This window comes from Foliimonas ilicis, assembly GCF_039939195.1.
In the GTDB taxonomy this organism is placed as follows: domain Bacteria; phylum Pseudomonadota; class Alphaproteobacteria; order Rhizobiales; family Rhizobiaceae; genus Foliimonas; species Foliimonas ilicis.
On record NZ_JBDUUH010000001.1, the window covers coordinates 453547 to 565633 of the forward strand.

The 112087-nt window shown below is 58.6% G+C and carries 112 protein-coding genes (2 of these 112 running past the window's edge); 65 read left to right on the forward strand and 47 right to left on the reverse strand.

What is annotated here, in order from left to right; all coding sequences use genetic code 11:
- The 6 genes from ABFT80_RS02210 to ABFT80_RS02235 form a co-directional block, all read right to left on the reverse strand.
- Positions 1-444: the 5' portion of a pyridoxamine 5'-phosphate oxidase family protein gene (locus ABFT80_RS02210; protein WP_347970218.1), read on the reverse strand. The gene continues 171 nt to the left of window position 1, outside the view; 444 of the gene's 615 nt are visible here — the first part of the coding sequence; the start codon lies at positions 442-444; its stop codon lies beyond the left edge, outside the window.
- Between the two features lie 14 nt (positions 445-458).
- Positions 459-1109, reverse strand: a complete 651-nt coding sequence (locus ABFT80_RS02215; protein WP_347970219.1) for a septation protein A — start codon at positions 1107-1109, stop codon at positions 459-461.
- A gap of 84 nt (positions 1110-1193) precedes the next feature.
- Positions 1194-2801: a signal recognition particle-docking protein FtsY gene (ftsY, locus tag ABFT80_RS02220; protein ID WP_347970220.1), complete on the reverse strand. Its 1608-nt coding sequence runs from the start codon at positions 2799-2801 to the stop codon at positions 1194-1196.
- 13 nt (positions 2802-2814) lie between these two features.
- Positions 2815-4113: a tRNA (N(6)-L-threonylcarbamoyladenosine(37)-C(2))-methylthiotransferase MtaB gene (gene mtaB, locus ABFT80_RS02225; protein ID WP_347970221.1), complete on the reverse strand. Its 1299-nt coding sequence runs from the start codon at positions 4111-4113 to the stop codon at positions 2815-2817.
- Positions 4113-4994, reverse strand: coding sequence for a diaminopimelate epimerase (gene dapF, locus ABFT80_RS02230; RefSeq protein WP_347970222.1), 882 nt, complete (start codon positions 4992-4994; stop codon positions 4113-4115). Before dapF ends, mtaB begins: the two co-directional genes overlap by 1 nt.
- Positions 4995-5046: 52 nt before the next feature.
- Positions 5047-6063 carry an MBL fold metallo-hydrolase gene (locus ABFT80_RS02235; RefSeq protein ID WP_347970223.1) on the reverse strand — a complete coding sequence of 339 codons (1017 nt, stop codon included), beginning with the start codon at positions 6061-6063 and terminating at the stop codon, positions 5047-5049.
- 195 nt (positions 6064-6258) lie between these two features.
- Between ABFT80_RS02235 and ABFT80_RS02240 the strand changes: the two genes are divergently transcribed.
- Both ABFT80_RS02240 and zapE read left to right on the forward strand, forming a co-directional pair.
- Positions 6259-6801, forward strand: coding sequence for a protease inhibitor Inh/omp19 family protein (locus tag ABFT80_RS02240; RefSeq protein WP_347970224.1), 543 nt, complete (start codon positions 6259-6261; stop codon positions 6799-6801).
- 37 nt (positions 6802-6838) lie between these two features.
- On the forward strand, positions 6839-8002 hold the full coding sequence (zapE, locus tag ABFT80_RS02245) for a cell division protein ZapE (RefSeq protein ID WP_347970225.1): 1164 nt from the start codon (positions 6839-6841) through the stop codon (positions 8000-8002).
- Here zapE and ABFT80_RS02250 read toward each other — a convergent pair.
- A complete protein-coding gene (locus tag ABFT80_RS02250) occupies positions 7997-8422 on the reverse strand; it encodes a GNAT family N-acetyltransferase (RefSeq protein ID WP_347970226.1) in 426 nt (141 codons plus the stop codon). The two genes, zapE and ABFT80_RS02250, sit on opposite strands and share 6 nt — an antisense overlap.
- A 223-nt stretch (positions 8423-8645) precedes the next feature.
- Between ABFT80_RS02250 and mdh the strand changes: the two genes are divergently transcribed.
- From mdh to lpdA, 7 genes are all read left to right on the forward strand, one after another.
- Positions 8646-9614: a malate dehydrogenase gene (gene mdh / locus ABFT80_RS02255; protein WP_347970227.1), complete on the forward strand. Its 969-nt coding sequence runs from the start codon at positions 8646-8648 to the stop codon at positions 9612-9614.
- Positions 9615-9623: 9 nt separating this feature from the next.
- On the forward strand, positions 9624-10820 hold the full coding sequence (sucC, locus tag ABFT80_RS02260; protein WP_347970228.1) for an ADP-forming succinate--CoA ligase subunit beta: 1197 nt from the start codon (positions 9624-9626) through the stop codon (positions 10818-10820).
- A gap of 3 nt (positions 10821-10823) precedes the next feature.
- Positions 10824-11726 (forward strand): succinate--CoA ligase subunit alpha, encoded by a 903-nt coding sequence (gene sucD / locus ABFT80_RS02265; protein WP_347970229.1) that lies wholly within the window; start codon positions 10824-10826, stop codon positions 11724-11726.
- Positions 11727-11854: 128 nt separating this feature from the next.
- Positions 11855-14842, forward strand: a complete 2988-nt coding sequence (locus tag ABFT80_RS02270; protein ID WP_347970230.1) for a 2-oxoglutarate dehydrogenase E1 component — start codon at positions 11855-11857, stop codon at positions 14840-14842.
- Positions 14843-14865: 23 nt separating this feature from the next.
- Positions 14866-16146, forward strand: coding sequence for a 2-oxoglutarate dehydrogenase complex dihydrolipoyllysine-residue succinyltransferase (gene odhB / locus ABFT80_RS02275; protein ID WP_347970231.1), 1281 nt, complete (start codon positions 14866-14868; stop codon positions 16144-16146).
- A gap of 159 nt (positions 16147-16305) precedes the next feature.
- Positions 16306-17049, forward strand: coding sequence for an SDR family oxidoreductase (locus ABFT80_RS02280; RefSeq protein ID WP_347970232.1), 744 nt, complete (start codon positions 16306-16308; stop codon positions 17047-17049).
- Between the two features lie 30 nt (positions 17050-17079).
- On the forward strand, positions 17080-18486 hold the full coding sequence (lpdA, locus tag ABFT80_RS02285) for a dihydrolipoyl dehydrogenase (RefSeq protein WP_347970233.1): 1407 nt from the start codon (positions 17080-17082) through the stop codon (positions 18484-18486).
- A gap of 66 nt (positions 18487-18552) precedes the next feature.
- Here the strand turns inward: lpdA and ABFT80_RS02290 are convergent, their stop codons facing one another.
- The 3 genes from ABFT80_RS02290 to ABFT80_RS02300 form a co-directional block, all read right to left on the reverse strand.
- On the reverse strand, positions 18553-19005 hold the full coding sequence (locus ABFT80_RS02290) for a hypothetical protein (RefSeq protein WP_347970234.1): 453 nt from the start codon (positions 19003-19005) through the stop codon (positions 18553-18555).
- Positions 19006-19115: 110 nt separating this feature from the next.
- Positions 19116-20165: a TraB/GumN family protein gene (locus ABFT80_RS02295; protein WP_347970235.1), complete on the reverse strand. Its 1050-nt coding sequence runs from the start codon at positions 20163-20165 to the stop codon at positions 19116-19118.
- 92 nt (positions 20166-20257) lie between these two features.
- Complete coding sequence (locus tag ABFT80_RS02300; RefSeq protein WP_347970236.1) at positions 20258-21196, reverse strand: tyrosine recombinase XerC; 939 nt, start codon at positions 21194-21196, stop codon at positions 20258-20260.
- Between the two features lie 82 nt (positions 21197-21278).
- Between ABFT80_RS02300 and rimM the strand changes: the two genes are divergently transcribed.
- From rimM to ABFT80_RS02350, 10 genes are all read left to right on the forward strand, one after another.
- Positions 21279-21824, forward strand: coding sequence for a ribosome maturation factor RimM (gene rimM / locus ABFT80_RS02305; RefSeq protein WP_347970237.1), 546 nt, complete (start codon positions 21279-21281; stop codon positions 21822-21824).
- Complete coding sequence (gene trmD / locus ABFT80_RS02310; RefSeq protein ID WP_347970238.1) at positions 21821-22546, forward strand: tRNA (guanosine(37)-N1)-methyltransferase TrmD; 726 nt, start codon at positions 21821-21823, stop codon at positions 22544-22546. The genes rimM and trmD overlap by 4 nt, the downstream gene beginning before the upstream one ends.
- 184 nt (positions 22547-22730) lie before the next feature.
- The gene (gene rplS, locus ABFT80_RS02315) at positions 22731-23285 is read left to right on the forward strand and encodes a 50S ribosomal protein L19 (RefSeq protein WP_347970239.1); all 555 of its coding nucleotides are present in this window, start codon (positions 22731-22733) and stop codon (positions 23283-23285) included.
- A gap of 80 nt (positions 23286-23365) precedes the next feature.
- A complete protein-coding gene (locus ABFT80_RS02320; protein ID WP_347970240.1) occupies positions 23366-24184 on the forward strand; it encodes a class I SAM-dependent methyltransferase in 819 nt (272 codons plus the stop codon).
- Between the two features lie 118 nt (positions 24185-24302).
- Positions 24303-25100, forward strand: coding sequence for a transporter substrate-binding domain-containing protein (locus ABFT80_RS02325; protein WP_347970241.1), 798 nt, complete (start codon positions 24303-24305; stop codon positions 25098-25100).
- 52 nt (positions 25101-25152) lie between these two features.
- A complete protein-coding gene (locus ABFT80_RS02330; protein WP_347970242.1) occupies positions 25153-25965 on the forward strand; it encodes an amino acid ABC transporter permease in 813 nt (270 codons plus the stop codon).
- On the forward strand, positions 25953-26585 hold the full coding sequence (locus ABFT80_RS02335) for a class I SAM-dependent DNA methyltransferase (RefSeq protein ID WP_347970243.1): 633 nt from the start codon (positions 25953-25955) through the stop codon (positions 26583-26585). Before ABFT80_RS02330 ends, ABFT80_RS02335 begins: the two co-directional genes overlap by 13 nt.
- A gap of 69 nt (positions 26586-26654) precedes the next feature.
- Positions 26655-27182 carry an MgtC/SapB family protein gene (locus ABFT80_RS02340; RefSeq protein WP_347970244.1) on the forward strand — a complete coding sequence of 176 codons (528 nt, stop codon included), beginning with the start codon at positions 26655-26657 and terminating at the stop codon, positions 27180-27182.
- Positions 27183-27441: 259 nt separating this feature from the next.
- Positions 27442-28851, forward strand: coding sequence for a 3-isopropylmalate dehydratase large subunit (gene leuC / locus ABFT80_RS02345; protein WP_347970245.1), 1410 nt, complete (start codon positions 27442-27444; stop codon positions 28849-28851).
- A gap of 323 nt (positions 28852-29174) precedes the next feature.
- The gene (locus ABFT80_RS02350; RefSeq protein WP_347970246.1) at positions 29175-30257 is read left to right on the forward strand and encodes a GGDEF domain-containing protein; all 1083 of its coding nucleotides are present in this window, start codon (positions 29175-29177) and stop codon (positions 30255-30257) included.
- A 21-nt stretch (positions 30258-30278) separates the two neighbouring features.
- Here the strand turns inward: ABFT80_RS02350 and ABFT80_RS02355 are convergent, their stop codons facing one another.
- Positions 30279-30614, reverse strand: a complete 336-nt coding sequence (locus tag ABFT80_RS02355) for a hypothetical protein (RefSeq protein ID WP_347970247.1) — start codon at positions 30612-30614, stop codon at positions 30279-30281.
- A gap of 205 nt (positions 30615-30819) precedes the next feature.
- Here ABFT80_RS02355 and ABFT80_RS02360 point away from each other — a divergent pair, with 205 nt between their 5' ends.
- The 5 genes from ABFT80_RS02360 to ABFT80_RS02380 all read left to right on the forward strand — a co-directional run bounded on the left by ABFT80_RS02360 (position 30820) and on the right by ABFT80_RS02380 (position 34838).
- The gene (locus ABFT80_RS02360) at positions 30820-31176 is read left to right on the forward strand and encodes a hypothetical protein (protein WP_347970248.1); all 357 of its coding nucleotides are present in this window, start codon (positions 30820-30822) and stop codon (positions 31174-31176) included.
- A gap of 232 nt (positions 31177-31408) precedes the next feature.
- A complete protein-coding gene (sdhC, locus tag ABFT80_RS02365) occupies positions 31409-31825 on the forward strand; it encodes a succinate dehydrogenase, cytochrome b556 subunit (protein WP_347970249.1) in 417 nt (138 codons plus the stop codon).
- 1 nt (position 31826) lies between these two features.
- Positions 31827-32207, forward strand: a complete 381-nt coding sequence (gene sdhD, locus ABFT80_RS02370) for a succinate dehydrogenase, hydrophobic membrane anchor protein (protein WP_347970250.1) — start codon at positions 31827-31829, stop codon at positions 32205-32207.
- Between the two features lie 3 nt (positions 32208-32210).
- Positions 32211-34043 (forward strand): succinate dehydrogenase flavoprotein subunit, encoded by a 1833-nt coding sequence (gene sdhA / locus ABFT80_RS02375; RefSeq protein WP_347970251.1) that lies wholly within the window; start codon positions 32211-32213, stop codon positions 34041-34043.
- A 15-nt stretch (positions 34044-34058) separates the two neighbouring features.
- Positions 34059-34838, forward strand: a complete 780-nt coding sequence (locus ABFT80_RS02380; RefSeq protein WP_347970252.1) for a succinate dehydrogenase iron-sulfur subunit — start codon at positions 34059-34061, stop codon at positions 34836-34838.
- 85 nt (positions 34839-34923) lie between these two features.
- Here the strand turns inward: ABFT80_RS02380 and ABFT80_RS02385 are convergent, their stop codons facing one another.
- The gene (locus ABFT80_RS02385; RefSeq protein ID WP_347970253.1) at positions 34924-35361 is read right to left on the reverse strand and encodes an OsmC family protein; all 438 of its coding nucleotides are present in this window, start codon (positions 35359-35361) and stop codon (positions 34924-34926) included.
- Between the two features lie 190 nt (positions 35362-35551).
- Here ABFT80_RS02385 and ABFT80_RS02390 point away from each other — a divergent pair, with 190 nt between their 5' ends.
- Positions 35552-36079, forward strand: coding sequence for a hypothetical protein (locus ABFT80_RS02390; RefSeq protein ID WP_347970254.1), 528 nt, complete (start codon positions 35552-35554; stop codon positions 36077-36079).
- Between the two features lie 6 nt (positions 36080-36085).
- On the opposite strand, the gene ABFT80_RS02395 is transcribed toward ABFT80_RS02390, so the two are convergent.
- On the reverse strand, positions 36086-37327 hold the full coding sequence (locus ABFT80_RS02395; protein ID WP_347970255.1) for a ubiquinone biosynthesis hydroxylase: 1242 nt from the start codon (positions 37325-37327) through the stop codon (positions 36086-36088).
- Positions 37328-37426: 99 nt separating this feature from the next.
- On the opposite strand from ABFT80_RS02395, the gene tesB reads away from it, so the two are divergent.
- The 6 genes from tesB (at position 37427) to ABFT80_RS02425 (ending at position 44885) form a co-directional block, all read left to right on the forward strand.
- The gene (gene tesB, locus ABFT80_RS02400; protein ID WP_347970256.1) at positions 37427-38299 is read left to right on the forward strand and encodes an acyl-CoA thioesterase II; all 873 of its coding nucleotides are present in this window, start codon (positions 37427-37429) and stop codon (positions 38297-38299) included.
- Positions 38300-38522: 223 nt separating this feature from the next.
- Positions 38523-38861, forward strand: coding sequence for a P-II family nitrogen regulator (locus ABFT80_RS02405; RefSeq protein WP_347970257.1), 339 nt, complete (start codon positions 38523-38525; stop codon positions 38859-38861).
- Between the two features lie 31 nt (positions 38862-38892).
- The gene (locus ABFT80_RS02410) at positions 38893-40239 is read left to right on the forward strand and encodes an ammonium transporter (protein ID WP_347970258.1); all 1347 of its coding nucleotides are present in this window, start codon (positions 38893-38895) and stop codon (positions 40237-40239) included.
- A gap of 247 nt (positions 40240-40486) precedes the next feature.
- Positions 40487-43162, forward strand: a complete 2676-nt coding sequence (locus tag ABFT80_RS02415; protein WP_347970259.1) for a DNA translocase FtsK — start codon at positions 40487-40489, stop codon at positions 43160-43162.
- Positions 43163-43249: 87 nt separating this feature from the next.
- Positions 43250-43936 (forward strand): outer membrane lipoprotein carrier protein LolA, encoded by a 687-nt coding sequence (locus ABFT80_RS02420; RefSeq protein WP_455189858.1) that lies wholly within the window; start codon positions 43250-43252, stop codon positions 43934-43936.
- Positions 43937-44078: 142 nt separating this feature from the next.
- Positions 44079-44885 carry an exodeoxyribonuclease III gene (locus ABFT80_RS02425; protein ID WP_347970260.1) on the forward strand — a complete coding sequence of 269 codons (807 nt, stop codon included), beginning with the start codon at positions 44079-44081 and terminating at the stop codon, positions 44883-44885.
- Between the two features lie 51 nt (positions 44886-44936).
- Here the strand turns inward: ABFT80_RS02425 and ABFT80_RS02430 are convergent, their stop codons facing one another.
- Entirely contained in the window at positions 44937-45392 is a 456-nt protein-coding gene (locus ABFT80_RS02430) for a cyclic nucleotide-binding domain-containing protein (protein ID WP_347970261.1), read from the reverse strand.
- 66 nt (positions 45393-45458) lie between these two features.
- Positions 45459-46142, reverse strand: coding sequence for a response regulator transcription factor (locus ABFT80_RS02435; protein ID WP_347970262.1), 684 nt, complete (start codon positions 46140-46142; stop codon positions 45459-45461).
- Between the two features lie 85 nt (positions 46143-46227).
- On the opposite strand from ABFT80_RS02435, the gene ABFT80_RS02440 reads away from it, so the two are divergent.
- Complete coding sequence (locus tag ABFT80_RS02440; protein WP_347970263.1) at positions 46228-46821, forward strand: L,D-transpeptidase family protein; 594 nt, start codon at positions 46228-46230, stop codon at positions 46819-46821.
- Positions 46822-47013: 192 nt separating this feature from the next.
- Here the strand turns inward: ABFT80_RS02440 and ABFT80_RS02445 are convergent, their stop codons facing one another.
- The 5 genes from ABFT80_RS02445 to tsaD are packed head-to-tail and all read right to left on the reverse strand — an operon-like array spanning position 47014 to position 50492.
- Positions 47014-47697, reverse strand: a complete 684-nt coding sequence (locus tag ABFT80_RS02445; protein WP_347970264.1) for a class I SAM-dependent methyltransferase — start codon at positions 47695-47697, stop codon at positions 47014-47016.
- The gene (locus ABFT80_RS02450; RefSeq protein ID WP_347970265.1) at positions 47664-48089 is read right to left on the reverse strand and encodes an EVE domain-containing protein; all 426 of its coding nucleotides are present in this window, start codon (positions 48087-48089) and stop codon (positions 47664-47666) included. Before ABFT80_RS02450 ends, ABFT80_RS02445 begins: the two co-directional genes overlap by 34 nt.
- A gap of 16 nt (positions 48090-48105) precedes the next feature.
- A complete protein-coding gene (locus ABFT80_RS02455) occupies positions 48106-48408 on the reverse strand; it encodes a YciI-like protein (RefSeq protein ID WP_347970266.1) in 303 nt (100 codons plus the stop codon).
- A 24-nt stretch (positions 48409-48432) separates the two neighbouring features.
- Complete coding sequence (locus ABFT80_RS02460; RefSeq protein WP_347970267.1) at positions 48433-49410, reverse strand: NAD(P)H-dependent glycerol-3-phosphate dehydrogenase; 978 nt, start codon at positions 49408-49410, stop codon at positions 48433-48435.
- Positions 49407-50492 (reverse strand): tRNA (adenosine(37)-N6)-threonylcarbamoyltransferase complex transferase subunit TsaD, encoded by a 1086-nt coding sequence (gene tsaD, locus ABFT80_RS02465; RefSeq protein WP_347970819.1) that lies wholly within the window; start codon positions 50490-50492, stop codon positions 49407-49409. Before tsaD ends, ABFT80_RS02460 begins: the two co-directional genes overlap by 4 nt.
- Before the next feature lie 100 nt (positions 50493-50592).
- Here tsaD and hemC point away from each other — a divergent pair, with 100 nt between their 5' ends.
- From hemC to ABFT80_RS02495, 6 genes are all read left to right on the forward strand, one after another.
- On the forward strand, positions 50593-51522 hold the full coding sequence (hemC, locus tag ABFT80_RS02470; protein WP_347970268.1) for a hydroxymethylbilane synthase: 930 nt from the start codon (positions 50593-50595) through the stop codon (positions 51520-51522).
- Positions 51523-52233 (forward strand): uroporphyrinogen-III synthase, encoded by a 711-nt coding sequence (locus ABFT80_RS02475; RefSeq protein WP_347970269.1) that lies wholly within the window; start codon positions 51523-51525, stop codon positions 52231-52233.
- Between the two features lie 104 nt (positions 52234-52337).
- A complete protein-coding gene (locus ABFT80_RS02480; protein WP_347970270.1) occupies positions 52338-53741 on the forward strand; it encodes a COG4223 family protein in 1404 nt (467 codons plus the stop codon).
- Between the two features lie 9 nt (positions 53742-53750).
- Positions 53751-55370, forward strand: coding sequence for a heme biosynthesis protein HemY (locus ABFT80_RS02485; protein ID WP_347970271.1), 1620 nt, complete (start codon positions 53751-53753; stop codon positions 55368-55370).
- A gap of 80 nt (positions 55371-55450) precedes the next feature.
- The gene (locus tag ABFT80_RS02490; protein WP_347970272.1) at positions 55451-55930 is read left to right on the forward strand and encodes a tellurite resistance TerB family protein; all 480 of its coding nucleotides are present in this window, start codon (positions 55451-55453) and stop codon (positions 55928-55930) included.
- 2 nt (positions 55931-55932) lie between these two features.
- The gene (locus tag ABFT80_RS02495) at positions 55933-56643 is read left to right on the forward strand and encodes a glutamine amidotransferase (RefSeq protein ID WP_347970273.1); all 711 of its coding nucleotides are present in this window, start codon (positions 55933-55935) and stop codon (positions 56641-56643) included.
- A gap of 1 nt (position 56644) precedes the next feature.
- Here the strand turns inward: ABFT80_RS02495 and ABFT80_RS02500 are convergent, their stop codons facing one another.
- A complete protein-coding gene (locus ABFT80_RS02500) occupies positions 56645-57886 on the reverse strand; it encodes an MFS transporter (protein WP_347970274.1) in 1242 nt (413 codons plus the stop codon).
- A 167-nt stretch (positions 57887-58053) separates the two neighbouring features.
- Entirely contained in the window at positions 58054-58941 is an 888-nt protein-coding gene (locus ABFT80_RS02505; protein WP_347970275.1) for a hypothetical protein, read from the reverse strand.
- A gap of 409 nt (positions 58942-59350) precedes the next feature.
- Between ABFT80_RS02505 and ABFT80_RS02510 the strand changes: the two genes are divergently transcribed.
- Entirely contained in the window at positions 59351-59641 is a 291-nt protein-coding gene (locus ABFT80_RS02510) for a YggT family protein (RefSeq protein WP_347970276.1), read from the forward strand.
- A complete protein-coding gene (locus ABFT80_RS02515) occupies positions 59641-59982 on the forward strand; it encodes a DUF167 family protein (protein WP_455189859.1) in 342 nt (113 codons plus the stop codon). Before ABFT80_RS02510 ends, ABFT80_RS02515 begins: the two co-directional genes overlap by 1 nt.
- Positions 59983-60032: 50 nt before the next feature.
- Here ABFT80_RS02515 and ppa read toward each other — a convergent pair whose 3' ends face one another.
- The 5 genes from ppa to ABFT80_RS02540 all read right to left on the reverse strand — a co-directional run bounded on the left by ppa (position 60033) and on the right by ABFT80_RS02540 (position 63480).
- On the reverse strand, positions 60033-60563 hold the full coding sequence (gene ppa / locus ABFT80_RS02520) for an inorganic diphosphatase (RefSeq protein WP_347970278.1): 531 nt from the start codon (positions 60561-60563) through the stop codon (positions 60033-60035).
- 190 nt (positions 60564-60753) lie between these two features.
- Positions 60754-61260, reverse strand: a complete 507-nt coding sequence (locus ABFT80_RS02525; protein WP_347970279.1) for a GNAT family N-acetyltransferase — start codon at positions 61258-61260, stop codon at positions 60754-60756.
- Positions 61261-61329: 69 nt separating this feature from the next.
- A complete protein-coding gene (locus ABFT80_RS02530; protein ID WP_347970280.1) occupies positions 61330-61971 on the reverse strand; it encodes a TPM domain-containing protein in 642 nt (213 codons plus the stop codon).
- Positions 61972-62802, reverse strand: coding sequence for a TPM domain-containing protein (locus tag ABFT80_RS02535; protein ID WP_455189873.1), 831 nt, complete (start codon positions 62800-62802; stop codon positions 61972-61974).
- A 48-nt stretch (positions 62803-62850) separates the two neighbouring features.
- On the reverse strand, positions 62851-63480 hold the full coding sequence (locus ABFT80_RS02540) for a LemA family protein (RefSeq protein ID WP_347970282.1): 630 nt from the start codon (positions 63478-63480) through the stop codon (positions 62851-62853).
- 145 nt (positions 63481-63625) lie between these two features.
- On the opposite strand from ABFT80_RS02540, the gene ABFT80_RS02545 reads away from it, so the two are divergent.
- Genes ABFT80_RS02545 through ABFT80_RS02555 form a run of 3 tightly spaced genes read left to right on the forward strand, consistent with a single transcriptional unit; the run spans position 63626 to position 65530 of the window.
- A complete protein-coding gene (locus ABFT80_RS02545; RefSeq protein ID WP_347970283.1) occupies positions 63626-63880 on the forward strand; it encodes a hypothetical protein in 255 nt (84 codons plus the stop codon).
- Between the two features lie 7 nt (positions 63881-63887).
- Positions 63888-64772 (forward strand): pyridoxal kinase PdxY, encoded by an 885-nt coding sequence (pdxY, locus tag ABFT80_RS02550; protein WP_347970284.1) that lies wholly within the window; start codon positions 63888-63890, stop codon positions 64770-64772.
- A 2-nt stretch (positions 64773-64774) separates the two neighbouring features.
- Complete coding sequence (locus ABFT80_RS02555) at positions 64775-65530, forward strand: DUF429 domain-containing protein (RefSeq protein ID WP_347970285.1); 756 nt, start codon at positions 64775-64777, stop codon at positions 65528-65530.
- Here ABFT80_RS02555 and ABFT80_RS02560 read toward each other — a convergent pair.
- Both ABFT80_RS02560 and ABFT80_RS02565 read right to left on the reverse strand, forming a co-directional pair.
- Positions 65527-66753: a multidrug effflux MFS transporter gene (locus ABFT80_RS02560; RefSeq protein WP_347970286.1), complete on the reverse strand. Its 1227-nt coding sequence runs from the start codon at positions 66751-66753 to the stop codon at positions 65527-65529. The genes ABFT80_RS02555 and ABFT80_RS02560 overlap by 4 nt on opposite strands.
- Positions 66750-67223 (reverse strand): MarR family winged helix-turn-helix transcriptional regulator, encoded by a 474-nt coding sequence (locus ABFT80_RS02565; protein WP_347970287.1) that lies wholly within the window; start codon positions 67221-67223, stop codon positions 66750-66752. The genes ABFT80_RS02560 and ABFT80_RS02565 overlap by 4 nt, the downstream gene beginning before the upstream one ends.
- A gap of 137 nt (positions 67224-67360) precedes the next feature.
- On the opposite strand from ABFT80_RS02565, the gene ABFT80_RS02570 reads away from it, so the two are divergent.
- Positions 67361-69406, forward strand: coding sequence for a M3 family metallopeptidase (locus ABFT80_RS02570; RefSeq protein WP_347970288.1), 2046 nt, complete (start codon positions 67361-67363; stop codon positions 69404-69406).
- Between the two features lie 149 nt (positions 69407-69555).
- On the opposite strand, the gene ABFT80_RS02575 is transcribed toward ABFT80_RS02570, so the two are convergent.
- Positions 69556-69849, reverse strand: a complete 294-nt coding sequence (locus ABFT80_RS02575) for a hypothetical protein (protein ID WP_347970289.1) — start codon at positions 69847-69849, stop codon at positions 69556-69558.
- A 178-nt stretch (positions 69850-70027) separates the two neighbouring features.
- On the opposite strand from ABFT80_RS02575, the gene typA reads away from it, so the two are divergent.
- From typA to ABFT80_RS02590, 3 genes are all read left to right on the forward strand, one after another.
- Positions 70028-71857 carry a translational GTPase TypA gene (gene typA / locus ABFT80_RS02580; RefSeq protein WP_347970290.1) on the forward strand — a complete coding sequence of 610 codons (1830 nt, stop codon included), beginning with the start codon at positions 70028-70030 and terminating at the stop codon, positions 71855-71857.
- Between the two features lie 71 nt (positions 71858-71928).
- A complete protein-coding gene (locus ABFT80_RS02585) occupies positions 71929-72123 on the forward strand; it encodes a hypothetical protein (protein ID WP_347970291.1) in 195 nt (64 codons plus the stop codon).
- 10 nt (positions 72124-72133) lie between these two features.
- Positions 72134-76933 (forward strand): NAD-glutamate dehydrogenase, encoded by a 4800-nt coding sequence (locus ABFT80_RS02590; RefSeq protein ID WP_347970292.1) that lies wholly within the window; start codon positions 72134-72136, stop codon positions 76931-76933.
- Between the two features lie 47 nt (positions 76934-76980).
- On the opposite strand, the gene ABFT80_RS02595 is transcribed toward ABFT80_RS02590, so the two are convergent.
- Positions 76981-77592, reverse strand: coding sequence for an alpha/beta hydrolase family protein (locus tag ABFT80_RS02595; RefSeq protein ID WP_347970293.1), 612 nt, complete (start codon positions 77590-77592; stop codon positions 76981-76983).
- A gap of 295 nt (positions 77593-77887) precedes the next feature.
- Here ABFT80_RS02595 and ABFT80_RS02600 point away from each other — a divergent pair, with 295 nt between their 5' ends.
- On the forward strand, positions 77888-79264 hold the full coding sequence (locus ABFT80_RS02600; RefSeq protein WP_347970294.1) for an MFS transporter: 1377 nt from the start codon (positions 77888-77890) through the stop codon (positions 79262-79264).
- Positions 79265-79432: 168 nt separating this feature from the next.
- Here ABFT80_RS02600 and purH read toward each other — a convergent pair whose 3' ends face one another.
- The 4 genes from purH to htpX form a co-directional block, all read right to left on the reverse strand.
- Positions 79433-81049: a bifunctional phosphoribosylaminoimidazolecarboxamide formyltransferase/IMP cyclohydrolase gene (gene purH / locus ABFT80_RS02605; RefSeq protein WP_347970295.1), complete on the reverse strand. Its 1617-nt coding sequence runs from the start codon at positions 81047-81049 to the stop codon at positions 79433-79435.
- A 151-nt stretch (positions 81050-81200) separates the two neighbouring features.
- Positions 81201-82937 (reverse strand): heparinase II/III family protein, encoded by a 1737-nt coding sequence (locus ABFT80_RS02610; protein WP_347970296.1) that lies wholly within the window; start codon positions 82935-82937, stop codon positions 81201-81203.
- A gap of 195 nt (positions 82938-83132) precedes the next feature.
- The gene (locus tag ABFT80_RS02615) at positions 83133-84524 is read right to left on the reverse strand and encodes an RsmB/NOP family class I SAM-dependent RNA methyltransferase (protein ID WP_455189860.1); all 1392 of its coding nucleotides are present in this window, start codon (positions 84522-84524) and stop codon (positions 83133-83135) included.
- Positions 84515-85504 carry a zinc metalloprotease HtpX gene (gene htpX / locus ABFT80_RS02620; RefSeq protein ID WP_347970298.1) on the reverse strand — a complete coding sequence of 330 codons (990 nt, stop codon included), beginning with the start codon at positions 85502-85504 and terminating at the stop codon, positions 84515-84517. The genes ABFT80_RS02615 and htpX overlap by 10 nt, the downstream gene beginning before the upstream one ends.
- A 108-nt stretch (positions 85505-85612) precedes the next feature.
- On the opposite strand from htpX, the gene ABFT80_RS02625 reads away from it, so the two are divergent.
- The 3 genes from ABFT80_RS02625 to ABFT80_RS02635 all read left to right on the forward strand — a co-directional run bounded on the left by ABFT80_RS02625 (position 85613) and on the right by ABFT80_RS02635 (position 87298).
- Entirely contained in the window at positions 85613-85834 is a 222-nt protein-coding gene (locus tag ABFT80_RS02625) for a DUF1674 domain-containing protein (RefSeq protein WP_347970299.1), read from the forward strand.
- A gap of 94 nt (positions 85835-85928) precedes the next feature.
- Positions 85929-86798: a transglutaminase-like domain-containing protein gene (locus ABFT80_RS02630; protein ID WP_347970300.1), complete on the forward strand. Its 870-nt coding sequence runs from the start codon at positions 85929-85931 to the stop codon at positions 86796-86798.
- 56 nt (positions 86799-86854) lie between these two features.
- Positions 86855-87298: a thermonuclease family protein gene (locus ABFT80_RS02635; RefSeq protein ID WP_347970301.1), complete on the forward strand. Its 444-nt coding sequence runs from the start codon at positions 86855-86857 to the stop codon at positions 87296-87298.
- Positions 87299-87599: 301 nt separating this feature from the next.
- On the opposite strand, the gene acs is transcribed toward ABFT80_RS02635, so the two are convergent.
- Positions 87600-89555 (reverse strand): acetate--CoA ligase, encoded by a 1956-nt coding sequence (acs, locus tag ABFT80_RS02640; RefSeq protein WP_347970302.1) that lies wholly within the window; start codon positions 89553-89555, stop codon positions 87600-87602.
- 279 nt (positions 89556-89834) lie between these two features.
- Here acs and ABFT80_RS02645 point away from each other — a divergent pair, with 279 nt between their 5' ends.
- Positions 89835-90107, forward strand: a complete 273-nt coding sequence (locus tag ABFT80_RS02645) for an usg protein (protein WP_347970303.1) — start codon at positions 89835-89837, stop codon at positions 90105-90107.
- A gap of 6 nt (positions 90108-90113) precedes the next feature.
- On the opposite strand, the gene ABFT80_RS02650 is transcribed toward ABFT80_RS02645, so the two are convergent.
- The 3 genes from ABFT80_RS02650 to ABFT80_RS02660 all read right to left on the reverse strand — a co-directional run bounded on the left by ABFT80_RS02650 (position 90114) and on the right by ABFT80_RS02660 (position 91496).
- Entirely contained in the window at positions 90114-90515 is a 402-nt protein-coding gene (locus ABFT80_RS02650) for a type II toxin-antitoxin system VapC family toxin (RefSeq protein WP_347970304.1), read from the reverse strand.
- The gene (locus ABFT80_RS02655) at positions 90515-90769 is read right to left on the reverse strand and encodes a type II toxin-antitoxin system Phd/YefM family antitoxin (protein ID WP_347970305.1); all 255 of its coding nucleotides are present in this window, start codon (positions 90767-90769) and stop codon (positions 90515-90517) included. Before ABFT80_RS02655 ends, ABFT80_RS02650 begins: the two co-directional genes overlap by 1 nt.
- Positions 90770-90833: 64 nt before the next feature.
- Positions 90834-91496, reverse strand: a complete 663-nt coding sequence (locus ABFT80_RS02660) for a YggS family pyridoxal phosphate-dependent enzyme (protein ID WP_347970306.1) — start codon at positions 91494-91496, stop codon at positions 90834-90836.
- A gap of 126 nt (positions 91497-91622) precedes the next feature.
- Between ABFT80_RS02660 and leuS the strand changes: the two genes are divergently transcribed.
- Positions 91623-94238, forward strand: a complete 2616-nt coding sequence (gene leuS / locus ABFT80_RS02665) for a leucine--tRNA ligase (RefSeq protein WP_347970307.1) — start codon at positions 91623-91625, stop codon at positions 94236-94238.
- A gap of 58 nt (positions 94239-94296) precedes the next feature.
- Complete coding sequence (gene lptE, locus ABFT80_RS02670; protein ID WP_347970308.1) at positions 94297-94797, forward strand: LPS assembly lipoprotein LptE; 501 nt, start codon at positions 94297-94299, stop codon at positions 94795-94797.
- Positions 94798-94921: 124 nt separating this feature from the next.
- On the opposite strand, the gene fsa is transcribed toward lptE, so the two are convergent.
- Positions 94922-95575, reverse strand: coding sequence for a fructose-6-phosphate aldolase (gene fsa, locus ABFT80_RS02675; RefSeq protein WP_347970309.1), 654 nt, complete (start codon positions 95573-95575; stop codon positions 94922-94924).
- A gap of 91 nt (positions 95576-95666) precedes the next feature.
- Here fsa and ABFT80_RS02680 point away from each other — a divergent pair, with 91 nt between their 5' ends.
- From ABFT80_RS02680 to ABFT80_RS02715, 8 genes are all read left to right on the forward strand, one after another.
- Positions 95667-97850, forward strand: coding sequence for a primosomal protein N' (locus tag ABFT80_RS02680; RefSeq protein ID WP_347970310.1), 2184 nt, complete (start codon positions 95667-95669; stop codon positions 97848-97850).
- Positions 97851-97859: 9 nt separating this feature from the next.
- Positions 97860-98555 (forward strand): aspartate/glutamate racemase family protein, encoded by a 696-nt coding sequence (locus tag ABFT80_RS02685; RefSeq protein WP_347970311.1) that lies wholly within the window; start codon positions 97860-97862, stop codon positions 98553-98555.
- A gap of 97 nt (positions 98556-98652) precedes the next feature.
- Positions 98653-99048 (forward strand): AGROH133_08824 family phage infection protein, encoded by a 396-nt coding sequence (locus ABFT80_RS02690; RefSeq protein ID WP_347970312.1) that lies wholly within the window; start codon positions 98653-98655, stop codon positions 99046-99048.
- 229 nt (positions 99049-99277) lie between these two features.
- Positions 99278-99838 carry a F0F1 ATP synthase subunit delta gene (locus ABFT80_RS02695; protein WP_347970313.1) on the forward strand — a complete coding sequence of 187 codons (561 nt, stop codon included), beginning with the start codon at positions 99278-99280 and terminating at the stop codon, positions 99836-99838.
- Positions 99838-101367, forward strand: coding sequence for a F0F1 ATP synthase subunit alpha (gene atpA / locus ABFT80_RS02700; protein WP_347970314.1), 1530 nt, complete (start codon positions 99838-99840; stop codon positions 101365-101367). Before ABFT80_RS02695 ends, atpA begins: the two co-directional genes overlap by 1 nt.
- A 35-nt stretch (positions 101368-101402) precedes the next feature.
- Complete coding sequence (locus ABFT80_RS02705; protein WP_347970315.1) at positions 101403-102287, forward strand: F0F1 ATP synthase subunit gamma; 885 nt, start codon at positions 101403-101405, stop codon at positions 102285-102287.
- 74 nt (positions 102288-102361) lie between these two features.
- Positions 102362-103975, forward strand: coding sequence for a F0F1 ATP synthase subunit beta (gene atpD, locus ABFT80_RS02710; RefSeq protein WP_347970316.1), 1614 nt, complete (start codon positions 102362-102364; stop codon positions 103973-103975).
- A gap of 96 nt (positions 103976-104071) precedes the next feature.
- The gene (locus ABFT80_RS02715; protein ID WP_347970317.1) at positions 104072-104467 is read left to right on the forward strand and encodes a F0F1 ATP synthase subunit epsilon; all 396 of its coding nucleotides are present in this window, start codon (positions 104072-104074) and stop codon (positions 104465-104467) included.
- A gap of 75 nt (positions 104468-104542) precedes the next feature.
- On the opposite strand, the gene ABFT80_RS02720 is transcribed toward ABFT80_RS02715, so the two are convergent.
- The 5 genes from ABFT80_RS02720 to ABFT80_RS02740 all read right to left on the reverse strand — a co-directional run bounded on the left by ABFT80_RS02720 (position 104543) and on the right by ABFT80_RS02740 (position 109345).
- On the reverse strand, positions 104543-105754 hold the full coding sequence (locus tag ABFT80_RS02720) for a glycosyltransferase (protein WP_347970318.1): 1212 nt from the start codon (positions 105752-105754) through the stop codon (positions 104543-104545).
- Entirely contained in the window at positions 105754-106371 is a 618-nt protein-coding gene (locus tag ABFT80_RS02725; protein ID WP_347970319.1) for an LbetaH domain-containing protein, read from the reverse strand. The genes ABFT80_RS02720 and ABFT80_RS02725 overlap by 1 nt, the downstream gene beginning before the upstream one ends.
- Complete coding sequence (locus ABFT80_RS02730; protein ID WP_347970320.1) at positions 106368-107624, reverse strand: glycosyltransferase family 4 protein; 1257 nt, start codon at positions 107622-107624, stop codon at positions 106368-106370. Before ABFT80_RS02730 ends, ABFT80_RS02725 begins: the two co-directional genes overlap by 4 nt.
- A gap of 131 nt (positions 107625-107755) precedes the next feature.
- Positions 107756-108622, reverse strand: coding sequence for a phosphotransferase family protein (locus ABFT80_RS02735; protein ID WP_347970321.1), 867 nt, complete (start codon positions 108620-108622; stop codon positions 107756-107758).
- Between the two features lie 12 nt (positions 108623-108634).
- On the reverse strand, positions 108635-109345 hold the full coding sequence (locus tag ABFT80_RS02740) for an endonuclease III domain-containing protein (RefSeq protein WP_347970322.1): 711 nt from the start codon (positions 109343-109345) through the stop codon (positions 108635-108637).
- Between the two features lie 95 nt (positions 109346-109440).
- On the opposite strand from ABFT80_RS02740, the gene ABFT80_RS02745 reads away from it, so the two are divergent.
- Genes ABFT80_RS02745 through ABFT80_RS02755 form a run of 3 tightly spaced genes read left to right on the forward strand, consistent with a single transcriptional unit; the run spans position 109441 to position 111517 of the window.
- A complete protein-coding gene (locus ABFT80_RS02745; RefSeq protein WP_347970820.1) occupies positions 109441-109884 on the forward strand; it encodes a class I SAM-dependent methyltransferase in 444 nt (147 codons plus the stop codon).
- 44 nt (positions 109885-109928) lie between these two features.
- A complete protein-coding gene (locus tag ABFT80_RS02750) occupies positions 109929-110204 on the forward strand; it encodes a metal-sensing transcriptional repressor (protein WP_347970323.1) in 276 nt (91 codons plus the stop codon).
- On the forward strand, positions 110204-111517 hold the full coding sequence (locus ABFT80_RS02755; RefSeq protein WP_347970324.1) for an MFS transporter: 1314 nt from the start codon (positions 110204-110206) through the stop codon (positions 111515-111517). The genes ABFT80_RS02750 and ABFT80_RS02755 overlap by 1 nt, the downstream gene beginning before the upstream one ends.
- A 47-nt stretch (positions 111518-111564) precedes the next feature.
- Here ABFT80_RS02755 and ABFT80_RS02760 read toward each other — a convergent pair whose 3' ends face one another.
- A complete protein-coding gene (locus tag ABFT80_RS02760) occupies positions 111565-111816 on the reverse strand; it encodes a GlsB/YeaQ/YmgE family stress response membrane protein (protein WP_347970325.1) in 252 nt (83 codons plus the stop codon).
- Between the two features lie 110 nt (positions 111817-111926).
- Positions 111927-112087 carry the 3' portion of a hypothetical protein gene (locus tag ABFT80_RS02765; RefSeq protein WP_347970326.1) on the reverse strand. 1024 nt of this gene lie beyond the right edge of the window, so only the last 161 of its 1185 coding nucleotides appear in the window; its start codon lies off the right edge, out of view; its stop codon occupies positions 111927-111929.

Genomic DNA, 112087 nt, shown 5'->3' on the forward strand with positions numbered 1-112087 from the left:
CATGTAGGCAGCGCGAACTTTGACGACCATGACGCTCAGCGGCAGCCGCCCCTCGACGCTCAGCCTCTCCGATAAATCCTTGTCGGTAGTGAGCTTAGCGTCGCCATTGATGCGAAGCGTCTCGTTCATGCCGGGGATGAGGAAGAGGAGGCCAACTGAAGGGTTCGCTATGACGTTTTCGAGTGTGTCGAGGCGGTTGTTGCCCGGTCGGTCGGGAATGGCGATGGTGGTGTCGTTGAGAATTGCGACGAAGCCGGGCTTGTCGCCTTTTGGCGTGACGTCGGAATTTCCCTTGCCGTCGGATGAGCCGATGAGAACGAAAGGGCTTTTCGCGAGAAAGCCGCGGCAGTGGCCATCCAGCCTTTGCAACTCTTTCCTGACCGCGTTGTCGCTTGGGGTCTTGTAGATGGAGCGCAGTTCATCAAGCGTTTCAATGAAATCCATCGGCCCCTCGGTTCTTAGCGCTTCAATTTCTCATCCAGCGAGTGGCGCATAATGAGCGGCATTTGGCTGAAAGTGAAGATCAGCGTGATCGGCATGATGCCCCAGACCTTGAACGTAACCCAGGTATCGGTTGAGAAACTGCGCCAGACCACCTCGTTGACTACGGCCAGGAACAGGAAGAACAGGCCCCAGCGGAAGGTAAGCTTGCGCCAGCCTTCGGCATCCAGCTTGAATGCGCTGTCGAATACATAGCCGAGCAGCGCCTTGCCGAAGAACAGGCCGCCGAGCAGTACGGCGCCAAACAGGGTGTTGACGATGGTCGGCTTCATTTTGATGAAGACATCGTCCTGCAGATAGAGCGTCAGTGCGCCGAAAATGAAAACCACGACACCGGAAATCAGCGGCATCATCGGCAAGGTGCGCAGAAGAATCCAGGATGCCGCAAGCGCTATTGCGGTTGCGATCATGAAGAGGCCGGTTGCCAGAAAGATCGGGCCGCCGAAATCGCCAAGCACCGGAAATTTATTGACGAGCCATTCGCCGCGCGCATTGGCGAAGAAGAAAACCAGCAACGGTCCAAGCTCGAGAGCCAGCTTGAGAAGCGGGTTCACCTCGGTCTTTTTTCTCGGATCGGTGGGGTCGCGCTCGAAGATCGGTTCCGGCATGGCTTTTGGCTAACGCTTTCAAATATCGGTGGAGCAGGTGATTTTGCGCATGATTGCAAAAAGTCTGCGACTTTTCGACGGCAGTTATGCCGTTCCTGCAATTGCCTTTGCGAAATCGCCTGCCGAGAAGGGTTCGAGGTCGTCGATCTGCTCTCCGACGCCGATGAAATAGACCGGCAATTTATGCTTGGCGGCGATGGAAACCAGAATGCCGCCGCGCGCCGTGCCGTCGAGCTTGGTCATGACCAGCCCGTTGACGCCTGCAATATTCTTGAAAATCTCGACCTGGTTCATCGCATTCTGCCCGGTTGTGGCATCGACGGTCAGCAGGACCGTGTGCGGCGCATCGGGGTCGAGTTTTTTCAGCACGCGCACCATCTTTTCAAGCTCGGCCATCAGCTCGGCCTTGTTCTGGAGGCGTCCGGCCGTGTCGATGACGAGCACGTCAGAGCCGGCTTCCTTGGCTTTCTTGAATGCTTCAAAGGCCAATCCCGGCGCATCCGCACCGATTTTCGAGGAGATGACAGGCGAACCCGTGCGGTCGCCCCAAATCTTCAACTGTTCGATTGCGGCGGCGCGGAACGTATCGCCTGCCGCCAGCATGACGGAAAGTCCGCCAGAGGTGAGTTTTGCGGCGAGCTTGCCGATGGTCGTGGTCTTGCCGGTGCCGTTTACACCGACAACCAGAATGACATGCGGCTTGTGCGAAAGGTCGAGTTCGAGGGGCATGGCCACCGGACCCAGAACCTTTTCGACTTCGCTTGCCATAACGGCGCGCACATCGGCCTCGGTCGTGCTGCGGCCAAAACGGCCCGTCGAGAGTGCATCGGTGATGCGGATAGCTGTTTCCACGCCGAGATCGGCACGGATCAGCACTTCCTCAAGATCTTCAAGAACTTCTTCATTCAATTCGCGACCGACAAGCGCACTGGAAATATTGGTGCCGAGTTCTCGTGACGAGCGCGACAGGCCGGTTTTCAGGCGCTGGAACCAGCCGGTGCGCGCAACTTCCGCAGAAGGCGGCGCAACATGCTCGACTTTTTTGGCGACGATGACCTTGCCGGAAGACGGGCTCGACACGGGAGCGGCAATCGTCTCCGGCGCGGTCACTTCGATCGGCACCGCTTTCTCGGCGGAAGGTGTTGGAACGGAAGGTGCAGGCTCCGGAATTTCGACAGGCGGTGCTTCCGGCACTTCCACCGGGACTTCTGGTTCCGGCTCAGGCTCCGGCGCCGGTATCTCGATGGGCGGAGCGGGCGGCTCGACCGGGGTTGGTACGGGCGCAGGCTGTTCCGGTACCGGTTCTGCCGGTGTTTCCGGTTCAGGTTCGGGCTGCGGCGGAACTTCCTGCGGCGCTGGTGCGGGAGGCTCTATAGGTTCAGGCGGCGCAACCGGCGTGGGTTCCGGCAATGGCTCGGGTTCGACGGGCGCAGGCGGTTGCGGTTCGGGTTCGACCGGAATTTCCGGGACGATTGGCTCCGGTTGTGGCTCTGGCTCGATAAGCCGTTCGGCCTGCTTTTCCGAAACGGGTTCAGGCAATGCTTCTTCGCGGCGCAGAAATTCCGGGAGCGCGGCAGGTGCGACAGGCGTCTCTACCGGCGGTAGCGTGTTTTGCGGTTCGGCCTGTTTTTCAGGCTCCTCAACCTTCTTGCTGCCGAATGAAAATATTTTCTTGATAAAGCCTAGCGCCATAGGGGCATCTTCCTCAGGCTGCGTGGGCGACGAGCGGGACCGCGGTCAGCCGCTCACCATCATTGCCGGTGATCATTGCCTCGATAATCGCACCCTGCGCCCCGGCATCCAGCGCGACCGGCGTAAAGCCTTCGGTGCGGCCGATGCCTTCGCGCTCGATAAGCACGGACTGGCGGGTATCTGCTAGCGAGGCGAGGTGGCGGCGATAGGCGCGGTCGCCTGCGTCGCGCAAACGTGCCGCGCGCGCTTTCACCAGCCGTCGATCGAGTTGCGGCATGCGTGCAGCCGGCGTTCCCTCACGCGGGCTGAAGGGGAAAACGTGCAGATGGGTCAGCCCGCATTCCTCGACGATTTTCAGGGAGTTTTCGAACATCTCTTCGGTTTCGGTCGGGAAACCGGCGATAATATCCGCGCCGAAGACGATTTCCGGGCGCAAACGGCGCACATCTTCGCAAAAACGGATCGAATCGTCGCGCAAATGACGGCGTTTCATACGCTTCAGGATCATGTCGTCCCCGGATTGCAGCGACAGATGCAGATGCGGCATCAGGCGTCTGTCGGTTGCAAGCGCTTCCAGAAGCTCGTCGTCGGCCTCGATGGAATCGATGGAGGAAAGTCGCAGGCGGCGAACATCCGACACTTGCCGCAGGATCGTCTTGACGAGACGCCCGAGCTTCGGACTTCCGGGGAGATCGGCACCGTAGCTCGTCATGTCGACGCCGGTCAGAACGATTTCGGCATAGCCGTTTCCGGCCAGCCGCTTGACCTGCTCGACCACCGCGCCCATCGGCACGGAGCGTGAATTGCCGCGTCCGTAAGGAATGATGCAGAAGGTGCAGCGATGGTCGCAGCCATTCTGGACCTGAACGAAAGCGCGGGCGCGGCCCTCGATGGCATCGACCATGTGCGAGGCGGTCTCGCGCACGCTCATAATGTCGTTGACACGGGCCTTTTCGAAATCATTGACGCCGAAATCCGGTAGCGCGCGATAGGAATTGGCGCGAAGCTTTTCCTCATTGCCGAGAACGAGATCGACCTCGTCCATGGCGACGAACGCATCGGGGTCGGTCTGCGCTGCACATCCAGTCACGATGATGCGCGCCTGCGGATTTTCGCGACGCGCCTTGCGAATCGACTGCTTTGCCTGCCGCACTGCTTCGCTGGTGACGGCGCATGTGTTGAAGATGACCGCGCCGTCCTTCAGCGTGCCAAGGCCTGCGGCCTCGGCCTCGCGGCGCATCACTTCCGATTCGTAGGTGTTGAGGCGGCATCCGAAAGTAACGATATCGATGCCCTTTGCAGAAGCGGACATCAGGCGGCGCCCTTCTGCTCGCGCAGCCACGCACCGCTATCAGGGTCGAAAGTGCCGGAAAACTCCCATTCGGCGGGGCCGGTCATGACGACGTGATCGTCTTCACGCCAATCGACGTTGAGCGGGCCACCGGGGACGGTGACTGTGACGATCCGGTCGGTGCGGCGGGTGCGCGCGGCGCTCACGGCTGCGGCACATGCGGCGGAACCGCAGGCGCGTGTCAGCCCAGCACTGCGTTCCCATGTGCGCAGCGTGATCGCATCACGCGACGTGACCTGCGCAATCGAAATATTGGCACGCTCGGGGAAGATCGGGTGATTTTCGAGAAGCGGGCCGAATTTTTCGAGTTCGTAGGACCAGACGTCGTGATCCACCCAGAAGATCGCATGGGGATTGCCCATCGAAACGACCGAAGGCGAATGCAAAACCGGCGCGTCTATCGGGCCTACTTGAAGCTCGATCATGCGCGTGTCGCGAAATTCCTCGGCAAGCGGGATTTCCTGCCAGCCAAAGCGCGGCGTGCCCATATCGACCGAGATCAGCCCGGTTTCATGTTCGACGGCGCTCAAAATGCCCGCAATGGTCTCAAAAGTGAAAATCTTGCGGCCCGTTTCGGCAGCAAGGGCCTGGACGACGCAGCGCATGCCATTTCCGCAGGCTTGCGCCATCGAGCCGTCCGAGTTCAGGATCTCGACATAATTGTCTGTGCCGGGCGTCTTCGGATCATGGATCGCCATGATCTGGTCGAAGTGCGTTGCGGCATCTGCATTGAGTGCGATTGCCGCTTGCGGCGAAACGCGGCCCGCGCGACCGCGCATGTCGGCGACGATGATATCGTTGCCGAGCCCGTTCATCTTTGCAAAGGGCGCTGTCGTGCTCATGTCGGGCCTATATGGCGGAAAAGGCGGTGAATTACCAGAGTAGGCAACAGGATCAAGTCAGCTTCGAAGGCACGTCCCAGACCTCGCCGGGGAGCATTGCGCGAAACCGCTCCGGCGCGACATTTCGGGCAAGAAGCGCTTCCGAAAGCAGTTTTGCCGGTTCGTCGATGGGCTCGTCGGTCAGTTGAAACGTCCCCCAATGGCAGCCTGCCGCGAATTCGGTGTTGCTCATGAGCATTCCCTGCACGGCCTCGTCCGGGTTCTGGTGCTGCGCTTCCATGAACCAGCGCGGCTCATATGCGCCGACTGGAAGAATGGAGAGGCGAAAGCCGCCATGTTTTTCGGCGAGTGCGCGATAGTTCTGGCCGCCGTGAAAGCCGGTGTCGCCAGCGAAATAGATTTTTCCGGCGGGCGTCTCGATGGCGAAGGAGCACCACAGCGCCATGCGCCGATCCCGCGTGCCGCGCGCCGACCAGTGATGTGCAGGCTCGACATGCACCGAAACATCGTCCGAAAACTGGACTTTCTCGCCCCAGTCATGGGCGGAAATTCGGATGGCCGGGATTTTCCGAGTGACGATCCGATCATTGCCGAGCGGCGTGATGACCAGCGGATCATGTGCATCCTTCAGCCGCTTGAGCGTTGCAAGGTCGAGGTGGTCATAGTGATTGTGGCTAAGAAGAACGAGTTCGATTTTCGGCAGATCCTCGAATTTTATGCCCGGCACGTTGACGCGGCGCGGGCCTGCGAAAGAAAAGGGCGAAACGCGCTCAGACCAGACAGGGTCGGTCAATATGTTGAGACCGGCGACCTGCACGAGCGTTGATGAATGGCCGACCATCGTGATGCGCAACGTATCGCCGGAGACTGAAGCCGTCGGTTTGGCTTGTGGAAATGGGCTTGGCCATGAAGCGGGCCATCGAGACGCCTTGTCGCCTCTGATCTTCCAGCGCAAAACATCCCACAGGCTGAGCGGCGCCGTGCCTTCCGGATTGAAGAAAATGCCGCCGTCGAAATGGTCGGTTGAGGGGCCTTCGTAATATCTGCTGCGGCTTTTCGGCTGAGTCACGTGGCGGCGGCCTCTTTGAATATTGGCGATTGAGTGGGAGAAGATAGGTATTCGCAAGGAATTGCGCGACAAATTTGCAACAAGCGTCGATCGCAAACTCTATTTTAATCATATTCGGTTGAAATTTCGCCAACATCGCCACCTTTGTAGTGGCATGCATTGATCGGGCGGAACAGAATCCCGACGGAGGTTTAAATGGCACTCTCAAGAACGGGCATCATCGCGGTGTCTTTCACGGCGATCCTGGCAGCAGGTTGCACAAGCTCGCGTATGGCCCCGATGGAGTCGCAGCCGGCACCGTTGCCCGCCGCTCCGGCAGGCCGTGTGACAGGCGGCACTCTGCCCCCGCCCGTCGCGCCGGGTTCGACATCTCCATCGCAGTTCCCTTCTGCTCCTGGCAGCACGGATATGGCATCGCTTCCGCCTTCGCAGGCGCCTGTCGCCGATGCCAATGCACCCGACCTCACGGCAGGCAGCGTTGCCGGTGTCTGGAACGCTTCGGTTTCCGGCCAGAGCTGCCGTGTCGCCACGCCGCAAACCAAGTTCGGCCAAGGCTTTCGCGCCGGCCCGCTGCGTTGCCCGGCTCCGGTCGATGGCGTGAAGTCGTGGAATGTCGCAGGCAAGCAGCTTACGCTTTACGATGCGAATGGCGGCCAGCTCGCGCAGCTCTATTCGTCGGGTCCGTCGAAATTCGACGGTCAGACGTCAAGCGGTCTGCCGATTTCGCTCAGCCGTTAAGCCGGATCGAAAACGCCTGATCTAGCAAAGCAAGCTCATGTCCCTGCGTGACGGACTTCCCGTGCGTGAAACCGTCGCGCATCGATACAGCCATCTGGTCGACACCGGCGCGATCCGGCGCGACTCGGCGCAGGCCAATGTCATTGCCGCGCTCGACAGGCTGATCACCGAAATTGCCGACAAGAGGCTGGCGCGCAAATCGAGCGCGCTGGGCTGGCTGTTTGCGGCCAAGCGCAAGCCGGAGCCGATCAAGGGTCTTTACGTCTATGGCGGCGTCGGCCGCGGCAAGACGATGCTGATGGACATGTTCTTCGAACTCGTCCCGGTTCGTCGCAAGAGACGCGTCCATTTCAACGACTTCATGGCCGATGCGCATGACCGCATCCAGAAGCACCGCCAGGCGCGCAAGGAAGGCACGGTCAAAGAAGACGATCCGATCCCGCCGGTGGCAAAGGCGCTGGCGGATGAAGCCTGGGTTTTATGCTTCGACGAGTTTTCGGTCACGGATATTGCCGATGCGATGATCCTGTCGCGGCTGTTCTCCGCGCTTTTCGCGCATGGGGTGGTGCTGGTGGCGACGTCGAACGTCGCGCCGCGCGATCTTTATCGCGATGGGTTGAACCGGCAGCTTTTCCTGCCCTTCATCTCCATTCTGGAACAATATGCGGCGGTTTTGAATCTCGATTCCGAAACCGACCATCGCATGGAGAAGCTGAACCGCATTCCGGTTTACGTCACGCCGACTGGGCCTGAAGCAGATCGTTTGATGGATGAGGGATGGGATGCCGCGAAAGGCGGCGTTGCCGAGACGTCGGAAGACATCATTGTCAAAGGCCGCACGATCAAGGTTAGCCGGACAGCGGGTGATGCTGCGCGCTTTTCATTCGCTGAATTGTGCGAAAAGCCGCTCGGTGCGCGCGATTATCTGGCGATTGCCGCCCGGTTCTCCAGTTTTTTCATCGATAATGTGCCGGTGATGGCCGAAAATCGCCGAAACGAGGCGAAACGCTTCATTCTTCTGATCGATACGCTTTACGACCACCATGCACGGTTGATGCTAAGTGCTGAGGCGTTGCCGCAATCTCTTTATGTCGGCAAGCGCGGCACGGAAGCGTTCGAATTCGACCGCACGGTCTCGCGCCTGATCGAAATGCAGAGCAAGGAATGGCGCGAGGCTTCCGCGGAAACGACCGCGTCATAATTTATAGACATACATGACGAAGGTTTCGGCGGGGCCTGCCAAACCTTCTCGCGTTTCATAGAGCTTGCGGGCAGCCTCATTATCCGGCTCGGTTCCGACCCATACTTCTTCGCAGCCTTGCTCTTTGCCGATGACGAACATTTCTTCCAGCATTCTGCGTGCGATGCCCTGTCTTTGAAACGAAGGCGCGGTTCCCACTTCATCGATGTAGAGTTCGGTTTGCTTATCCGGGTGATGGTGGATGACGGCGGCGCATTGGCCGACAATCTGGCCGTCGTTAAGCGCCACGACCATGTGGTGGCTGGATGATGCGAGATATGTCTTCAGACGGACGGGGTCGATGGTTTCATCAAAAACGTCGTCAGCGACGTCATCAAACAATCGCAAATCTCGGCTATCGACCCTTTTTATCTCGATCATTGCCGCTTTCCTTCATCTTTTCGTCATATAGTTTTGACGTTTACGTAAATCCCAAGCAATCTAAACGATTGAAATATATGAGCCAAAAATAATCGGTTGAATTTTAAAGCCCACAGGGTTATCGGTTCGGCGAAATTTCCGCGGGGTTCGCTCGCATTCCTGGTCTCAACGCTATCCGCCCGACGATCACTGTCGGACGCAGACAAAGGGAAATTATCCTGACATGGCACGCAATAAAATAGCCCTTATCGGGTCCGGCATGATCGGCGGCACGCTCGCACATCTGATCGGTCTCAAGGAACTCGGCGATGTCGTTCTTTTCGACATTGCGGAAGGTACGCCGCAGGGCAAGGGCCTCGATATCGCACAGTCTTCGCCGGTCGACGGCTTCGATGCAAGCTTCACGGGCGTCAACGACTATGCCGGCATCGAAGGTGCCGATGTCTGCATCGTGACGGCCGGTGTGCCGCGCAAGCCGGGCATGAGCCGCGACGATCTTCTGGGCATCAACCTCAAGGTGATGGAGCAGGTTGGCGCGGGCATCAAGAAATATGCCCCCAATGCTTTTGTCATCTGCATCACCAACCCGCTCGATGCGATGGTCTGGGCGCTGCAGAAATTCTCAGGCCTGCCGAAGACCCATGTCGTCGGCATGGCTGGCGTTCTGGACTCGGCGCGCTTCCGTTATTTCCTCGCTGAAGAATTTAAGGTTTCCGTCGAAGACGTGACCGGCTTCGTGCTCGGCGGCCACGGCGATACGATGGTGCCGTTGACGCGCTATTCGACGGTTGCCGGCATTCCTCTGCCGGATCTCGTGCAGATGGGCTGGACCACGCAGGAAAAGCTCGACCAGATCGTTCAGCGCACCCGCGATGGCGGTGCCGAGATCGTCGGCCTGCTCAAGACCGGCTCGGCCTATTATGCGCCTGCCTCTTCGGCAGTTCAGATGGCCGAAGCCTATCTCAAGGACAAGAAGCGCGTTCTGCCCGCCGCAGCTTACCTTTCGGGTCAGTACGGCGTGAAGGACATGTATGTCGGCGTACCGACTGTGATCGGCGCTGGCGGCATCGAGCGCGTCATCGAAATCGACCTGAACAAGGCCGAGCAGAAGATGTTCGAAAAGTCGGTGGAATCGGTGAAGGGGCTTTGCGAAGCCTGCATCGGTATCGCCCCCAACCTCGGCAAGAAGTAAGGATCTTCGATGAACATTCACGAATATCAGGGCAAGCAGCTTCTCAAGAGCTTCGGCGCTCCGGTTGCTGACGGTGTTGCAATCCTGAATGCAGGCGAGGCGGAAGCCGCAGCCAAGAAGCTGCCCGGACCGCTTTATGTGGTGAAGAGCCAGATCCATGCAGGTGGACGCGGCAAGGGCAAGTTCAAGGAACTCGGCCCGGACGCCAAGGGCGGCGTGCGTCTGTCGAAGTCGGTTGAAGAGGTGATCGCCAATGTCGGCGATATGCTTGGCAACACGCTCGTCACCGCGCAGACCGGCCCTGCAGGCAAGCAGGTCAATCGCCTCTACATCGAGGACGGTGCGGACATCGACCGCGAGCTTTATCTGTCGATCCTCGTAGACCGTACCGTTGGCCGCGTGGCCTTCGTCGTTTCGACCGAAGGCGGCATGGACATTGAAGCTGTCGCGCATGACACGCCTGAGAAGATCATAACCGTTGCGATCGACCCGGAAGCGGGCGTGACTGCGGGCGATCTCAAGCAGCTCAATGGCGCGCTCAAGCTTTCGGGCGAAGCGGCGGCCGACGGCGACAAGCTTTTCCCGATCCTCTACAAGGCGTTCGTCGAGAAGGACATGAGCCTCCTCGAAATCAACCCGCTGATCGTCATGACGAATGGCCGTCTTCGCGTTCTCGACGCCAAAGTGTCGTTCGACAACAACGCGCTGTTCCGTCACCCCGACATTCTCGAACTTCGCGACACGACCGAAGAAGATGCGAAGGAAATCGAGGCGTCGAAATACGACCTCGCCTATGTCGCGCTTGATGGCAATATCGGCTGCATGGTCAATGGTGCCGGTCTGGCGATGGCCACGATGGACATCATCAAGCTCTACGGTGCAGAGCCTGCGAACTTCCTCGACGTTGGCGGCGGTGCCACCAAGGAAAAGGTCACGGCGGCGTTCAAGATCATCACTGCCGATCCGGCGGTTGAAGGCATCCTCGTCAATATCTTCGGCGGCATCATGAAGTGCGATGTCATTGCCGAAGGCGTGATCGCGGCGGTCAAGGAAGTCGGCCTCACGGTGCCGCTGGTCGTGCGCCTCGAAGGTACGAATGTCGAACTCGGCAAGAAGATCATCAATGAGAGCGGGCTGAATGTCATCTCCGCCGACGATCTCGATGACGCGGCGAAGAAGATTGTCGCTGCGGTGAAGGAAGCCTGATCCATGTCCATTCTGATCGATAAGAACACGAAAATCCTGGTGCAGGGCCTGACCGGCAAGACCGGTACGTTCCACACCGAACAGGCGCTCGCCTATCACGGCACCAAGATGGTCGGTGGTATCCACCCCAAAAAGGGTGGCGAAAACTGGACGAGTGCTGACGGCGAAACGCTGCCGATCTTCGCGTCCGTGGCCGAAGGCAAGGAAAAGACCGGTGCGGATGCATCCGTTGTCTATGTCCCGCCGGCAGGTGCTGCTGCGGCAATCATCGAAGCAATCGACGCGGAAATCCCGCTGATCGTCTGCATCACCGAAGGCATTCCGGTTGCCGACATGATCAAGGTGAAGGCGCGCCTCGACCGCTCGTCTTCGCGCCTGATCGGACCGAACTGCCCCGGCATCGTGACGCCCGACCAGTGCAAGATCGGCATCATGCCCGGCAACATCTTCCGCAAGGGTTCGGTGGGCGTTGTTTCGCGCTCCGGCACGCTTACATATGAAGCAGTGTTCCAGACGACCAATGCGGGCCTCGGTCAGACGACTGCAGTCGGCATCGGCGGCGATCCTGTGAAGGGAACGGAATTCATCGACATTCTCGAGATGTTCCTTGCCGACGACGAAACCAAGTCGATCATCATGATCGGTGAAATCGGCGGCTCTGCAGAAGAAGAAGCAGCGCAGTTCCTGCGTGACGAAGCCAAGCGTGGCCGTTCAAAGCCTATGGCCGGTTTCATCGCAGGACGCACAGCACCTCCCGGCCGCACGATGGGCCATGCGGGTGCTGTCATTTCGGGCGGCAAGGGCGGCGCGGAAGACAAGATTTCGGCCATGGAAGCAGCAGGCATTCGCGTTTCGCCTTCTCCTGCACGCCTCGGCACGACATTGGTCGAAGCACTCAAGGGTTGAAATTTCTAAAAATGTGCCGGACGGCCATCTGACCGGCACATTTCAAGGGAACAAGGACGGAAACCCGTTCGACGCGGTGAGGACCGCAAACCAGCTAAGGAGACGGAGCACTCGCTCCGATTGAAAAAATGGCACGGCAAGATCAGGCCAACGATCAGTTTTCCATCACCTCGTTCCTTTACGGCGGCAATGCCGATTATATCGACGCGCTGTACGCCGCCTATCAGGAAAATCCCGAATCCGTGGATCCTGAATGGCAGGAATTTTTCGCCTCGCTCAAGGATGAAGCAGGCGACATCAAGAAGAATGCCCAGGGTCCGTCCTGGACTGCCAAGAATTGGCCGATCCAGGCCAATGGCGAGCTCGTTTCGGCGCTCGACGGCAATTGGGGCCTGATCGAAAAGCAGATCGAAAAGAAGGTGAAGGACAAGGCTGCAGCCACTGGCGCGGCACTTTCAGACACCGACGTTCTGCAGGCAACGCGCGACAGCGTGCGTGCCATCATGATGATCCGCGCCTATCGCATGCGCGGGCACCTTCATGCCAATCTCGATCCGCTCGGCATCGCCAATCCGATCGAGGATTACAACGAGCTTTCGCCGACGGCTTACGGCTTCACCGAAGCCGATTACGATCGCAAGATCTTCATTGACAATGTGCTGGGGCTTGAATACGCGACCATCCGCGAGATGATCGATATTCTCACCCGCACCTATTGCTCGACGCTCGGCGTCGAGTTCATGCATATGTCGAACCCTGAAGAAAAGGCCTGGATTCAGGCTCGTATCGAAGGGCCGGACAAGGGCATCGCGTTTACTGCCGAAGGCAAGAAGGCGATCTTCCAGAAGCTGGTCGAGGCGGAAGGCTTCGAACAGTTCATCGACGTCAAATACAAGGGCACGAAGCGCTTCGGTCTCGACGGCGGCGAATCGCTGATCCCGGCGCTTGAGCAGATCATGAAGCGGGGCGGTTCGCTCGGCCTCAAGGAAATCGTGCTCGGCATGGCCCACCGCGGCCGCCTGAATGTGCTCAGCCAGGTTATGGCAAAGCCGCACCGTGCGATCTTCCACGAGTTCAAGGGCGGCTCTTACGCTCCCGACGAAGTCGAGGGTTCGGGCGACGTGAAGTACCATCTCGGTGCGTCCTCCGACCGCGAGTTCGACAACAACAAGGTTCACCTGTCGCTGACGGCAAACCCGTCGCATCTGGAAATCGTCAACCCGGTCGTCATGGGCAAGGCGCGCGCCAAGCAGGATCTGCTTTACGGTCGCACCCGCGAAGAAGTCGTGCCGATCGAGGAACGCGCCAAGGTGCTGCCGCTGCTGCTTCACGGCGATGCGGCATTTGCCGGACAGGGCGTTATCGCGGAAATTCTCGGACTTTCGGGCCTGCGCGGACACCGCGTTGCCGGCACCGTGCATTTCATCATCAACAACCAGATCGGTTTCACGACCAATCCGCGTCTTTCGCGCTCGTCGCCTTATCCGTCCGACGTCGCAAAGATGATCGAAGCGCCGATCTTTCATGTGAATGGCGACGATCCGGAAGCCGTGGTCTACGCGGCCAAGGTGGCGATCGAATTCCGAATGAAGTTCCACAAGCCGGTGGTCGTGGACATGTTCTGCTACCGTCGATTCGGCCACAATGAGGGCGACGAGCCTTCATTCACGCAGCCGATCATGTACCGCAATATTCGCGGCCACAGGACGACGTTGCAGCTCTATGCCGACAAGCTGATTTCTGAAGGGCTGATCTCTCAGGATGAGATCGACAAGCTCAAGGCCGACTGGCGTGCGCATCTCGAATCCGAGTGGGAAATCGGCCAGTCCTACAAGCCGAACAAGGCCGACTGGCTGGACGGCGCCTGGTCTGGTCTGCGCACCGCCGACAATCACGACGAGCAGCGTCGCGGCAAGACTGCCGTGCCGGTGAAGACGCTCAAGGAAATAGGCAAGAAGCTGACCGAGGTCCCGAAGGATTTCGAAGCTCATAAGACGATTTCACGCTTCCTCGACGCGCGCCGCAAGATGATCGATTCGGGGGAAGGCATCGACTGGTCGACGGCGGAAGCGCTGGCGTTCGGCTCGATCCTGCTCGATGGCAATCCGATCCGTCTTTCGGGTCAGGATTCGGAGCGCGGCACCTTCTCGCAGCGCCATTCGGTTCTGTACGATCAGAGGGACGAGACGCGCTACATTCCGCTCAACAATCTGAGTGCTGCGCAGTCCAATTACGAAGTCATCAACTCGATGCTTTCGGAAGAGGCGGTGCTGGGCTTCGAATATGGCTACTCGCTTGCCGACCCCAAGGCGCTGACGCTTTGGGAAGCGCAGTTCGGCGATTTTGCCAATGGCGCGCAGGTGGTTTTCGACCAGTTCATTTCGAGCGGTGAGCGCAAATGGCTGCGCATGTCCGGTCTCGTCTGCCTTCTGCCGCATGGCTATGAAGGTCAGGGACCGGAGCATTCCTCGGCGCGTCTGGAGCGTTTCCTGCAGCTTTGCGCGGAAGACAATATGCAGGTTGCCTATTGCACGACGCCGGCTAACTACTTCCACATCCTGCGCCGTCAGCTCAAGCGTGATTTCCGCAAGCCGTTGATCCTGATGACGCCGAAATCGCTGTTGCGCCACAAGCGCGCGGTTTCGACGCTCAGCGAAATCTCTGGTGAAAGCGCCTTCCATCGCCTGCTTTGGGACGATGCGCAGATGCTTGAAGGCCAGAAGATCAAGCTGGTCAAGGATTCGAAGATCCGCCGCGTCGTTCTTTGCTCGGGCAAGGTCTATTACGATCTTTATGAGGAGCGGGAAAAGCGCGGCATCAACGATGTCTATCTGCTGCGCGTCGAACAGCTTTACCCGTTCCCGGCGAAGGCGCTGATCAATGAATTGTCGCGCTTCCGCTCGGCGGAAATGGTGTGGTGCCAGGAAGAACCCAAGAATATGGGTGCGTGGTCGTTCATCGATCCGTATCTGGAGTGGGTGCTGGCTCATATCGACGCAAAGCACCAGCGCGTGCGCTACACGGGCCGTCCGGCGGCGGCTTCGCCTGCAACGGGCATGATGTCCAAGCATCTGGCGCAGCTCCAGGCATTCCTCGACGACGCATTAGGCGAATAATTTACAGAAACGGATAGGGAAAAATGGCTACCGAAATCCGCGTCCCGACCCTCGGCGAATCCGTCTCCGAGGCGACAATTGGAAAGTGGTTCAAGAAGGTCGGCGACACAATCGCTGCCGATGAACCCTTGGTTGAACTCGAAACCGACAAGGTGACGATCGAAGTGCCGGCGCCTGCCGCTGGCACGCTTGCTGAAATCGCTGCAAACGAAGGCGATACGGTCGAGCTCAACGCGCTTCTCGGCACGATCTCCGAAGGTGCGGGCGCTGCCAAACCGGCTGCCGCTCCTGCCAAGGCAGAGGCGACCAAGCCGGAAGCCGTTGCGCAGGCTGCGGGTGCTGCCGGTGCTTCCACCACCAAGGAAGCTGCCGAAAAGTCGGCCACGATCGCCGGTGAAGGTCCGCTCGAAGAGCGCAAGTCTCCGCCTGCGCCTTCGGCTGCCAAGCTTCTTGCTGAGAACAACATCTCTACCGATCAGGTATCCGGTTCGGGCAAGCGCGGACAGGTTCTGAAGGGCGACGTTCTGGACGCGATCAACAAGGGCGTTTCGGCCCCTGCGGCTGCTCCCGTTGCCGCCCGTGCGCCGTCTTCGGCTTCTGACGAATCGCGCGAAGAGCGCGTTCGGATGACACGGTTGCGCCAGACCATCGCGCGCCGCCTCAAGGAAGCGCAGAGCGCTGCCGCCATGCTCACCACCTTCAACGAGGTGGACATGAAGGCGGTCATGGATCTGCGTTCGAAATACAAGGATGTGTTCGAGAAGAAGCATGGCGTAAAGCTCGGCTTCATGGGCTTCTTCACCAAGGCCGTGACGCATGCGCTGAAGGAAATCCCTGCGGTTAATGCCGAGATCGACGGTACCGACATCATCTATAAGAACTACGCTCATATCGGCGTGGCCGTCGGCACCGAAAAAGGTCTCGTCGTTCCGGTCGTGCGCGATGCCGACCAGATGTCGATTGCCGAAATCGAGAAGGAAATCGGCCGTCTCGGATTGAGTGCGCGCGACGGCAAGCTCGGCGTTGCCGATATGCAGGGCGGCACATTCACCATTTCGAATGGCGGCGTCTACGGTTCGCTGATGTCGACTCCGATCCTGAACGCACCGCAGTCCGGCATTCTCGGCATGCACAAGATTCAGGAACGTCCGGTGGTCGTCGGCGGGCAGATAGTTATTCGCCCGATGATGTATTTGGCGCTGTCCTACGATCACCGCATCGTCGACGGCAAGGAAGCAGTGACCTTCCTCGTCCGCGTCAAGGAAAGCCTCGAAGACCCGGAACGTCTGGTTCTGGATCTTTAATTTCGAAACCTGTCGCGCGTGGTGTCTCACCACGCGCACTTTCCGATTGAGGGTCGCTTCAGTTAGGGTGCCTGAAAAAGGAGCGAGAGACATGGCTTTCGAACTCAATACCCTGCCGATTGAATGTTCGGCGTTCAATCCGGCCCCTGGTGACAAACGATGAGCGGTGTTCTGATTGTTACCGGCGCAAGCCGAGGCATAGGCGCTGCGACTGCCAAGCTTGCAGCGCAGGCTGGCTATGACGTTGCCGTCAATTACCTTTCAAACAAAGATGCCGCGTCTGCCGTCGTTGCCGAAATAGAAGCGGCGGGCGGCAAGGCGTTTGCCGTGCAGGCGGATGTCGGCACTGCGCAAGGCATAGAAACTCTATTCGAAGCCGTGGACGCTCGCGGCAAGCTTGCCGGTCTCGTCAACAATGCAGGTGTGGTCGACAGCAAGACGCGCGTTGATGAAATGGATGAGGCGCGGCTGGAGCGCATGATGCGCACCAATGTCATCGGGCCGGTCCTTTGCGCAGGCGAGGCCGTCAAACGGCTTTCGACCCGGCATAGTGGCACTGGCGGCGTGATCGTCAATGTATCGTCTGTGGCCGCCAGAATCGGCAGTGCGGGCGAATATGTGGATTATGCCGCTTCGAAAGCGGCAATCGACACTTTCACCATTGGGCTTGCGAACGAGGTCGCAACCGAGGGCATCAGGGTCGTTGCGGTTCGCCCCGGAATTATCGACACGGACATACATGCTTCCGGCGGTCAGCCGGACCGGATCGAGCGGGTGCGCGGCAACGTGCCCATGCGCCGCGAAGGCAAGGCCGAAGAGGTCGCGCGCACGATCGTCTGGCTTTTGTCCGATGAGGCATCCTACATAACAGGCACGCTGGTCGACGTCAGCGGCGGCCGCTGAAACCTAGAGATACGCAGGAAGGACGAAATAATGAGCTATGATGTCGTCGTGATCGGATCGGGACCGGGAGGCTATGTGTGCGCCATCAAGGCAGCGCAGCTTGGCCTCAAGACGGCCGTGATCGAAAAGCGCGAGACCTTCGGTGGCACCTGCCTGAACATCGGCTGCATTCCTTCCAAGGCGCTTCTGCATGCCTCGGAAATGTTCGCTGAGGCCGGTCATTCCTTCGATACGCTCGGCATCGAAATTGCCAAGCCGAAGCTCAATCTCAAGAAGATGATGGCGCATAAGGACACGACGGTTTCGGCAAATGTGAGCGGCGTCGCCTTCCTGTTCAAGAAGAACAAGATCGACAGCTTCCGCGGCACCGGCAAGGTCGTTTCCGCAGGCAAGGTTTCCGTCACCGGCGAAGACGGCAAGGTTCAGGAAATCGAAGCCAAGAACATCGTTATCGCGACCGGCTCCGACGTTGCAGGCATTCCGGGCGTCTCGGTCGATATCGATGAGAAAGTCATCGTGTCCTCGACAGGCGCGCTGGAGCTTTCCAAAGTGCCGGGACATCTCGTCGTCGTTGGCGGCGGTGTCATCGGGCTCGAGCTTGGTTCGGTCTGGGCACGTCTTGGCGCAAAGGTCACTGTGGTCGAATATCTCGACAACATTCTTGGTGGCATGGATGGCGAGGTTTCCAAGCAGTTCCAGCGCCTGCTGGCCAAGCAGAATTTCGAATTCAAGCTCGGCTCGAAGGTAACGGGCGTCGCCAAGTCCAAGAAAGGCGCGACCGTTACATACGAGCCGGTAAAGGGCGGCGATGCCGAGACGATCGAGGCCGATGTCGTTCTGATCTCCACCGGCCGCAAGCCTTACACGGAATCGCTTGGCCTTGCTGAAGCGGGGGTCGAGCTGGATGAACGCGGCCGGGTAAAGACAGACGGGCATCTGCGCACCAATGTTCCCGGCATTTATGCCATCGGTGACGTGGTTGCCGGACCGATGCTTGCGCACAAGGCGGAAGATGAAGGCGTCGCCGTTGCCGAGATCATTGCCGGTCAGGCAGGCCATGTGAATTACGACGTCATTCCGAGCGTCGTCTATACGAGCCCGGAAGTCGCATCGGTCGGCAAGACGGAAGAGGAATTGAAAAAGGCCGGTATCGAATACAAAGCCGGAAAGTTCCCGTTCACCGCGAATGGCCGCGCGCGCGCCATGCTGCATACGGATGGTTTTGTGAAAATCCTTGCCGACAAGACGTCAGACAAGGTTCTCGGCGTTCACATCGTCGGCTTTGGCGCGGGCGAAATGATCCACGAAGCAGCGGTTCTGATGGAATTCGGCGGCTCGTCGGAAGATCTGGCGCGTACCTGCCATGCACATCCGACAATGTCGGAAGCGGTGAAGGAAGCGGCGCTCGCGACCTTCTTCAAGCCGATCCATATCTAGTATTTTTCTACAGGCATAGAAAAACGGCCCGCTGTGAAGCGGGCCGTTTTCGTTTCAAAGGCTCTGTTAGTTGGCCGGAGCAGGCTCAGCCGGTGCTGGTGCCGGTTCGGCTGGTGCCGGAGCAGGTTCTGCTGGAGCCGGTGCTGGCTCAGCGGGGGCCGGAGCCGTATCCGTCGGTGCAGGCGCCGGTTCTGCCGGGGCAGGAGCTGGAGCGGTCGCATCAGGCGCTGGCGTTGCCGGTGCCGGGGTTGCCGGTTCGGTCGCCGTAGGTGCTGCGGGCTCGCCGGGAGGTACAGTTGTATCGCTCGCGCCGGGCGCGAAGATGAAATAGGCGATTACTGCGAGGACCAGAACGACAGCCGCAATGAGAACACCGCTGCCGCCTTTGCGCTCTGCCACTACGGGCCGATCGTCCATACCGCGCGGTGCTGCCGGATCCAATGGATCGTGTGCCAGAGGCGGAACAGGGTTTGCCGGATCGGTAAGGCGCGGATCCGGAATGCGGGTAGGATTGGCCATAATCTATTCTCCGTATGTTGCGTCTCGACCTAAACGCACGGAATGCGTTTCGGTTTCACGGAGTTGTGACATGGTAAATTTTTGTTACAGAGCGGTGAGCCGCTTTCGCCTCAATCGACTCGTGAAACAGTATAGTTTTTGACGCGAAGCAGCTCGATAAGTCCTTCATCGCCCGGCAGATGCAGCGCACCGACCGCGATGAAAGCCGCACCTTCATCGATCAAAGGGCTGGCATTGGTCGCCATATTCTTATTGCGCGACTTGACCATCGCTTCCTCGAAATCGCTGTAACCCACCGCGGCCAGTTCATCAGGCGGCGTCAGCGCATTCATGAATGGCCAGAACATGCCCGTTTGCTCGTTCCGGTAAAGCACCAGCATCGTCTCGATGACATCATCCATGCGGTCGCCGAGTTCGAGCGTCGCCAAAAGCCCTTTGACGTGAAAATCCATCGGCAGGGAGGCCATTGCCTTCAACTGATCGACTGCCGTTTCCAGTCCCTCTACCGATTTTCCCTGCGCCTTCGCATCGTTTGCGAGCTTGATGTCGAGAATGGGCGCGCCCTGCTCCTTGCGGGCAGTCTCGCAGGCCGGAAGCGACAGCATCGCCGACAACATCCAGGGTTTCATCTTCTTGACGCTGCCGGGCGGAATACCGCGCGCGTCGAGCGCTTTCGAGACGGTTTTCGCATCTTCCGACGAATATAACGACAGAAGCGTCGTGTCGTCGGTGAACATCATCAGATCGGGCTGTTGCATGATGGATGCCATCATCTTGCCCTGATCGAGAACGTCGGTCGTTTCTATGACGACTGTGCCGGATGCATCGAACGCCTTTTGGGCGGACGGCGTCAGCGTCACGACGCGCGGGTCGGTGAGATGCATTGTTCCGAACAGATAGGAAGGCTCGACACCCTCTTTCTCGATCTTCCAGAGCAGGCCTTCGCCGTTCTTGACCGATGCTGCGTCCTTTTCGATCCGCTCCAACATTTTCGGGTCTTCCGAGCGAATGACCTCCATGAGATTCTTGCCGGTGCAGGCTGGCGTTTGTGCCTGCGCGCGGGTCGTTGCAACGAATGTGACGACAAGAAAACTGATCAGGAACAGGATGTTCGCAGCGACGATGAGCTTGATCGAGATCAGCGCTACGCGGTCAGCCACGCTTTCCGTGTTTTTCGGCGAGTTTTTCATAAAGCGGATGCTAGCCGGTAAAAACGGTGAAACTGTTAATCGCTTCACGCAAATTGTTCGTTTCAGGCGCGGGGATGCGCTGCCTCGTAGACTTCGAGCAGCCGCGCCGAATCCACGCCCGTATAGATTTGCGTTGTCGAAAGGCTGGCGTGGCCAAGCAATTCCTGAATAGTGCGCAAATCGCCACCGCGCGCCAGAAGATGCGTCGCGAAAGAATGGCGCAGCGCATGCGGCGTGGCGGTGTCGGGCAGGTTCAAGGCGGAACGCAATTTCTGCATTTCGCGCTGGATAATTGCCGGATTGAGCGGACCGCCGCGCGCACCGCGAAAGAGCGGGGCATTTGCGCCAAGATCATAGGGGCAAAGCTTGCGATATTCGGCGACTACTTTCGAGGCGACGGCAAGGACCGGGGTGAGACGGGTCTTGCCGCCCTTGCCGGTGATGCGCAAAATATCGTCATTCTGCCCGGTAAGATCGGCTCCAGTCAGTCCGAGCGCTTCGGAAATGCGCAGGCCCGATCCATAGAGAAGCGTGAGCACGGCGGCATTGCGCGCGGCAATCCATGGCTCTTCGGCCAGTTGCTCGCCAGCGGATACGACCCTTTTCGCATCCAAAAGGGATAGCGGTTTCGGCAGGGATTTTGGCTGTTTCGGCGCGCGTAAGGCGGCTGCACCCGCAGCATTCACCTGTCCGCGTCTTTCCAGAAATCGTAAAAGCGAGCGGACTCCTGCAAGGCCACGGCCCAATGTTCTGGCGCCTGCGCCATCATTGCGGCGCGATGCCAGAAAACCGCGAAGATCGGCGGGGCGAAGATCGGCAATGTCGGAAATCGCCGGCGGGCCGCCGCAATGTCCGGTCAGAAATTGCAGGAATTGCCGCGTGTCGCGTTCATAGGCTTCGACCGTCAAAGGGGACAAACGCCGCTCCGATCCAAGCATTTTCAGCCAGTCCTGACGGGCTGTCTGAAGATCGGGCTTGGCGGAAATCAGGAATTCCTGCATTGGCAGCGTGTCTCTGTGAATGTAAGTCAATTTTGATTTACATACGTTAGCAACCGATGAACCGCGCAAAGCGCCAAGAAAAATGACAAAATTGGAAAATCCCCTACTCATGGCCGTTATCGGCGCCGCCCACGGAATCAAGGGCGAATTGCGCGTAAAGCCTTATACGGCCGACCCGCTGGCACTGGGTGATTATGGCCCGCTCTACGACAAGAACGGACGCGTCTTCGAGATCAAGGACATCCGGCCTGCAAACACCGTCGTCGTCGTACGGTTCAAACAGGTGGCGGACCGCAATGCTGCGGAGGCGCTTAACGGCGTTGAACTGTTCGTCGAGCGTTCGGCGCTGCCCGACGATGGCGACGAAGGCGAGTTCTATCACGCCGATCTCGTCGGCCTTTCGGTGAAGGATGAAACCGGAGCAGTGGCCGGAAAGGTGAGTGCGGTCCATAATTTCGGCGGCGGCGACATTCTGGAAATCAGCTTCAACGGCAAAAAGGGATTGCTGGTGCCTTTCACCGAAGCAGCCGTGCCGGAAGTCGATATTGCGGGCGGCTTTGTCCGGGTCGACAGCGAGGCGGCAGGTCTGATCGAAGGCGACGACGAAGACGAAGGCCCGAAAGAGTGAGTTTTCGCGCCTCCGTCCTCACGCTTTACCCGGATATGTTTCCCGGCGCGCTGGGCTTATCTCTCGCCGGGCGTGCGCTGGAAGCAGGCACGTGGTCGCTGGAAACGATCCAGATCCGCGATTTCGCAACGGATAAGCACCGCACGGTAGACGACACGCCAGCCGGAGGCGGTGCCGGAATGGTGATGCGCGCCGATGTGCTGTCGCGCGCAATCGACCATGCTGCTCCCGAAAACGATCCGCGCCCGAAGCTTCTGATGAGCCCGCGCGGCAAGCCGCTCGATCAGGCGCGTGTGCGCGAACTGGCGGTTGGTCCCGGTGCCGTCATTCTTTGCGGACGCTTCGAAGGCGTCGACCAGAGGCTGATCGAGGCGCGCGGATTGGAGGAGGTCTCCATCGGCGACTACATCCTTTCCGGCGGCGAACCGGCAGCGCTCGTGCTGTTGGATGCAGTGGTGCGCCTGCTGCCCGGTGTCATGGGCAATGAGGCATCCGGCACGGAAGAAAGCTTCGAAAGCGGGCTTCTGGAGCATCCGCACTATACCCGTCCGCAAATGTTCGAGGGCCGCCCGATCCCGGAGATTCTGACGTCGGGCAATCACGGAAAGATCGGCGCATGGCGCAAAGCGGAAGCCGAAAGGCTGACGCGCGAACGTCGCCCCGATCTCATCGCCGCACTTGAGCGTGCCGAAAAACGCAAAAAAGACCCCGGTTCCGCGTGACAAGCGTCGATTTTCGTTGTATGTGCCCGCCGGACTTGGGAAATTTCCCGACCCGTCAACAGAAATGGTGAATTCGCCCCTGCCTTTCCGGTGAACCGGAGAAAAAGGCATAACCGAGCGGTCAAGAACTGCAGGTGAGCGTAGGGCGCTCTGGCTGTTGAAACAAAGAAGAAGAGGTATCACGATGGATATCATCCGTCAGCTAGAGGCCGAACAGGCCGCCAAGATCGAAGCCAAGCGCACTTTCCCTGAATTCCAGCCAGGCGACACCGTTCGCGTGATGGTTCGCGTTACCGAAGGTACGCGTACCCGCGTTCAGGCCTATGAAGGCGTCGTCATCGCTCGCAAGGGCGCAGGCTTTCAGGAAAGCTTCACGGTCCGCAAGATTTCCTACGGCGAAGGCGTCGAGCGCGTTTTCCCGGTTTACTCGCCGCTCGTCGAAGGCGTCGAAATCGTTCGTCGCGGCAAGGTTCGTCGCGCCAAGCTTTATTACCTGCGCGATCGTCGCGGCAAGTCGGCTCGTATCACCGAGAACACCGGCGTCCGCGCCCGCAAGCTGAACGATGCCGAGCGCGAAGCGCTGGCCGCCGAAAAGGCACGCATCGAAGCTGAAAAGATCGCAGCAGCCCAGGCTCTTGCCGCCGAAAAGGCAGCGCAGGAAGCAGCAGAAAAGAAGGCAGCCGCTGAAGCAGCAGCAGCCGAGGCAGCAAACGCCGACACCGAAAAAGCAGCAGAGTAGAACTCTCGCATCCTGCTTTTCGAACAAGGCGGCTTCGGCCGCCTTTTTCTTTGCGCAAAATCCAACTGTGGGAGGACAGTATGACCGATTTTAGTGCCGCAAACCGCTTGAACTGGGACAATCGCGCCGAATTGCACGCCACGGACGAGACCGGAACCTACATGATCGACCGGGTTCTTGGCGGCGGGTCGGCCCTGCATGATCTCGAACTCAAAGAACTAGGCGATGTTTCCGGCAAGGATATCGTGCATTTGCAATGCCATATCGGGCTCGACACGATCAGCCTGAAAAATATCGGCGCGAAAAGCGTGACCGGGCTCGATTTTTCGCCGAAAGCGATTTCCACCGCGCGCGATTTTGCTGAGCGTGCAGGCGCCGATGTACGCTTCGTGGAAGCATCGGTCTATGACGCGCCGCAGGCGCTTGGCGAAACATACGACATCGTTTTCGTGACATGGGGCGCGATCAACTGGCTGGACGATATCGTCCGCTGGGCGGAAGTTGTATCAGCGCTGCTGCGTCCCGGCGGCAGACTCTACCTGCTCGAAGGCCACCCGCAGATGAACCAGTTCGAAGCCCGCGACGGCAAGCTCGATCTCGAATTCGACTGGCGCACACCGGCAAACAAGCCGCTTACCTTTGACGACGCACAAACTTACACGGGCGACGCACGCAAGCTGACGGCGACACGCTGCTACGAATGGATTCATCCGCTAAGCGACGTAGTGAATGCGATCCTTGGTGCGGGCTTGGCGCTGGACTTCCTGAATGAGCACGACATCGTCATCTGGAAGCCGTTCCCGTTCGTCGTGGAGGCTGGCGAAGACCAGTACGCTCTGCCGGAAGGGCAGATCAAAATCCCGATGTCGTTTTCGATAGGTGCTACGAAACGCGGATGATTTTCCGAAAGCGGCCGGCTTGCCGGAATGGATTTATCTTTTAGCGGGCAAAGCTGCTGCGCCGCCGCTTGCAAGCTTTATCAGGACGGATAAAGTCGCGGAAACTCAGGAGCGCACCATGACGAAAATCTCCCTGTCGATTGCAGGCGCCGTTGCCTGTTTGATGCTTCCGTTCGCCGCAATGGCGCAAACCCTTCCCGATCTTGGCGGAAAGTCTGTGGTCGTCGTCACGGAAAATGCCTATCCGCCGCTGCAGTTCGTCGATCCGAAGACCGGCGAGCAGATCGGCTGGGAATATGACGCGATGAACGAACTCGCCAAGCGCCTGAACTTCAAGGTCGAGTACAAGAATACGAGCTGGGATGCGATGATCCAGGCTGTTTCCGACGGTCAGTATGATCTCGGCATGACCGGTATTACCATCAAGGAAGACCGCAAAGAGAAGGTCGATTTCTCCGCGCCTTACATGCATTCGGAAATGCGTATGCTGGTGCGCTCCGATGAAGAACGCTTCACCGACGAAAAGACTTTTGCGGCTTTCAAGGATGGTCTGATCGCCGCGCAGGCCGGAACGACGCCATTCTTCGTTTCGGTCTATGACGTTCTGGACGGCAATGAGCAGAACCCGCGCATCAAACTTTTCGAGACGTTCGGCGCGACGGTGCAGGCCCTACGCTCTGGCGATGTCGATCTGGTGCTGACCGATGGTGTGGCAGCTAATGGCTATGTTTCGGCGTCCGACGGTAAGCTGAAAGTCATTGGCGGTCCGCTCGGCTCGGAAGATTTCGGCTTCATCTTCAAGAAGGGTTCCGATCTGGTCGAGCCGATCAACGCCGGCATCGAAGCTATGAAGGCCGATGGCTCGCTCGACGCGCTGAACAAGAAGTGGTTCCTCGACTACAAGATGGGCCAGTGACGCCTGCTTACTGCGTAAAGGTGGCCGGGCGCGCTGAAACGGCGCGCCTCGCATGAGCGACCGGCCCGTAAAGACGCAGAACGATTTTCCGTGGTGGCTGGTCGCGGCGGCAGTCATCGCAATTGTCGCTGGTTTCTACATTGCGACCAACGATCTTTATTTCCAGATTTTGACGATCGTCTCGAGAGGCGTGTGGATTACGGTTTTCGTGACGCTGGTCGGCTTTTCTCTGGCGTCTGCGCTTGGGCTCGGCATTGCGCTCATGGCGCTTTCAGGCTCGGCATGGCTGCGCCAGATGTCGCGGTTTTATGTCGAGATCATTCGCGGCATGCCGATCCTCGTTTTGCTGTTCTGGATCGCTTTCGTCGGCGCGCCGGCGCTCGTCGCGGGCTGGAATGCGCTGACCGCGCCGTTGCAGGAGGCTGGCTGGCTGAAACCTGTTCTTGTGCGCGACCTGTCGCTGCTCTGGCGTGCAATCATCGCGCTGATGATCGGGTATTCCGCCTTTATCGCGGAAGTGTTCCGCGCCGGTATCCAGTCGGTTGATGCGGGGCAGATCGAGGCGGCGAAGGCGCTGGGCCTCAGCCGTTACCAGCGGTTCCGGCTGATAGTCATGCCGCAGGCCATACGCACGATCCTGCCGCCGCTCGGAAATGATTTCATCGCCATGATCAAGGATTCGTCGCTGGTTTCCGTGCTCGGCGTCGCCGATATCACTCAGATGGGCAAGGTCTATGCGTCCGGCTCTTTCCGCTTTTTCGAGACCTATTCGATTGTCGCCTACATTTACCTTATCCTGACCGTCGGACTGTCGCTCGGGTTGCGACGTCTGGAAAGGAGAATGCGAAAAGGATGGCCAAGCTAGAAACGCCTGCGCTGCAAAAAGTCTATGGGGCGAAGACGCAGGAAGAACTGAACGACGCCTATGCGGCGTGGGCAAACGCTTATGACCGCGAAACCGCCGAAGACGGCTATTGCCTTCCCTTCATGATAAGTTCGTGGGTGGCGCGCCATGTCGCCAAGGGCGAAGGCCCTTTGCTCGATGCCGGATGCGGCACCGGCCTATCCGGCCCTTATCTGAAAGCACTCGGCTATGACGATCTGGAAGGACTGGACCTCTCGGAAGAGATGCTCGAACTGGCGAAACAGCGTGGCTGTTATCGCGCGCTGACCAATGCCGCACTCGGCGAGAAGCTTCCATGGATGGACGGACATTTCCGTGCAGCCTTTTGTACCGGCGTTTTCACAGCCGGACATGCGCCTGCGGAAGGGCTCTTTGAGTTGGTCCGCATCGTACGCCAGAACGGGCATCTGATTTTCACCGTTCGCGACACGATTCTTGAGACAGGCGGTTTTCGGAGCGTTTTCGAACAGCTTGAAAATGACGGGTGCTGGAAGGCAATTGAGGAAAGCGACGCCTTTCGCGCCTTCGCCGTTGGCGAACCCGATGTGCTTGTAAAAGCCTTCGTCTACAAAATCCTCTGAACATCAGCGGAACCGGCAGCGAGCCAGCACGTTAGAGTGCGATTTCGCGCCATTCGGTTGAGGGTTTCGATGCAAGAGCTTTTGGACGACATCGGCCATCCGACATGGCTGCCATTTACGGTCATCGCCGGTCGCTTGTTCATTGCCGCACTGTTTGGCGCCATCGTCGGGTTCGAGCGTGAATGGCAAAACCGTCCGGCAGGTCTGCGCACCCATATTCTGGTTTCGCTTGCGGCAGCAGCTTTTGCCATTCTCGGCATCGAGATCGTACACAGCGCGCAATTCGTGCAGGACGGTTCCAGGCTCGATCCGCTGCGGTTGATCGAGGCGGTAACTGCCGGTGTCGCGTTTCTCGCTGCCGGTTCGATCATCTTCGCCAAGGGCGAGGTCAGGGGCCTCACGACAGGCGCGGGCCTTTGGCTCGCCGGTGCAATCGGCCTGTCGAGCGGGCTGGGCTTCTGGCAGATCGCGGCCTTCATCACCTTTGTCGCAATCGTGGTGCTCGGCCTCATGCATCGTTTCGAGGGTACGATCGGTCCATCCGATGAAAAGACTGAAACCAAAGAAAAGTCTGAGACGACAAAGCGCAAATCATAGGCTTTTTCACGCAGGGCGTGTGCTCTAACAGCCAATTGCTGAATTGCCAAAAGGTTGGTATGAGAGGCTATGGAACAGCTCTTTGGCGATCCGGCCTATAAAGGGTTCGTGCTGCAGGACCACAAACGCCTGCCATCGCGTTTCTTTGCCCGGATTACCGGTGCGCGTACCAGCCGCCTAGCTTAGCGCGCTGCCTCGCAAGAGGCCTACCGGCAGATGCCGGCCATCTCAAATTTTTGACATCGACGGATGTAAGACAATGAACGCACCGCGTACCCTTTACGACAAGATTTTCGATGACCATGTGGTCGACCGGCAGGACGACGGTACCTGTCTTCTCTACATTGACCGCCATCTCGTGCATGAAGTGACCAGCCCGCAGGCCTTCGAAGGTCTGCGCCTGACCGGCCGCACCGTTCGCCACCCTGAAAAGACGCTGGCCGTGGTCGATCACAATGTTCCGACCTCGCCGGACCGCGTGAACGGCATCAAGAATGAGGAAAGCCGCATTCAGGTCGAGGCGCTTGCAACCAACGCCAAGGATTTCGGCGTCGAATATTATTCCGAGAAGGATCGCCGTCAGGGCATCGTCCACATCATCGGACCGGAACAGGGTTTTACGCTGCCGGGCATGACGATCGTTTGCGGTGACAGCCACACTTCCACGCATGGCGCATTCGGTGCGCTGGCGCACGGTATCGGCACGTCCGAGGTCGAGCACGTGCTGGCAACGCAGACGCTGATCCAGCGCAAGGCCAAGAACATGCTCGTGCGTGTCGATGGCAAGCTGCCGCATGGCGTGACTGCAAAGGACATCATTCTGGCCATCATCGGCGAGATCGGCACGGCTGGCGGCACCGGCTACGTCATCGAATATGCGGGCGAAGCCATTCGTGCGCTTTCGATGGAAGGCCGCATGACGGTTTGCAATATGAGCATCGAGGGCGGTGCTCGCGCAGGTCTCATCGCGCCGGACGAAAAAACCTATGAGTATGTGAAAGACAAGCCGCGCGCGCCGAAAGGCCAGGCATTCGACATGGCCAAGGCCTATTGGGAAACGCTGCATACCGATGAAGGCGCGCATTTCGACAAGGTGGTCGTGCTCGATGCGGCCAACTTGCCGCCCATCGTAAGCTGGGGCTCTTCGCCGGAAGACGTCGTCTCGATTCTGGGAACGGTGCCGGACCCGGCTGAAATTGCCGACGAGACGAAGCGCACGTCCAAGCAGCGCGCGCTCGACTATATGGGCCTGAAGGCAGGCACGAAGATCACCGATATCGAGATCGATCGCGTCTTCATCGGTTCCTGCACCAATGGCCGCATCGAGGATCTGCGCGAAGTGGCCAATGTGGTCGAGGGCAAGACGGTCGATCCGCGCGTCAGTGCGATGATCGTGCCGGGTTCCGGTCTCGTAAAGGAGCAGGCGGAAGCTGAAGGTCTGGACAAGATTTTCATCGCAGCCGGTTTCGATTGGCGTGAGCCGGGCTGCTCGATGTGCCTTGCGATGAACGACGACCGGTTGAAGCCGCATGAGCGTTGCGCATCGACCTCGAACCGCAATTTCGAAGGCCGTCAGGGCTTCAAGGGCCGCACGCATCTCGTGTCGCCCGCAATGGCTGCTGCCGCCGCAATTTCCGGCCATTTCGTGGATATTCGCGACTGGAAATAAAGAAATGCGGGCAGCCTTCCGAGGCTGCCCGGCTCCGCATTCGGATTTGTCGGTTGGGGTGTTGCCGATCGATCTGACGCTGATCGCAATAACGGCATGGGTTTCGTGAAACTCATGCCGTTATTTTGCGTAAATGCCGGAAAATTGTCGTTCGCCGTTAACGCCTTTTTGGCCAGCTTCGGCTAGTGTCAAAGCGTCGGAGCCTTCTGCGTATGTTTGGTGTTGAGTTCATCATTGCCATAAATATCATAGTTTCAGGCTTGCTTGCCGCGGCCTTCGGCGCAATTTATCTATACGATCCACGACAAACAGCAGCGCGTTGGATGACTGGCGCCTATGTGCTGGGCGGCCTTTATTCTGTAGTCGAATTCATGCTGCCGATGTTCGGCACGATCTTTTTCGTGCTGCTCGACTTTACGATAATCCTTGCTGCACTTGCCGTGTTCAACGGCGGCCTGACTGCGAAGTATGGCGGCCCGTCTCTGACGTTGCCGATGGCAGTGATCATCATCGTCGCCGTCGCCGCAGTCTATCTGGTGCAGGATTATTCGGAAAACGCGTTCACGCGCATGATCGTCTACCAGATACCTTACGTGATTATGCAACTGATCGGCGCTGGCATCATCTGGACGGCGCGGCGCATGCTGACGCGTTTCGATTTCGCGCTGATGATCCTGCTGATGCTCAGCGCGACGCAGTTCTTCACCAAGCCGTTTCTGGCGCATATGTTCAATTGGGCCGGCGATCCAGGATCCTACGGCGGCAGTGTCTATTCCATGATCTCGCAGTCGTTGGGCACAGTCTTTGCCGTAGCGATTGCGCTTGCCGCGTTGTTGATCCTCGGTCGGGACATATTGTCGGATGCGACCAAGAAATCCGAGACCGATGCGCTGTCCGGCCTGCTTAATCGCGGTGGCTTCAAACGCTATGCGGAAGATGCGCTGAAGGAGACGTCGCGCCGGGGCATGCCGATTTCGCTGATCATCGCCGATCTCGATCACTTCAAGGATGTGAACGACAGTTTCGGTCATGCGTCGGGTGACCGGGTCATCGAAGTCTTTGCGGGTTTCCTTCATGCAAGTGCCGCCGAGCATCAGGTCGCGGGGCGGCTCGGCGGTGAGGAGTTCGCGATCATTCTTCCGGGCGCAAATCTGGCCGCTGCACGGCTTTTCGCTGAAGGCGCGCGCAATGCGTTCTCAAACTTGCAGATTGACGGCTTGCCGGAAGACAGGCGCTTCACTGCGAGCTTCGGCGTCGCGCAACTCGCGCCGGGCGAGGGCATTTCTGAACTTCTGCGTCGCGCGGATGAAGCTCTTTACGAAGCAAAGAAGGGCGGACGCGACTGCGTTCGCCTTTCGGTCGCGCCTGGTCAGGGCAAGCAGGGACTGACGGTCGCGTCGTCCTAGAGACTGCGGCTTCGCAGATCCTTACCGGCAGGGAGACAGGACAGGTATCTCGCCTTGATCGAAGCCGTACATGTAGGACCGGCCTTTGACCAGAACGGGCGGACGGTAACAGTCTGCTTGGCGAACCCCATCGTAGCCGCTGTGGGCAATTTCGGAATCGCCTCGTGTGTAGTTGGAAAGTTCGCGCGCAAGGTGGCCTTGCCCGATGATGATGCGCTTGTATCCGGCAGAACTGTAGACGACCAGATTGCCGAATGAATCCGCGTGAACGCGGTCTTCGGCGAAATTCTGTGCCGCTGCAGGCAGCGCAAACGCGGCAAACGCAAGCGCTAAAACTCTCTTTGCAATCGAATGCATGACGCGCCCTCCGGTCATCAAATCAAGCTGAGGGATAAATTAACCTTTTATTAATCATTGTTAATAGGGTGGCCGCGATTCACGGGAAACAATCGGGATTTATGGTTAATTTGCGTGATTGAATACCTGATAGATCGAAACCCGGAGATGGTTTGCCGGTTTTTCAGGTTGAAAGTGGCCTCAGACGAGGCGTAATCTGCAAGCCATGAAGAACCGTCGTTTCCGCCGCCGCCCTTTTCTGGCGGCAGCACTTTCGCTCTGGCCCGCAGTTTTTGCTGCGTCCTGCGTCTCCGAAAGCCACACCGCTGCAGTCGATGCCGAAACGACATCCGTCCAGCCGCGTCAGGCCAATTACGATTGCGGCCCGGACGGTGCCCTGTCGATCGAGAATTTGAAGACATCCGTAAAGGTGGTCGATCCGACTGGTGAAAACGTTGAACTTCCAGCTTCGCCCGCGACACAGCAGTCGCGCTATGGCGAGACGCCCTATGCGCTCGTTCTGGACGGCAAGGATGCGCTTTACATGAAAAGCGGCCGCGAGCCGGTCGCTTGCCATAGATGATTCCGGTCTGCGCATCTGCCTGTAACATTTGCGGCATCAGGGGCATTCAAACGATTAAAGCGCAGTTGCGGGATAAAGCATTTTCGTTTTCCTACTAAATATCGAGCATGAAACGATTTTCCGGCTTTGACGCGGTGCAAAAAGAGCATTAGAACGCGGGCTATCCAACGTCGCATTCCGCAGCAGTGATGCCGCTTTTCCATCAGGGCGCAGGATGTAGAAAAGGGGAGCCATGAGCAAATCACCAGCCACCCAAGCCTCGGCACGGCCGCGCCCATTGTCGCCGCATCTCACGATCTATCGCTGGCCGATCACAGGCATCATGTCGATCATGCACCGCATCACCGGCGGCGCGCTTTATTTCGGCACGCTTCTGGTTGCCTGGTGGCTGATCGCATCGGCGACCTCCGAGCGCCAGTTCGACATCGCGAACGCCGTCTTCGGTTCATGGATCGGACGTCTCGTGCTTCTCGGCTACACATGGGCGCTCATGCATCACATGCTGGGCGGCATCAGGCATTTCGTCTGGGATACCGGTGCCGGACTTGAAAAGCATACGGCCAGCAAATTCGGCTGGGCGACGATTATCGCCTCCATCGTGCTGACGATCCTGATCTGGGTCGGCGCACTGTTCGTGCGAGGAGCTTGATATGAGTGATTTCAGAACGCCGCTTGGCAAGGTCCGCGGGCTTGGCTCGGCGCGCGAAGGCACGGAGCATTTCTGGCGCCAGCGCGTAACGGCCATCGCCAATGTTCCCTTGACGCTTTTCTTCGTCGGTTTGCTCGTTTCGCTTCATGGCGCAGACTTTGAGCAGACGCGCGCAGTGCTGGCCAACCCCTTCGTTGCGCTGGTGCTGATCCTGATGCTGTTTGCCGGTCTCTACCATATGCGGCTCGGCATGCAGATGATCATCGAAGACTATGTTCATGGAGGCACGAGGATCGTCCTTTTGCTTCTCAATACGTTTTTCACGATTGCAATTGGCGTCGCTTCGATCTTCGCCCTGCTGAAACTGGCATTCGGGGGCTGAACTGTGGCCAACGCAGAAGAAAATAAGGGCCGCACGGCCTATACATATGTCGATCACAAATTCGACGTCGTCGTCGTGGGCGCAGGCGGTGCGGGCCTTCGCGCAACGCTCGGCATGGCAGAGCAGGGCCTGAAGACGGCCTGCATCACCAAGGTTTTCCCGACGCGCTCGCATACGGTTGCGGCACAGGGCGGTATTGCTGCCTCGCTGCAGAATATGGGCCCGGATAGCTGGCAGTGGCACCTTTACGATACCGTCAAGGGTTCCGACTGGCTGGGCGACGTTGACGCGATGGAATATCTGGCGCGCGAAGCGCCTGCTGCCGTCTACGAGCTCGAGCATTACGGCGTGCCGTTCTCGCGCACCGAAGATGGCCGCATCTATCAGCGTCCGTTTGGCGGTCACATGCAGAATTTCGGCGATGGTCCGCCGGTTCAACGTACTTGTGCAGCGGCAGACCGTACCGGCCACGCAATCCTGCACACGCTTTACGGCCAGTCGGTAAAGCACAACGCGCAGTTCTTCATCGAGTATTTCGCGCTCGATCTGATCATGACGGATGGCGTCTGCACCGGCGTCGTCGCCTGGAACCTCGATGATGGCACGATCCATCGCTTTTCCGCCAAGATGGTGGTGCTGGCGACCGGCGGCTATGGCCGCTCCTACTTCTCCGCGACTTCCGCGCATACCTGCACCGGCGACGGCAATGGCATGGTGGCGCGGGCGGGCCTGCCCTTGCAAGACATGGAATTCGTCCAGTTTCACCCGACCGGCATTTACGGTGCGGGCTGCCTGATCACCGAAGGCGCGCGCGGCGAGGGTGGCTATCTGGTCAACTCCGAAGGCGAGCGCTTCATGGAGCGCTATGCACCATCTGCCAAGGATCTTGCATCGCGCGATGTCGTTTCGCGCTGCATGACCATGGAAATCCGTGAAGGCCGTGGCGTTGGCAAGAACAAGGATCACATCTTCCTGCATCTCGACCATCTGGACCCCGCCGTTCTACATGAACGTCTGCCGGGCATTTCGGAATCGGCCAAGATTTTCGCGGGCGTTGATGTCACCAAGGAGCCGATCCCGGTTCTGCCGACCGTGCACTACAATATGGGCGGCATTCCAACGAATTATTGGGGCGAAGTGCTCAACCCGACGAAGGAAGAGCCGGACCGTGTCCAGCCTGGCCTCATGGCCGTTGGCGAAGCCGGTTGCGCTTCCGTCCACGGTGCAAACCGCCTCGGTTCGAATTCGCTGATCGATTTGGTCGTGTTCGGCCGTGCGGCTGCAATCAAGGCTGGCGAAGTCGTCGACCGGAATTCGCCGATCCCGCCGATCAACGAAGCTGCCGTCGAAAAGATCATGGATCGCTTCGACCGCGTTCGTTATGCGAACGGCTCCAAGCCGACCGCCGTGTTGCGCGAGAAGATGCAGAAAGCCATGCAGGAAGACGCTGCCGTTTTCCGCACGCAGGATTCGCTGGAAGCGGGCTGCAAGCGCATTTCCGAAATCTGGACCGAGCTTTCCGACATCAAGGTCACCGACCGCTCGATGATCTGGAACTCCGATCTGGTGGAAACGCTGGAGCTCGAAAATCTGATGGCCTGCGCAATCACCACCGTCTATGGCGCGGAGGCCCGCAAGGAGAGCCGCGGCGCGCATGCGCGTGAGGATTTCTCCTCGCGTGACGATGCAAACTGGCGCGTCCACACGCTTTCCTGGCTCGATGAGGCCGGCAAGGTCACGCTCGATTACCGTCCCGTTCACACCGAACCGCAGCTTAGGGAAGAAGATGGCGGCATCAGCCTCGCCAAAATCGCTCCCAAGGCTCGCGTTTACTGATTCGAGGGGAAAAAGATGGTTGAACTCACGCTTCCCAAGAACTCCAAGATCAGTGCTGGCAAGACATGGCCGAAGCCGGAAGGCGCGACCAATCTGCGGGAATACAAGATTTACCGCTGGTCGCCGGACGACGACGCCAATCCGACGGTCGACACCTATTATGTCGATATGGATGATTGCGGACCGATGGTTCTCGATGCGCTGTTGTGGATCAAGAACAAGATCGATCCGACGCTGACGCTGCGCCGTTCATGCCGCGAAGGCATTTGCGGCTCCTGCGCCATGAATATCGACGGCACCAACACTTTGGCGTGCACCAAGGGCGCGGAAGAGATTTCCGGAGCCGTGAAGGTCTATCCGCTGCCGCATATGCCGGTGGTGAAGGATCTGGTGCCCGATCTGACCGTGCCTTATGCGCAGCTTTCCTCGATCCAGCCCTGGCTGCAGACGGTTTCGCCGGAGCCTGCAAAGGAATGGAAGCAGAGCCATGAGGACCGCGCGAAGCTCGACGGGCTTTATGAATGCATTCTCTGCTTCTGCTGCCAGACGTCGTGTCCGAGCTATTGGTGGAATGGCGACCGCTATCTCGGTCCAGCCGTGCTGCTTCAGGCCTATCGCTGGCTGATCGATTCCAGAGACGAAGCCAAGGGCGAGCGTCTGGACAATCTGGAAGACCCGTTCCGGCTTTATCGCTGCCACACGATCATGAATTGTGCACAGACCTGCCCGAAGGGTTTGAACCCGGCAAAGGCAATCGCCGAGATCAAAAAGATGATGGTCGAGCGTCGCGTTTAGTCGGCTACATTAAAATTTAATTAGCCAGCGAATATAATGAAAAACAGGCGCATAAAGCGCCTGTTTTGCTATTCAGTTGTGCGAATCAAGCCAGTTTTGCGTCGAGCGAGACTTTGATCGCGCCGAGAGCTTTGGAGACTGGGCAGCCTTCCTTGGCCTTGGTCGCGAGTTCCTGGAATTTTGCATCTTCGATGCCCGGCACCTTGCCGGAAAGCGTGATTGCGCTTTCGGTGATCTCGAAGCCGCCGCCTTCTGCCGGACCATAGGTCACGACTGCCTTGGCGTTCAGTTCATCGGCAGGCGTGCCGTTTTCGGCGAGGAAATGGGAAAGCTGCATGGCAAAGCAGCCAGCATGCGCAGCGGCGATCAGTTCTTCAGGGTTCGTGCCCGACTTTCCGCTCTCGTCCTGAAAACGGCCCTTGAATGAATAGGCGACCTTGTTGAAAGCGCCGCTCTGCGTGTCGAGCGTCCCAGTGCCTTCCGAGAGCGAGCCTTTCCATATTGCTGTGGCGTGACGGTTCATGAAGTTCTCCGTTGATTTGGCAGGCCGATGAAACGGCGACAAATTGAATATAGTGCCGGTCTCCGCATCTTCCATGGAAAAGCTACCACCAAAAATGCAGGAACGGGCTGCGCAACCGCCACGCAACTTTTACGTGTTGAAAGCTGGCAGGGCTTTTCGTATTCTGCGCTCGATTTTCGGGGAATTTGGCATGCATATTCTGATCGCTGTGGTCGGCCTTATGGGGGCGGCCGCTTTCTGGTGGTACAGGGTAAAATATATGAGCGAGGCGGCGAATGAAGTCGTCGATGCAGTCGGGCGCGTGCGTGGTTCGATCAAACGCAAGAAGTTGCGCAAACAGGCAGCACTTTCACCTTTGACCGCCGTCGATGATCCGATCTTGGCCGCGGCAACGCTGATCACGGCGATTTTCAGTGAAGATACGCCGCTGACGCCGGTGCGTGAGAATGCCATCCGGGAGGTAATTTCGGGCATTGCCGACCCCAAGAAAACGGACGAAGCCGTCATCTATGGCAAGTGGGCCGCCTCGCAGATCGACGATTCGAATATTGTGATCGACAAGCTCTCACCTTTTATGCGTGAGCGCCTTGAGGAGAATGAACGCCTTGAGCTCCTGAAGATGATTGATGATGTTGCCGCAGCCGAAGATGCACTGCCGCCGCTCTACAGCCAGAAGATGCGCCGCCTGCGTCAGAAGCTCGGTTTCGAGATCAACTGATCGGGGTCAGATTTTTTCGCCGCGCAGCAGCCGGGGCGAGGCGCCCGTCAGGCCGGATGCCTGCGTGATGAAGAACTCCTTGATGCGCGGCATGCGGTCGACCAGCCCCAGACCTATGTCGCGCGCCATGCGCAGCGGTCCGAAATCGTTCGAGAACAGACGGTTCAGAACATCGGTGGTGACGCCCATGCGCACCGTGTCGAAGCGCCGCCACTCCTGATAGCGTTCCAACACATCCAGCGCGCCAATGTCCTGGCCGAGCCTGTCGGCCTCGACGATCGTTTCGGCCAAGGCTGCCGCATCCTTGAAACCCAGATTGAGGCCCTGTCCGGCGATCGGATGAATGCCATGTGCTGCGTCGCCCGCAAGCGCGAAACGCGGTTTGACGAAATCGCGCGCCAGCGTCAGCCCGAGCGGCCAGGCGCGGGGTTTGCCCTCGACGCGAATTTCTCCGAGTTTCAGGCCGAAGCGCTGCTCGAGCTCGGATTCGAACACGAGTTCGTCGCTCGCCACCAGCTTTTCGGCATCTTCCGTGCGTTCGGTCCAGACGATGGATGAGCGATTGCCGGTGAGCGGCAGCGTTGCGAATGGGCCTGCGGGCAGGAAATGCTCTTCGGCGCGGCCATTGTGCGGGCGCTCGTGCAAAACCGTGCAGACGATGCCCGACTGCCCATATTCCCATTTCACGGTCTTGATACCGGCCATGTCGCGCAGTTTCGACTTCACGCCGTCGGCTGCAATCAGAAGCCGCGCATCCAGCGTAATACCGTCCGCCAGATGAATTTCCAGCTTGGTGCCGTGGTTCAGGAAGCTCTGCACCGGCACGCCTTCGATGAGGTCGATGCCGAGTTCGGCTGCGCGGCGGCGCAGCGCGCCGTTCAACATGCGGTTGGCAACCATATGCGCGAAAGGCTCGCCGGGTTCGACTGCTCCGTCGAAGGTTAGGAAGACCGGGCGCACGGGATCGGAAGTGCGCGAATCCGTGATGATCATGTCGTTGATCGGCTGTGCTTCAGGCAGAATTTCCGCCCAGCAACCAAGCTGATCGAGCATACGGCAGGCGGCGGCGGCGATTGCGGAGGCGCGGCCATCCTTTTGCCAGACGCCTTCAGGGGCCGCATCGACAATTGCAATCGACAGATTGGGCCGTGCCTGTTTTATGGAAACTGCGGTCGCCACGCCGACATAGCCTGCACCGGCAATAACGATGTCGATCTGCTTTTCCGTACCTGCCTTGCGTTCGGCCATTTCATCACCTTGCGACTTACGCGTTCCAGCCCCGAAGCTTGACTTGCCCGGAGCTTCCTGTTCGAAGCCTACATCATTGCTAAAGACAAGGACGCGACGATGTCGGCTGCCATTCAGGAGCTTTTGAGCATTCTCGACCTCGAGCAGCTCGAACACAACCTCTATCGTGGTCGCAGCCCGAAAGCCAACTGGCAGCGCGTGTTCGGCGGGCAGACGATCGCGCAGGCGCTTGTCGCGGCACAGCGCACAGTTGGTGGCGACCGGCCGGTGCATTCGCTTCACGGCTATTTCATGCGGCCGGGCGATACGGAAATTCCGATCGTCTTTCAGGTGGACCGGATTCGCGACGGCGGAAGCTTCACGACGCGCCGCGTTGTGGCAATCCAGCATGGAGAGGCGATCTTTTCGCTGGAAGCATCGTTCCAGAAAAAAGAAGAAGGCCTCGAGCATCAAATCGAGATGCCGAAGGGTCTTCCCGCACCCGAAACTCTGCCTTCGCAGCGCGAATTGATCGAAAATTCGCCGAATCTGCCGGCCGCGATCCGCCATTATTGGGCAAAGGAACGGCCGCTGGAAATCAGGCCGGTCAATGTCGAGCATTATACGAGCAATACCAAGCTGCCGCCGGTGCAGCACATCTGGATCAGGACGACCGGTTCGGTGCCGAACGATCCAGCTATGCAATCTGCCGTTCTTGCATACCTCTCGGACATGACGTTGCTGGACACGTCGACCTTCGCACATGGCCGTGGAATCTTCGATGCGGACATTCAGGCGGCAAGCCTCGACCACGCAATGTGGTTTCATCGCCCGCACGATCTCGACGGCTGGATGCTCTACACGCAGGACAGCCCGTCTTCTTCCGGTGCGCGCGGGTTTACGCGCGGCTCGCTCTACACGCCGGATGGCACGCTTATAGCGTCGGTTGCCCAGGAAGGCCTCATTCGCCTAAAGCGAAAGCCTGCAAACTAGGCAATTTTTAATTTTTGCATAAAAATTAATCAGACGAGCATTTGGCCGCTGCCGCATTTCTCAGCGCCGGGCGTCTGATTCCGTTGATTCGTAACGATTTTTGACCCGTGAAAACCATCTGGCACGGAGCTTGAATTGCGTTGCTTACTCTCCGGCTGTTTTCGGGCAGATCGAAGAAGTCACGCAATCGCGGGGGACCCGCAAAAGCAAAGGGTGAAACCTTATGAAAATCGTGATGGCAATCATCAAGCCGTTTAAGCTCGACGAGGTACGCGAAGCGCTTACCGCAGTCGGCATCCAGGGCCTGACCGTCACCGAAGTCAAAGGCTACGGGCGTCAGAAGGGGCATACTGAAATTTATCGCGGCGCGGAATACGCGGTCAGCTTCCTACCGAAAATCAAAATCGAAATCGCAGTGGGCACCGATTTGGTGGACAAGGCGGTCGAAGCGATTTCCGGCGCTGCCAAGACCGGCCAGATCGGGGACGGCAAAATCTTCGTCTTCTCGATCGAACAGGCCGTGCGCATCCGCACCGGCGAAACAGACACCGACGCGCTCTAAGCGGACCAGTCGTATTCTCATGGAGATATCAATGAAAATTCCTTCCAATTTGAAGACGGCGGCGTGGTCCACGCTTCTGGGTTCGATGGCCGCGGGTGCGTTCGGTGCGCTCCCGGCTTTTGCACAGGAAGCAGCACCTGAAGCAGCCGAAGCCGTTGCAGCCATCGATACGGGCGATACCGCCTGGATGCTGATCTCGACCGTCCTCGTCCTGTTCATGATCCTGCCGGGTCTCGCCCTGTTCTATGGCGGCCTGGTGCGTGCGAAGAACGTTTTGTCGGTGCTGATGCAGTGCACGATGGTCTTTGCAGTGATCGCCGTTGTTTGGGTCCTGTGGGGCTACTCCTTCGCTTTCGGCGGTTCGGAAAGCCCTTATTTCGGTGGTTTCGGCAAGCTTTTCCTCGCTGGCGTGACGCCTGATTCGGTTTCGGGCTCGATCCCGGAATATGTCTTCATCGCCTTCCAGATGACCTTTGCCTGCATCACGCCGGCTCTGATCGTCGGCGGCTTTGCAGAACGCATCAAATTCGGCGCACTGATCCTCTTCGTCGTGCTTTGGGTTTCGCTCGTCTACTTCCCGATCGCACACATGGCATGGGACGCAAGCGGCCTGTTCTTCGGCTGGGGCGTGATGGACTTTGCAGGTGGTACGGTCGTTCACATCAATGCCGGTATCGCAGCTCTCGTCGGCGTCATCATGATCGGCAAACGCATCGGCTACGGCAGCGAGAACATGGCTCCTCACTCGCTTCCGCTGACCATGATCGGTGCATCGATCCTGTTCGTCGGCTGGTTCGGCTTCAATGCCGGCTCGGCAGCAGCCGCAAACGGCACGGCAGCTCTCGCCATGATCAACACCTTCACGGCAACGGCTGGCGCGGTCATTGCCTGGGCAGTGGTTGAAAAGCTTGCACGCGGCAAGGCATCGATGCTGGGCGGCGCTTCGGGCGTTATCGCAGGCCTCGTTGCAGTGACCCCTGCAGCAGGCTTCGTCGGTCCGGTTGGCGCTATCGTGCTTGGCGCAGTTGCCAGCGTGGTCGCCTACTACTTCGTGGCCGTCGTGAAGATCAAGTTGGGCTATGACGACTCGCTCGACGTGTTCGGCATTCATGGCGTTGCAGGCATCATCGGTGCAATCGGCACCGGCATCCTCGCAGCTCCTTCGCTTGGTGGCGTTGGCTACGAAGAAGGCGTGACGATGGGCGCTCAGGTCTGGACGCAGATCGTTGCTGTCGGCATCACCATTCTCTGGTGCGGTATCGTGTCGGCGATCCTCTACAAGGTCGTCGATGTCATCATCGGTCTTCGCCCGACGAAGGAAGCCGAGCAGCAGGGTCTCGACCTCACCTCGCACGGCGAAGTGGCCTACCACTCGTAAAAATTACCGGGCGAATTCGTTCGCCCGGCTTTCATAAATCCCGTCGTGTCCGGTTCGAAAGACCGCTCACGCTTTGAGGCCCGGTCAATCCGGGCCTCTTTTTTTGCGATTTACGGCGTTGAAAATCGCGCTCTGGAAATTTTCCATGGTTAATGCGCCCTTAACCTCCGTTCCCTAATCTGACCTGTGATTCCGCCTCGCTCCCGATCGGTGAGCTGCAAGACTATTGAAAGACGGGGAACGATTGATGCGTTCTGGGGTTTCCACGCCGCTGACACTGTCCGATTCGGAAAACGGCCTGCAGACATTTATGCGCAGGCAGCTTGGCCGGGTGTCGGGTCTGGCAATGTTTGCCGTTGTTGCCTTTGGCCTCGCGGCACTTGGCACATGGAATGTGGCTGATCCGAGCTTCAGCCATGCTAGCGACAATAGTGTCACCAACGCGATGGGTTATGCGGGCGCGGTCTTTTCCGATCTCGCAATGCAGTTTTATGGCCTTTCGGCGGTTGCAGCACTCGTACCAGCAGTGATCTGGGGCTTCTTCCTCGCGACCGCACGCGGGGTGGATCGTATGCCGCGCCGCATTGCCGCATGGTTGGGCGCATCCATGCTGGGTGCCGCAATGGCCGGATGCGTCACGCCTCCGCCGACCTGGCCGCTTCCGTCCGGCCTTGGCGGCGTGTTCGGCGATATGGTTCTGAAACTGCCCGCCCTTGCCATCGGCGAATATCCGACCGGTTTGATCGCAAGCGTGATCGCCGTCGTTCTGGCAGCGCCTGCTCTGTGGCTGTTCGCATTCGGTGCGGGCCTGCTTTCGCGAGAGAATGGCTTTGCCGCGCCTAAAAAGACCGTGTCCCGCGACGTTCGCGATCAGGATCTGGCTTCCCTTGAAGATGAGGATGATGACGAGCGCGGCTTCGCGATCATCGGCGCAGTCACCCATTGGTGGCTTTCGGCGCGGGCTTACATTCGCCGCCGCAAGCAGCGCCGCATCGAACAGGAAGGTTTTGACTATGAGGATGCCGAGCCGCAGCCTTCGGGCGAAAGCGCCTGGCGTCAAGCTGCCGCGCGCGTTGAAATCGCCGAACAGGCGGAAGCCCGCTACAGCTCCAATGGACGCGCCCGCGTCGAGCCGGAATTCTTCGCGGCAATGGTCAATGACGGCCGCGTTCCGTATATCGAAGTCGAGGAAGAAGAGCCCTACGCCGACGAGGATTTCGGGGTCGATTTCGAGGCAATGCCCGAAGCCGCGCCGCAGCCGCCTCGCGCGCCGAGCAAAGCGGTCGTCCAGCCGTTCCGCTCTCCCGCCGGACAGCGCGTCGAAACGCCCGCACCACGGCCTCAGCCGGGCGCACGCGTCCAGCGTGAAGCGCAGACGTCGCTAATCGGTCCGAACGGTTTCGAAATGCCGTCTCTGCATTTTCTTGCGGAGCCGAAGAATGTTGCGCGCGACGCCAGCCTGTCGAAGGACGCGCTGGAACAGAATGCACGCCTTCTTGAAGGCGTTCTGGAAGATTTCGGGGTCAAGGGCGAGATCATCCATGTGCGTCCGGGGCCTGTGGTCACGCTTTATGAGCTGGAGCCCGCACCCGGCATCAAATCGTCCCGCGTTATCGGCCTTGCAGATGACATTGCCCGCTCGATGAGCGCGATTGCTGCGCGTGTCGCGGTCGTTCCGGGCCGCAACGCAATCGGTATCGAACTGCCAAATGCGAGGCGCGAAACGGTCTATCTGCGCGAAATCATGGCAAGCCGTGATTTTGAGACGACAAAGGCGAAGCTGGCGCTGGCGCTGGGCAAGACGATCAATGGCGAGGCCGTCATCGTCGATATCGCCAAGATGCCGCACGTTCTGGTCGCCGGTACCACGGGTTCGGGCAAGTCGGTCGCCATCAACACGATGATCCTGTCGCTGCTCTACCGCATGACGCCGGAGCAGTGCCGTCTCATCATGATCGATCCGAAGATGCTGGAATTGTCGGTCTATGACGGCATTCCGCATCTGCTGACGCCTGTCGTCACCGATCCGAAAAAGGCCGTCGTCGCGCTCAAATGGACCGTGCGCGAGATGGAAGACCGCTATCGCAAGATGTCGAAGGTCGGCGTCCGCAATATAGACGGCTTCAATGCGCGCGTCGCTCAGGCCGAAAAGAAGGGCGAGCAGATTTCGCGCACCGTACAGACCGGTTTCGACCGTGAAACGGGCGAGGCGATCTACGAAACCGAACATCTCAACCTTGAAGCGATGCCTTATATTGTCGTCATCATCGACGAAATGGCTGACCTGATGATGGTCGCCGGCAAGGATATCGAAGGCGCGGTGCAGCGGCTTGCGCAGATGGCGCGTGCTGCCGGTATTCACGTCATCATGGCGACGCAGCGTCCCTCCGTCGATGTCATCACCGGTACGATCAAGGCGAACTTCCCGACGCGCATTTCCTTCCAGGTCACGTCCAAGATCGACAGCCGCACCATTCTTGGTGAACAGGGTGCCGAGCAGCTTCTGGGCATGGGCGACATGCTCTACATGGCCGGTGGCGGGCGTATTCAGCGCGTGCACGGCCCGTTCGTTGCGGATGACGAGGTCGAGAAGATCGTTGCGCATCTCAAGCTTCAGGGCGTGCCGGAATATCTCGATGCGATCACCGAAGACGACGGCGAGGATGACGAGGAATCATCCGGCGGCAAGGGCGGCGGTGGCGGCGGGAATTTCGAAAATTCCGACGATCCCTATGATCAGGCGGTGTCCGTCGTTCTTCGCGACGGAAAGGCTTCGACGAGCTACATACAGCGCCGCCTCGGCATCGGTTACAACCGCGCGGCGTCCATCATTGAGCGGATGGAAAAGGAAGGCGTCGTCGGCCCGGCAAACCATGCGGGCAAACGCGAAATCCTGGTTCCGACCGAAGACGACAAATTCTGATACGAACAATAGGCCCCGCCGCCTCCGAGCCTTGCAAAGGTCAAACTTAGGCCCAAGTAAATGCATAGAAAATGCTGTGAGCCCGAGATGATGAAAGTGACGAATTCGATGACCAAAGAGCCTGCTGTTATGACGCGCCGTCTCTTCCTGGGAGCAGGGCTGTCCCTTTTCGGTGTTTTGGCTCTGCAAGGCGTGCCCGGTATCGGTGCGGTTGCTCATGCGCAGGCGACCGGCGTGGCGCAGCGCATTGCCGATCATTTCGCCAGCGTACGTACCATGACCGGCGAATTCGTGCAGTTCGGCCCCAAGGGCGAGCAGACCGGCGGTAAATTCTACATCGAGCGTCCAGGCAAAATCCGCTTCAACTACGATGCGCCGAGCAATTACCGGGTCATCTCGGATGGCCGTTCGGTCGTTATCCTGAACAACAAACTCAATACGTCGGACCTCTATCCGCTTTCGAAGACCCCGCTCAAGCTTTTGCTGGATGAGCGGATCGACCTTTCCGGCAACAAGGTTACCGGTGTTAAGGAAGAGAACGACCTGACGACGATCCAGCTTGCCGATAAATCCGTATTCGGCAACTCGACCATCACGATGATGTTCGATCCGAAAAGCTATGAACTGCGCCAGTGGACCATCCGCGACGCGCAGGGCAAGGATACGACTGTGATGATCTTCAACACCCAGTCCGGCGTGCGGTTCGATCCGTCAATCTTCAAAATCGACTATACGAAGAATCGTCAGGTCAATACGAAGGGCCGGGGCCAGTAACAGGCCGCAGCTCTTTTTTAGATCGTAAAAAGCGTAATTGACTGTGGATCATGCCGCGAAGCTTCGCTTCGTGCCGCCTCAGGCTTGTTTTTAAGCGGTTCGGCTGGCAGTTTCCCTGCCTGATTATCAGCCGGATTTCTTTATGTCTTTTTCGATTGCCACCTGGAACATCAATTCCGTTCGCCTGCGTATGCCTATCGTCGAGCGCCTGCTTCTGGAGCATGCGCCGGACGTCCTTTGCCTGCAGGAAACAAAATGCCCGGACGATCAGTTTCCGCGCAAGGCATTCGAAAAGCTCGGCTACGGGCATATCGAAATCAGCGGTCAGAAAGGCTATCACGGCGTTGCAACTGTCGCGCGGCGGCCGCTCGAACTCGCTGAAAAGCGCGAATTCTGCAAGAAGGGCGATTGTCGGCATTTGTCGGTCTATGTGAATGCCGGTGGCAAGACGCTGCTTTTGCACAATTTCTATGTGCCTGCGGGTGGTGATGAGCCGAACCCGGACATCAATGAGAAATTCCGTCACAAGCTCGATTTCGTTCAGGAAATGAACGCAGTCGAAGCGCGTCATGACGATGCGAGCGGCTCGATACTCGTCGGCGATTTGAACATTGCGCCGCTCGAGCACGATGTCTGGTCGCACAAGCAATTGCTGAAAGTCGTCAGCCATACGCCGATCGAGACGGAAGGTTTCGAGGCGATGCGGCTTGCGGGCAGGTGGGTCGATCTCATGCGCCTCAACGTGCCGCTCGACCAGAAAATCTATACGTGGTGGAGTTACCGCGCCAAGGATTGGGAAATCTCCAATCGCGGTCGTCGCCTCGACCATGTCTGGTCGTCGGAAAACCTTGCGCCGCATCTTCAGGGGATCGAAATCCTGCGCGAAGCACGCGGATGGGACCGCCCGTCAGACCATGTCCCGGTGATTGCGCGCTTCGATCTGATTTAGCTGAGCATCGGAATCATCCAAAAACCGGCAGCCACTTTTCGGTCCGATGCTTTAAGAAGAGAAACGCGGTGCCAAATCCTCGATGCTCGCGATGAACGACTGCAAATCCTCGGTTATCCGATGAAGCAGCGAGACTGCGAGGTCGGGATATTCTTCTAGAATGCGGTGGAACGTCTTTCGGTTGATGCGCAGAAGCTCTGCATCGCGGGACGCTTCGGCACTGGTCAGGCGCTTCGTGTCGGCGATGAGCGCCAGTTCACCGATGATCGAGCCTGATTGCACCAGCGCGACTGCCGTGTGCTCGCCATCGCGCTCGCGAAACAGCTTTATCGTTCCCGAAACGACGACATAGGCCGAATCAGCCTCGTCATCCTCGCGGAAAAGCCGCCTGCCAGCGGGCAGGCGCGTCGATTCCGTGCCGAAGGCAAGAAGGCGCAACTGTTCCTGCGTGAAGCTCTCGAAAAGCCCCACGCCGGACAGGATGCGAATGTCGTCATCCAGCGCCATTACGTCCCCGGTTCCTGGCGCCGGCTCCCTCCCTGTCGCGCGGCTCCCCCCTCTGCCGCCGACCGGTTACGGAACCAGCTTGTATCCGCCGCTTTCTGTCACAAGAATTTCCGCATTGGAAGGATCACGCTCGATCTTCTGTCGCAATCGATAGACATGCGTTTCCAACGTATGCGTGGTGACACCCGAATTATATCCCCATACTTCTTCGAGAAGCACGTCGCGTGTCACGACTTTCTGCTCTGCACGATAGAGATATTTTATGATCGAGGCTTCCTTCTCGGTCAGGCGAACCTTGCCGCCGCGCTGGTCGAGCAGAAGTTTCTGGCTTGGCTTGAACGTGTAGGGGCCGACCGAGAATGTTGCGTCCTCGCTTTGCTCGTGCTGGCGCATCTGCGCACGGATACGGGCGAGCAGAACCGCAAACCGGAACGGCTTGGTGACATAATCATTCGCGCCCGCCTCGAGACCGAGGATCGTATCCGAATCAGTATCGTGTCCGGTCAGCATGATAATGGGGGCTTTGTAGCCCCCCTTGCGCAGCAGTTTCACCGCTTCTCGACCGTCCATGTCGGGAAGCCCGACATCCATGATCAGCAGATCGACCACGCCTGCGCGCGCTGCGGCGACGCCCTTGGCGGCTGTCGCTTCCTGAAGAACGTCGAACTCTTCGTACAGGGACAATTGTTCGACCAGCGTTGCGCGCAGATCCTCGTCGTCATCAACGATCAGTATTGTTCTGGATGTCATTGACCAATCCGTTGTTTTGCAATGAATAATTGAGTTGACCGGGCACCATTTATGCGGAACCTGACCGTCGAAATAGTCGATCACGGTGATTTGTTCCACGATGCGATCATACTCCAAAAAACGTGAGCGCAATGGGGCGGCCGGAAAAATAGAAAAAAGCCTTTGTTTTCTGACAGTTCGCCCGCGACCGGGCGACCAGACGAAGGGTTTGCTGATTGCTGGAAAGACGGTTTTCCCCTGTGCGTTGGGTCGTGGCGGCATCTCCGCGAACAAGCGTGAGGGCGATGGGGCCACACCTTTGGCGCGCATGCGAATCCTTTCCGGCTACTTCAGGCGCGATCATTTTTCACCCTCGGTTTCGAGTCTGCCATTGAAGCCGATCGGGCGCGATCTCGGCTGGTGCGAAGTGCCGAACGACCGCAATTACAACAGGCCGGTGAAAATCCCCTATGGCGCAAGTCATGAGCGGATGATGCGCGACGACCGGCTCTACGATGTCTGCATCGTTCTCGATTGGAACATCAGGCCACGCCACAGGGGACGCGGCAGCGCGATTTTCTTCCATCTGGCACGACCGGGCTTTACGCCGACTGAAGGCTGCGTAGCGGTGACGGAGCGCACAATGGCGCGGCTTTTGCCGTATCTGACGTCAAGGACGGTTTTGCAGGTTGTACGGTAGAAGGACCCCCACTCCGATTTGCTGCGCAAACCACCTCTCCCCCGAAACGGGGTAGAGGAAGGGAGCCTAGCCTTCAACATGGCGCATTGCGGCAATCCAAGTAAAAAACTGAGCAGTGCCGCTGCATTTCCTCTCCCTCACGAAGTGGGGGAGAGGTGGTTTGCGCAGCAAACCGGAGTGGGGGAACTACGCCTAATCGAAGCGCCAGACCGTCGTGCGTTTGACTTCCGCATCTTCCAGCACGCGCGTCACCGGCACTTCATATGTCGCCAATGCGCTTATGCCCTGCTTTGGAAGATAGGACCGACCCGGATCGCCGATCAGGATTTGTGCGCCGCGGTTTCGAAGCGCTTCGAACCATGGAATCAGCCTGTCGGCGAAGGGTTTTTCATAAAAAACATCGCCCGCGAGCACGACATCCCAGCCCCGATCAGCACCGACGCAGTCTTCGCAGATGAATTCAATCTCAGCATCGTTTGCCGCAGCATTGAGCTGGATAGCCGTCTCGCAAAACGGATCGATGTCCGAAGCGCTAATACGGCCCGCGCCTACCTTCGCCGCCGCAATCCCGACAAGTCCCGACCCGGAAGCGAAGTCGAGAACATGCTTGCCGCGCACAATTGCGGGATTGTCGAGCACATAGCGTGCAAGGCCCTGACCACCCGCCCAGGCAAACGCCCAGAAAGGCGGCGGCAGGCCGATTTCTGCCAGCTCTTCTTCGGTTTTCCGCCAAAGATCATGTGCCTCATCCGCCAGATGCAGGCGAATTTCAGGCACATGAGGCGGCGACATCAGCGCCGTGTTGGCGCGGATGAATGTTTCTGCGCCGGAAGGCGTCAGTTTCAAGGAGCGGGAACCAGACCGCCCATGCGGCATACTTCTTCCCACTCATCAGCCGTCACCGGCTGCACGGAAAGCCGCATCGACGTGACCAGCGACATTTTCGCGAGTTTGGGGTTAGCTTTCACATCGACAAGCGTCACCGGCTTTGGCACGTCGCGAACGGCACGAATGTCGACGCATTCCCAACGCGGGTCTTCCGTCGTCGAATCGTGATGCGCCAGCGCGCAGACTTCGGCGATGCCAACCACTTCCAACCCCTCATTCGAGTGGTAGAAAAAGCCGAGATCGCCGATCTGCATGGCGCGCATATTGTTGCGCGCCAGATAGTTGCGCACCCCATCCCATTCCGAGCCCGCTTTGCCTTTTTCCTTCAGCATTTCGAAGGAAAATTTGAATGGTTCGGACTTGAACAGCCAGTAATTCATCAAAAGCTCCGGGAAATTACGATTTCGGGTTCGCTGGATTGTTGAAAACCCAATTCCACGGGAGGATTTCGACACTTTCGAACAGACCGCCTTTGGCGAAGGGGTCGCTGTCGGCAATCGATTTCGCCTGTGCGGCGTCTGCCGCTTCAACGACGACGAGGCTGCCCAGCGGCTTGCCGTCTTCTCCGAGAAACGGGCCGGCGAATTTCAACGTGCCGTTCTGGTTTAGCGTTTCCAGATGAACGACATGGTCGGGACGCAAATCGAGCCGAAGCTGCAGTTTGCCGGGCTTGTCCTTGCAGATGAACGCGAAAAGCATGGTGAACCTCTATTTGGTTTGAATTTATTCGGCCTCATGGCGCAATGGACGCGACATGAGATTGGAAACAGCATCGTTGATCGAAAGCCTGCCTTGCAAGATGGCCGCGACCGCTTCGATGATCGGCGCTTCGATCGCGCGCTCCTTCACGATGCGGGCGGCAATCGCTGATGTAGCGACACCTTCGGCAAGCGGGCGTCCATCGAGATTTTCGCCACGCCCGACCGCCAGCCCATAGGCGAAATTGCGCGATTGCGGCGAGGCGCAGGTCAAAAGCAGATCACCAAGGCCGGAAAGCCCCATCAGGGTTTCAGGCTGCGCACCAAAAGCCGCACCGATGCGGCGCAGTTCCACGAAGCCGCGTGTCACCATCGCGGCCTGCGCGCTGGCCCCAAGACCCGCACCGGTGACAGCGCCTGCGGCAATGGCGAAGACGTTCTTGAGCGCGCCGCCGATTTCGACGCCGACCAGATCGTCGGTCGAGTAGCAGCGGAAGCTGGCCGATGAAAATGAAGCAGCAAGTTCCGCCGCGCGGCCTTCTTCGCTTGCTGCCACGACCACGGCGGTCGGCAGGCCTTTGGCGACGTCTGCGGCAAAGCTTGGGCCGGAAAGGCTCGCGACCGGGTTTGACGGAAGGAGTTCGGCAGCGATTTCCGATGGCAATGTGCCGGTTTCGCGGTCGATGCCCTTGGCGCAGAGCACGAGTGGAATATCCTTCGCCAGATGCCCGCGCATTTTGCAGAGTACGTCGCGCAGCGATTGCGCAGGCGTCACGACAAGCACGCATTGCGCATCGCTGAGCGCGGCTTTGAGATCAGTTGTCGGCTGCATGCCGGTGTCGAGCTTGATGCCGGGTAAATAATGCGGGTTTTCGCCGTTGGCGATTGCCGCCACCATATCCGCATCGCGCGCCCACAGCCGCACGGAATGTCCGGCGCGCAGCATGGTGAGCCCGAGTGCCGTGCCCCATGCGCCGCCGCCAAGAACGGTGAAACGATTCATGCCTTTGGCCCCCTGCGTCCTGAGCCGACGACTGGCGCTGAAATGCTGTCGAGCGGCCAGCGCGAACGCGGTGCGAAATCGAATGCGTCCGGCTCTTCCGCGCCTGCGCGCAGCCGTTCGATGCCTGCCCAGGCGATCATCGCGGCATTGTCGGTGCAGAGCGCATGTGGCGGCGCGACGAATTCGAAGCCGTTTTCCTCGCAAAGCTTGAAAAGCCGCGCCCGGATTGCCTGATTTGCGGCAACGCCGCCCGCGACGACCAGCGCGGGCTTTGCAATGTCGGGATATTCACTGCGAAATCTCGCCAGACTGCGCGAAACGCGGTCACCCACCGAATCGGCGGCTGCGGCCTGAAACGAGGCGCAAATGTCGGCGACATCCTGATCGGAAAGCGGTGCAATGGCGGTTGCCGCCTGCCGCACGGCCGTTTTCAGGCCGGAAAAGGAAAAGTCAGGCCTCGCCTCGCCCTTCAAAGGACGCGGGAAAGCAAAGCGCTTGGGATCACCAGCGATTGCGGCCTTTTCGACGTTCGGGCCGCCGGGAAAAGGCAATCCCAGCATCTTTGCAGTCTTGTCGAAGGCCTCGCCAAGCGCATCGTCGATGGTCGTTCCCCAGCGCTGATAATCGCCGACGCCGCCGACACGCACGATCTGCGTATGCCCGCCGGAAACGAGCAGGAGAAGGTATGGAAAATCGAGGCCGTCCGTCAATCGTGCCGTCAGTGCGTGGCCTTCGAGATGGTTGATTGCCAGAAGCGGTTTGCCTGCAGCACTTGCCAGAGCCTTCGCCGTCATCAACCCGACGATCAGCCCGCCGACGAGGCCGGGGCCTGCGGTCGCGGCAATCGCGTCGATTTCGGAAAGATCGAGGCCCGCATCGGCAAGAGCGGCCTCAACGATGCCGTCCAGCGCTTCGACATGTGCGCGTGCGGCGATTTCCGGAACGACGCCGCCAAATGCCGCATGCTCGTCGATCTGCGAGAGTACGATATTCGACAAAATTTCGGGTTTTTCGCCATTGCGCATGGAAACGACGCTGGCTGCGGTTTCGTCGCAGCTCGTTTCGATGCCCAAAACGCGGATCATTCCGCTTGTTCGATCCATAATTTGCCCGACCGCGATTTGCCCGATAGGAGGTTCCGGGGTAAAGCCCCGTCAGCCGGGGGTTATCACGGACGAGGTCATGCAAACAACAGGCTTGAAGATCGGAACACGCGCAAGCCCACTCGCGATGGCGCAAGCGGAGGAAACGCGTGCGCGTTTGATGGCGGCGCACGGCCTTTCCGAAGATGCGTTCGAAATCGTGCCGCTATCAACCAGCGGCGACCGGATTCAGGATCGGCCCCTGTCTGAGGCAGGCGGCAAAGGGCTTTTCACCAAGGAACTGGAAGAGGCGCTTTACGACGGGCGCATCGACATTGCCGCGCATTCCTCCAAGGATATGCCGACGGTGCTTCCCGACGGGCTCGAACTATCTGCCTTCCTGCCGCGAGAAGATCCGCGCGATGCCTTCATCGGGCGCGATGCGAAATCCATCATCGAATTGCATGAAGGCGCGGTCGTCGGCTCGTCGTCGCTGCGACGTCAGGCGCTGATCAAGCGTATGCGCCCCGACCTTCAGGTAGTGATGTTTCGCGGCAACGTGCAGACCAGATTGCGCAAGCTTTCCGAAGGCGTGGCGGAGGGAACTATCCTCGCGCAGGCCGGGCTGAAACGCCTGCATCTCGAGCATGTCGTGACCGATCTCATGTCGCTCGACTTCTTTCCGCCCGCACCGGGCCAAGGCGCGATCTGCATTGAAAGCCGCATCGGAGACAAACGCGTTTTCGATATGCTGCAGGCGATCCACGATGTACCGACCGGCCACGCGCTTGCCTGTGAACGCGCCTTTCTTCGTGCGCTCGACGGGTCCTGCCGCACGCCGATTGCCGGATATGCGCGGATCGAAGGCGATGCGCTGAAATTTTCCGGTCTGATCCTGACGCCCGATGGCACACGCTCGCATGATTGCGAAGCGGAAGGCCATGTCCGCGACGCAGAGCGGATCGGTCGCGAGGCAGGCGAGAAAGTGCGCGCGCAAGCCGGCACGGAATTCTTCGAGGGCTGGTCCTGAATGGGCCGCACGGTCCTCGTAACCAGACCAGAACCCGGTGCCGGGCGCACCGCCAGACGGCTTGAGAGCGAAGGTTTCGTGCCGATCGTTCTGCCGCTTTCGCAGACTTGTCGGATCGATGCCGAGTTGCCGCCTCTGCCTTTCAGTTTCATTCTGGCTGCAACAAGCGCAAACGCGTTTCGTTTTGCGCCCGCTTTATCAGGCGTCAAGGACGTCGCTTGCTATGTCGTCGGCGCGCGAACAGGAGCTGCCGTGCGCGAGGCTGGGCTTTCGTCCATCGTAGAAGGCGAGGGCGATGCGGAGGCGCTTGCTGACCTCATTATTGCCCGAGAAAAGAGCGGCCAGACGATTGTTTATCTATGCGGGCGCGTAAGAATGCCGGTTTTCGAATCGCGTTTGCGAGAAGCCGGTTTCGATGTTCTTGCCGTCGAAACCTACGACACTTTGCCTTTGAAGCATGAGACGCAGACGCTTGCCGACGCTTTTTCGGGCCGTCAAATCGACGCAGTGCTTCTCTACTCCGCGCATGCCGCTTCTGCGTTCATTTCGATGCTTCAGGGGTCAGAATTCGCCGGTCTTTTTGCAGAATCGAAGCTGCTTTGTCTGTCGAAACGGGTTGCGGATCGCATTTCCGGTAACGATCTGGACATAAGAATCGCAGAAACACCGACGGAAGATGCGCTTTTTTCGGCTTTGGGGCGTTCGTTTTAAACGTGCCGGCGCCACTGGATGCTTTTTCGATACGGCTTATGTGATACTCATCAAAATCGTCCCTGTCAGGGGATTTTGGAAAACAACGAAATCGGAGGCCAAGAATGGTCAAAACCCCGAGAACGCGGCATTCCAGACCCAAGCGGGACCCGGTGACCATTGAACTGGAACCGGATGCGGTTTCACGCATTTCCGACAGCCCGCCCGCCGAGGCGGATGCACAGGAAGCCGCTGCTCAGGCAGCAGAAACGCCTGAGGAGGCGGCAATTTCCCAGTCAGATTCTCCGAACAAGCGAGACGAAACCGGGCAGACCGGCAATTGGCAGCCGACAACGTCGAGCGATTACGATTTTTCGGCGAATTCCGACAATGCAGCTCAGCCGGTCACCGATGACGCTGCCGCTGAGCGTGAAGAAACACGCGCTGAGGAAAGCGAATCCCCTTATGCGCCTTCAGGTGCAGAGCCTGCCGCAGAGCGGAAGTCCATGTCGCCATTCCTGGCCGCCCTTGCTGGCGGCGTTTCGGCGCTGGTTCTGGCCGGTCTTCTCCAGTTTGCAGGAGTTCTTGGCAGTCCCGGTTCGTCCGGCGGACAAAATGAAGCTGTAAGCCAGGAGATCGCCTCGCTGAAGTCGCAGATCGCCGACCTTTCGCGTGGCGAAAACGGGCCGGATCTTTCAAACCGCGTCGATGCTTTGACAGCTTCCCTGCAAGAGGTTCGATCCAATCTCGAAACAGTGCGCGGATCGGCCGAGGCGGGCACCGGCGGTGTCGATTTGAGTGCGATCGAGGGCAGAATCGGCGAAATCGAAAGCTCGGTTACACGGTTAGGCGAAGCAGGCGGCCAGCCGAATGCGGAAGCCGTAACCGCACTCGACGGCAGGATTGCTGCGGCAGAAGCGCTGGTAAAGACCGAGACCGAGCGGGTTTCCAGCCTCGATGCCCGCATCGCCGGTCTGGAACAGACGATGACCGGCGTTTCAGACAAGCTCGAAGCGCAGGCGGGCCAGCCGAAAATCGCACTTTCCATCGCAGCTTCCGCCTTGAAATCCGCCGTGGAGCGCGGCGCGCCGTTTCAGGCTGAGATCGAGACGTTTGCGGCCATTGCGCCGGATGCGCCTGAGCTTGCCGATCTGCGCGGCTACGCGGAAAAGGGCGTGACGACCCGCGCCGATATCGCCACGGAAACGGATCAGGCTGCCAACGCGATGATTGCAGCGGCGGCACCTCCGCTGGAAAGCGCAAGCTTTCTCGACCGGCTGATGGTCAGCGCCGAATCGCTGGTAAAAGTTCGCCCGGTCGGAGCAGTCGAAGGTGCTGGCGTACCGGAAACGGTCGCGCGCATGGAAGTCGCGATCAATGGGGGCGATCTGCAAAAGGCGATTTCGGAATATGATACGCTGCCGGAAGCTGCGAAGACTGCGGGTGCGGCTTTCGCGGAAAAAATTCGCGCGCGCATTGCCGTCGAAGGGCTCGTCGACAAGATGGTCGCCGGGGCCATGAGGAGTTAGCGAAGACAGATGATACGCATTCTTTTCTTCCTCATCGTCGTATTCGCGCTCGGCTTGGGCTTTGCCTGGCTGGCAGACCGTCCCGGCCTGATGGTCGTGACGTTCGATGGTTATCAATACCAGATCAGCCTGATGGTTGCGGCTGTCGCCGTAACGGCACTTGTGGCGGCTATCATGCTTTCCTGGTGGCTGGTGAAAGCGATCTGGAACAGCCCCTACACCGTGGCGCGCTATTTCCGCGTTCGCCGCAGGGATCGCGGCTATCAGGCGCTTTCGACGGGTATGATCGCGGCGGGTGCGGGCGATGCCGCACTTGCGCGCAAAATGAAAAAGCAGGCCGCAAAGATGATCCGCTCCGATCAGGAGCCGCTGATCAATCTTCTGGACGCGCAGTCCTCGCTTCTCGAAGGCGATCACGAAGCGGCGCGCGCCAAATTCGAAAGCATGCTCGACGATCCTGAAATGCGGCTTCTGGGCCTGCGCGGGCTTTATCTGGAGGCAGAAAGGCTGGGCGACAAGGCCGCCGCGCGGCATTATGCCGGAAGGGCCGCCGCCGTTGCGCCACAACTTGCCTGGGCTTCCGACGCGACATTGGAAGAAAAGACGGAAGACAGCGACTGGGACGGTGCTTTGGCGCTTATAGATGCGCAAAAATCGACGCATCAGATCGAGAAAGACACGGCCAATCGCCGCCGTTCGGTGCTCCTGACGGCCAAGGCGATGGCTCTGTTCGACACCGATCCTGCTGCTTCGCGCACCGCGGCGGTCGAGGCCAATCGGCTGCGCCCGGATTTCGTACCGGCGGCACTTATCGCGGCAAAAGCGCTGTTTCGTCAGAACGAAGTGCGCAAGGGCGCGAAAATCCTCGAAACGGTCTGGAAGAAAGAGCCGCACCCGGAAGTGGCCGATCTTTACGTTCATGCGCGCGCTGGCGATGCCGTGCTCGACCGTTTGAACCGGGCGAAAAAGCTTCAGTCCATCAAGCAGAACCACCCCGAATCCTCGCTCGCAGTGGCGCGCGCAGCAATCGACGCAGGCGAATACAGCATTGCTCGTTCCGAGGCGGAGGCCGCAGTTCGCATGCAGCCGCGCGAGGCCGCCTATCTCGTTCTGGCCGACATCGAGGAAGCCGAGACTGGAGATCAGGGCCGTATGCGCCAGTGGCTGTCGCGGGCAGTGCGCGCGCCGCGCGACCCGGCCTGGGTGGCGGATGGCTATGTTTCCGATCGCTGGGAGCCGGCGTCGCCCGTTACCGGCAGGCTGGATGCTTTCGAATGGCGTGTGCCGGTCGAACGTCTCGGGCATTTGATCGACCAGGAAGATCCGCTGCCGGCAGCCGAACTGACTGCGATCGAAGCGCCAGTGACAGTCGAAGACATCGAGGCTATCGAAGTTGCGCCGGTTGAAGAAACACCTGCCGAACCTGTTGCTCCGGTAAAAGAGCCGCAGCAGAAGACAGAAGTGCCAAAGCCCTTCGTGACACCGCAGCGCAATGATGCACTTCCGTCCCGCGCGGCCTTTTACGATGCCGAGCATTCTGTCAAAGCACCACCTTTGCCGGATGACCCCGGTGTCGATGAAGATGAGAACGGCACCGACTACGAAAATAAGCGATTCAGGCTTTTCTGATTTGCAACCTGCGCGTGCCAATCATATTTCAAGACGAGGCTTTTCTCCCAAGGAGCCCGCAAATTTCGGGATTTTGAGGCATGTTTGACAGGTTTTTGGCATTTCTGAAGGATATACCCGGCGCTCAGAGTGACAGGCGCAATGACGACGACCCGCAAATCGCGGCGGCGGCATTGATGTATCATGTCATGGATTCCGACGGGATGAGGCAGGACGTCGAGTGGGAGCGCGCAAAAGCGCTTCTCGCCAAGAATTATCAGCTTTCCGGCGCAGAGCTCGAACGTCTCGTGAAAGCCGGCGAAAAAGCTGAAAACGAGGCGGTGGACCTTTATGCCTTCACCAGCGTCCTGAAGCGCCATCTCGATCAGGAAGGGCGGGCGGCCTTCATCCGTATGCTGTGGGATGTCGTCTATGCCGATGGCGATCTGCACGAGCTGGAAGACAATACGATCTGGCGCGTTGCCGAACTGATCGGCGTCGATCGCCAGACCCGTATCTCGGCAAGACAGGAAGCTGCGAAACAGGCCGGTTTGGCCAACAGTATAGGCTCGGACGACTGATTATGCCTGACGGACGAAGGGGCAGCGTACTGATCGTGCTTCATCAGGAGCGCTCCAGTGCTGGGCGCGTCGGTCAGCAACTGGTCGAAATGGGCTTCACGCTTGATATCAGGCGTCCGCCGCTCGGCGACACTCTTCCCGATACGCTGGAAAACCATGCAGGCGCGGTTGTCTTTGGCGGGCCGATGAGCGCCAACGACCCGGATGACTTTGTGCGCCGCGAAACCGACTGGCTTTCCGTGCCGCTTACCGAGAACCGGCCATTGCTGGGCATCTGCCTTGGCGCGCAGATGCTGGTCAATCATCTTGGCGGCACGGTGGACAGCCACAATGACGGGCTGGTCGAAATCGGCTGGTATCCGCTGAAGGCGACCGAGCATGGCCGCAAGCTCATGCACTGGCCGGAAATGGTCTATCAGTTTCACAGGGAGGGCTTTTCGCTGCCCTCCGGCGCAACGCTCTTGGCGACGTCCGAAACCTATCCCAATCAGGCGTTTCGCTATGGCGACAATGCGTGGGGCATTCAGTTTCATGCGGAGCTGACCCGCGTGATGATGCAGCGCTGGGTGGTGCATGGTGCGCAGCGGTTCGAATTGCCCGGCGCGCAGCAGGGCCGCGATCATCTTGGTGGCCGCCTGATCTGGGATACGCATCTCAGGCGCTGGCTGACCGAGTTTCTGGAAGAAATCTTCGGAAAGTCGGTGCAGGCGTGATTTAGACCCGCCCGTCGAGCCTTCTAATCTTGCGCAGTTCGGGGAAAAGATAGGCCCACAATCCCGCAACGCCCACCGCGCCGATGCCGCCGATGACAACGGCAGGAACAGTGCCGATCAGCGCCGCCATCGTGCCTGCCCGGAATTCGCCAAGCTCGTTGGACGCGCCGACGAACACCATGTTGACGGCATTGACGCGCCCGCGCACGCGGTCCGGCGTCCAGAGCTGGATAAGCGTTTCGCGGATGTAGACGCTGACCATGTCGGTTGCGCCGAGCCCAGCCAGCGCGATGATCGACAGCCACGGTATGGTCGATATTCCGAAGATGACCGTGAAGACGCCGAAAAGCCCGACGAAGAACAGCATGATTGCGCCAGCATGGTCCCGGAAGGGATGGCCGGTCAGCCAGACGGCGACCATGATCGCGCCTATGCCCGGTGCCGCACGCAAAAGACCGAGGCCCCATGGGCCGAGTTCCAGAATGTCGCGCGCATAGACGGGAAGCAGCGCGACGGCGCCCGAAAGCAGCACCGCGAACAGATCGAGCGAGATCGCGCCGAGCACGACTTTTTCGCTCCAGATGTAGCGGAAGCCAGCGAAGAGCGTTCCGATCGACGGTTTGTCGGTCTCGGTTCTCTCCTTGGGCTTCGGGATAGACAGGACGAACAAGCCGCCGACGACCATCAGAAAGCCGGCAACCCCATAGGCAATTTCCGGAGACAGGCCATAGAGCAGGCCACCCGCAACCGGGCCGACGATGGTCGCGGTCTGCCAGGCGGACGAATTCCAGGCGACCGCATTGGCGAAATCTTCCGGCGGCACGAGATTGGCGACCAGCGAGGCGGCAGCCGGACCGAAGAAGGCGCGCGCAACGCCGAATACGGCCAGAACTATAAAGATCGGGGCAGGGCTGAAAAGGCCGTGCACGGTGAGCATGAGCAGCGCCAAAGCACAGAGTGCTTCGAGAAAGGAGGCGAGTGCCATGATCAGGCGTCGACCGAATTTGTCGGCGATGACGCCGGTCACCAGAACCAGCAATAAAGCGGGTGCAAACTGGATGATTCCGACAAGCCCAAGATCGAATGGATTGCGCGTCAGGTCATAAATCTGCCAGCCGACCGCAACGGAAAGGATCTGTGTGGAAAATGTCGTCAGAAAGCGCGCGACCCAGAAGCGCAAAAACGCCCCATGGCGAAACGCGGCGTAGCGCTGTTGCGGGGTGGCGTCTGGATCGGAATGCATGAGGCGGGCTGGTCCGTGACGATCCGCGTCAAAAGCTGCGGATCACGATCTGCATTAATGCGATCTGGCCAAAAGAGCCATAGGTTTGTTGAGCGGTTCCGGCAGGGTTTCCTCAAAGAAATGGAAGGCCGCGGAGAGACAGCGGCCTTCCATATAGAGCGCAGATGTTATCGGGCGCTCAGTCTGCTTTCGGTTTCATCGCGTTCGCGGCCACCGAGAACGGCGGCAATGCTGGCGATGAATGCGCCGATCAGCAACGAAAGGGCAGTCACCAAAGAGAAGGTGACGGCAGCTTTGCGTGCCGCTTCGGCTGCTTCCGTGGCCTGCTGTTTTGCAGCATCGACACTAGCAAGCACCTGATCGACGCGTGCCTGAGCGTCGGCTTCACTGACGCCTGCACGTGCTGCCACGAGCTGGGTAAGGTAGGTCTTGTCACCTTCCGACATTTCGCCACTCGTTGCACTGTTGACCAGAATGCGGGTGACTTGAGCCTCTGTCGTGTTGGCATCACCGCCAGCCGCAGCATTGATGTTGGCTGGACGAAGCAGCGTATCGACGAAATACGAGGTTCCGCCCGTATCGGCATTGGCAGCCGCAGTGCCTGCACCGCTTGCCGCACCCGACACAACCGTCGAAGCAGCCTGCACGCCGCCGCCGATAGCGGAGGAGAGCGCGGAGCTTAGCATGACGGCGACGACTACAGTCGCCAGCGCCCATGACAGGAAGCCATGTGCGGTATCGCGGAAGTAGATTTCGTCATCATGGACACCGACCCATTTGGTGCGCAGACGCCCGGTGAGATAGCCGCCAAAGCCTGCGGACAGCCACTGGATGATAATCAACCAGATTGCCGTCGATGCGGCGAAGGTCGTCAGCGACACACCTTCAGAGCCAAAGGGGGAAGCAACGCTCAAGCCAAGACCGGAGCCCAGCAGAGTGAGAAGGACGGTCAGAGACGCTGCCGCCAGGGAGCCGGCAAAGACCGGTGCCCAGGATACGGCGGAATGTGACGATTCACCGGCACCCGGTTCAATTGTCGTGAGATTTGATTGCATCGCCATCTCCTAACGCAGGAACAGAAGAATGAGGATGATGATCGGAATCGGAATGCCGAGAAGCCATAGAAGAATACCGCGACCCATGGGAGGTCTCCTTTTGATGCGAGAATCGCATTCACGCCCTGAGGTGTGGATGGCAGGGAGTTCCCTTGTGTTTAGCCGCACGGCCGATCTCTCGATGCGGCTATTTCGTGGCTGGCTATACGACTTTGGGCTATTCCTCCCGGCGTGAGAACAATGCGCGGAGCCTCAAGTCGGTTCCTTTGGGCCAAAGTAAATGGCACAGGCCGCGCAATGGCGGGCCTTTTATCCAAACAGCGCGAAGTAGCAGCAAGGCGTCCAGCGTGTCGGGACTTGCCGCAATGGCGCACAGTGGCTACATGTCGAACGATCAACGGAGAATGGCATGCTCGCCCTTATTCAGACTCTAATTCTGGCCCTCGACATTTATTGGTGGCTGATTATCGCTTCGGCGATCTTCTCGTGGCTGTATGCGTTCGGCGTGGTGAATTCGCGAAACCAGTTCGTCGGAGCGATCGGCAATTTCCTTTTCCGGGTAACTGAGCCGGTGCTAGCGCCCATCCGCCGCATTTTGCCGGATCTGGGCGGCATCGACATTTCGCCGATCATCCTGCTTCTTCTGTTGTTCTTCCTGCGCCAATTCATCCTTACCACGGTCGCGCCGCTCGTCATCTGATGACGGGCTTGGACGGCTCCTTTTTCAGATTGCATGAAAAGGGAGCGGATGTGTTTGTGCGGCTGACGCCAAAGTCTTCGGCAGACAGAATAGGCCCGGTCGAGCAGCTTTCCGACGGAAAAGCGCATCTAACGGCAAGGGTTCGGGCTGTTCCTGATAAGGGGGCGGCCAATGCGGCCCTGGAAAAGCTTCTGGCATCCGAGCTGGGATTGCCGCGCAGCGACGTGAAGATGGTTTCAGGTTCGACGTCGCGATTGAAGACTGTCAGGCTGGACGGCGTTCCAGGAAAACTGCGGGCAGTGCTCGAAGCAATTGCCGCGCAGGCCAAACCTCAGAATTAATCAGAAAAGCAGCAGCGAGCCTGAACAGGCCCGCTGCTCGATGATACGTATTACTTGGACTTGGCGCGCTCGATCGCCTCGACGATCATCTTTTTTGCGTGGGAAGCGTCGCGCCAGCCGCCGATCTTGACCCATTTGCCGGGCTCGAGATCCTTGTAGTGCTCGAAGAAATGCGTGATCTGCTGAAGCGTGATTTCCGGCAGGTCGGTGTAGTTCTGGATGTTCTCGTAGCGGCGCGTGATATGCGGCGACGGCACGGCCAGGATTTTCTCGTCCTCGCCGGCATTGTCTTCCATCACCAGAACGCCGATCGGGCGGACATTGATGACGCAGCCGGGAATGAGTTCGCGCGTGTTGCAGACTAGAACGTCGATCGGATCACCATCGCCCGACAGCGTGTGGGGAACGAAGCCGTAATTGCCGGGATAACGCATCGGCGTGTAGAGAAAGCGATCCACGACAAGCGCGCCCGCTTCCTTGTTCAGTTCGTATTTGATTGGCTCGCCGCCGACAGGCACTTCGATGATGACGTTGACGTCATCCGGAGGGTTCTCGCCAGTGGAAATTGCTTCGATACGCATATGACTGTCCTTTTCGGAGGCATCATCCAGGAAATCGAGCCGCCCTCTCGCGCGGATGATGCGATCATGAAACACGAGCGTCCCGCTTGCCTGGAAGCGGAACGAAAACGCATTCCCGATAGCCGCACATGCGCCGGGAAGCAAGGCGTGAGAAGTTGTGATTTGTCGTGAACGGCGTCCGGAGAGGGCTTTATTCCCAGACGAAGGCTACTTTTCGCAACGCTTTCTGGTCGAATATTTCTACGCCCTCGGCAACATCGCGACCGCCAGCGCCAAGATAAAACTGCACGGCATTCTGATTGTCTTCGAGCGCCCATACGACGAGGCCCTTGAGGCCGTGGGCGGAAAGTTTTTCGCGTGCTGCGGCAAACAGGCGGCTACCCAAACCAACGCCCTGATATTCCGGGCGCAGATAAAGCTCGTAAATTTCGCCTTCCTGCGCGAGGTCGCGGGCGCGGTTGCGGCCAACCGTTGCGTAGCCGGCAATCTTGCCGCCGATCTCGATAACCAGAACGGTCGCCGCGCGGCGAATGGCATTGGCCCACCATTCCGTACCGCGGCGGCTGATCATGCTGTTCAGCGCGCGATGCGGGATGATGCCAGCATAAGCGCCGCGCCATGCCTCATGATGCACGTCGGCAATCGCCTGCGCGTCCGTCGGTCCAGCCTTGCGAATATCGATCGTTATCGTCTTCATGGTTTCTTAACCATAAACTCGCGCAAAAACATTGCAAGCATGTCTGCGCGGCTGGCGAGTTTGTCCGATTCAAATTTCGACGAGGTGGTCGTCGAGCTCGTTCACATCGCCTTGCCGTATCGGGAAATGCGCCTCGAGCAGGCTGGCGACTGCTGCGATTGCACCCAGAAAACCTTCAGTCAGGCGTTTTTGGCGGGCGTGTTCGATCAAATCGGCCACGATGGCGTTCCATTTGTCCTGCTCGACGCGCTGGTTGATGCCGCTGTCGGCGACAATCTCGGCATAGCGCTCAGCGAGCGAGACGAAGATCAAAACGCCGGTGCGCGCCGAGGTGATATGGACGTTCCGGGCCAGGAATTGCTTAGCGGCATTGGCATGCGCACGGCGATATTGAAGATAGCGCGGCACCAGATGAATGCGAAGTGCTGGAAACAGCCATATGACGGCAAGCGCCGACACAAGAGCCAGCAATTGCGCGCCTACGAAAACGTGGATCTGTATGCTGAACCACCAGAAATGCAGGAACAACGAAACACCGAAGCTGAGCAGCAGGATTGCTACGGAAAGCGCAAATGCAGCGGGAAAGAAATAGCTGTCGCTGGAGCGCGCTACGACGCAGTAAATCTCACCGGAGGTGCGGCTTTCGGCTTCACGTATCGCAGAGGCGATTTTCTGATGATCTTCGCTCGTTACAGATGTCGGACTATTCATTTACCAGCTTCCCGATGATCCGCCGCCGCCCGACGAGCCACCGCCGCCGGAAAAGCCTCCACCTCCCGACGAAAACCCGCCGCCTGACGACCCGGACGACCAGCCGCCGCCCGAAGACGAGCGGGACACGGTGTAGTTGAATTCCATGCCCAGCCATTTGTAGCGGTTCGGCCCGATTTTCCTGCCGAACCAGCGCGGCAGGATCGCCATTGCGAAACCGCCGAAAAACAGCGTGCCCCAGATCAGTATGAACATGGTGAGCACGATGTCGCCGGTAAAGTCGCTGCCGCTTTCCTGATTGCGCTGGGCGCGGGCTTCGAGTTCGGCCGAATTGCCTTCCAGCACCATGATGATGTCGTCCACCGCGCGCGAAATTCCGCCGGAAAAATCACCGGCGCGAAATGCCGGAACCATAGTGTTTTCGATAATCAGCTTTGAGTGCAGGTCGGTCAGCGTGCCTTCCAGCCCGTAGCCGACCTCGATGCGCATCTTGCGGTCGGATTTTGCAACCAGCAGCAATATGCCGTTATTTTCACCTGCCTGACCGAGTTTCCGGGCGCGAAAAAGCCGGTTTGCGTAAGGCTCGATGGCTTCTCCGTCGAGGCTGTCGATGGTGGCGACGACGATCTGATCCGAAGACCTGTCCTCGAAAACCTTGAGCTTTTCCGTCAGTTCCGAGCGGGTCGAGGCATCGATGATGTTTGCCTGATCGACCACCCTGCCGGTGAGTGCTGGCAGTTCGGCAGCTTGCACCGTGGCCAGAGCGAAGAATGCGAGGACGATCGCCAAGACCGCGGTGGTCAGCCACGAAATGCGGCTGACGGACGGCATGCGTTCAGGCGGGAAAATCATGTGATTTGCCGAAACTGCTTATGAATCTCAGCCGCCCGAACCGAAATCCACCTTGGGCGTCTCGATCTTGTCTTCGGCCACGGTGAAATTCTGGAAAGGCTCGTTCGTGGTGAACCAGAGCTTCGCCCAAATCAGCGACGGGAAGGTGCGCAGCGTCGTGTTGTAGACGCGCACCGACTCGATGTAATCGCGGCGCGCAACCGCGATGCGGTTTTCCGTGCCTTCGAGCTGTGCCTGAAGGGCGAGGAAGTTCTGGTTCGCCTTGAGGTCGGGATAGTTTTCCACGACGGCCAGCAGGCGCGACAGCGCGCTGGTCAGGCCGGACTGGCTGTCCTGAAACGCCTTGAATTTTGCCGGATCGTTCAGCGCATCCGGCGGCAAGGTGACTTGCGTTGCCCTGGCGCGCGCCTCGACGACGGATTCGAGCGTTTCGCGCTCATGCGATGCGTAGCCTTTTACCGTTTCCACGAGGTTTGGAATGAGGTCGGCACGGCGCTGATACTGGTTCAGCACTTCGCTCCATGAGGCTTTTGCCTGTTCTTCTGCTGTCGGAATGGTGTTGAAGCCGCAGCCCGCAAGCAGGGGCAAAGCGAGAGCGAGGAAAATCAGCGCGGGAGCCGCGCGCAAGGACGGGAACGACAGGCGTTGTGCGAACATGGAATATCCCTCGATTCACGATAGAACGGGAAACAATTATCACAAACCCGTTATAAAGGAATGGCGCGCTGAACAAGCATGGTGCCTTCGTGGCCCATTTCGTTATGCGTCGAACACGATAAGGATGCTTGCGAGAGGAACGGCAATGGCATCGGGTCACGACGACGACAGGGAACGCGAATCGCGGCGCATACTCGACCGCGTTTCAAAAGAGGCGGACAGCAGCCGCATGTCGATGGTGGGACGCACCACGAAACGTGCGCGCGACCATATGTCGGCGACCGATGCTGACCAATCCGACAGGATCGAATATTGGGGAACGAGGATCGGCCGCATTCTCGGTCTCGGCTTTTGCGTGGTCTTGTTGATCTGGCTCGTCATTTTCGTGTTGGGCCGCTGAGGGAAGCATGAAAACAGAAGAAAACGGCACGCCGCGTGCTGTCATCGTCATTTCCAGCCATGTGGCGCGCGGATCGGTGGGAAACCGTGCGGCGGTATTTGCGCTGGAAACGCTCGGCTTTCCGGTATGGGCCGTGCCGACCGTGATTTTGCCGTGGCACCCGGGACATGGTCGCGCAACGCGCATCGTCCCCGAGCCTGCGCAGTTCGCGTCGCTGATGAAGGATCTGGCGAATTCGCCTTGGCTTGGCGAAGTCGCGGGCGTGCTTTCCGGCTATCTGGGAGATGCCGCGCAAGCCGATGCCGTCGCCTCGCTGGTCGGCGCCGTGAAGGCGAAAAACCCTGACGCGCTTTATATTTGCGACCCGGTGATGGGCGATATGGGCGGGCTTTATGTGCCGACGGAACTGGCCGAAGCACTTCGCGACAGACTGATGCCAATTGCTGATATCGCCACGCCGAACCGCTACGAACTCGAATGGATGGCGGGCGCGAAGCTGGACGATGCGCGCTCGGTGATTTCCGCAGCGCTCGACGCTGGACCGGCAAAAATGCTGGTGACGTCAGCACCGGCGATGATGGCTGGCGGGACGGGCAATCTTCTTTTGACGCCGACCGAAGCCTTTCTTGCTGAGCACCGGACTATAGACCAGCCGCCAAATGGCCTGGGTGATTTGACCGCCGCGGTCTTTCTCGCGCGTCTGCTCAATGGCCATTCTCCGGAAAAGGCACTGCAATCGACGACCGCTGCCGTCTTCGAGATTCTGGCGCGTACCGCCAAGCGTGGCGGCGATGAACTTCAGCTTGAAACGGATGCGCAAAGTCTGTCCCATCCTATGGCGATGGTTCAGCTTCGCCGGTTGATGCATCCGTCGCGGTCCAAGCGGGTTTAGCATTGCTTGCCGCGGGCGTAGATGGCTGCAAGGGCGGATGGATTGCCGTTTGGCGGGACGCTGATGGAAATTTTCAGCGCGACGTTTTTGCAAGCTTTTCCGCGCTGGTAGATTTCATGCCTGCCGATGCAGTGATCGCCGTCGATATGCCCATCGGGCTGCCAGATTTCACGCATAAAGGCGGGCGCGGACCGGAGCGCCTTGTGCGACCTTTGATCGGGCAGCGGCAGTCGAGCGTCTTTTCGATACCGTCGCGCGCGGCGGTCTATGCAGATACTCAGCCATTCACGACACTCGAGGTCTGGTACGAAGCACACAGGCGCGCGAGCGCGGTTGCTATGGAAACGTCCGATCCGCCGCGCGGCGTCTCGATTCAGGCTTTCGGGATATTCTCGAAAATCAGGGAAATGGACGCTTTGCTGTGCGCCGTTCCCGGCTTGCGAAAGCGCGTGATTGAATCGCATCCCGAAGTGGCGTTCTGGAAGCTGTATGATGATTGCGCGATGATCCTGCCCAAGAAGATTAAGGGCAGGATCAACCCGGCTGGCATGGAAGAGCGGCGCGCGCTGCTTTCGAGAAGCGGGTTCGATCCGGGATTTCTTCAGCAAAGCCCGCCGCGCGGTGCTGCGGCGGATGATTTTCTCGATGCCTGTGCGATGCTCGCAATTGCCGAGCGGTTCGCGCAAGGCGAGGCGATTTCGTTTCCCGACCCGCCGGATATGGACTCAAAAGGCAATCCGATCGCGATCCGGGTTTAGCGGTTGAGAACGAGGATCGTCGGTTCGGGAAGCCTGCGCCAGACAAACCAGGACAATACCGCCAGGATAGCCATTCCCGGAATGATGGTTGCCAGCGCAATGACGGGTGCGCCCATCGCCGCGGCAATCAGACCGCCGACCAGACCGGCACCCATCTGCAGAAAGCCGAGCATCGACGATGCAGCACCCGCCATATGGGGAAAGGGTGCCAGCGCGGCTGTGCTGATGGCGGGCATGACGAAGGCGATGCCGAATGCATAGAAGCCTGCCGGGATCATGACGTTCAAAAATGTCGGCTCAAAGAGGCGCAGCAGCACTGCAAAAGCCAGCCCGCCTATGGCGACGCTGATAAGCCCGATCGGGACGATCCTGTATGCGCTGTAGCGTTTCATAAGCTGGCGGACCAAAAGCGAACCGGTGAGATAGCCGCCGGATTGCAAAAGCATGCCGAAGCCGAACTGGCTGGGCGTCAGGCCCACGCGTTCGATCAGCACGAAGGGAAGCATTGTCGCCATGGCATAGAGTGCGCCTGCGGTTCCGGCGATCATCAGGCTGGACGACATGAAATAGGTGCTGCGCACCAGCGTTTTGTAGGATTTGATCAATGCCTTGGGACGGATACGTCCGAGATCGCGCGTGACGGTTTCTTTCAGGGAAAAGATTGCCAGCAGCGCGATGCCTATGCCTGCCGCCGCCATGACGATGAAGATCGCGTGCCAGCCGGCAAGTTCCATGGTCAGGCCGCCGATTGTCGGCGCGGTCGCCGGGGCAATCACCAGAATGATGCCGATTAGGTTCATGATGCGGGCGGATTGTTCGCTTGCGAAAAGATCGCGCACGATGGCGCGGGATATGGCAACGCCGACCGCCGCACCGACGCCCTGCACGAAACGCGCGGCAATCAGCGTGTGGATGTCGGGCGCGAAGACTGCGGCAATGCTGGCAATCGTGTAGATGCCCATGAAAGCGACCGTCACCGGACGGCGTCCAAGCCCATCGGAAAGCGGCCCGCAAATAAGCTGGGCAAAGGCGAAGCCTGCGAAATAAAGCGTAAGCGACATTTTCACCATGGCTTCGGTGGTGCCGAAAGCATGGACGATTTCGGGCATTGCCGGTGTGTAGAGCGCCATTGATGTTGGACCGATGGCGACGAGCATCGCGCCGATTATGCCGACACGGCGCTCCGACATGATCGGGGCTGGCAAGGAAGGCTGCGCGTTCATTGCGTTAGTTCTTCTTTCCGTAGGCCGGATTTGACGGCCGAAATATTGGCGCGCACGCGCTTGAGCATGGTGAGAAAGGCTTCCCACTCATCCGTTTCAAAACCCGCTGATGCATCCACCCGCAGCGAAGCACCCACTGGCTGCATGGCAAGCAGAAGCGCATCGGCTTCAGGCGTCAGATGAATATGGTTTGCGCGCCTGTCGTCAGGATCGGGCTTGCGTTGCACCAGCCCGCGCGCTTCGAGCCGGTCGAGATGCACACTCAACGTCATCGCATCGACGCCAAGGCGCTCGGCCAGAACCGTCTGGCGAACTGCACCAGCGCGAGCGGCATGGGTCAGCGTGCGCGCTTCCATTGCCGTCAGGCCAAGACCGGCATCGGAGATGCGTCGATCCATTTCAGAGCGAACCAGACGCGCAACGTCTGTCACGAGAAAGCCGAAACTTTCCGGATTTACGGGAGAAGCCATAATACTAAGCCTTACTTATTATATGTGGAGCATAGTTATTTCGCCTGTCATCGTCAACAACTTGTCAGGGACGGTGCGCACGCCTACATCGGTCAGGCTGACCGTATGCCCGTCCCGAAATTTGGAGAAATGCCTCGATGTCATCGACCCTCGATCTCGCCAATCATCCGCTGACGCATTGGGGCGGACCGGATGGCTTGCCGGATTTCAACCGGCTGGACGATGAGGCGTTTGCGCCGGTTTTCGATGCAGCACTTGCCGCTCATGCAGCCGACATAGAGGCGATTTCCGCAAATCCAGAAACGCCGACAATCGAAAACACGCTGGCTGCGCTCGAATTGTCGGGAGAAGCGTTGGACCGTGTGTCCTCGATATTCTGGTGCCGTGCAGGTGCCGACACGAACGACACGATCCAGGCGTTGGAACGCGATATTTCGCCGAAAATGGCGCGTCATTTCTCCGCGATTTCGATGAATGAGCGATTGTTTGCCCGCATCGACGATCTCTACAGCCGCCGCGAAAGCCTTGGGCTCGATTCAGAGACGCTGCGCGTTCTGGAAAAAAGCTGGAAGGGTTTCGTGCGCGCCGGTGCAAAGCTCGACGAGAAGGGCAAGAAGCGCCTTGCGACGATCAATGAAGAGCTTGCCTCGCTCGGCGCAAAGTTCGGCCAGAATGTGCTCGGCGATGAAAAGGAATGGGTGCTGTTTCTCGAAAAATCCGATCTCGACGGGCTTCCTGATTTCCTGAAAAACGACATGGCGCAGGCCGCTGCCGGTCGCGGGCAGAAGGGCAAATTCGCGGTAACGCTGTCGCGCTCGATCTACGAGCCGTTCACCACTTTCTCGACGCGGCGCGATCTGCGCGAAAAAGCCTACAAGGCATTCATCATGCGTGGCCAGAATGGCGGCGCGCGTGACAATGGCGACGTGGTGCGCGATACGCTGCGTCTGCGCACGGAAAAGGCCAGGCTTGTCGGTTATGAAAGCTATGCCGCGCTGAAGCTGGACGACACGATGGCGAAAACGCCGGATGCCGTCATGGAACTGCTGATGCCGGTCTGGGACAAGGCGCGCGAACGCGCGGCGGAAGACCAGACGCAATTGCAGCGCATCGCCGCCGGTGAAGGCAGCAACCAGACGATCGCAGGCTGGGACTGGCGCTTTTATCAGGAAAAGCTGCGGGCGGAAAAATTCGCGTTCGATGAAGCGGAGATCAAGCCGTATCTTCAGCTCGACCGGGTGATCGATGCATGTTTCGATGTCGCGACCCGTCTTTTCGGTCTTTCCTTCGTTGAAAAGAACGGCATTGCTGCGTGGCATCCTGATGTGCGGGTGTTCGAAATCAGGAATGCCGACGGCAGCAGGCGCGGGCTCTTTCTGGCGGACTACTTCAATCGCCCGTCGAAGCGTTCAGGCGCGTGGATGAGCGCGTTGCAATCCGGCTATCGGCTCGGCAAGGGTTCGACGCCGATCATCTATAATGTAATGAACTTCGCGCGGCCTGAAGACGGCGAAAAGGCGCTTCTTTCGCTGGATGAGGCGCGTACGCTGTTTCACGAATTCGGTCACGCGCTTCATGGCATGCTGACCGACGTGAACTGGCCGTCCGTTGCGGGAACGTCCGTCTCCCGCGATTTCGTGGAACTGCCGTCGCAACTTTACGAGCATTGGCTGACCGTTCCGCAGATACTTGAAAAGCATGCGCTGCATTACGAGACCGGCAAGCCCATGCCGAAGGCGCTGCTCGACAAGATGCTGGCTGCGCGGACATTCGGTGCCGGGTTCAATACGGTCGAATTCACGTCTTCGGCACTTGTCGACATGGAATATCACGCGAGGTCGCAAGCGCCGGAAAAGCCGTTGGAGTTCGAGGCGGAAACGCTTGAAAAGCTTGGCATGCCGGATGCAATCGCCATGCGCCACCGCACTCCGCATTTCCAGCATGTGTTTGCCGGTGACGGATATTCGGCGGGTTACTATTCCTACATGTGGTCGGAAGTGCTGGATGCCGACGCGTTTGCGGCATTCGAGGAGACTGGCGATCCGTTCAACCCGGAATTGGCCGAGAAACTTCGAAAGCATATTTATGCGGCTGGCGGCTCTGCCGATCCCGAAGCGCTATACACGGCGTTCCGCGGGCAGATGCCGACGCCGGATGCAATGATGGAGAAGCGCGGATTGTAGAGACCATTTGCAAATTCTACCCTGCTGGCCATCTGGCACGGTTTTCTGCGCTTCCGGTGCTCACGTACTCAAATGTACGCTCCGCTCCGGTTCTCGAAAACCACACCATATGACTCAGCAGGGCGAATTATCAAATAGTCTCTGGGCTATCAGCCCGGATAGCAGGCGGCCGGAATTTTCGGCCAGACAGCCTTGTCGCAATTGTTGATTTTCTGCTGTTCACGAAAACTTTTGCTGACCGGTCCTGTGACGACAGGATCGACGCCAAACGATGCGTCCGGGAAAAGCGCTGCCGCGTCATCATCCGAAGATACGGTCATTCGGGCGATGTTTTCGGGAACGTCATTCGATGGCTGGCGAGCATGCACGGCAGGCGACATAAGCATTGCGAAGGCTGCCGCGATGAACAATGCCTTTTTCACACCATTATGAAACTGGTTCATGGATTGCCCGCTCAAGAATCAATTCTAGCCCTTGTATTCGATATTCTTTAATGAGCGTTAAGAAACCGTATCTATCGCTGCCTCTTTCGCAATTGCGAAAAACAATGTAAGAGCGCGCGCATAATGAAACGCGGTGCGTCGTCAGGCTGTGCCCGCAACCTTCCCGAGTTGAAAAAACATGAACCTTCGCAATATCGCGATTATCGCGCACGTCGACCATGGGAAAACCACCCTTGTCGATCAGCTCCTCAAGCAGTCGGGCTCGTTCCGAGAGAACCAGCGTGTCGCCGAACGCGCGATGGATTCGAATGACCTCGAAAAGGAACGCGGCATCACGATCCTTGCCAAGGCGACCTCGGTCGATTGGAAAGACACACGTATCAACATCGTCGATACGCCCGGCCACGCCGACTTCGGCGGTGAAGTCGAACGCATTCTTTCTATGGTGGATTCGGCAATCGTGCTGGTCGATGCCGCTGAAGGCCCGATGCCGCAGACGAAATTCGTTGTCGGCAAGGCGCTCAAGGTCGGCCTGAAGCCGATCGTCGTCATCAACAAAATCGACCGCCCGGACGCGCGCGAAGAAGAAGTCATCAACGAAGTCTTCGATCTCTTTGCCGCACTCGACGCGACCGACGAACAGCTCGACTTCCCGATCCTCTACGGTTCGGGCCGCGATGGCTGGGTTGCGGAAAAGCCGGAAGGCCCGAAGGATCAGGGTCTGGCACCGCTGTTCGATCTCGTGCTGAAGCATGTTCCTGCGCCGACCGTTCATGCCGGTCCGTTCCGCATGATCGGCACGATCCTGGAAGCCAACCCGTTTCTCGGTCGCATCATCACCGGTCGTATCGAATCCGGCACGCTGAAATCGAACCAGCCGGTGAAGGTGCTTCATCATGATGGTTCGCTGCTCGAAACCGGCCGCGTCTCGAAAATCCTCGCTTTCCGTGGCCTCGAGCGCCAGCCGATCGAAGAAGCACAGGCAGGCGACATCGTTGCTATCGCCGGTCTTTCCAAGGGCACCGTCGCCGACACGTTCTGCGATCTTTCCGTTACCGAGCCGCTGCATGCGCAGCCGATCGATCCGCCGACCGTGACGATGTCGTTCATCGTCAATGACAGCCCGCTTGCAGGCACCGAAGGCGACAAGGTGACGAGCCGCGTCATCCGCGACCGCCTGTTGAAGGAAGCCGAAGGCAATGTTGCGCTGAAAATCGAAGAAGCTCCCGACAAGGATTCATTCTTCGTTTCGGGCCGTGGCGAATTGCAGCTTGCCGTTCTCATCGAGACGATGCGCCGCGAAGGCTTCGAGCTTGCCGTTTCGCGTCCGCGCGTCGTCATGCAGAAGGGCGACGATGGCGAGTTGCTGGAGCCGGTCGAAGAAGTCGTCATCGACGTCGATGAAGAACATTCCGGTATCGTCGTGCAGAAGATGTCGGAGCGTAAGGCCGAGATGATCGAGCTTCGTCCTTCGGGCGGCGACCGTCAGCGTCTCGTGTTCCATGCGCCGACGCGCGGCCTTATCGGCTATCAGTCGGAACTTCTGACCGATACGCGCGGCACGGCGGTCATGAACCGTCTGTTCCACTCGTATCAGCCTTACAAGGGCGAATTGCCGGGCCGCACCAACGGCGTTCTGATCTCCAACGAGCAGGGCGAGTCGGTTGCCTTCGCAATGTGGAACCTTGAAGATCGCGGCCCGATGGTCATCGACGCAGGCGTCAAGGTCTATCAGGGCATGATCATCGGCATTCACTCTCGCGACAACGATCTCGAAGTGAACGTGCTGAAGGGCAAGAAGCTCACCAACATCCGCGCTGCGGGCAAGGACGAGGCCGTCAAGCTGACCCCGCCGATCCGCATGACGCTGGAGCGCGCACTCGCCTGGATTCAGGACGATGAGTTGGTCGAAGTGACGCCGAAGACCATTCGTCTTCGCAAGCTTTATCTCGACCCGAATGAGCGCAAGCGCTTCGAAAAATCTTCAAAGACGGCCGGTGCCGCCTGACGAAACTGAAAAAGCCGCCTCCGGGCGGCTTTTTTTTTGGCTGTTTATCGCGATAGCCCGGCAATCGGCGAATGAGCGGGTTTGGCAATTTTTTCGACGAAGTTAGAGAAAATGTAGCCGGAATTGAGTGGTACGGCTGTCATATCGATGATTTATTCATCATTTCAGGTCTGTTTCTCCAAGATTCTGAAATTTTCGCAAATCCGGCGGCAGTGACAGTCGTCAAATGGCCGCTATCTGATACGATCGTTCAAAGCAGTGCATGAGGGGCTTCCGATGGATGCGAAAGCAAATGCGGCAAAAGGCGTTTCCGTGAAAAAAAGCGTCAAAAAACCGCCAGCCGGAAAGTCCTCCACGTCGCTCTCCAGTCTTCTTTTAGCGCGGGCGCCCGACGAGGATCTTGCAGCTTACGACGCAAGGGCGATCGAAAAGGCTGCCGAACTCGCCCACAAAGCTTTGCTGAAGCATCGCAAGGGCGGCAGTGTCATTGCAATCGATAATGATTCCGGTGTCGTCAGGCAGGGCAGGCCGGTAACGGTCGTCACCATAGTCAATGACAACATGCCGTTCCTGTTCGATTCAGTTCTGGGCGAAATTACCGACACGGCAGGCGAACCTTCGCTGGTGACGCATCCGATCATCGCCGTAAAGCATGGCAAGGGCGGGGTTGCGGAACTCGTCGGTGACGGGAGTTCGCTGAAGACCGAGACTGGGGTCGACCGCGTCAGCGTCATTCACGTCCATATCAACCCGCTGACGCAAGAAGAATCCGCCGGGCTGGAAGAGCGGATCGGCAAGGTTCTGGCGCAGGTGCGCGCAGCGGTGCGCGACTGGAAGCCGATGCTTGCACGGCTCGATCAAGCGATTTCGGAATTCCGCTACGCGCCGGTGCCGCTCGACAAGGGGGCTGTGACGGAAGCTGTCGCTTTCCTCGAATGGCTGCGCGACGACAATTTCACCTTTCTCGGCATGCGCGAGTTCAAATATTCCGGCGGCGAGAAGAGCGGTACGCTGGAGCTCGCACATAAATCCGGTCTCGGAATATTGAGCGACCCGGATGTGCCGATCCTGCGCCGCGACGCGGGCGGTGCATCCACCACCACACCTGAAATCCGCGCGTTCCTGCATGGCCCCGATCCGCTGATCGTCACCAAGGCCAATGCGAAGTCGAATGTGCATCGGCGCATCTATCTCGATTATATCGGCGTCAAAACCTACAGTCCGAAGGGCGTGCTTTCGGGCGAATTACGTATCGTCGGCCTGTTCACCTCGACCGCCTACACACGCTCGGTGATCAAGATACCGTATCTGCGCTCCAAGGCCGAAGCGGTCATCGCGAAATCTGGTTTCAACCCCGGCGACCATTCAGGCAAGGCGCTTATCAACGTTCTGGAATCCTATCCGCGCGACGAGCTTTTCCAGATCGCTGTTCCGACATTGCGCAAACATGCCGAAGCAGTTCTCGGCCTTAGCGAGCGTCCGCGCGTACGCGTTCTGGTTCGGGTGGATCAGTTCGACCGGTTCGTGTCGGTCATCGTCTTCGTGCCGCGCGACCGTTACGACAGCGTCGTGCGCGAGAAGATCGGCAATTATCTGAAAACCGTCTTCGACGGCCATGTCTCGGCCTATTACCCCGCCTTCCCGGAAGGCACGCTGGCGCGCGTTCATTTCATCATTGGCCGCAGCGGCGGCAAGACGCCGAAGGTCGATACGGTGACGGTGGAAGCCGAAATCCGCGCCATTATAAGGACGTGGGAAGACGCGCTTCGCGAAGCGGCAACCGCAACAGGCTCGGAGCCTGCGCTGGCGGCAATCGCCGGACATTTCCCGGAAAGCTATCGCGACGCATTCCAGCCGGCCGAAGCACTGGTCGATGCCGCGCGCATTTCCGAGCTTGGCCCGAAAAAGTCTATCGAGATCGACTATTATCGCCGTCCTGGACAGGGAGCCTCGGAAGCAGGTCTAAAAATCTATCATTTCGGCAGCCCCGTCGCCCTGTCGCGCCGTGTGCCGGTGCTCGAAAATATGGGCTTCAAGGTTATCAGCGAGCGCACCTTCGAAATCGATCAGGTCGATTCCGGCGGCAAGGTCTTCGTCCACGACATGGACCTTCAGCACGAATATGGTTCGACGATAAATCTTGCCGATGGCGGCGCGCTGTTCGAAGAGGTGTTTCTCTCGGTCTGGGCCGGGCAGAGCGATAATGATTATTTCAACGCGCTGGCGCAGACGGCAGGTCTCGGATCAAGCCAAATCAGCATTCTGCGTATTTATGGCCGCTATCTCCAGCAGGCCGGAATTCCGCAAAGCCAGGGCTTTATTTCCGGCGTGCTCAATCGCTACCCGGACATCGCCCGAGACCTTCACGCGTTGTTCATGACGCGGCTCGACCCGAAAGCCGGAAAGGACAGCGAGAATGCCGCCGGCAAGCTCGACGCCAGGATCAAGGACGCGCTGGAAAACGTTCCGAATATCGATGATGACAGGATCATTCGCCGCTATCTGAACCTTATCGAGGCGACGTTGCGGACAAACCATTTCTCGGACTCCACCGAGCCGGGTAAATCGCTCGCGATCAAGCTCGATTCGCGTGCCATCGATGGACTGCCCGATCCCAAGCCGTGGCGCGAGATATTCGTCTACGGTCCCGAGGTCGAGGGTGTGCATCTGCGCTTCGGGCCAGTGGCGCGTGGCGGCCTGCGCTGGTCAGACCGCGCGCAGGATTACCGCACCGAGGTTCTGGGTCTGGTGAAGGCCCAGCAGGTCAAGAACGCGGTCATCGTGCCGGTCGGTGCGAAGGGCGGTTTCTTCCCGAAGCAATTGCCCACAGGCGGCTCGCGCGACGAAGTGTTCGAGGCAGGCCGCAAGGCTTATGTGAATTTCGTCTCGAGCATGCTTTCGATCACCGACAATCTCGATGGCGACAAAATCGTGCCGCCGAAGAATGTCGTTCGCCGCGATGTCGACGATCCCTATTTCGTCGTCGCAGCCGACAAGGGCACGGCGACCTTTTCCGACACGGCAAATGCGATCAGCCAGGCGCATGATTTCTGGCTGGACGATGCATTCGCCAGCGGCGGTTCTGCCGGTTACGACCACAAGAAAATGGGCATCACCGCCAAGGGCGCGTGGGAGGCGGTGAAGCGTCATTTCCGTGAAATGAACCGCGACATCCAGACCTCGCCCTTCACCGTTGTCGGCGTGGGCGACATGTCAGGCGATGTGTTCGGCAATGGCATGCTGCTTTCCGAGCAGACCAAACTGATCGCAGCCTTCGACCATCGCGACATCTTCATCGATCCCGATCCGGACGCCGCATCGACATTTGCGGAGCGCAAGCGGATGTTCGATCTGCCGCGCTCGAGCTGGCAGGATTACGACAAGTCGAAGCTTTCGAAAGGCGGCGTGATCGTATCGCGCGCGCAGAAGTCGATCAGTCTTTCGCAGGAAGCGGCTAACGCCATCGGTCTTTCCAAGACCACGGCGTCGCCGGCGGAGATCATGACCGCCATTCTGAAGGCACCGGTCGATCTGCTCTGGTTCGGCGGCATTGGTACTTATGTGAAGGGAACGGGCGAGAGCAATCAGGACGTCGGCGACCGCGCGAATGATTTCATCCGCGTGACTGCGGCCGAAGTTCGCGCGCAGGTGCTCGGCGAAGGCGCAAATCTCGGTGTCACGCAGCGCGGCCGTATCGAGTTCGGCATGCTCGGACGACGTTGCAATTCGGATGCGATCGACAATTCCGGCGGCGTGAATTCCTCCGACGTCGAAGTGAACATCAAGATCGCGCTTGCATCCGCGATGCGAAAGGGTGCGCTGGCGCGTCCGGCCCGCGATAGGCTGCTTTCCGACATGACGCAGGAAGTCAGCGAACTGGTGCTTGCCAACAATTACGAACAGACACTGGCGCTTTCGCTGGCGGCACGGCCGGGCCTTGCGGATATCGGTCAGCAGGGGCGCCTGATGAGTGCGCTGGAAGAGCGTGATCTTCTGGATCGTGCCGTGGAGACATTGCCGTCCGACGCGGTTCTGAAGGAGCGCGCGAAGCGCGGCGAACCACTGACAAGGGCTGAACTCGGCGTCTTGCTGGCTTACGCAAAGATCGTTCTGTTCTCCGATCTCGTCGCCAGCGATCTGCCCGACGATCCGCATTTCGAGGCCGATCTTCTGGATTATTTCCCGCAGAAAATGGCCAAGAAATATGCCGCCGAAATCGGCACGCACCGGCTGCGTCGCGAGATCATTTCGCGCTTGCTGGCAAACGATCTCGTAAATCGCGGCGGGCCGTGCTTCGTCAATGCGCTGGAGGATCTGACCTCGCGCAGTGCGGCAGCGGTTGCCAGTGCGTTTGTGCTGGTGCGGGACGGGTTCGAGCTGACCTCGCTCTACAGGCAGATCGACGCGCTCGACAATCAAATCGACGGGCAAGCCCAGCTCGATCTTTACCAGTCGGTGGGTGCCGTCCTGCGTTCGGCGTGCACCTGGTATCTGCGAAACGATCATCGCAATGTGCCGCTCGGCAAGCGCATCGAAGGCTTGAAGGAAGCGCGCAAGGTTCTTGAACCGAAACTCGTCGGCTTGATGTCCGCCTTCTCGCAGAACAAGTTCAGCGAACGGCGCGCAGGCTTTGCAACGGCAGGCGCACCGCAAAAGCTTGCGGAGCGGCTGGCTCTTGCGGAAGTGGCCGAACTGATACCCGATATCGCGCTGGTATCAGAGCTTGCGAAAGCCGACATGATCGTCGCCGCAAAGGCATTCTTCGCCGTTGCCGAAGCGTTCCGCATCGGGCGCATGCAGGATGCGGCCCGCAACATCAGCGCGGCCGATTATTACGAAGGCCTGGCACTGGCCCGCGCTGCCGACACGATTGACGCATCGCGACGCGCAATCGCCGTTAAGGCGCTGCTGCACTTTGGAAAATCCGACGATCCGGTTGCGGCATGGCTGGAAGCGGGCGGCGCGCGCATCGAGCGTATACGCGAAAGGCTCCAAAGCCTGACCGAAGGCGGCGACATCACGGTTGCGCGGCTTTCGGTGGCATCGGGCCTGATGAGCGATCTGACGGGGAAGTGACAGCAAAGCCTGAGCGGATTTCATCGGCGAATTTTGGCTGCGATCCGTTAATGCCGCTCGTTTGAAATGAGATTGCGTTCGAAAAATGCAATCAGATGTTCATGATGCTCATTTTCGGCAGCGCTTCCTGGAATGTGATCCTGTCCTTCGTAATAGTGGATTTCGGGTGTCTTTCCGTGGCGATGTAGCCGATCGACAATTCGCCGTGTCATGTCCACAGACCAGACACGATCAGCAGTTCCGTGACTTAGGAACAGCGGACCGTCGAAACGCTCGACTTCGATAGTCGTTGTCGGAAGAAGCTCTTCCGTCGAATCGCGCCAAGACCAGGCGCGGTGGCCAGCATCCCAAGATTGCCAGCCGGGATCGCCTGCATCGCGCCACCTTCGCCCGTCGAACGCTCCGCAGATGACATCCGGTGGGCTGTGAACGGCGAGGGCGTCCGGTACTCCAGCAATTTTGTCGCGAACCATCAGCGAAGTCAGCAGCAAGGCATGTTCTGCTCCTCGGGACACGCCGTACATGCCGACTTGTTGGTCTACGAAAGGAAATGCCCTTAGTGCGGCAAGTGCCTCAACCGTTCTGTCCAACGGCACGTCAATGATGTTGCCCGCATTCCAAGCATTTCCGCCATTCGAATAACCAAAAGGAAAAGCCAAGAAACCGTGGGCTGCAATGATTGCCGCATTGCGATGGCTCCAACCTGACCACGCACCTTCCGAGCCGTGAAGAATCATAATCGCGGGAAAGGGGCCATCACCGGGTGGGCCATAAGTTGTTCCCCAATCTGGTAGAAGGCGGCGTACGATTTTCAATGTCATATGGCAGAAACTCTGTCGGGAAGGGGCCAGCTTAGAGGTTACAGTTTCTTACCGGAAGTTCTTCTTTGCACCGTCCCGAAAAACATGCAGACATGGCATGAACCGTGAAAGATGCGCGGCGGGTGGAGAGAATATGACTGACGGGAAAGTTCAGCGCGCCTCCGGTCGCGGCATCTGGGGCTGGATGTTCTTCGATTGGGCGGCGCAGCCCTTCTTTACGGTCGTGACGACATTCATCTTCGGCCCCTATGTCGTGTCGCGCATGGCGACCGACCCTGCCATGGGGCAGGCGGCCTGGGGATACGGCATCGCGATTGCCGGGTTCTTCATCGCCATATTGTCGCCTGTGCTCGGCTCGATTGCCGACCAGACAGGGCCCCGAAAGCCGTGGATCGCCTTTTTCGCGGCGATAAAAATCATCAGCCTGTGCGCACTGTGGTTCGCGGCTCCCGGCTCTCCGCTGATCCCTGTGATTTTGTTCTTCTCGCTGGCGTCGATTGCCGCTGAATTCTCGACCGTTTTCAACGATTCCATGATGCCTCGGCTGGTTTCCAAGGCGGAAATCGGGAAAATCTCGAATATCGCATGGGGGCTCGGCTATCTCGGCGGAATGATCGCGCTGATTTTCGTCGTGACTATGCTGGCGGCCTCGCCCGAAACCGGCAAGACGATCGTGGGGGCGGACCCGCTGTTCGGGCTCGATCCGGTGCGCGGCGAAGATGCACGCGCGACAGGGCCGCTGTCGGCTCTATGGTATCTCATCTTTATCCTGCCGATGTTCTTCTTCACGCCGGATGGGATCAAGGGCAAGCCGATCCGTCCCGCGATACGCGACGGCATGGCCGAGCTGAAATCGACGATCGGCGAGGTGCGGCGGCGCAGCGGGATATTGCGCTTTCTCATCGCGCGGATGATCTATCAGGACGGCGTGAATGCGTTGATTTCGCTTGGCGGCGTGTTTGCAGCGGCCATGTTCGGTTGGAGCATCACGGAAATCGGTGTTTTCGGGATCATCCTCAACATCGTTGCGATTTTCGGCTGTCTGGCGGCGAGCCGCCTCGATACGGCTTTGGGATCGAAAGTCGTAGTCATGATCTCGCTGGTCTTGCTGCTCATAGCGACGATCGGCATCGTATCGACCGGTCCGGGCTTCACGCTGTTCGGTTTGCTGATGTTGCCGGGAGCCGACACGGGTGGGCTTTTCGGCACGCCTGCGGAGAAGGCCTACATACTGTTCGGTCTGCTGATAGGGATTGCATTCGGCCCGGTTCAGGCATCGTCGCGCTCTTATCTTGCGCGCAGCGTCACGCCGGAAGAGGCAGGACGGTATTTCGGGATTTATGCGCTGGCCGGTCGTGCGACGAGTTTTCTTGCGCCGTTTCTGGTGGCGACGGTAACCGCAATCAGCGGATCGCCGCGCCTCGGCATGGCGATGATCCTGATCTTCCTGGTGGTCGGCATGGCGGTGCTTTGGCCGACGCCCTATCCGGCGGATAAGGTGGAGAGGTAGGGGCTGTTCTTTCTCCCCTTGTGGGAGAAGGTGCCTGAGCGTAGCGAAGGCGGATGAGGGGTGCTGGCCGGATGCCAGCGTCTCATTCCACGCAACACCCCTCATCCGTCTTGGCGCTTCGCGCCAATCCACCTTCTCCCGCAAGGGGAGAAGGAAGAGGGGCGTTCTTCAATGCCGGAAGTGGCGGATGCCGGTGAATACCATGGCGATGCCATGTTCGTTTGCGGCGGCAATGACATCCTCGTCACGCATCGAACCGCCCGGCTGGATGACGGCGGTGGCACCGGCTTCGATGGCCGAAATCAGACCGTCAGCAAAAGGGAAGAAGGCGTCGGAAGCGACGACCGAGCCTTTGGTCAGCGGTTCGGCCCATCCGGCAGCTTCAGCGGCATCAATGGCTTTGCGGGCAGCGATGCGGGAGGAATCGACGCGGCTCATCTGCCCGGCACCGATGCCGACCGTTGCACCGTCCTTGACGTAGACGATTGCGTTCGACTTGACGTGCTTAGCGACACGGAAGGCGAATTTGAGATCGGCCAGTTCCTTGGCCGTGGGCGCGCGCTTGGTCACGACTTTCAGGTCGAGATCATCAACCACCGAATTGTCGCGGCCTTGCACCAGAAGCCCGCCAGCGACGGATTTCAGCGACAGGCCGGTCGCGCGTGGGTCAGGCAGGCCACCAGTCACCAGCAGACGGAGGTTCTTTTTGGCGGCGATGATCGCCTGAGCTTCGGTGCTTACTTCGGGCGCGATGATGACTTCCGTGAATGTCTTCACGATTTCCTCGGCGGCCTGCGCATCGAGCAGACCATTGACCGCGACGATGCCGCCGAAAGCGGAAACCGGGTCGCAGGCAAGCGCCTTGCCATAGGCTTCGATGAGCGAAGAACCTTCCGCCACGCCGCATGGATTGGCATGTTTGATGATCGCGACTGCGGCGCTTTTTTTGGGGTCGAATTCGCCGATCAGCTCAAAAGCTGCGTCCGTATCGTTGATGTTGTTGTAGGACAGTTGCTTGCCTTGAAGCTGGTGCGCGGTGGCGACGCCGGGACGTTTGTCGCCGGTTTTGTAAAAGCCTGCCGATTGATGCGGGTTTTCGCCGTAGCGCATGACGCTGTCCAGCTTGCCGCCAAAAGCGCGCCATGACGGGTGCTCGATTTCGAGCGTTTCGGCAAACCATGCGGAGATCGCCGCATCATAGGCGGCTGTGCGCGAGAAGGCCTTTGCCGCAAGCTTCTGACGGAATTCCAGCGACAGGCTGCCGGTGTTCAATTCGAGTGCGTTTAAAACAGAGGCATAGTCTTCCGGGTCGGTGACGATGCCGACATAGGCATGGTTCTTGGCCGATGCACGCACCATGGCCGGGCCGCCAATGTCGATGTTTTCGACGATGGAGGGGTAATCCGCACCGGAATTGCGCACGTCTTCGAACGGGTAGAGATTGACCACGACCAGATCGATCGGCTCGATGTTGTGAGCGCGCATCGCCTCTGTGTGCTCCTCGTCGTCGCGAATGCCGAGAATCGCGCCATGAACCGAAGGATGCAGCGTCTTCACGCGGCCATCCATGATTTCGGGGAAGCCGGTGAGTTCGGATACGTCGCGAACCGCGATACCTGCCTCGGCAATCGACTTTGCCGTACCGCCGGTCGAAACGAGTTCGATGCCCTGGTCGGCGAGTGCTTTTGCGAAATCGATCAGCCCCGTCTTGTCCGAAACGGACAGCAGTGCACGGCGCACCTGGACGAGATCGGGGGCGGGGATTTTCTTGGAGGCGACGGCCATCGGCAAAAGTCTCTTCAGCTTTGTTGCGGGCAGTCGGGGCCTAGGCGCAAACCGGCTTCAAATCAAGTTGAAGCCGGTGAAAGCTTGGAAGTTTTGCAGTTTTGAGCGGGATTTTCTGTGGTGTTTCGAAGAGTGAGCGGAAAGGTTTCCCTCAAAAACTGCTTCTTGGCCGCTGGGTCTGGCCGGAAAAATAACTGCGCGTGAGCTGCCAGCGCACTTCCGACCTGTCCGATGTCGAGAAAGACAAGACGATCTGGCGGGTGTGGCGCGGTCCGCCGACGCCAGCAAAGAAGATCGATTCGTCGATTTCGGGTTCGACTTCATTCGAAGTGAAGGTCCAATGGTCCGCATTCGGCGCGGTCAGGACAAGTCTGTCGCGCTTGTCGCGGAAAAGCTCGATGTCCGGGTGCAGATGAAAGCGGATCGTGACCTGATTGTCTGGGGGCGGTCTGCCGGTGTTGCCGCGCGCTGGGAAGAAACGATCTGCGCCTGAGATAACATCACCATCGCCAGACAGTGAAATCTCGCGTTCATGGACGATGCCGAAGCGATGCGCATAGCCGTCATGGCTGGCGATGAAGCCCTGAATACCCAGCGAATCCGTACGTTCACACGTCACCTCGCGCGGCCCGCCGATGAGGGGGGAGCCGAGCAGATTGTTGACGCGAACTGAGTGGCTGAACCGGGCCGACGACGTATCGTTGAGCGTTGCGGTGGAGTGTGCGGCCGTTGCGCGGGCAAGCGGGCGAAACTCCGGCGCGCCATAAGTGTCGAGCCCGGCATTGACGATGTAGTGTTGGCGGCCGGACGATAGCTCGAACGACAGACAGCCGGCATGAGCATTGTTGGACACGCTGACCGGCGGCGGCGCACCCGTATCGGAAAGCAGCGTCGTGTTGCCCATGCAAAGCCGTTCATAGCCGGAATGCGGGGCATGGAGCAGCGGCGCGCCGGCTGTATCGTCGTGACGGAGGATCGCCGCCACGCGGTCATGGATGGTTGCGCCCATGCCGTTGAAGCGGGCGATACTGCCATCCTGATGCCGGAAGAAGCGCAGGGCGGGCAGCATGCGCTCGACCGCGCCGATCAGAGCATCCGGCGGGGATTCCGCCTGATTGGCATAGGTCTGGCGAAGCGGCAGAAGGTCGGCCAGCAGTTCCAGAACCGCCATCGGATTGCGGGAAATATGCACGCCGTCTGGCAGGATTTGCCGTTCCAGTTCGTCGGCCAGTTGTTTCGTCGCGTTGCGCAGCGCCGATGGCGGCGCTGGTAATGAAAGGGCAGCGAAGGCAAGTGCGATGCGGGCGCGCAACCGGTCTTTTCCGTCCGGCATTTCTCGCGAGACGGAGCGCAGATAGCGGATCTGCATCGCCAGCGATTTCAGGAAGGAGCGATAGAAGGGAAATTCAGCGCCTTGCAGAACGACGGATGAATGCTGGAGCCATGCAATGATGCGCTTGGCCGTTATCGCCGGTTCCCAGGCGACGCCATGTATCCGCGTGCCATGCATCGATATCCAGTCCGAAACGAGCGCGCGCGCATTGGCGGCAGCAAGCTCCGTTCCCGCCGCCCGCATATGGCGAAGCCATCGAAAGGCGTGCAGCGATCTACTCCACCCGGCATTGGCGCCGCTGATCTGAAATGGCGATTGCCCGCCTGTCTCGATCAGATGACCGGCAAAGGGATAGCGGCCATAATAAATCTCGAGCGCGATCTGCGGATCGGCAAGGCGCAGGTCGGGTGGCGCGATGAGAACGCGCTCAGGCGTGCGCCCCGAATAACGCCAGCGATAGGCGGGACCCGAACGCAGGCGCCGGCGGGTTTTGCGCCAGAATTCCTTGGCAACGAGCGCCCAAAGACGCCGAGTGTCGCCTGCCGCGATTTCCAAAAAGTCACTCCTGAAGGCCCCTCGCCGACCAATAGTCTATATGATTCAAGACTCTATGCGAAGGTGAATTTGTCGATACCCAACGATATAGGCCAAAGCGCGTAGTCTCGGACTGGATTTGTCGTCGAGCGCTTTGGCTCTTTGTTTATGCATGTCGTTATCCCAAAACCGCGTCACACTTTTGGGCGACATGCACTACTTCAATCGGCGGATGCGGGCAGCGTAGAACCCATCCAGACCCGAGTAGGCGGGGGTTTCCATGACCATGTCGGCAGGGGTCGTGCGCAGTTCGCCTTTGGCGGTGATGAAGGCGTCGAGGCCCGGAAACTCGCCCGGCAAAACGGGGTCTGGCTCGACGCCGGGTGACTGGGCAAGGAAAGCCTCAAACAGCAATTCGCCCTCCAGAGGATCGAGCGAGCAGTTTGAAAAGACGACCCGGCCACCGGGTTTTACCATGGTGATGGCACGGTCAAGCAGGCGGCGCTGAAGGTCTGCGAGCTTCTCGACGTCGGCGGTGGATTTGGTCCATGGCACGTCGGGGTGACGCCTGACGGTGCCTGTGGACGAGCAAGGCGCATCCAGCAAAATCGCGTCGAAAAGCTCCGGCGGTTCATAGGTCAGAATGTCGGCCTGCACGGTTTCGACATCGAAGCCGAGACGGCTGAGATTTTCTTGCAAGCGAACGATGCGGTTCTTGGAGCTGTCTATCGCGGTAACGCGCGCGCCAGCCAATGCGATCTGCGCAGTCTTGCCGCCGGGAGCCGCGCACATATCCGCAACATGAAGCCCGGCTACATCGCCGAGAAGTATTGCGGGAAGGCTTGCTGCCGCGTCCTGCACCCACCATGCACCCTCATCGAAGCCGGGAAGGGCGGTGACATGCGCCGGAAGCCGCGCGACACGCACTGTGCCTGTCGGCAGGACAATGCCGCCAAATTGCGTTGCCCAATTTTCCGGCTCGGATTTAACGGTTAGATCGACTGGCGCTTCTACGCGGTGAATGGCGAGAATGCGGTTCGTGGTTTCCGTGCCATAGGCAGCCTGAAGCCGCTGCGCAAACCAGGCCGGTGCATCGTCGGTTTTCGCCAGCCTCTCGGAAAGCTCAGAATCCTTGCCGCGCACGATCGAGCGCAGAACGCCGTTGACGAGTGCTGCGAAGCGCGCGGTACGCGTATCCGATTTAGCGTGCGTCACGGCGAGGTCGACAGCGGCGCTGTCCGGCACATCCAGAAACAGGATTTGGGCGGCTGCCACATGCAATATGTGGGAAAGCGCGGTCGCATTGGCAGGCAAGGGCTTTTCGAGCCGCGATGCTATGAGCGATTCGATCGTTACGCGATGCCGCAAGGTCGAAACGAGAATTGCCCTGACGAGAGAGCGGTCGCGCAAATCCAGTGCGCGGAACATGGGGTGACCGTGCTGATGGTCGGTCAGGCCGTCGAGCGGGGTTTTCGCGTCGATTATGGCCGCCAGCAGCCGTGCGGCAGTCTTGCGAGCGGCAAGGCCCGGTATGTTGTCGGAAGCGTCGTCTGCCGGTCTGGTGCGCGAATGCCCTTCCTTACGCGAATTGGGAGCGTTCAAGACCACGGACCTTTGGGTCCGGTTTTCGGGCCGGTGGGGTTGCGGCCCCATGGTCCGGCTTCCGGCGGGCTTGTGCGTTGTGGAGCAGCCTGCTGCGGCTCTGGCGCGGCGGGAGCTTCATTGCGTGGCGCAGGCGTGTTGCCGTAACCAGGCTGATCGGCCATCGCCTGAAGTGCCGCAATACGGTTTTCCGTATTCGGATGGGTCGAGAAAAGATTGTCCATGCGCTCGCCGGATAGGGGGTTAATGATAAACATATGTGCGGCGGCGGGATTGCGTTCCGCGTCCGGGTTGTGGATGCGTTCGACGTTACGGGCGATCTTGTCAAGCGCGGAAGCGAGCCAGAGGGGATTTCCGCAGATTTCCGCGCCGCGCTTGTCGGCTGCATATTCGCGGGTCCGGCTGATTGCCATCTGCACGATCATGGCCGCAAAAGGCGCTACGATCATCCCGACAAGAGCGCCTATGCCGCCCATCGGGCTGTTGCGGTTGCCGCCAAAGAAAAACGCGAAATTGCCGAGCATGGAAATCGCACCGGCGAGAGTGGCGGTGATTGTCATCGTCAGCGTGTCGCGGTTTTGGACATGGGCAAGCTCATGCGCCATGACGGCGGCGACTTCCTCATGCGAAAGCCGCTGCAGGAGGCCGGTGGTCGCGGCGACTGCCGCATTTTCGGGGTTACGGCCGGTCGCGAAAGCGTTGGGCTGCGGGTTTTCGATGAGATAAACGCGCGGCATCGGCAGGCCTGCACGCGCTGCAAGTTCGCGCACGATGACGTAATATTCAGGCGCATTTCGCTCGTCGACCTCGACGGCGTTGTTCATGCGCAGCACCATCTTGTCAGCGTTCCAGTAGCTGAAGATGTTCATTGCCGCTGCCACGAAAAAGGCGATCATCATGCCGCCCGAGCCGCCGATAAGATATCCGACGCCCATGAAAAGCGCGGTCATGAATGCCAGAAGCATTGCGGTGCGCATAATGTTCATAATCAACTCCGTCAGATAGGGCGGCAGCAATGAATAACTCGCCTCGGCGATGAGGCTTGGTTATATGATGGGAAACGCCTGTTCCTGTTTCAACGATGCGGATGAACGATGTCCAGCGAAAATAGCATATCAGAAGCCCAAACCAGCGTGAATAACGACGAAAAGCCGCTCTCACCGGCAGCGAAACGCGCACTTGTGGAAGCAGAAGCCCGCCGCAAACTCTATGAGGAAAAGCAGGCCTCGATGCCGAAGGAGATCGGCGGGCGCGGGGGGCAGGAGCCTGGCCGTTATGGCGACTGGGAGGTAAAGGGACTGACCAGCGATTTCTGATCGTCCTGCGCGACTATTCGTTTTCGCAGGGGAACAACGGCAGGCCACTCGCGTTGGGGGAAATCTAGTTTCTCACCGATGAAGGGGTCCGACCATGCTTATTCGGCTTGGGTATGAAATCGCCATCGAGTGCCAGCAACCCATGCCGGTGATCTCTCTGTTAGAAATACACAGCGACCGGCAGCCGGATATAAAGCGGCAGACGCGCGTACTGACTTCGCCGTCGATTCCCGGCCATCCCTATGTCGATCTGCATGGCAATTCGTGCCGCCGCTTCATGGTACCGGCCGGCGGGTTCCGTGTAATGTATGACGCCGTCATAGAAGACAGTGGCAATCCCGATCAGGTAAATACGCTGGCGCAGGAAATGCCCGTAGAGCAGCTTCCAGACGATGTGCTCGGGTTTTTGCTCGGCAGTCGTTATTGCGAGACGGATCACCTCAGCAATCTTGCCTGGCAGTTGTTCGGAAACGTCCCGCCCGGCTGGGCGCGCGTTCAGGCGATATGCGACTATGTGCATAATCGCCTGTCATTCGGCTATGGCTACGCCCGCTCCACGAGAACAGCGGCACAGGCAAATGACGAACGCGTTGGTGTATGCCGCGACTTCGCTCATCTGGCGATTACGCTTTGCCGCTGCATGAATATTCCGGCGCGCTATGTGAATGGTTATCTGGGCGACATCGGCATCCCGGCCGATCCCGCCCCCATGGATTTCAGCGCATGGGTCGAGGTATTCCTGAGCGGCAAATGGTACACATTCGATGCACGTCACAATGTGCCTCGTATCGGTCGCGTGGTGGTTTCGCGTGGTCGTGACGCGACGGATGTGCCCCTGCTGCATAGTTTTGGCCCGCATAGGCTAAACATGTTCAAAGTGTGGGCCTATGAGCAGGAAAGCCATCCTGCAAAACCGCCCTATCGTGGCGTCGACCGGACCGCGCGCACCCATATGCTTGCGTAGGATTTCTATTGCCAGAATAGCATTGTAGGAATAAATGCCTTTGTGTGATGTTGGTTATGCAAAGGCATTCTGTTGTCGTGCGCATATTCGTTTGCGCAGCGATGTCATGTGCTTTTTCGGCTGCTTCTGCGAAAGATTTCAAAGGGCCGGTTGAAGCCAGTGTCCTCAAAGTTCTGGACGGAGATACGTTTCTCGCGGAGGCACATATCTGGCCGGGTCATTGGGTGCGCGTGAATGTGCGTATTCGCGGCATCGATACGCCGGAAATGCGCAGCAGATGCGTGAGCGAGCGCGATGCCGCATTGCAGGCGCAGGTAGCACTGTCCGAATTCTTGGGCGAGCAGAAGATTTCAATCTCGAACATAGGCGGCGCCAAATATCACGGACGCGTTTTGGCCGACGTGGAAACCGGGGACGGCTTGCAGGTGGCGGCTGCGATGATCGAGAGCCAGTTTGCGCGCGCTTACAGCGGCGGAAAGCGCAAAAGCTGGTGTGACTGAAATAGAAAAAGGCCGCTGCGCCAATGACGCAACGGCCTTCGTGTCTTCGTCCAAAACGTGACCGTCAGCCGTGATGCAGAAACATCGCCAGCCGCGCGTCATGCGCCGTTAGCGGGAAGGCTGCTTCCCGAAAGGGCAATCCGTTGAGGCCACGCTTAGGAAAACGAAATCACTCGACATCGGATCACCTCCTTTCAGTTCGTTGAACACACCAGCAATGTGGAGGTTGAAAGACGCGAGCGCAAGGGGCGAAATTTGTTAGATAAACTCAACTTTCGTAGACCCTTGCTCATTTGCTCTCCTACCCCTTTTTGTTCTGGCGGTTCGCTACAAGGTCATCCACCACTGCCGGATCGGCGAGCGTTGAGGTATCGCCCAGTGCGCCGAAATCGTCTTCGGCGATCTTGCGCAGAATGCGCCGCATGATCTTGCCGGAGCGGGTTTTGGGTAGGCCCGGGGCGAATTGGATCTTGTCGGGCGAGGCGATCGCGCCGATCTCCTTGCGGACATGAGCGATAAGTTCCTTGCGCAAATCCTCGGACCATTCGACGCCGCTCATCAGCGTGACGTAGCTGTATATGCCTTGCCCCTTGACGTCATGCGGATAGCCGACGACGGCGGCTTCCGAGACCTTGTCGTGGGAGACGAGTGCGGATTCGACTTCCGCTGTACCCATGCGGTGGCCCGACACGTTGATTACATCGTCCACGCGACCCGTGATCCAGTAATAGCCATCCTTGTCGCGGCGGCAGCCATCACCGGTGAAGTATTTTCCCTTGTAGGTCGAGAAATAGGTCTGGATGAAGCGCTCGTGGTCGCCATAGACGGTGCGCATCTGCCCCGGCCATGAATCGACGATGCAGAGATTGCCGTCTGCAGCACCTTCCAGAACATTGCCTTCATTGTCGACGAGTTGCGGCTGGACGCCAAAGAAGGGACGCGTCGCTGAGCCTGCCTTGAGGTCCGTCGCACCCGGCAGAGGCGTGATCAGAATGCCGCCCGTTTCGGTCTGCCACCATGTGTCGACGATCGGCACTTTTTTGTTGCCGACGACATTGTAGTACCACTCCCAGGCCTCCGGGTTGATCGGCTCGCCGACGGAACCCAGCACACGCAGAGACTTGCGCGAGGTCTTCTTCACCGGCTCGTCGCCTGCGCCCATCAGTGCACGGATTGCGGTTGGTGCCGTGTAGAAGATGTTGACCTTGTGCTTGTCGATGACCTCCCAGAAGCGCGAGGTCGACGGGTAATTCGGCACGCCTTCAAACATCAGCGTCGTCGCGCCGTTGGCCAGCGGGCCGTAGACGATGTAGCTGTGGCCTGTGACCCAACCGACATCGGCGGTGCACCAGTAGATATCGCCGTCGTGATAATCGAAGACATATTGGTGGGTCATCGAGGAGAAGACCAGATATCCGCCGGTCGTGTGCAGAACGCCCTTCGGCTTGCCGGTCGAGCCCGACGTATAAAGAATGAAAAGCGGGTCTTCCGCCTTCATTTTTTCCGGCTTGCAATCCGGTTTAACGCTGGCGACTTCGTCATGATACCAAAGGTCGCGGTCCTTCGCCCAGCCGACCTTGCCGCCGGTTCGGCGCACGACGACGACGTTCTTCACGCGCACATGGTTTTTTGCGGCGATGTCGATCGCCTTGTCGGTGTTTTCCTTGAGCGGGATCGTCTTGCCACCGCGCAATCCTTCATCGGCTGTGATGACGAAGGTCGATTCGCAATCGACAATGCGGCCAGCAAGCGCGTCCGGTGAAAACCCGCCAAAGACGATGGAGTGAATGGCGCCGATGCGTGTGCAGGCGAGCATCGCATAGGCCGCTTCGGGAATCATCGGCATGTAGATGGTGACGCGGTCGCCCTTCTTCACGCCATGCTTTTTCATCACATTGGCGAGGCGGCAAACATGCTCGTAAAGCTCATTATACGTGATCTTCTTGTCGTCATACGGGTTGTCGCCTTCCCAGATGATGGCGGTCTGGTTGCCGCGCTTCTTCAAATGCCGGTCGATACAATTGTAGGAGACATTGGTCAGCCCGTCCTCGAACCACTTGATCGCGACTTTGCCGTTGAACGAGGTGTTCTTGACCTTGGTGTATGGCTTGAACCAGTCGATGCGCTTGCCGTGCTTGCCCCAGAATTTGTCCGGGTTCTTGACGCTTTCGGCATACCATTTCAGATAGGTCTCGTTGTCGATCAACGCGTCCTTCTTCCACGCTGGTTGAACGCGATGGACATGAACTTCTGACATTCTTGGCTTCCTCCCTGCACTTTATTGCGGCCAGCGCGGCCACGAATTCGGGGGCATTATTAGCAATTCCTCTGCCGTCACAACATTAGACAAAGTGACTGGACTCATATCCGGTTGCGTTTTTGAGCCAACCCTTGTCAGCACTCGCCGCGCTGTGCTGCCAAGTGTCTGTAATCAAAGGAAATTTATTTGCCGGCGTCGGCGATTTCAATACACTGTTAACGATCGGAGCGCAGGCTTCGGTTGTAGGCAAGGCAACAATTCTGCGGAGGGACGTAAATGCGCGACTTCTCTGAAATGGAACTCATGCTCAAGGGCTATGGGCTGACGACTGCCAAGATTTTCTACCACATGCCGGATCATCCGCATCTCCTGCAGCAGTTCATCTGGCAGGAATACGATCTGGCCCCGAAGTTCCCGATCCTGCACGGTTTCATCGATTTCTGGAAAGAGAAACTGGAAGGCCCGCTTCACTCGGTGTGCTACACGCATCAGCGCCTGATCGCGCCGAATGAATGGCGTAATGTGAATGGGGAATTTGTGCTGAATTGACGGAGTTCAGAGAGCCCAGGGATTGAGAATTGTAACGCCGGTATCTTCGAAATCTGCGACATTGCGGGTGACGAGGACGAGGTCGTGAACCAAGGCCGTGGCTGCAATAAGCGTGTCGGCAGAGCCTCGCGTTCTTCTGGCCGTAATGCGGCCCCAGGTCAAAGCGACGTCTTCGGTGACGGCGAGGATGCGGTCGGCGTTGTCGTGACGTAGTTCTCGCAGCCAAAGCTCAAGCCGCATGGCTCTCTCAGGCCCGGTACTTCGTAGCTTGATGATGCCCCGCTCGATTTCGCCAATCGTGATGACGCTGAGATTTACCGAATCCCGGTCGACAGATTGCAACCATGCTGTTGGCTCGGGCAGTAATCTCTGAACGTCCGAAACGATATTCGTATCGAGCAAGTACATCAGAGATCGACGTCGCGGATCATGGTTTCGGAACGGCGATTGATCTCTTCCGCAAATTCTTCATCCCAGCCGGGTCCACTTAGAAGATGCTCGACCAAGCTCTTCTTTTTGCCCGCGAGACGATCATACTCCTCCGCTGAAATGACGACGGCAGCGCGTTCTCCACGCAGTGTGACGGTCTGCGGTCCTTCGCTGCGTGCGCGCTGAACCACTTTCGAGAAATTGTTTTTTGCGTCCTGCAAATGCCAATTCATTGTAATCACCAAGCTAGCTTGGCTAGATATATAATTTTTTGGTTGAAAAATCAACTTTCCGGTGTCAACGACTGCCAAAAATAGCCGAACCGACGCGTACCGAGGTCGCACCAAAAGCGATGGCGAGTTCGTAGTCGCTGGACATGCCCATTGATAGCTTTTCGACGCCTGCCTGTTTTGCGAGCTTTTCGAGCAATGCGAAATGGGGGCCGGGGTTTTCATCGACAGGAGGGATGCACATCAGTCCTTCGATCTCCAGCCCGTGCGTCTCACGGCAGAGTTTCACGAAAGCGACGGCTTCGTTTGGGTCTATGCCTGCCTTTTGCGGCTCGGAGCCGATATTGACCTGCACATAGAGACGCGGTTTGCGGCCCTGGTTTTCGATTTCCTTCGCAAGCTCTGCCGCGATCTTTTCGCGGTCGATCGTCTCGATCACGTCGAACAGGGCGACGGCTTCCTTTGCCTTGTTGGATTGAAGCGGGCCAATAAGGTGCAGTTCGAGATCGGGATATTCGGTTTTGAGCGCGGGCCATTTACCCTGCGCTTCCTGCACGCGGTTTTCACCGAACACGCGCTGGCCTGCTTCGATCACCGGACGGATTTCTCCTGCCTCGAATGTCTTTGAAACGGCGACCAGAATGGCACTGCCTTCAGGCCTTTTTGCTTCGCGCTCGGCTTTCGTGATTTTCGCCTTCACGGCAGCCAGTTTTTCGACAGAATCGTCCATGATTTTCAGACCTTGCAAAATGTCTTTTTGCGCGCACCGTGTACCGGCAGAGTTGACGGTACAGGCAAACCATGGTGAAGGTCCGCCCAAACCGTCGATTTCCGTCTTTTAAGTGAAAAAGCGTTCATGGCAACCGAGCGATACAATCCCCGTGCAGCCGAACCCAAATGGCAAAAAATTTGGGACGAGGCAAAGCTCTACGAAACCAAGAACGACGATCCACGTCCGAAATATTACGTGCTCGAAATGTTTCCCTATCCGTCGGGGAACATTCATATCGGCCATACGCGTAATTATACGATGGGCGATGTGGTGGCGCGCTACAAGCGGGCCAAGGGCTTCAACGTGCTGCACCCAATGGGATGGGATGCGTTCGGCATGCCGGCAGAAAATGCGGCCATGCAGAACAAGGTTCATCCGAAGGAATGGACCTATAAGAACATCGCCACGATGCGCGCACAGCTCAAGGTCATGGGACTTTCCATCGACTGGTCGCGCGAATTCGCGACCTGCGATGTCGATTATTATCACCGCCAGCAGATGCTTTTCCTTGACTTCGTCGCGAAGGGCCTGGTGACGCGCAAATCCTCCAAGGTCAATTGGGACCCCGAGGACATGACGGTGCTTGCCAATGAGCAGGTGATCGACGGGCGCGGCTGGCGCTCCGGTGCGCTTGTCGAGCAGCGCGAGCTGACGCAGTGGTTCTTCAAGATCACCGACTATGCGCAGGATCTGCTCGATTCGCTCGACGGACTGACCGAATGGCCGGAAAAAGTCCGCACCATGCAGGCTAATTGGATCGGACGGTCCGAGGGCCTGCTGATTCGCTGGCCGGTTGCCGAAGGCACGGCAAAGGATGGCGAGAGCGAGCTCGAAGTCTATACTACCCGGCCCGATACGCTTTTCGGCGCGTCCTTCATGGCGATTGCCGCCGACCATCCGCTGGCAAAAAAGGCTGCTGAAACCAATCCGGAACTCGCGGCCTTCTCCGACGAATGCCGCCGCATGGGTACTTCGGTTGCAGCACTCGAAACTGCCGAGAAGAAAGGCTTCGATACGGGCATCCGTGTCGTGCATCCTTTCGATGATAGCTGGACGCTGCCTGTCTATGTCGCGAATTTCGTGCTGATGGAATATGGTACGGGTGCGATTTTCGGCTGCCCGTCCGGCGACCAGCGCGATCTGGATTTCGCGAATAAGTACGGCCTGCCGGTCGTGCCTGTGGTCATGCCTGAAGGCGGAGATGCCGCAACATTCCAGATCACCGACGAAGCCTTTGGCGATGACGGCGTGATGATCAACTCGCGCTTTCTCGACGGCATGACGCCCGAGAGAGCTTTCGGCGAGGTTGCGAAGCTGCTTGAAGAAAAGACCATCGGCAATCGCCCGATGGGCGAGCGCAAGGTGAATTTCCGCCTGCGCGACTGGGGTATTTCGCGCCAGCGCTACTGGGGCTGCCCAATCCCCATGATCCATTGCGACGATTGCGGCGTGGTGCCGGTTCCGAGGGCCGATCTGCCGGTGAAGCTGCCGGACGATATCGATTTCGATAAACCGGGCAATCCGCTCGACCGTCACCCGACATGGCGGCACGTGAATTGCCCGCAATGCGGCAAGGATGCGCGTCGCGAAACGGATACGATGGACACGTTCGTCGATTCGTCATGGTATTTCGCGCGCTTTACGGCGCCGTGGGAAAACGAGCCGACCGATCCGAAGGCTGCCAGCGAATGGCTGCCGGTCGATCAGTATATCGGCGGCATCGAGCATGCGATCCTGCATTTGCTCTATTCGCGCTTCTTTACGCGTGCCATGCGCGAAACCGGCCATGTCGCTCTGGCCGAGCCGTTCAAGGGCCTGTTCACGCAAGGCATGGTAGTTCATGAGACCTACCGTTCGGCAGACGGTCGCTGGCTGGCTCCAACGGAAGTGCGGATCGAGCAGACGGAAAATCAGCGCACGGCTTTCGAGATCACGACCGGCAAACCCGTCGAAATCGGTTCGCTCGAAAAGATGTCGAAGTCGAAGAAGAACACGGTAAGCCCGGAAGAGATCACCGATGGATATGGCGCCGATACAGCGCGCTGGTTCATGCTTTCGGATTCGCCGCCGGAGCGCGATGTCGAATGGACGGATGATGGTGCGGCAGGCGCGCATCGCTTTATTCAGCGTGTCTGGCGTCTGGTTTATCTGGCTGCCGAATCACTTGGTAACGTCGCACCGCAGGCGGCGAAAACCGGTGATGCGAGTGTCGTTTCAAAAGCGGCTCATAAAATATTGAAAGCTGTCGGCGAAGACATCGAAAAGCTTGCCTTCAACCGTGCGATCGCGCGCATCTACGAATTGACCAATGTGTTGTCCGGCCCGCTCGGCCAGATTGCGCAGGCCGATGCCGATATGCGCGGCGCGGTGCGCGAGGCGGTCGAAATCCTCATCCATCTGGTGGCGCCCGTCATGCCGCACCTTGCCGAAGAGTGCTGGCAGGCAATCGGCGGAACCGATCTCGTCGCCGCGCGCCCATGGCCGATCTTTATGCCGGAGCTCGTTGTCGACGATCAGGTCACCTATCCGGTGCAGGTCAACGGCAAGAAGCGCGGGGATTTGACAATTGCTCGCGACGCGGATCAAGTTACCGTCGAGAAGGCCGTGCTCGAGCTCGATTTCGTGCAAAAGGCTCTCGAAGGAAAATCGCCCCGCAAGGTGATCGTCGTGCCACAAAGGATCGTGAATGTCGTCGTCTGAGCGGGAGAGAAAGTCTCCATTTTCAGTGTCCCGCTTCGGGGCAATCGCCGGATTGTTGATGAGTGCTGCGGCAATGTCCGCCTGCACCGTGCAGCCGCTCTATTCGAACAGCCCGTCGCAGCCCGGCTCGATGTCGAGCACCCCAGCGGAGCTTTCCTCAATTGCCATCAAGCCCGTCTCGACGCGCTACGGACAGGAAGTCCGCAACCATCTGATCTTCATGTTCAATGGCGGCAAGGGCCAGCCTACTGATGCCCGCTATTCAATGAATCTCAGAGTGACGGCTGTTGCGCAGTCCGCCGCATTGGTGCAGCGCGCGACGGAAAGCGAGCCGACGGCAGGTGTCGTGACGATGACCGGCATCTTCAGCCTCACGGAAATCGCCACCGGCAAGGAAATTGCTCAGGGTCAGCGTCAGATAAGCTCGTCCTACGATCGCCCGCTTCAGGAATTTGCGGCGCTTCGTGCCATACGCAACGCGGAAGACCGTGCCGCGCGCGAACTTGCCGAATTGCTGCGCATCGGCATCGCGCAGGAACTGGCGCGCAAGCCACGTTAGATCGCATCGGAATAATCTAAAAACCGGATTTCACTTTTCGGTCCGATGCCCAAAAAATCAATACCTACGAAAAAGCCGGGAAGTTTTGCTTCCCGGCTTTTTTGTTTTCATATTTTTTAGACGGTCAGCCGATTTTCTGGCCGGTCTTTGCCCAATCCGAAAGGAATTGCTCCAGGCCCTTGTCGGTCAGCGGGTGCTTGACCAGTGCCTTGAGAGTCGATGGCGGGATGGTCGCGACATCGGCGCCGATGAGGGCGACTTCCTTGACGTGATTGACGGTGCGGATCGAAGCGGCAAGGATTTCCGTTTTGAAATCGTAATTGTCGTAGATCTGGCGGATTTCCGAGATCAGCTCGATGCCGTCCACGCCCATATCGTCGATTCGGCCGATGAAGGGCGAGATGAAGGTTGCGCCGGCCTTGGCAGCGAGAAGCGCCTGAGGGGCCGAGAAGCAGAGCGTGACATTGACCAGACGGCCTTCAGAGGTCAGCGCCTTACACGCCTTGAGGCCGTCGAGGGTGAGCGGAAGCTTGATGCAGATATTGTCGGCGATTTTCGAAAGGACGCTGGCTTCGCGCATCATCTCGGCATATTCGGTTGCAGCGACTTCAGCGGAAACAGGACCATCCACGATGTCGCAGATTTCCTTGGTCACTTCCTTGATGTCGCGTCCCGACTTGAGAATCAGCGACGGATTTGTCGTAACGCCATCCAGAAGGCCCAGATCGTTGAGTTCACGGATTTCCTTAACATCAGCCGTATCGACAAAGAATTTCATGGGTAGCCTCCTTCGCGTGTGTGAGGGTGCCGGACCGGCGCCTCGTTTTGTGGCTTTGATCTAGACCAAAGTCGATGCAAGGTCACGCCTCATGAGACAAGATTCGAACGAAAAGCGCGCGGTGCCCGTTCTCGTGCCGATGCCGGCGGAGCGCCCTTACACCTATGCCGTGCCGGACGGCATGTCGGTTGTACCGGGTTCCATCGTGCGCGTGCCGCTTGGGCCTCGCGAAGTCGCAGGCATTGTCTGGGATGGCGATGGCGGAGCTGTCGATCCGAAAAAGCTGCGACCGATCTCGGAAGTCTTCGATTGCCCGCCGGTGGATGAGCCGATGCGCCGCTTCGTCGATTGGCTTTCGCAATACACGCTTTCGCCGCCCGGAATGGTTGCGCGAATGATTTTGCGCGCACCTGCCGCATTCGATCCGGAACCCTGGATCGAAGGGTTGCAGCGTACTGCGACCGAGCCTGACCGCGTGACATCCGCGCGGCAGCGTGTTCTGGAAACCGCGCATGACGGACTTGCCTGGACCCGTTCCGGTCTCGCCCATGCGGCAGGCGTATCGTCCACAGTGGTCGATGGGCTGATGGCGCAGGGCGTGTTCGAAAAAGTAATGATCCCGCCGCGGCCCGTCGTTGCCGCGCCGGACCCGGACTATGCATTGCCCGATCTCACCGCCGATCAGGAAAGCGTGGCCGTCACATTGCGCGATGCCGCGTCGCGCGACGATTTCAGCGTGACGCTGATCGACGGCGTCACGGGATCGGGAAAAACCGAAGTTTATTTCGAAGCGATCGCTGAAACGCTGAAAAGAGGCAAGCAGGCCCTGATTTTGCTGCCGGAAATTGCGCTGACGCACGCATTTCTGGAGCGTTTTCAGAACCGTTTCGGCGCAAAACCTGCCGAATGGCATTCCGATCTCGCGCCCCGAACCCGCGAGCGCGTCTGGCGGCAATTGGCAGAAGGTACTGTGCGTGTGGTGGCGGGTGCTCGCTCGGCGCTGTTCCTGCCGTTCAAGGAACTCGGCCTGATCATCGTCGATGAGGAGCACGACCCGGCCTATAAGCAGGAGGACCGAGTCTATTACAATGCCCGCGACATGGCGGTCGTGCGTGCCAGAATAAGCAGTTTTCCGGTTGTTCTGGCATCGGCGACGCCGTCGGTGGAAAGCCGGGTCAATGCGGAACAGGGCCGTTATGGCCGTGCTCTTCTGCCCGCGCGTTTCGCAGAGGCTGCACTTCCCGACATCAAGACCATCGATATGCGCCGCGCGCCGCCAGCGCGGGGTGGATTTCTGTCACCGGCACTTCTTGGGCAAATCAAGGAAACTCTGGGTCGCGGCGAGCAATCGCTTCTGTTTCTCAATCGGCGCGGCTATGCACCGCTGACGCTTTGCCGGGTTTGCGGGCATCGCTTCGGCTGTCCGGTCTGCTCGAGTTGGCTGGTCGAGCATCGGTTTCGCGGGCAACTCGTCTGCCACCAATGCGGGCATACGGAGAAACGGCCCGAAGCGTGCCCGTCCTGCGGCACGTTCGATCATCTCGTTGCCTGCGGGCCGGGTGTCGAGCGCATTGCCGAGGAAGTCGTTGGGCACTTTCCCGATGCGCGAACAATCGTGCTCTCATCGGATATTCTGGGAGGCGTAAAGCGCCTGCGGCTCGAACTCGAAGCCATCGCCAATGGTGAGGCCGACATTGTCATCGGCACGCAATTGGTGGCCAAGGGGCATAATTTCCCGAATATGACGCTGGTTGGCGTGGTCGATGCCGATTTGGGGCTGGCCAATGGCGACCCGCGCGCTGCCGAACGCACATTCCAGCTTCTGTCGCAGGTAACAGGTCGTGCCGGGCGAACCGGTCGCAAGAGCCTAGGTCTGCTCCAGACATTTCAGCCGGACCACCCGGTCATGCGGGCGATCGTTTCCGGTGATGCAGAGGCGTTTTACAATCGCGAGATCGCGGAGCGGGAGCGCTCGCATCTGCCGCCATTCGGACGGCTGGCGGGCATCATCGTCAGTGCTGCAAGCCGTGCCGAGGCGGAAGGCCATGCACGGGGCCTGAGACGTTCAGCGCCGGATGTTGCGGATGTTCATGTGCTTGGGCCTGCCGAAGCGCCGCTTTCGATGATTGCCGGACGGCATCGTTTCCGGCTGCTCGTCCAGGGCGAAAAGCGCTCGGACATTCAAGGCTTTATTCGCTCCATGACGGCCAATGGCCCGAAGGTGCGCGGCTCTGTTCGGGTCAATATCGACATAGATCCGCAAAGTTTTTTGTAGGAGCCGCTGATGAAAACGCTTGGCCTGATTGGCGGAATGAGTTGGGAAAGCACCGCGATCTATTATCGCCATCTGAACGAGATCGTGCGCGAACGTCTCGGCGGGCTTCATTCGGCGAAATTGCTGCTTTGGTCTGTCGATTTTGCTCAGATCGCCGCGTTTCAGCATAAGGGCGATTGGCAGGGCGCCGCGAAAATCATGATCGACGCGGCGCGTAAGCTTGAAGCCGCCGGGGCTGAAGGCTTGGTTATCTGCACCAACACGATGCACAAGCTTGCCCCGGAGATCGAGGCTGAGCTTTCCATTCCTTTGATCCATATTGCCGATGCGACGGCGCTTGCTGTTCTGCGGGAAGGCTGCTCGCGGCCAGCGCTGCTGGCGACGCGCTTCACCATGGAAGAAGATTTCTACAAGGGCCGGCTGCGCGAACGGCATGGCCTCGACGCAGTCGTGCCGGACCCAGCTGGACGCGAAATGGTGCATGGCGTGATTTATGACGAATTGTGCCGGGGCATAGTGAATGCAGAATCGAAAGCCGCCTATATTGCGCAAATCGACAAGCTTCGCGTCGAGCAAAATATCGACAGCGTCATCATGGGCTGCACCGAAATCACGATGCTCATCGGTGAGAGCGATTTCGATATTCCGGTTTTTGACACGACACGCATACATGCCGAGGCGGCGGTAGATTTCGCTTTGAGCTGAAGCGCCTGCGCAAAGTATTTTTTCTTCCTCTGGTGCGTCAGCGGGCGCAGGATAATATGCGGGCGGCGAGACGCGGCGATTCTGGAGAGGACGCATTATGGAATTTGGATTTCCCTGGCCGTTCACGCAGGGCGAGTGGCTGGCGTGGACTTCGGCGGCAATCACCGTACTGTTCGGGTTGATGCTGCTTTTTGCACCAGCGCTGTCTTTCAAGATTCTCAGGCTCCAGACCCGCCCCGATCATCCCGAAGCGATTGCCGAGGGGCGGGCGACGATGTCCGGTTTCTATCTCGGCCTTGGGCTCTGCTGCATTCTTCTGGCGCAGCCCTGGCTTTATATGGCGCTCGGTTTTTCCTGGTTGTTTACCGCGTTTGGACGTGTGATCTCGATGCTTTCGGATCGTGGAAACACCCCTTACAACTGGGTATCGCTGGTCGTTGAACTCGTGCTTGCCGTGCTGCCCTTGGGTTTCAGCTTCGGCCTCATCGCCTGAGCGCGGTGCCTTTGAGCGCAGGCTGCGACAAATCAGCTTGAAAAGCTTGTTCGCCAGCGTGTTGCGACTCTCAAAAGCGTGTGCTAGACGGCAATCGACTTTTGGCCGAGGGGATGCGGCATGCACTCCCTAGCGGTCAATCAAACGCAGTAAGGTCAAAGATTTAGCCAGAGTTTCCTGCTCGCGCCAAGAATCTTCAGACCGGTCAGACAAAGAGAAAAGACGGTCCGTGGCTCAGTCTACATCGCCAATCTCGGGTGTTGCCGAACGTTATGCGGGTTCGCTGTACGAACTCGCAGCCGATGCAAAGTCGGTTTCCAAGGTCGAAAACGATCTCGGCCGCTTCGAAGCGCTGCTTGACGGCAGCGAAGATTTGAAGCGCCTGATCAACAGCCCGGTTTTCTCGGCTGAAGAACAGGCAAAGGCCGTCGCGGCCATCGCCGACAAGGCGAAGATCACTGGTCTCGTCGGAAATTTCCTGCGCGTTGTCGCGAATAATCGCCGACTCTTCGCAGTGCCGGGAATGATCAAGGCATTTCGCCGCATCGCTGCAGAGCAGCGCGGTGAAGTCGCAGCCGAAGTTACATCGGCACATACATTGACTGCTGCCCAGCAGACTGAATTGAAGGCCGCGCTGAAAAGCGTTGCCGGCAAGGACGTATCGATCGCGGTGACGGTCGATCCTACGCTTCTCGGTGGCATCATCGTGAAGCTCGGCTCACGCCAGATCGACACGTCGCTAAAAACCAAACTCAATTCGCTCAAGCTTGCACTGAAAGAGGTCGGCTGATGGACATCCGCGCCGCGGAAATTTCCGCAATTCTGAAAGACCAGATCAAGAATTTCGGCAAGGAAGCCGAAGTCTCCGAAGTAGGACAGGTTCTGTCCGTCGGTGACGGTATCGCCCGCGTCTATGGCCTCGACAATGTTCAGGCCGGCGAAATGGTCGAATTCCCCGGCGGCGTCCGCGGCATGGCGCTTAACCTCGAAAGCGACAATGTCGGCGTGGTTATTTTCGGCGCCGACCGTGACATCAAGGAAGGCGACACCGTCAAGCGCACCGGCGCGATCGTTGACGTTCCTGTCGGTCCCGGCCTTCTCGGTCGCGTGGTCGATGGTCTCGGCAATCCGATCGACGGCAAAGGCCCGATCAAGGCAACCGAGCGTCGCCGCGTCGACGTCAAGGCGCCTGGCATCATCCCGCGCAAGTCGGTTCATGAGCCTATGTCGACCGGCCTCAAGGCTATCGATGCGCTCATCCCGGTTGGCCGTGGCCAGCGCGAGCTCGTCATCGGCGATCGTCAGACCGGCAAGACCGCAATCATTCTCGACACGATCCTGAACCAGAAGGCCGTGCACGACAGCGGCCCGGATTCGGAAAAGCTTTTCTGCGTTTATGTCGCTATCGGCCAGAAGCGTTCGACCGTCGCGCAGTTCGTGAAGGTGCTCGAAGAGCGCGGTGCGCTGGAATATTCGATCATCATCGCTGCTACGGCTTCGGATGCTGCTCCGCTTCAGTACATCGCTCCGATGGCTGGCTGCGCAATGGCTGAATATTTCCGCGACAATGGCCAGCATGCCCTTATCGCTTACGACGATCTTTCCAAGCAGGCCGTCGCATACCGCCAGATGTCGCTTCTTCTGCGCCGTCCGCCGGGCCGCGAAGCTTATCCGGGCGACGTTTTCTATCTGCACTCGCGTCTCCTCGAGCGTGCTGCAAAGCTCAACGACGACAATGGCAATGGCTCGCTGACGGCTCTGCCGGTCATCGAAACGCAGGCCAACGACGTTTCGGCCTACATTCCGACCAACGTGATCTCGATCACCGACGGCCAGATCTTCCTTGAAACCAACCTGTTCTTCCAGGGCATCCGTCCTGCCGTGAACGTCGGTCTCTCGGTTTCCCGCGTCGGTTCGGCCGCACAGGTCAAGGCGATGAAGCAGGTTGCGGGCTCCATCAAGGGCGAGCTCGCTCAGTATCGTGAAATGGCTGCCTTCGCGCAGTTCGGCTCCGATCTGGACGCCTCCACCCAGCGCCTGCTCAACCGCGGTGCACGTCTGACTGAACTTCTGAAGCAGCCGCAGTTCTCGCCGCTGAAGACCGAAGAGCAGGTCGCGGTGATTTTTGCCGGCGTCAACGGCTACCTCGACAAGATCCCTGTCAATCAGGTCGGCAAGTTCGAGCAGGGTCTGCTGTCGCACATGCATTCGGACGGCAAGGACGTTCTCGACGCCATCCGCAAGGAGAAGGCGCTTTCGGACGACCTTCGCTCCAAGCTCAAGGCACAGATCGACGCCTTCGCAAAGAGCTTCGCATAGAGGCTCCAAGCGGGCATAAGGATCAGGGTTGAGGCATGGCTTCACTAAAAGACCTTCGTAACCGTATCGCCTCGGTCAAGGCGACGCAGAAAATCACCAAGGCGATGCAGATGGTCGCCGCGGCGAAGCTGCGCCGTGCACAGGAAGCGGCGGAAGCGGCGCGTCCTTATTCGCAGCGCATGGGTGCCGTTCTCGCGAACATCACTCAGGCTGTCGGCGGTGACGGCGATGCGCCTGCGTTGATGACCGGCACCGGTAAGGACGACGTGCACCTGCTCGTGGTCTGCACGGCAGAGCGCGGCCTTTGCGGCGGTTTCAATTCGCAGATTGCACGTTTTGCACGCGATCATGCCCGCCGGCTTCTGGCTGCGGGCAAGACGGTCAAGATCGTAACCGTCGGCAAGAAGGGTTACGACATCCTTCGCCGCGATTACTCCAGTCTGATCATCGATCGTGTCGATCTGCGTGAAGTGAAGACGCTCGGCTTCGTCAATGCCGATGCGATCGCCAAGAAGGTGATCGGGCTTTTCAACGAAGGCCAGTTCGACGTATGCACGCTGTTCTACTCGGAATTCAAGTCGGTGATCAGCCAGGTGCCGACCGCACTGCAGATCATCCCGGCTGCTGTTCCCGCGGATGCCTCCGAGGCGGAAGCTGCAGGGGGCGCGGTCTACGAATATGAACCTGAGCCAAGCGAAATCCTCGCCGACCTCATTCCGCGCAACATTTCGGTGCAGATTTTCCGGGCATTGCTCGAAAACGCTGCCGGTGAAATGGGCGCGAAGATGAGCGCGATGGACAATGCGACGCGCAATGCCGGTGACATGATCAACAAGCTGTCGATCACGTATAACCGTCAGCGTCAGGCTCAGATTACCAAAGAACTGATCGAAATCATTTCGGGCGCCGAAGCGCTCTAGAGGCGGGGTTCCAAGGCAAAAGGCTTTGGGTAGAACCGCGCGACTAAACAAACGGACGAAAAAGGGTAAAAAGGATGGCGAAAGCAGCGACCCCGAAAAAGGCACCCGCCGCCCCCAAGGCGGCAGCGGCGCCAGCGAAGGCTCCGGCTGTGAAGAAGACGACTGCTGCCAAGGCGGCCGCACCGGCTAAAGCTGCTGCGCCTGCGAAAGCCGCAGCTCCGGCAAAGCGCGCAGCACCTGCTGCAAAGGCTGCAGCCGTAAAGCTCGGCTCCGGCTCGGTTGGCCAGATCCGTCAGGTTATCGGCGCTGTCGTGGACGTTCAGTTCGGCGACAATCTGCCGGCAATTCTGAACGCGCTCGAGACCGACAATAATGGTCAGCGTCTGGTTCTCGAAGTTGCACAGCATCTCGGCGAAAACACCGTCCGCACCATCGCGATGGACTCGACAGAAGGTCTCGTTCGCGGTCAGAAGGTTGTCGACACCGGCTCCTCGATCATGGTTCCTGTCGGTCCGCAGATGCTCGGCCGCATCGTCAACGTCATCGGCGAGCCGATTGATGAAGAAGGCCCGGTCGTCGCGACGGAAATGCGCGGCATTCACCAGCCAGCTCCGGAATATGTCGAGCAGTCGACGGAATCCGAAATCCTCGTCACCGGTATCAAGGTTCTCGACCTTCTCGCGCCTTACGCAAAGGGTGGCAAGATCGGCCTGTTCGGCGGCGCTGGCGTTGGCAAAACCGTTCTCATTCAGGAACTGATCAACAACATCGCCAAGGCGCATGGTGGTTACTCGGTATTCGCTGGCGTGGGTGAACGCACCCGCGAAGGCAACGATCTCTATCACGAGTTCATCGAATCCGGCGTCAACAAGAAGGGCGGCGGCGAAGGCTCGAAGGCAGCACTCGTTTACGGTCAGATGAACGAGCCGCCGGGTGCGCGCGCACGCGTCGCTCTGACGGGTCTGACGGTTGCTGAATATTTCCGCGACGAAGGCCAGGACGTTCTGTTCTTCGTGGACAACATCTTCCGCTTCACGCAGGCTGGTTCGGAAGTGTCCGCACTTCTCGGCCGTATTCCTTCCGCTGTGGGTTATCAGCCGACGCTGGCGACCGACATGGGCGCGCTGCAGGAACGCATCACCACGACGACCAAGGGGTCCATCACCTCGGTTCAGGCAATTTACGTTCCTGCCGACGATTTGACCGATCCGGCACCTGCAACGTCGTTCGCTCACTTGGATGCGACGACCACGCTCAACCGTTCGATCGCCGAAAAGGGCATCTACCCTGCCGTCGATCCGCTCGACTCGACCTCGCGCATGCTCGATCCGCTGATCGTTGGTGAAGAGCATTACCAGGTTGCACGTGACGTTCAGCAGACGCTTCAGCGTTACAAGTCGCTGCAGGACATCATCGCCATTCTCGGCATGGACGAGCTTTCCGAAGAGGACAAGCTGACCGTGGCGCGTGCCCGCAAGATCGAGCGCTTCCTGTCGCAGCCGTTCTTCGTCGCTGAAATCTTCACCGGCGCGCCTGGCAAGCTGGTTGATCTCGCTGACACCATCAAGGGCTTCAAAGGCCTCGTTGCCGGCGAATACGATCATCTTCCAGAAGCTGCCTTCTACATGGTCGGCACGATGGAAGAAGCCGTCGAAAAGGCACAGAAGCTGGCTGCGGACGCCGCTTAAACAGAGCGAATAGCGAACAGGGAGTAGCGAATAGGGATAGAGTTAGCGGCGCGGACTTGCATTCGCTATTCGCTATTCGCTATTCGCTAAACTAATATGGCCGATAGTTTCCAATTCGATCTCGTTTCACCTGAACGCCTGCTGGTTTCGGAGCAGGTCGAGTCCGTGATCATTCCGGGCTCGGAAGGCGAAATGACGGTTCTGGCCAATCATGCTCCAGTCATGACCACCATCCAGCCGGGTGTGGTTACGGTGAAGCTCGCTGGCCGCGAAGATCGCTACGTGGTTTTCGGCGGCTTTGCCGACATCCTTCCTTCGGGCTGCACGCTGCTTGCAGAATCTGCAATCGCGGTTGCCGACATCAATAAGGAAGATTTGACGAGCCGCATCCAGGATGCGCGCGAAGATCTGGCGGATGCAAAGGACGATCAGTCGAAGACCAAGGCCGAAGAGTATCTGGCCCAGCTCACGACGCTAGAACGCGCGCTCTAAAAAGCCTTCTTATTTTAAGAAAAGCCGGTCCTTGTGGCCGGTTTTTTTGTTTTCCAGATAATTCATAAGCTGAATTCAATCCACCCGGCGCAATTGGAAACTTCCTTTGCGATTGATCGGCAGTAAGGCTTTCTCCGAGCTGGCTTTTTGGGCGTGAAGCTGTCGATAGACCTCGGTCCATCGTGTGGCGATGCCATGCCATGAGAAGTCTTTTCGGGCATTCTCGGCGGCGTTTCTCATGCTCGACAAGTGCATCGGATCGCTGAATGCGGCGTTGATGGCATTGGTCCATGCGTCTTCTGTATTGTCCGGGATTTCCGTGCCGGCACCCGCTTTCGCGATTGCTCCCGCATTGCAGGCAGCCGAGAAAAGGCTCGGAGTACCGGCGCCTAAGGCTTCAGCAAGCACCAGCGGCATTCCTTCCGCAAGGCTTGGCAGGCATAGGCAGGCAGCATTCGTCAGAAGATTCCATTTGTCGATGCCATAGGCCGGACCGTAGAAAACCACACGATCTTCTACGCCGAGCCGTTTTGCCTCCTGGCGGAGTGTTTCGCCAAAACCGTAGCCATCAGGCCCTACAAGCACGAGGCGTATGCGTTTGCTTATCTCGGTTTTCGCAAATGCGCGGATCAACAAATCCGGTTGTTTGCGAGGGTCGAGATAACCGAGATAGATAATATATTCGCCATCGATCAATGGTTTGTCGTGTTTCCAGGCATCGGATGATGGCGCGGCGTAGCCGTTCTGAATGATGGCGCTTGGTGTTGCTAGGCCAAGCGATCGCATCTCTTCCTTTTCGGTTTCTGCAAACAGTCCGATGCAGTCTGCCTTCGCAACGTTGGTTTTCGAAAGAAGCTGCCACCAGAGCCATTTGGTCAAGGCTCTTTTCTTCAGCATTGCGGCACTCAATTTGCCATGCGGTGAGAAGACGAGCGGAATTTTACGCCTTCGAAGGGACAGCATCGCGACATCCGTGAAGGCGCTGAAGCAGGTATGGACATGAGCTATGCCGTCATCCGGCATACCATCGATGATGCGTCTCAACTCCGCGACAGGTCCGAGGGCCGGATTGGCGCGCTGTGCGACAGTCTGAATTCTGAGTTGCGGCATCGGTTTGGTAATGCCGATTTCCTGGCTTTTCCTGCCGAGTTCGTGATCTCCGCAGATGATTGTCGTGGAGATGCCTGAGGCTGCATGCTCCATTGCCAGCGCACGAACGACATTGGCCACGCCACCCTGCTCGCGAGAGACGTCGACAGGAGACGGGCAGAAGTGCCAGATATTCATCACTTGCGGCCCGAATGCCGGGTGCGTTGGCGCCGCGGGGAGGCGGGGTTTCCCGCATAGACAGTCCATGGCAAGAGGTCGCGGGCTGTTACCGAGCGGGCTGCGAGCACTGCACCTTCACCGATCGTAACGCCCGGAGCGACGAATGCTTCGGCGGCGACCCATGCATGAGCTTCGATGGTAATCGGTGCCGTCACCAGCGGAAAATCAGGATCGTCGATGTCGTGCGAGCCGGTGCATAAATGCGCACCTTGCGAAACGATGGCCCAATCGCCGAGCGTGATCGGCGCCAGATTGTAGCAATTTACGCCGTGGGCCAGCAAAGCGCGTTCGCCCATTGAGAGATTTGGCGGAAACCATACGCGTGCTGAACCGTGCACATCGCAATTTGGGCCGAGCTTTGCGCCGAAGGATCGCAAGAGAAAGCGGCGCCATGGATGGAATGCAGCGGGCGTCCAGGAAGCCGCGAGCCGCCAGGTCACCATCCACAATGCACGGTAGATGCGGTTGCTCAACGGGTAGGTCGCGCCGCCTTCCTTCGGGCTGCGTTTACCGGCCGCGAGCGGTGTGGCCTTGTTGACGGGTCTTTGCAAGCCGTTGTTGAGCGCATGGGTCATCGAACTGCGTCCAGATTGGCTGCCGGTGATTTTGCCGCCAAGGCAAGTGCGGACTGAAGGCGGCGGCGGTAGCCGGTCAGGTCATAATCGGCAGCACGTATGCGTGCTGAAACCGACATCGAAGTCAGCATTGCCCGGTCGCGATGCAGCGTGTTCAGTGCCTCGACGATTGCCTGTGTGTCGCCAAGCGGCACGACGAAGCCGTCCATGCCAGAGCGGACAACGCTGCCCGCATTCGGTGTCGTGACAACGGGCAGCCCGGCGGCGAGCGCTTCGTAAGTCACCGTGGCGGAGCCTTCGCAGACGGTGGGCAGAAGAAAAACATCGGCCCAGTCATAATGGTTTCGCACTTCGGCGCGCGGCACCACGCCGCGAAGATCGACGGCCTTGCCAAGCTCCTCCCTGAGAGCGCCAGAAACGCCTATCGGCCCGACCATCCGAAACTCGGCCTTGCCGCCCATGAGACGGGCCGCCTCCAAAACGTAAGGTGACCCTTTGCGCAAACCGACTGCGCCGACTGTCACCACCCGAAGCTTTGGCGTAGCCGCGCGCGTTGGCCTAGGTTCGAAGCTGTAATCGATGCCGTAAGGCACGACGACGCACTTATGGACTGGCCCGCCGACGTCCTCGACGGATTGGCGAACGAATTCGGAAGGGCAGATTATGACGTCTGCGACCGCCCACTCCGCTTTCTCGCGATTTGCGAAATCGTCTGCAAAGGGATCATCATCAAGCTGACTTCCCCATTGCGGAAACCGTTTGGCTTCGCCTTCCACAAGACGGTCCACGATTTGCCTCGGCGCGATGATCTGCTCGACAATCGTCCAGAGGCCGGCCTGCTTTGCGGAGATCAGTTGTTCAAGGCATTCGCCTGCAATTCCATAGAATCCGCTCGCACTTCCAAAACCGCTTCGCACGACGTTTTTTGAAAACCGCTCGGCGAGAAGCAGCGCGAGACGGGTTTCGTCGGCGCGGCTCGCATGGCGCATGCGCTGCATCACATAGTAGAAACCCATCGTGGAAAATGCTGTTATCCGGCGCGGCGAAATGCCGAGCGGTATTCGACCGGACAGGCGGCGCAAACCTCCGGGCTGAATGCTTTTCGGCAACGCAGCCAGCATACGCGGCCAATCCTTTACCGCGCAGACATCAGTGTAGAGCCGTTCGAGCTTGCCCATCTCGTTCAGAATGCGCGGCACCGCGTAATGCATGCGCGCGCCGGTCTGGCTGACGACGACGGTTTCCTGAAGCAAAATCCTCTCTCCCCGCTCAGATGATACCCGAACTGGACAGCAGTCGGGATGGCATCATCTGGCAGCAGGTGCCGGTAATGGACAAGCTGGGCAAAGGACGTAAACGGCACGTTTGAAAGGAGGATGTCCTTTTACTGCGCGGCCCATTGCTCGAGAAATTTCAGCATCATCGGCACATGTTCAGGGTCATCGGCAAGTTCTGCCAATTCGGAAAGGCGATGGACGCCGGTGAGAATGCGGATGCGCTGGCGGTCCAGATGGCATCCGGTAATTTGCTCATACTCGTTTACGATGCGCGCCGTGAGGTCCGCTGAAATGAGACTGGAATAGATGAATTCCTGATGCAGCGGGCCAAAACCCGAATCCGCAAAGTCATAAATTCCGTTCAATGTCTGGCTCGTGTGGTCGAAAGCCATGTTCCAGCCATGCCCGTCGAAGAAGCCGTAGGTGTGTCCGTAAGGATCTGGCTCAAGACGTTGGAAAGCGTCGATAGTCTTTTCCGCAAAAACGGTCAGTTGCCTGGGAAGAACCGGCGCTATCTGCTTCAGGATATTTTCGGCGGGCACCCAGGCTTCGATAGAAGACGCGCCTGCATCTTTCATCCTGTCTTTGTCGAGGGCATGAAGCTCTGCATAAAAGCGCGCCATTTCGGCTGCGAGCCATTGTCGAGCTTGCTCCGGCAGGGTTTCATATTGTGCTGTGACAAGATGATCGCCCTTCAGTTTCTGATGACTGGAAAACAAGGGCGGGCCTTGATGAAGCGCTAGATCGGGTATGGGCAGGGAAACCGCTGGCCTGACGATTTCAAGCAGGCGCGCTTCCTTGCGCAATGCCTTCTCGGCCTGTTCGTGACGCGGGAATTTGAACATCATGCGATCATCGACATCGATCGCGATTGAATGCCAGCCTTTCGTCAGAAGAGAAAATTTGCCTCCGGCAAGTTCCGGAAAATCTTTGAGTATGGCTGTCTGGAACTCGGCTGGAATCTGATCTGTCATGCGAGAATTGTTTCAAATGGATGGAAGTGAATCGTCTCTATGGTGAAAAGCGTATTGGCAATGATCGGCGAGCGGGCAAACTCTGCAGTCCGGGCGTCGGAAATGGCAAACTGCTTGACCGAGAAGTTTGGTTACTACGTGCAGCTCCACAAGTTCGAAGGGAGACCATCCAACAGTCGCGGCCATCACGCAAGTGTAAGTCCTTTCAATATCGGCGTTCATCGGGGCGATTCCAAAACGCTGCAAGACCCGCATAACATGCGTGTCGACGACAAATGCCGGCATGTTCAGAGTGCTGAAATTCAAGGTTGATGCTGCCACCTTCCGGCCGACGCCTGGTAGGCGTTCAAGCCAATCGAGCGCTTGATCAACGGTCATATGCCCGAGAAATGTGAGGTCGAAATCGGGGTGGCCTTCATGGATTTGATTAAGTGTTTGCTTGACCTGACCAGCCTTTCGATCGGCATAGCTTACAATGGCAATAGTAGCCTCGATTTCTTCAGGTTCCGCCAGCAAAAGATCGATCCATGTCGGATATTTTCGGGTCAGGTTCTCATAGGCAGCGAGGGAATCGGCATCCTTTGTTCGGCTGCTGATCATCGACTTTACCAACTGGCCGATGGGTGCGCGGCGAAAAATTTCACGCTGCGGGCTGACAGGGCGAAGAGTGTCGCGCAGCAGCGTAATATCTGCACGAGCACCGAAATCGAATATCTCTTGCATAATTCATAATAAGAACAAACAAAGAACATTGCAATTGCCTTGAGTCGTTTTCCGTAATATCTTTTGCCGGAATGGCGGCCGGTGAAAGAACGCGGATGGCGAATATATTGTCGCCCAGGCTGAAGGCGATTGTGAACGCTCTGCCGATTGCCGAAGGCATGCGCGTGCTTGAAATCGGATGCGGGCCAGGTGCCGCGGCGCGCGAGATCGCCGCTCGTATCGGGCGTGGTCATGTCCTTGGGATCGACCGGTCTGCCAAGGCTATCGCGCAAGCCAAGTCGGCATCAGTTTCAGAAATTGAAGCCGGCAGACTGAGCTTTCGCCACATCGCGATTGAAGATTTTGAGCTGGCAACTGGTGAAGCTCGTTGCGATATTGCTTTTGCGGTTCGTGTAGGCGTGCTGGACGGACGTCACCCGGAAAACGAGCATCGCGCCCGTCAGCGAATTGCGGCCGCACTTGTTCCCGATGGCAGATTATTCATAGACGGTGGTGATCCGCTACAAGAGATATCTTGCTTTCTCTCTCCGCAAGGCTAGGAAAATCTATTGACCTATCCCTACCAGGGGGATAGCAATTGCGTATGACCGATCATGTTCACGCCTCGCATCCCGCTATCGTCAAACGGCTGAAGCGCGCCGAAGGCCACCTCCGAAGCGTTATCGCAATGATCGAAGGCGGGCGGCCCTGCCTCGACGTTGCTCAGCAACTCCATGCCGTCGAGAAGGCGCTGTCGCAGGCGAAGAAGACATTGATCCACGATCATCTCGATCACTGTCTTGAAGATGCAGTCGGGCCGTTGTCGCGCGAAAAACGTGGCGCGGTGGATGAGTTCAAGGAAATCGCGAAGTATCTTTGATGCTGGAAATTCTTCAAAGCCGCACCTACCGCCACCTTTTCTTTGCGCAGATTATTGCTCTGATCGGAACCGGACTGGCGACGGTGGCGCTCGGTCTTCTCGCGTTCGATCTGGCAGGCGATGAGGCAGGTGCAGTGCTCGGCACCGCGTTGGCCATAAAGATGATCGCCTATGTCGGTGTCGCGCCCATCGCCTCGGCTTTTGCAGAGCGTCTGCCGCGCCGGGGCATGCTGGTGACGCTCGATCTGGTTCGCGCCGGTGTTGCTCTGTTCCTGCCGTTCGTCACCGAAATCTGGCAGGTCTATCTGTTGATCTTCGTGCTGCAATCGGCTTCAGCCGCGTTTACCCCGACATTTCAGGCCACCATTCCAGACGTTTTGCCGGATGAGAAAGACTATACGCGGGCGCTGTCGCTCTCGCGGCTCGCCTATGATCTGGAGAGCCTGATCAGCCCGATGCTCGCGGCAGTGCTTTTGACAATCATCAGTTTTCACAATCTGTTTGCGGGGACAGTCGTCGGGTTCCTTGCTTCAGCCGCGCTGGTGATTTCCGTGGCGCTTCCGAGCCCTAAGCCATCAAAGCTGCGCGGCATCTACGACCGAACCACGCGCGGGCTTCGCATATATCTGGCAACGCCGCGTCTGCGTGGTCTGCTGGCCGTCAATCTGGGTGTGTCGTCAGCGGGAGCATTGGTGATCGTGAATACAGTCGTTTACGTGCAGGGCGCCTTCGGCCTTGATCAGAACCGTACCGCTTTGGCGCTGGCGGCATTTGGCGGCGGCTCGATGATTGCAGCTCTGTTTCTGCCAGGACTTCTGGAACGCATTGCTGATCGCACTGCAATGCTGGCGGGCGGTGCCCTACTCGCCGCAGGAACGCTTGGCGCGGCAACATTGTCATCCTACGGATGGTTGCTGCCACTATGGCTGGTGCTAGGTGTCGGTTATTCGCTGGCGCAGACGCCATCCGGCCGATTGCTTCGACGCTCCGCAAACCCGGAAGATCGCCCGGCATTGTTTGCTGCGCAGTTTGCGCTTTCGCATGCCTGCTGGCTGATCGCCTATCCGCTCGCCGGCTGGGCAGGTGCCAGTGTCGGCCTTCCGTTTGTGGCTATGCTGCTTGCGCTTCTTGCCGGGCTTTCATTGGCTGTCGCTATGCTGGTCTGGCCGGCTGACGACCCCGACAGCGTCGAACATACGCATGACGACCTGCCGGACAATCATCCGCATCTTTCGGGGATCGGTCACGGGCGGCGGCATGCACATGCTTTCGTGATCGACGATATGCATGCCGTTTGGCCACGCGAACGCTAAGGGCCAGAAGTTCTCTGGCCCTTGATGCTTTTTCGAATTCGGCCAGCCTATCTTCGAATGGCTCTGGCGACGGCAATGATGATGCAGGCACCGATGAACCCGGTGATCAGATAGCCGATCCAGCCGCCCAGAGAAATGCCGATCAGACCGAGAATGGCGTTCGCAATAATTGCGCCGACGATACCGAGCACAATGTTCATCAGAAGTCCCATATTCGACTTCATGAACATCTCGGCAAGCCAACCGGCGATGCCGCCGATTATGATTGCTGCGATCCAGCCAATACCAGCATCTTCCATCGAAAAGCCCTCTTAATGTTAAATCGGCGTGATCGCCGTTCACATAACGAGCTTACAGGTGTTCGGTTGCAACGTGCTGCGGCATGCCGTTACCTCCGAATATCTTTCTGTCACCGCTGACCCGCAATCGACTCTGAAAGCGTTGCAGTAATCAGGTCATATGCCGTAAGGCCGGGAAGGCGTGAGAAGAAGATGTTGCGATCGCCGGTCGGCGCCCATATCGACCATACGCTGACGACATAGAGGCGGCCTTCATGCCAGATCAGAGTGG

Coding starts and splice junctions, on each gene's coding strand:
- ABFT80_RS02335 (WP_347970243.1), top strand. CDS start 25,953: ATGGCCAAGCTAGAAACGCCTGCGCTGCAAAAAGTCTATGGGGCGAAG.
- ABFT80_RS02450 (WP_347970265.1), bottom strand. CDS start 48,089: ATGAATTACTGGCTGTTCAAGTCCGAACCATTCAAATTTTCCTTCGAA.
- ABFT80_RS02325 (WP_347970241.1), top strand. CDS start 24,303: ATGACGAAAATCTCCCTGTCGATTGCAGGCGCCGTTGCCTGTTTGATG.
- ABFT80_RS02515 (WP_455189859.1), top strand. CDS start 59,641: ATGACGGGCTTGGACGGCTCCTTTTTCAGATTGCATGAAAAGGGAGCG.
- ABFT80_RS02240 (WP_347970224.1), top strand. CDS start 6,259: ATGGCACTCTCAAGAACGGGCATCATCGCGGTGTCTTTCACGGCGATC.
- ABFT80_RS02280 (WP_347970232.1), top strand. CDS start 16,306: ATGAGCGGTGTTCTGATTGTTACCGGCGCAAGCCGAGGCATAGGCGCT.
- leuS (WP_347970307.1), top strand. CDS start 91,623: ATGGCAACCGAGCGATACAATCCCCGTGCAGCCGAACCCAAATGGCAA.
- ABFT80_RS02575 (WP_347970289.1), bottom strand. CDS start 69,849: ATGAACCAGTTTCATAATGGTGTGAAAAAGGCATTGTTCATCGCGGCA.
- pdxY (WP_347970284.1), top strand. CDS start 63,888: ATGAAAACAGAAGAAAACGGCACGCCGCGTGCTGTCATCGTCATTTCC.
- ABFT80_RS02630 (WP_347970300.1), top strand. CDS start 85,929: ATGCTTATTCGGCTTGGGTATGAAATCGCCATCGAGTGCCAGCAACCC.
- ABFT80_RS02525 (WP_347970279.1), bottom strand. CDS start 61,260: ATGAAGACGATAACGATCGATATTCGCAAGGCTGGACCGACGGACGCG.
- htpX (WP_347970298.1), bottom strand. CDS start 85,504: ATGAACATTATGCGCACCGCAATGCTTCTGGCATTCATGACCGCGCTT.
- ABFT80_RS02685 (WP_347970311.1), top strand. CDS start 97,860: ATGAAAACGCTTGGCCTGATTGGCGGAATGAGTTGGGAAAGCACCGCG.
- ABFT80_RS02545 (WP_347970283.1), top strand. CDS start 63,626: ATGGCATCGGGTCACGACGACGACAGGGAACGCGAATCGCGGCGCATA.
- atpA (WP_347970314.1), top strand. CDS start 99,838: ATGGACATCCGCGCCGCGGAAATTTCCGCAATTCTGAAAGACCAGATC.
- ABFT80_RS02680 (WP_347970310.1), top strand. CDS start 95,667: ATGAGACAAGATTCGAACGAAAAGCGCGCGGTGCCCGTTCTCGTGCCG.
- ABFT80_RS02490 (WP_347970272.1), top strand. CDS start 55,451: ATGTTTGACAGGTTTTTGGCATTTCTGAAGGATATACCCGGCGCTCAG.
- ABFT80_RS02510 (WP_347970276.1), top strand. CDS start 59,351: ATGCTCGCCCTTATTCAGACTCTAATTCTGGCCCTCGACATTTATTGG.
- ABFT80_RS02540 (WP_347970282.1), bottom strand. CDS start 63,480: ATGTTCGCACAACGCCTGTCGTTCCCGTCCTTGCGCGCGGCTCCCGCG.
- ABFT80_RS02505 (WP_347970275.1), bottom strand. CDS start 58,941: ATGCAATCAAATCTCACGACAATTGAACCGGGTGCCGGTGAATCGTCA.
- ABFT80_RS02535 (WP_455189873.1), bottom strand. CDS start 62,802: ATGCCGTCCGTCAGCCGCATTTCGTGGCTGACCACCGCGGTCTTGGCG.
- ABFT80_RS02485 (WP_347970271.1), top strand. CDS start 53,751: ATGATACGCATTCTTTTCTTCCTCATCGTCGTATTCGCGCTCGGCTTG.
- ABFT80_RS02360 (WP_347970248.1), top strand. CDS start 30,820: ATGAAGAACCGTCGTTTCCGCCGCCGCCCTTTTCTGGCGGCAGCACTT.
- ABFT80_RS02420 (WP_455189858.1), top strand. CDS start 43,250: ATGATGAAAGTGACGAATTCGATGACCAAAGAGCCTGCTGTTATGACG.
- ABFT80_RS02405 (WP_347970257.1), top strand. CDS start 38,523: ATGAAAATCGTGATGGCAATCATCAAGCCGTTTAAGCTCGACGAGGTA.
- ABFT80_RS02425 (WP_347970260.1), top strand. CDS start 44,079: ATGTCTTTTTCGATTGCCACCTGGAACATCAATTCCGTTCGCCTGCGT.
- ABFT80_RS02410 (WP_347970258.1), top strand. CDS start 38,893: ATGAAAATTCCTTCCAATTTGAAGACGGCGGCGTGGTCCACGCTTCTG.
- ABFT80_RS02660 (WP_347970306.1), bottom strand. CDS start 91,496: ATGGACGATTCTGTCGAAAAACTGGCTGCCGTGAAGGCGAAAATCACG.
- lptE (WP_347970308.1), top strand. CDS start 94,297: ATGAGTGCTGCGGCAATGTCCGCCTGCACCGTGCAGCCGCTCTATTCG.
- ppa (WP_347970278.1), bottom strand. CDS start 60,563: ATGCGTATCGAAGCAATTTCCACTGGCGAGAACCCTCCGGATGACGTC.
- ABFT80_RS02300 (WP_347970236.1), bottom strand. CDS start 21,196: ATGCAGGAATTCCTGATTTCCGCCAAGCCCGATCTTCAGACAGCCCGT.
- ABFT80_RS02460 (WP_347970267.1), bottom strand. CDS start 49,410: ATGAATCGTTTCACCGTTCTTGGCGGCGGCGCATGGGGCACGGCACTC.
- hemC (WP_347970268.1), top strand. CDS start 50,593: ATGCAAACAACAGGCTTGAAGATCGGAACACGCGCAAGCCCACTCGCG.
- ABFT80_RS02590 (WP_347970292.1), top strand. CDS start 72,134: ATGGATGCGAAAGCAAATGCGGCAAAAGGCGTTTCCGTGAAAAAAAGC.
- dapF (WP_347970222.1), bottom strand. CDS start 4,994: ATGAGCACGACAGCGCCCTTTGCAAAGATGAACGGGCTCGGCAACGAT.
- ABFT80_RS02415 (WP_347970259.1), top strand. CDS start 40,487: ATGCGTTCTGGGGTTTCCACGCCGCTGACACTGTCCGATTCGGAAAAC.
- ABFT80_RS02270 (WP_347970230.1), top strand. CDS start 11,855: ATGGCACGGCAAGATCAGGCCAACGATCAGTTTTCCATCACCTCGTTC.
- ABFT80_RS02380 (WP_347970252.1), top strand. CDS start 34,059: ATGGTTGAACTCACGCTTCCCAAGAACTCCAAGATCAGTGCTGGCAAG.
- ABFT80_RS02735 (WP_347970321.1), bottom strand. CDS start 108,622: ATGACAGATCAGATTCCAGCCGAGTTCCAGACAGCCATACTCAAAGAT.
- ftsY (WP_347970220.1), bottom strand. CDS start 2,801: ATGGCGCTAGGCTTTATCAAGAAAATATTTTCATTCGGCAGCAAGAAG.
- fsa (WP_347970309.1), bottom strand. CDS start 95,575: ATGAAATTCTTTGTCGATACGGCTGATGTTAAGGAAATCCGTGAACTC.
- ABFT80_RS02690 (WP_347970312.1), top strand. CDS start 98,653: ATGGAATTTGGATTTCCCTGGCCGTTCACGCAGGGCGAGTGGCTGGCG.
- ABFT80_RS02625 (WP_347970299.1), top strand. CDS start 85,613: ATGTCCAGCGAAAATAGCATATCAGAAGCCCAAACCAGCGTGAATAAC.
- ABFT80_RS02330 (WP_347970242.1), top strand. CDS start 25,153: ATGAGCGACCGGCCCGTAAAGACGCAGAACGATTTTCCGTGGTGGCTG.
- ABFT80_RS02705 (WP_347970315.1), top strand. CDS start 101,403: ATGGCTTCACTAAAAGACCTTCGTAACCGTATCGCCTCGGTCAAGGCG.
- rimM (WP_347970237.1), top strand. CDS start 21,279: ATGACAAAATTGGAAAATCCCCTACTCATGGCCGTTATCGGCGCCGCC.
- ABFT80_RS02655 (WP_347970305.1), bottom strand. CDS start 90,769: ATGAATTGGCATTTGCAGGACGCAAAAAACAATTTCTCGAAAGTGGTT.
- zapE (WP_347970225.1), top strand. CDS start 6,839: ATGTCCCTGCGTGACGGACTTCCCGTGCGTGAAACCGTCGCGCATCGA.
- ABFT80_RS02600 (WP_347970294.1), top strand. CDS start 77,888: ATGACTGACGGGAAAGTTCAGCGCGCCTCCGGTCGCGGCATCTGGGGC.
- ABFT80_RS02495 (WP_347970273.1), top strand. CDS start 55,933: ATGCCTGACGGACGAAGGGGCAGCGTACTGATCGTGCTTCATCAGGAG.
- ABFT80_RS02430 (WP_347970261.1), bottom strand. CDS start 45,392: ATGGCGCTGGATGACGACATTCGCATCCTGTCCGGCGTGGGGCTTTTC.
- ABFT80_RS02355 (WP_347970247.1), bottom strand. CDS start 30,614: ATGCATTCGATTGCAAAGAGAGTTTTAGCGCTTGCGTTTGCCGCGTTT.
- mtaB (WP_347970221.1), bottom strand. CDS start 4,113: ATGTCCGCTTCTGCAAAGGGCATCGATATCGTTACTTTCGGATGCCGC.
- purH (WP_347970295.1), bottom strand. CDS start 81,049: ATGGCCGTCGCCTCCAAGAAAATCCCCGCCCCCGATCTCGTCCAGGTG.
- lpdA (WP_347970233.1), top strand. CDS start 17,080: ATGAGCTATGATGTCGTCGTGATCGGATCGGGACCGGGAGGCTATGTG.
- acs (WP_347970302.1), bottom strand. CDS start 89,555: ATGTCAGAAGTTCATGTCCATCGCGTTCAACCAGCGTGGAAGAAGGAC.
- leuC (WP_347970245.1), top strand. CDS start 27,442: ATGAACGCACCGCGTACCCTTTACGACAAGATTTTCGATGACCATGTG.
- ABFT80_RS02480 (WP_347970270.1), top strand. CDS start 52,338: ATGGTCAAAACCCCGAGAACGCGGCATTCCAGACCCAAGCGGGACCCG.
- ABFT80_RS02760 (WP_347970325.1), bottom strand. CDS start 111,816: ATGGAAGATGCTGGTATTGGCTGGATCGCAGCAATCATAATCGGCGGC.
- ABFT80_RS02570 (WP_347970288.1), top strand. CDS start 67,361: ATGTCATCGACCCTCGATCTCGCCAATCATCCGCTGACGCATTGGGGC.
- ABFT80_RS02215 (WP_347970219.1), bottom strand. CDS start 1,109: ATGCCGGAACCGATCTTCGAGCGCGACCCCACCGATCCGAGAAAAAAG.
- ABFT80_RS02565 (WP_347970287.1), bottom strand. CDS start 67,223: ATGGCTTCTCCCGTAAATCCGGAAAGTTTCGGCTTTCTCGTGACAGAC.
- ABFT80_RS02720 (WP_347970318.1), bottom strand. CDS start 105,754: ATGAATATCTGGCACTTCTGCCCGTCTCCTGTCGACGTCTCTCGCGAG.
- ABFT80_RS02350 (WP_347970246.1), top strand. CDS start 29,175: ATGACTGGCGCCTATGTGCTGGGCGGCCTTTATTCTGTAGTCGAATTC.
- sucC (WP_347970228.1), top strand. CDS start 9,624: ATGAACATTCACGAATATCAGGGCAAGCAGCTTCTCAAGAGCTTCGGC.
- ABFT80_RS02635 (WP_347970301.1), top strand. CDS start 86,855: ATGCAAAGGCATTCTGTTGTCGTGCGCATATTCGTTTGCGCAGCGATG.
- ABFT80_RS02500 (WP_347970274.1), bottom strand. CDS start 57,886: ATGCATTCCGATCCAGACGCCACCCCGCAACAGCGCTACGCCGCGTTT.
- ABFT80_RS02725 (WP_347970319.1), bottom strand. CDS start 106,371: ATGACCCATGCGCTCAACAACGGCTTGCAAAGACCCGTCAACAAGGCC.
- ABFT80_RS02585 (WP_347970291.1), top strand. CDS start 71,929: ATGAGCGGGTTTGGCAATTTTTTCGACGAAGTTAGAGAAAATGTAGCC.
- ABFT80_RS02320 (WP_347970240.1), top strand. CDS start 23,366: ATGACCGATTTTAGTGCCGCAAACCGCTTGAACTGGGACAATCGCGCC.
- ABFT80_RS02645 (WP_347970303.1), top strand. CDS start 89,835: ATGCGCGACTTCTCTGAAATGGAACTCATGCTCAAGGGCTATGGGCTG.
- tesB (WP_347970256.1), top strand. CDS start 37,427: ATGTCGGCTGCCATTCAGGAGCTTTTGAGCATTCTCGACCTCGAGCAG.
- ABFT80_RS02715 (WP_347970317.1), top strand. CDS start 104,072: ATGGCCGATAGTTTCCAATTCGATCTCGTTTCACCTGAACGCCTGCTG.
- odhB (WP_347970231.1), top strand. CDS start 14,866: ATGGCTACCGAAATCCGCGTCCCGACCCTCGGCGAATCCGTCTCCGAG.
- typA (WP_347970290.1), top strand. CDS start 70,028: ATGAACCTTCGCAATATCGCGATTATCGCGCACGTCGACCATGGGAAA.
- ABFT80_RS02340 (WP_347970244.1), top strand. CDS start 26,655: ATGCAAGAGCTTTTGGACGACATCGGCCATCCGACATGGCTGCCATTT.
- mdh (WP_347970227.1), top strand. CDS start 8,646: ATGGCACGCAATAAAATAGCCCTTATCGGGTCCGGCATGATCGGCGGC.
- ABFT80_RS02435 (WP_347970262.1), bottom strand. CDS start 46,142: ATGACATCCAGAACAATACTGATCGTTGATGACGACGAGGATCTGCGC.
- ABFT80_RS02755 (WP_347970324.1), top strand. CDS start 110,204: ATGCTGGAAATTCTTCAAAGCCGCACCTACCGCCACCTTTTCTTTGCG.
- ABFT80_RS02560 (WP_347970286.1), bottom strand. CDS start 66,753: ATGAACGCGCAGCCTTCCTTGCCAGCCCCGATCATGTCGGAGCGCCGT.
- sdhD (WP_347970250.1), top strand. CDS start 31,827: ATGAGTGATTTCAGAACGCCGCTTGGCAAGGTCCGCGGGCTTGGCTCG.
- atpD (WP_347970316.1), top strand. CDS start 102,362: ATGGCGAAAGCAGCGACCCCGAAAAAGGCACCCGCCGCCCCCAAGGCG.
- ABFT80_RS02250 (WP_347970226.1), bottom strand. CDS start 8,422: ATGATCGAGATAAAAAGGGTCGATAGCCGAGATTTGCGATTGTTTGAT.
- ABFT80_RS02445 (WP_347970264.1), bottom strand. CDS start 47,697: ATGCCGCATGGGCGGTCTGGTTCCCGCTCCTTGAAACTGACGCCTTCC.
- sdhC (WP_347970249.1), top strand. CDS start 31,409: ATGAGCAAATCACCAGCCACCCAAGCCTCGGCACGGCCGCGCCCATTG.
- ABFT80_RS02290 (WP_347970234.1), bottom strand. CDS start 19,005: ATGGCCAATCCTACCCGCATTCCGGATCCGCGCCTTACCGATCCGGCA.
- ABFT80_RS02650 (WP_347970304.1), bottom strand. CDS start 90,515: ATGTACTTGCTCGATACGAATATCGTTTCGGACGTTCAGAGATTACTG.
- ABFT80_RS02475 (WP_347970269.1), top strand. CDS start 51,523: ATGGGCCGCACGGTCCTCGTAACCAGACCAGAACCCGGTGCCGGGCGC.
- ABFT80_RS02740 (WP_347970322.1), bottom strand. CDS start 109,345: ATGCAAGAGATATTCGATTTCGGTGCTCGTGCAGATATTACGCTGCTG.
- ABFT80_RS02455 (WP_347970266.1), bottom strand. CDS start 48,408: ATGCTTTTCGCGTTCATCTGCAAGGACAAGCCCGGCAAACTGCAGCTT.
- ABFT80_RS02395 (WP_347970255.1), bottom strand. CDS start 37,327: ATGGCCGAACGCAAGGCAGGTACGGAAAAGCAGATCGACATCGTTATT.
- rplS (WP_347970239.1), top strand. CDS start 22,731: ATGGATATCATCCGTCAGCTAGAGGCCGAACAGGCCGCCAAGATCGAA.
- sucD (WP_347970229.1), top strand. CDS start 10,824: ATGTCCATTCTGATCGATAAGAACACGAAAATCCTGGTGCAGGGCCTG.
- ABFT80_RS02530 (WP_347970280.1), bottom strand. CDS start 61,971: ATGAATAGTCCGACATCTGTAACGAGCGAAGATCATCAGAAAATCGCC.
- ABFT80_RS02750 (WP_347970323.1), top strand. CDS start 109,929: ATGACCGATCATGTTCACGCCTCGCATCCCGCTATCGTCAAACGGCTG.
- ABFT80_RS02385 (WP_347970253.1), bottom strand. CDS start 35,361: ATGAACCGTCACGCCACAGCAATATGGAAAGGCTCGCTCTCGGAAGGC.
- ABFT80_RS02745 (WP_347970820.1), top strand. CDS start 109,441: ATGGCGAATATATTGTCGCCCAGGCTGAAGGCGATTGTGAACGCTCTG.
- ABFT80_RS02390 (WP_347970254.1), top strand. CDS start 35,552: ATGCATATTCTGATCGCTGTGGTCGGCCTTATGGGGGCGGCCGCTTTC.